Origin of the sequence: Roseateles asaccharophilus (assembly GCF_031458115.1) — a bacterium.
Classification (GTDB): Bacteria; Pseudomonadota; Gammaproteobacteria; order Burkholderiales; family Burkholderiaceae_C; genus Pelomonas; species Pelomonas asaccharophilus_A.
Window position 1 is genome coordinate 391,542 of sequence record NZ_JAVDXV010000003.1, and the last position, 112,032, is coordinate 503,573.

Annotated in this window: 100 protein-coding genes and 1 riboswitch (2 of these 101 running past the window's edge); of the genes, 47 read left to right on the forward strand and 53 right to left on the reverse strand. The window is 69.2% G+C overall.

Annotation, left to right across the window (positions count from 1 at the left end):
• From J2X21_RS10220 to J2X21_RS10235, 4 genes are all read right to left on the reverse strand, one after another.
• A protein-coding gene (locus tag J2X21_RS10220) for a glycoside hydrolase family 97 protein (protein ID WP_310328027.1) crosses the window boundary here: on the reverse strand, window positions 1-965 show its beginning. Its footprint begins 1,075 nt before the window's first position; the window shows 965 of its 2,040 coding nt (coding positions 1-965); its start codon is at window positions 963-965; its stop codon lies beyond the left edge, outside the window.
• Entirely contained in the window at window positions 959-2,482 is a 1,524-nt protein-coding gene (locus J2X21_RS10225; RefSeq protein ID WP_310328029.1) for a tryptophan halogenase family protein, read from the reverse strand. Before J2X21_RS10225 ends, J2X21_RS10220 begins: the two co-directional genes overlap by 7 nt.
• A 108-nt stretch (window positions 2,483-2,590) precedes the next feature.
• Complete coding sequence (locus tag J2X21_RS10230) at window positions 2,591-3,955, reverse strand: alpha-amylase family glycosyl hydrolase (protein WP_310328031.1); 1,365 nt, start codon at window positions 3,953-3,955, stop codon at window positions 2,591-2,593.
• Window positions 3,956-4,022: 67 nt separating this feature from the next.
• Complete coding sequence (locus J2X21_RS10235; protein WP_310328032.1) at window positions 4,023-6,851, reverse strand: TonB-dependent receptor; 2,829 nt, start codon at window positions 6,849-6,851, stop codon at window positions 4,023-4,025.
• A gap of 292 nt (window positions 6,852-7,143) precedes the next feature.
• On the opposite strand from J2X21_RS10235, the gene J2X21_RS10240 reads away from it, so the two are divergent.
• Entirely contained in the window at window positions 7,144-7,809 is a 666-nt protein-coding gene (locus J2X21_RS10240; RefSeq protein ID WP_310328035.1) for a response regulator transcription factor, read from the forward strand.
• Complete coding sequence (locus J2X21_RS10245) at window positions 7,799-9,142, forward strand: ATP-binding protein (RefSeq protein WP_310328039.1); 1,344 nt, start codon at window positions 7,799-7,801, stop codon at window positions 9,140-9,142. Before J2X21_RS10240 ends, J2X21_RS10245 begins: the two co-directional genes overlap by 11 nt.
• Here J2X21_RS10245 and J2X21_RS10250 read toward each other — a convergent pair.
• Window positions 9,123-10,352, reverse strand: coding sequence for an MFS transporter (locus tag J2X21_RS10250; RefSeq protein WP_310328041.1), 1,230 nt, complete (start codon window positions 10,350-10,352; stop codon window positions 9,123-9,125). The two genes, J2X21_RS10245 and J2X21_RS10250, sit on opposite strands and share 20 nt — an antisense overlap.
• A gap of 166 nt (window positions 10,353-10,518) precedes the next feature.
• Between J2X21_RS10250 and J2X21_RS10255 the strand changes: the two genes are divergently transcribed.
• Window positions 10,519-10,983: a hypothetical protein gene (locus J2X21_RS10255; RefSeq protein ID WP_310328043.1), complete on the forward strand. Its 465-nt coding sequence runs from the start codon at window positions 10,519-10,521 to the stop codon at window positions 10,981-10,983.
• A gap of 228 nt (window positions 10,984-11,211) precedes the next feature.
• On the opposite strand, the gene J2X21_RS10260 is transcribed toward J2X21_RS10255, so the two are convergent.
• Window positions 11,212-13,146 carry an AsmA family protein gene (locus J2X21_RS10260; RefSeq protein WP_310328046.1) on the reverse strand — a complete coding sequence of 645 codons (1,935 nt, stop codon included), beginning with the start codon at window positions 13,144-13,146 and terminating at the stop codon, window positions 11,212-11,214.
• 191 nt (window positions 13,147-13,337) lie between these two features.
• On the opposite strand from J2X21_RS10260, the gene J2X21_RS10265 reads away from it, so the two are divergent.
• The 4 genes from J2X21_RS10265 to J2X21_RS10280 all read left to right on the forward strand — a co-directional run bounded on the left by J2X21_RS10265 (window position 13,338) and on the right by J2X21_RS10280 (window position 17,452).
• Window positions 13,338-13,781 carry a BON domain-containing protein gene (locus J2X21_RS10265; RefSeq protein WP_310328048.1) on the forward strand — a complete coding sequence of 148 codons (444 nt, stop codon included), beginning with the start codon at window positions 13,338-13,340 and terminating at the stop codon, window positions 13,779-13,781.
• A gap of 124 nt (window positions 13,782-13,905) precedes the next feature.
• The gene (locus tag J2X21_RS10270; RefSeq protein ID WP_310328050.1) at window positions 13,906-14,943 is read left to right on the forward strand and encodes a branched-chain amino acid ABC transporter permease; all 1,038 of its coding nucleotides are present in this window, start codon (window positions 13,906-13,908) and stop codon (window positions 14,941-14,943) included.
• Window positions 14,944-14,948: 5 nt separating this feature from the next.
• A complete protein-coding gene (locus tag J2X21_RS10275; protein ID WP_310328053.1) occupies window positions 14,949-16,724 on the forward strand; it encodes a branched-chain amino acid ABC transporter ATP-binding protein/permease in 1,776 nt (591 codons plus the stop codon).
• Window positions 16,721-17,452 (forward strand): ABC transporter ATP-binding protein, encoded by a 732-nt coding sequence (locus tag J2X21_RS10280; protein WP_310328054.1) that lies wholly within the window; start codon window positions 16,721-16,723, stop codon window positions 17,450-17,452. Before J2X21_RS10275 ends, J2X21_RS10280 begins: the two co-directional genes overlap by 4 nt.
• Window positions 17,453-17,467: 15 nt before the next feature.
• Here J2X21_RS10280 and J2X21_RS10285 read toward each other — a convergent pair whose 3' ends face one another.
• Window positions 17,468-18,220, reverse strand: a complete 753-nt coding sequence (locus J2X21_RS10285; protein WP_310328055.1) for an SDR family NAD(P)-dependent oxidoreductase — start codon at window positions 18,218-18,220, stop codon at window positions 17,468-17,470.
• Between the two features lie 115 nt (window positions 18,221-18,335).
• On the opposite strand from J2X21_RS10285, the gene J2X21_RS10290 reads away from it, so the two are divergent.
• A complete protein-coding gene (locus J2X21_RS10290; RefSeq protein WP_310328057.1) occupies window positions 18,336-19,250 on the forward strand; it encodes a LysR family transcriptional regulator in 915 nt (304 codons plus the stop codon).
• On the opposite strand, the gene J2X21_RS10295 is transcribed toward J2X21_RS10290, so the two are convergent.
• The gene (locus J2X21_RS10295) at window positions 19,247-19,849 is read right to left on the reverse strand and encodes a DUF938 domain-containing protein (RefSeq protein WP_310328059.1); all 603 of its coding nucleotides are present in this window, start codon (window positions 19,847-19,849) and stop codon (window positions 19,247-19,249) included. The genes J2X21_RS10290 and J2X21_RS10295 overlap by 4 nt on opposite strands.
• Before the next feature lie 103 nt (window positions 19,850-19,952).
• Here J2X21_RS10295 and J2X21_RS10300 point away from each other — a divergent pair, with 103 nt between their 5' ends.
• Both J2X21_RS10300 and J2X21_RS10305 read left to right on the forward strand, forming a co-directional pair.
• Window positions 19,953-20,579, forward strand: coding sequence for a glutathione S-transferase family protein (locus J2X21_RS10300; RefSeq protein WP_310328061.1), 627 nt, complete (start codon window positions 19,953-19,955; stop codon window positions 20,577-20,579).
• Between the two features lie 2 nt (window positions 20,580-20,581).
• The gene (locus J2X21_RS10305) at window positions 20,582-21,490 is read left to right on the forward strand and encodes a pyridoxamine 5'-phosphate oxidase family protein (RefSeq protein ID WP_310328064.1); all 909 of its coding nucleotides are present in this window, start codon (window positions 20,582-20,584) and stop codon (window positions 21,488-21,490) included.
• On the opposite strand, the gene J2X21_RS10310 is transcribed toward J2X21_RS10305, so the two are convergent.
• The 3 genes from J2X21_RS10310 to J2X21_RS10320 all read right to left on the reverse strand — a co-directional run bounded on the left by J2X21_RS10310 (window position 21,487) and on the right by J2X21_RS10320 (window position 23,943).
• Complete coding sequence (locus J2X21_RS10310) at window positions 21,487-22,386, reverse strand: LysR family transcriptional regulator (protein WP_310328067.1); 900 nt, start codon at window positions 22,384-22,386, stop codon at window positions 21,487-21,489. The two genes, J2X21_RS10305 and J2X21_RS10310, sit on opposite strands and share 4 nt — an antisense overlap.
• Window positions 22,387-22,448: 62 nt before the next feature.
• Window positions 22,449-23,318 carry a pirin family protein gene (locus tag J2X21_RS10315; RefSeq protein WP_310328069.1) on the reverse strand — a complete coding sequence of 290 codons (870 nt, stop codon included), beginning with the start codon at window positions 23,316-23,318 and terminating at the stop codon, window positions 22,449-22,451.
• A 19-nt stretch (window positions 23,319-23,337) separates the two neighbouring features.
• Window positions 23,338-23,943: an FMN-dependent NADH-azoreductase gene (locus J2X21_RS10320; protein ID WP_310328071.1), complete on the reverse strand. Its 606-nt coding sequence runs from the start codon at window positions 23,941-23,943 to the stop codon at window positions 23,338-23,340.
• Window positions 23,944-24,059: 116 nt separating this feature from the next.
• Here J2X21_RS10320 and J2X21_RS10325 point away from each other — a divergent pair, with 116 nt between their 5' ends.
• Complete coding sequence (locus J2X21_RS10325; protein WP_310328072.1) at window positions 24,060-24,974, forward strand: LysR family transcriptional regulator; 915 nt, start codon at window positions 24,060-24,062, stop codon at window positions 24,972-24,974.
• A 7-nt stretch (window positions 24,975-24,981) separates the two neighbouring features.
• Here J2X21_RS10325 and J2X21_RS10330 read toward each other — a convergent pair whose 3' ends face one another.
• Both J2X21_RS10330 and J2X21_RS10335 read right to left on the reverse strand, forming a co-directional pair.
• The gene (locus J2X21_RS10330) at window positions 24,982-25,731 is read right to left on the reverse strand and encodes an energy transducer TonB (protein WP_310328074.1); all 750 of its coding nucleotides are present in this window, start codon (window positions 25,729-25,731) and stop codon (window positions 24,982-24,984) included.
• A 130-nt stretch (window positions 25,732-25,861) separates the two neighbouring features.
• Window positions 25,862-26,266, reverse strand: a complete 405-nt coding sequence (locus J2X21_RS10335) for a MerR family transcriptional regulator (RefSeq protein ID WP_310328076.1) — start codon at window positions 26,264-26,266, stop codon at window positions 25,862-25,864.
• Window positions 26,267-26,573: 307 nt separating this feature from the next.
• Here J2X21_RS10335 and J2X21_RS10340 point away from each other — a divergent pair, with 307 nt between their 5' ends.
• Window positions 26,574-27,632 (forward strand): MBL fold metallo-hydrolase, encoded by a 1,059-nt coding sequence (locus tag J2X21_RS10340; RefSeq protein ID WP_310328078.1) that lies wholly within the window; start codon window positions 26,574-26,576, stop codon window positions 27,630-27,632.
• Here the strand turns inward: J2X21_RS10340 and J2X21_RS10345 are convergent.
• From J2X21_RS10345 to J2X21_RS10385, 9 genes are all read right to left on the reverse strand, one after another.
• The gene (locus J2X21_RS10345) at window positions 27,611-28,498 is read right to left on the reverse strand and encodes an amino acid ABC transporter substrate-binding protein (protein WP_310328081.1); all 888 of its coding nucleotides are present in this window, start codon (window positions 28,496-28,498) and stop codon (window positions 27,611-27,613) included. The two genes, J2X21_RS10340 and J2X21_RS10345, sit on opposite strands and share 22 nt — an antisense overlap.
• A gap of 270 nt (window positions 28,499-28,768) precedes the next feature.
• Window positions 28,769-29,578 carry a M48 family metallopeptidase gene (locus J2X21_RS10350; protein WP_310328084.1) on the reverse strand — a complete coding sequence of 270 codons (810 nt, stop codon included), beginning with the start codon at window positions 29,576-29,578 and terminating at the stop codon, window positions 28,769-28,771.
• Window positions 29,579-29,583: 5 nt separating this feature from the next.
• Window positions 29,584-30,378, reverse strand: a complete 795-nt coding sequence (locus J2X21_RS10355) for a lysophospholipid acyltransferase family protein (protein ID WP_310328087.1) — start codon at window positions 30,376-30,378, stop codon at window positions 29,584-29,586.
• A complete protein-coding gene (gene gmhB / locus J2X21_RS10360) occupies window positions 30,379-31,023 on the reverse strand; it encodes a D-glycero-beta-D-manno-heptose 1,7-bisphosphate 7-phosphatase (protein WP_310328090.1) in 645 nt (214 codons plus the stop codon).
• Between the two features lie 3 nt (window positions 31,024-31,026).
• Window positions 31,027-33,162 (reverse strand): glycine--tRNA ligase subunit beta, encoded by a 2,136-nt coding sequence (gene glyS / locus J2X21_RS10365; RefSeq protein WP_310328091.1) that lies wholly within the window; start codon window positions 33,160-33,162, stop codon window positions 31,027-31,029.
• Window positions 33,162-34,091, reverse strand: a complete 930-nt coding sequence (gene glyQ / locus J2X21_RS10370) for a glycine--tRNA ligase subunit alpha (RefSeq protein WP_310328093.1) — start codon at window positions 34,089-34,091, stop codon at window positions 33,162-33,164. The genes glyS and glyQ overlap by 1 nt, the downstream gene beginning before the upstream one ends.
• 46 nt (window positions 34,092-34,137) lie before the next feature.
• Window positions 34,138-35,232, reverse strand: coding sequence for a S1C family serine protease (locus tag J2X21_RS10375; RefSeq protein ID WP_310328095.1), 1,095 nt, complete (start codon window positions 35,230-35,232; stop codon window positions 34,138-34,140).
• Window positions 35,229-36,692, reverse strand: a complete 1,464-nt coding sequence (lnt, locus tag J2X21_RS10380; protein ID WP_310328098.1) for an apolipoprotein N-acyltransferase — start codon at window positions 36,690-36,692, stop codon at window positions 35,229-35,231. The genes J2X21_RS10375 and lnt overlap by 4 nt, the downstream gene beginning before the upstream one ends.
• Complete coding sequence (locus J2X21_RS10385; protein ID WP_310328100.1) at window positions 36,689-37,567, reverse strand: HlyC/CorC family transporter; 879 nt, start codon at window positions 37,565-37,567, stop codon at window positions 36,689-36,691. Before J2X21_RS10385 ends, lnt begins: the two co-directional genes overlap by 4 nt.
• A 113-nt stretch (window positions 37,568-37,680) precedes the next feature.
• Between J2X21_RS10385 and J2X21_RS10390 the strand changes: the two genes are divergently transcribed.
• From J2X21_RS10390 to hslU, 5 genes are all read left to right on the forward strand, one after another.
• On the forward strand, window positions 37,681-38,742 hold the full coding sequence (locus J2X21_RS10390; protein WP_310328102.1) for a CobW family GTP-binding protein: 1,062 nt from the start codon (window positions 37,681-37,683) through the stop codon (window positions 38,740-38,742).
• 157 nt (window positions 38,743-38,899) lie between these two features.
• Window positions 38,900-39,538 carry an RNA polymerase-binding protein DksA gene (gene dksA, locus J2X21_RS10395; protein ID WP_310328105.1) on the forward strand — a complete coding sequence of 213 codons (639 nt, stop codon included), beginning with the start codon at window positions 38,900-38,902 and terminating at the stop codon, window positions 39,536-39,538.
• Between the two features lie 9 nt (window positions 39,539-39,547).
• Window positions 39,548-41,311, forward strand: coding sequence for a hypothetical protein (locus tag J2X21_RS10400; RefSeq protein ID WP_310328106.1), 1,764 nt, complete (start codon window positions 39,548-39,550; stop codon window positions 41,309-41,311).
• Between the two features lie 38 nt (window positions 41,312-41,349).
• Window positions 41,350-41,919, forward strand: a complete 570-nt coding sequence (gene hslV, locus J2X21_RS10405; RefSeq protein WP_310328108.1) for an ATP-dependent protease subunit HslV — start codon at window positions 41,350-41,352, stop codon at window positions 41,917-41,919.
• Complete coding sequence (gene hslU, locus J2X21_RS10410) at window positions 41,916-43,229, forward strand: ATP-dependent protease ATPase subunit HslU (RefSeq protein WP_310328109.1); 1,314 nt, start codon at window positions 41,916-41,918, stop codon at window positions 43,227-43,229. Before hslV ends, hslU begins: the two co-directional genes overlap by 4 nt.
• 6 nt (window positions 43,230-43,235) lie before the next feature.
• On the opposite strand, the gene J2X21_RS10415 is transcribed toward hslU, so the two are convergent.
• Window positions 43,236-43,856 carry a helix-turn-helix transcriptional regulator gene (locus J2X21_RS10415; protein WP_310328112.1) on the reverse strand — a complete coding sequence of 207 codons (621 nt, stop codon included), beginning with the start codon at window positions 43,854-43,856 and terminating at the stop codon, window positions 43,236-43,238.
• 170 nt (window positions 43,857-44,026) lie between these two features.
• Between J2X21_RS10415 and J2X21_RS10420 the strand changes: the two genes are divergently transcribed.
• Window positions 44,027-44,758: a response regulator gene (locus tag J2X21_RS10420; protein ID WP_310328115.1), complete on the forward strand. Its 732-nt coding sequence runs from the start codon at window positions 44,027-44,029 to the stop codon at window positions 44,756-44,758.
• Here J2X21_RS10420 and J2X21_RS10425 read toward each other — a convergent pair.
• The gene (locus J2X21_RS10425) at window positions 44,704-46,944 is read right to left on the reverse strand and encodes an ATP-binding response regulator (RefSeq protein ID WP_310328117.1); all 2,241 of its coding nucleotides are present in this window, start codon (window positions 46,942-46,944) and stop codon (window positions 44,704-44,706) included. The genes J2X21_RS10420 and J2X21_RS10425 overlap by 55 nt on opposite strands.
• Before the next feature lie 74 nt (window positions 46,945-47,018).
• The gene (locus J2X21_RS10430; RefSeq protein WP_310328120.1) at window positions 47,019-48,014 is read right to left on the reverse strand and encodes an ABC transporter substrate binding protein; all 996 of its coding nucleotides are present in this window, start codon (window positions 48,012-48,014) and stop codon (window positions 47,019-47,021) included.
• Between the two features lie 81 nt (window positions 48,015-48,095).
• Here J2X21_RS10430 and J2X21_RS10435 point away from each other — a divergent pair, with 81 nt between their 5' ends.
• Window positions 48,096-48,443, forward strand: coding sequence for a hypothetical protein (locus J2X21_RS10435; protein WP_310328121.1), 348 nt, complete (start codon window positions 48,096-48,098; stop codon window positions 48,441-48,443).
• Window positions 48,444-48,506: 63 nt separating this feature from the next.
• Window positions 48,507-49,211, forward strand: a complete 705-nt coding sequence (locus tag J2X21_RS10440) for a phosphatase PAP2 family protein (RefSeq protein WP_310328122.1) — start codon at window positions 48,507-48,509, stop codon at window positions 49,209-49,211.
• Window positions 49,212-49,396: 185 nt separating this feature from the next.
• Here J2X21_RS10440 and J2X21_RS10445 read toward each other — a convergent pair whose 3' ends face one another.
• The gene (locus J2X21_RS10445; RefSeq protein ID WP_310328125.1) at window positions 49,397-50,164 is read right to left on the reverse strand and encodes a type III pantothenate kinase; all 768 of its coding nucleotides are present in this window, start codon (window positions 50,162-50,164) and stop codon (window positions 49,397-49,399) included.
• A complete protein-coding gene (locus J2X21_RS10450; RefSeq protein ID WP_310328127.1) occupies window positions 50,161-50,376 on the reverse strand; it encodes a hypothetical protein in 216 nt (71 codons plus the stop codon). Before J2X21_RS10450 ends, J2X21_RS10445 begins: the two co-directional genes overlap by 4 nt.
• On the opposite strand from J2X21_RS10450, the gene J2X21_RS10455 reads away from it, so the two are divergent.
• Entirely contained in the window at window positions 50,375-51,925 is a 1,551-nt protein-coding gene (locus J2X21_RS10455) for a methyl-accepting chemotaxis protein (protein WP_310328129.1), read from the forward strand. The two genes, J2X21_RS10450 and J2X21_RS10455, sit on opposite strands and share 2 nt — an antisense overlap.
• Here the strand turns inward: J2X21_RS10455 and cobA are convergent.
• Genes cobA through J2X21_RS10480 form a run of 5 tightly spaced genes read right to left on the reverse strand, consistent with a single transcriptional unit; the run spans window position 51,912 to window position 58,108 of the window.
• Complete coding sequence (gene cobA, locus J2X21_RS10460) at window positions 51,912-52,667, reverse strand: uroporphyrinogen-III C-methyltransferase (protein ID WP_310328131.1); 756 nt, start codon at window positions 52,665-52,667, stop codon at window positions 51,912-51,914. The two genes, J2X21_RS10455 and cobA, sit on opposite strands and share 14 nt — an antisense overlap.
• Window positions 52,664-53,038 carry a hypothetical protein gene (locus tag J2X21_RS10465; protein ID WP_310328133.1) on the reverse strand — a complete coding sequence of 125 codons (375 nt, stop codon included), beginning with the start codon at window positions 53,036-53,038 and terminating at the stop codon, window positions 52,664-52,666. The genes cobA and J2X21_RS10465 overlap by 4 nt, the downstream gene beginning before the upstream one ends.
• Before the next feature lie 2 nt (window positions 53,039-53,040).
• Window positions 53,041-55,014 carry a DmsC/YnfH family molybdoenzyme membrane anchor subunit gene (locus tag J2X21_RS10470; protein ID WP_310328135.1) on the reverse strand — a complete coding sequence of 658 codons (1,974 nt, stop codon included), beginning with the start codon at window positions 55,012-55,014 and terminating at the stop codon, window positions 53,041-53,043.
• Between the two features lie 14 nt (window positions 55,015-55,028).
• A complete protein-coding gene (locus J2X21_RS10475; protein WP_310328137.1) occupies window positions 55,029-57,281 on the reverse strand; it encodes a molybdopterin oxidoreductase family protein in 2,253 nt (750 codons plus the stop codon).
• Window positions 57,282-57,319: 38 nt separating this feature from the next.
• Window positions 57,320-58,108, reverse strand: a complete 789-nt coding sequence (locus J2X21_RS10480; RefSeq protein ID WP_310328138.1) for a type IV pili methyl-accepting chemotaxis transducer N-terminal domain-containing protein — start codon at window positions 58,106-58,108, stop codon at window positions 57,320-57,322.
• A 388-nt stretch (window positions 58,109-58,496) separates the two neighbouring features.
• On the opposite strand from J2X21_RS10480, the gene J2X21_RS10485 reads away from it, so the two are divergent.
• Window positions 58,497-60,245 carry a bifunctional protein-serine/threonine kinase/phosphatase gene (locus J2X21_RS10485; RefSeq protein WP_310328144.1) on the forward strand — a complete coding sequence of 583 codons (1,749 nt, stop codon included), beginning with the start codon at window positions 58,497-58,499 and terminating at the stop codon, window positions 60,243-60,245.
• 131 nt (window positions 60,246-60,376) lie between these two features.
• On the opposite strand, the gene J2X21_RS10490 is transcribed toward J2X21_RS10485, so the two are convergent.
• Window positions 60,377-61,630, reverse strand: a complete 1,254-nt coding sequence (locus J2X21_RS10490; protein ID WP_310328146.1) for an MFS transporter — start codon at window positions 61,628-61,630, stop codon at window positions 60,377-60,379.
• 189 nt (window positions 61,631-61,819) lie between these two features.
• Between J2X21_RS10490 and J2X21_RS10495 the strand changes: the two genes are divergently transcribed.
• The 7 genes from J2X21_RS10495 to J2X21_RS10525 all read left to right on the forward strand — a co-directional run bounded on the left by J2X21_RS10495 (window position 61,820) and on the right by J2X21_RS10525 (window position 69,512).
• The gene (locus J2X21_RS10495) at window positions 61,820-63,067 is read left to right on the forward strand and encodes an ANTAR domain-containing response regulator (RefSeq protein ID WP_310328148.1); all 1,248 of its coding nucleotides are present in this window, start codon (window positions 61,820-61,822) and stop codon (window positions 63,065-63,067) included.
• A 407-nt stretch (window positions 63,068-63,474) separates the two neighbouring features.
• On the forward strand, window positions 63,475-64,371 hold the full coding sequence (locus J2X21_RS10500) for a dioxygenase family protein (RefSeq protein ID WP_310328152.1): 897 nt from the start codon (window positions 63,475-63,477) through the stop codon (window positions 64,369-64,371).
• A 10-nt stretch (window positions 64,372-64,381) separates the two neighbouring features.
• The gene (locus J2X21_RS10505) at window positions 64,382-65,098 is read left to right on the forward strand and encodes a response regulator transcription factor (RefSeq protein ID WP_310328155.1); all 717 of its coding nucleotides are present in this window, start codon (window positions 64,382-64,384) and stop codon (window positions 65,096-65,098) included.
• On the forward strand, window positions 65,092-66,243 hold the full coding sequence (locus tag J2X21_RS10510) for an ATP-binding protein (RefSeq protein ID WP_310328157.1): 1,152 nt from the start codon (window positions 65,092-65,094) through the stop codon (window positions 66,241-66,243). The genes J2X21_RS10505 and J2X21_RS10510 overlap by 7 nt, the downstream gene beginning before the upstream one ends.
• 486 nt (window positions 66,244-66,729) lie before the next feature.
• On the forward strand, window positions 66,730-67,191 hold the full coding sequence (locus J2X21_RS10515; RefSeq protein ID WP_310328160.1) for a DUF3592 domain-containing protein: 462 nt from the start codon (window positions 66,730-66,732) through the stop codon (window positions 67,189-67,191).
• A gap of 5 nt (window positions 67,192-67,196) precedes the next feature.
• On the forward strand, window positions 67,197-68,645 hold the full coding sequence (gene pdxR / locus J2X21_RS10520) for a MocR-like pyridoxine biosynthesis transcription factor PdxR (RefSeq protein WP_310328162.1): 1,449 nt from the start codon (window positions 67,197-67,199) through the stop codon (window positions 68,643-68,645).
• 72 nt (window positions 68,646-68,717) lie between these two features.
• Window positions 68,718-69,512 carry a hypothetical protein gene (locus J2X21_RS10525; RefSeq protein WP_310328164.1) on the forward strand — a complete coding sequence of 265 codons (795 nt, stop codon included), beginning with the start codon at window positions 68,718-68,720 and terminating at the stop codon, window positions 69,510-69,512.
• Between the two features lie 83 nt (window positions 69,513-69,595).
• Here the strand turns inward: J2X21_RS10525 and J2X21_RS10530 are convergent, their stop codons facing one another.
• Genes J2X21_RS10530 through J2X21_RS10540 form a run of 3 tightly spaced genes read right to left on the reverse strand, consistent with a single transcriptional unit; the run spans window position 69,596 to window position 72,565 of the window.
• Window positions 69,596-70,396, reverse strand: coding sequence for an ABC transporter ATP-binding protein (locus J2X21_RS10530; protein WP_310328166.1), 801 nt, complete (start codon window positions 70,394-70,396; stop codon window positions 69,596-69,598).
• Window positions 70,397-70,400: 4 nt separating this feature from the next.
• On the reverse strand, window positions 70,401-71,312 hold the full coding sequence (gene ntrB, locus J2X21_RS10535; protein ID WP_310328169.1) for a nitrate ABC transporter permease: 912 nt from the start codon (window positions 71,310-71,312) through the stop codon (window positions 70,401-70,403).
• A 2-nt stretch (window positions 71,313-71,314) separates the two neighbouring features.
• Window positions 71,315-72,565 carry a CmpA/NrtA family ABC transporter substrate-binding protein gene (locus J2X21_RS10540; RefSeq protein ID WP_310328170.1) on the reverse strand — a complete coding sequence of 417 codons (1,251 nt, stop codon included), beginning with the start codon at window positions 72,563-72,565 and terminating at the stop codon, window positions 71,315-71,317.
• Window positions 72,566-72,979: 414 nt separating this feature from the next.
• Here J2X21_RS10540 and J2X21_RS10545 point away from each other — a divergent pair, with 414 nt between their 5' ends.
• The 6 genes from J2X21_RS10545 to J2X21_RS10570 all read left to right on the forward strand — a co-directional run bounded on the left by J2X21_RS10545 (window position 72,980) and on the right by J2X21_RS10570 (window position 79,091).
• Window positions 72,980-76,534, forward strand: coding sequence for a hypothetical protein (locus tag J2X21_RS10545; protein WP_310328173.1), 3,555 nt, complete (start codon window positions 72,980-72,982; stop codon window positions 76,532-76,534).
• Window positions 76,531-76,827 (forward strand): hypothetical protein, encoded by a 297-nt coding sequence (locus J2X21_RS10550; protein WP_310328177.1) that lies wholly within the window; start codon window positions 76,531-76,533, stop codon window positions 76,825-76,827. Before J2X21_RS10545 ends, J2X21_RS10550 begins: the two co-directional genes overlap by 4 nt.
• Window positions 76,828-76,867: 40 nt before the next feature.
• Window positions 76,868-77,242: a hypothetical protein gene (locus J2X21_RS10555; protein ID WP_310328180.1), complete on the forward strand. Its 375-nt coding sequence runs from the start codon at window positions 76,868-76,870 to the stop codon at window positions 77,240-77,242.
• Window positions 77,243-77,342: 100 nt separating this feature from the next.
• Window positions 77,343-77,714, forward strand: coding sequence for a hypothetical protein (locus J2X21_RS10560; protein ID WP_310328183.1), 372 nt, complete (start codon window positions 77,343-77,345; stop codon window positions 77,712-77,714).
• 160 nt (window positions 77,715-77,874) lie between these two features.
• Entirely contained in the window at window positions 77,875-78,171 is a 297-nt protein-coding gene (locus J2X21_RS10565) for a hypothetical protein (RefSeq protein WP_310328185.1), read from the forward strand.
• A gap of 683 nt (window positions 78,172-78,854) precedes the next feature.
• Window positions 78,855-79,091, forward strand: a complete 237-nt coding sequence (locus J2X21_RS10570; protein ID WP_310328188.1) for a hypothetical protein — start codon at window positions 78,855-78,857, stop codon at window positions 79,089-79,091.
• A gap of 38 nt (window positions 79,092-79,129) precedes the next feature.
• Here the strand turns inward: J2X21_RS10570 and J2X21_RS10575 are convergent, their stop codons facing one another.
• Complete coding sequence (locus J2X21_RS10575) at window positions 79,130-79,750, reverse strand: ANTAR domain-containing response regulator (protein ID WP_310328189.1); 621 nt, start codon at window positions 79,748-79,750, stop codon at window positions 79,130-79,132.
• A 29-nt stretch (window positions 79,751-79,779) separates the two neighbouring features.
• Window positions 79,780-80,775, reverse strand: coding sequence for a TRAP transporter substrate-binding protein (locus J2X21_RS10580; RefSeq protein WP_310328191.1), 996 nt, complete (start codon window positions 80,773-80,775; stop codon window positions 79,780-79,782).
• Between the two features lie 116 nt (window positions 80,776-80,891).
• Here J2X21_RS10580 and J2X21_RS10585 point away from each other — a divergent pair, with 116 nt between their 5' ends.
• The 3 genes from J2X21_RS10585 (at window position 80,892) to J2X21_RS10595 (ending at window position 83,911) form a co-directional block, all read left to right on the forward strand.
• The gene (locus J2X21_RS10585) at window positions 80,892-82,793 is read left to right on the forward strand and encodes a sensor histidine kinase (protein ID WP_310328194.1); all 1,902 of its coding nucleotides are present in this window, start codon (window positions 80,892-80,894) and stop codon (window positions 82,791-82,793) included.
• Window positions 82,786-83,403 carry a response regulator transcription factor gene (locus J2X21_RS10590; RefSeq protein ID WP_310328196.1) on the forward strand — a complete coding sequence of 206 codons (618 nt, stop codon included), beginning with the start codon at window positions 82,786-82,788 and terminating at the stop codon, window positions 83,401-83,403. Before J2X21_RS10585 ends, J2X21_RS10590 begins: the two co-directional genes overlap by 8 nt.
• Window positions 83,404-83,569: 166 nt before the next feature.
• Window positions 83,570-83,911, forward strand: coding sequence for a hypothetical protein (locus J2X21_RS10595; RefSeq protein ID WP_310328200.1), 342 nt, complete (start codon window positions 83,570-83,572; stop codon window positions 83,909-83,911).
• 84 nt (window positions 83,912-83,995) lie between these two features.
• On the opposite strand, the gene J2X21_RS10600 is transcribed toward J2X21_RS10595, so the two are convergent.
• Window positions 83,996-85,768, reverse strand: coding sequence for a S53 family peptidase (locus J2X21_RS10600; protein ID WP_310328204.1), 1,773 nt, complete (start codon window positions 85,766-85,768; stop codon window positions 83,996-83,998).
• Window positions 85,769-85,816: 48 nt separating this feature from the next.
• Window positions 85,817-85,904, reverse strand: a riboswitch (cyclic di-GMP riboswitch).
• A gap of 241 nt (window positions 85,905-86,145) precedes the next feature.
• Here J2X21_RS10600 and J2X21_RS10605 point away from each other — a divergent pair.
• A complete protein-coding gene (locus tag J2X21_RS10605) occupies window positions 86,146-87,306 on the forward strand; it encodes a sensor histidine kinase (protein WP_310328208.1) in 1,161 nt (386 codons plus the stop codon).
• Window positions 87,303-88,058, forward strand: a complete 756-nt coding sequence (locus tag J2X21_RS10610; RefSeq protein WP_310328211.1) for a LytR/AlgR family response regulator transcription factor — start codon at window positions 87,303-87,305, stop codon at window positions 88,056-88,058. The genes J2X21_RS10605 and J2X21_RS10610 overlap by 4 nt, the downstream gene beginning before the upstream one ends.
• On the opposite strand, the gene J2X21_RS10615 is transcribed toward J2X21_RS10610, so the two are convergent.
• The gene (locus J2X21_RS10615) at window positions 88,045-90,249 is read right to left on the reverse strand and encodes a molybdopterin-dependent oxidoreductase (protein ID WP_310328215.1); all 2,205 of its coding nucleotides are present in this window, start codon (window positions 90,247-90,249) and stop codon (window positions 88,045-88,047) included. The genes J2X21_RS10610 and J2X21_RS10615 overlap by 14 nt on opposite strands.
• A 151-nt stretch (window positions 90,250-90,400) precedes the next feature.
• Here J2X21_RS10615 and J2X21_RS10620 point away from each other — a divergent pair, with 151 nt between their 5' ends.
• Window positions 90,401-90,997 (forward strand): 2OG-Fe(II) oxygenase, encoded by a 597-nt coding sequence (locus tag J2X21_RS10620; RefSeq protein WP_310328218.1) that lies wholly within the window; start codon window positions 90,401-90,403, stop codon window positions 90,995-90,997.
• A gap of 23 nt (window positions 90,998-91,020) precedes the next feature.
• Here J2X21_RS10620 and J2X21_RS10625 read toward each other — a convergent pair whose 3' ends face one another.
• From J2X21_RS10625 to J2X21_RS10645, 5 genes are read right to left on the reverse strand one after another with little or no spacing between them, the layout of a single operon-like run.
• Entirely contained in the window at window positions 91,021-91,791 is a 771-nt protein-coding gene (locus J2X21_RS10625) for a LytR/AlgR family response regulator transcription factor (protein ID WP_310328221.1), read from the reverse strand.
• Entirely contained in the window at window positions 91,788-92,837 is a 1,050-nt protein-coding gene (locus tag J2X21_RS10630; protein ID WP_310328223.1) for a sensor histidine kinase, read from the reverse strand. Before J2X21_RS10630 ends, J2X21_RS10625 begins: the two co-directional genes overlap by 4 nt.
• Complete coding sequence (locus tag J2X21_RS10635; RefSeq protein ID WP_310328226.1) at window positions 92,834-93,931, reverse strand: sensor histidine kinase; 1,098 nt, start codon at window positions 93,929-93,931, stop codon at window positions 92,834-92,836. Before J2X21_RS10635 ends, J2X21_RS10630 begins: the two co-directional genes overlap by 4 nt.
• Before the next feature lie 55 nt (window positions 93,932-93,986).
• On the reverse strand, window positions 93,987-94,400 hold the full coding sequence (locus J2X21_RS10640; protein WP_404666565.1) for a PilZ domain-containing protein: 414 nt from the start codon (window positions 94,398-94,400) through the stop codon (window positions 93,987-93,989).
• A 1-nt stretch (window position 94,401) separates the two neighbouring features.
• Window positions 94,402-94,836 (reverse strand): hypothetical protein, encoded by a 435-nt coding sequence (locus tag J2X21_RS10645; RefSeq protein WP_310328228.1) that lies wholly within the window; start codon window positions 94,834-94,836, stop codon window positions 94,402-94,404.
• Between the two features lie 100 nt (window positions 94,837-94,936).
• Here J2X21_RS10645 and J2X21_RS10650 point away from each other — a divergent pair, with 100 nt between their 5' ends.
• Window positions 94,937-95,503, forward strand: coding sequence for a DUF1134 domain-containing protein (locus J2X21_RS10650; protein ID WP_310328230.1), 567 nt, complete (start codon window positions 94,937-94,939; stop codon window positions 95,501-95,503).
• A 53-nt stretch (window positions 95,504-95,556) separates the two neighbouring features.
• Window positions 95,557-98,454, forward strand: a complete 2,898-nt coding sequence (locus J2X21_RS10655) for an adenosylcobalamin-dependent ribonucleoside-diphosphate reductase (protein WP_310328233.1) — start codon at window positions 95,557-95,559, stop codon at window positions 98,452-98,454.
• A 48-nt stretch (window positions 98,455-98,502) separates the two neighbouring features.
• Here J2X21_RS10655 and J2X21_RS10660 read toward each other — a convergent pair whose 3' ends face one another.
• Window positions 98,503-100,215, reverse strand: coding sequence for a phospholipase D-like domain-containing protein (locus J2X21_RS10660; protein ID WP_310328234.1), 1,713 nt, complete (start codon window positions 100,213-100,215; stop codon window positions 98,503-98,505).
• 227 nt (window positions 100,216-100,442) lie between these two features.
• Between J2X21_RS10660 and J2X21_RS10665 the strand changes: the two genes are divergently transcribed.
• The gene (locus J2X21_RS10665; RefSeq protein ID WP_310328237.1) at window positions 100,443-100,856 is read left to right on the forward strand and encodes a VOC family protein; all 414 of its coding nucleotides are present in this window, start codon (window positions 100,443-100,445) and stop codon (window positions 100,854-100,856) included.
• 46 nt (window positions 100,857-100,902) lie between these two features.
• Entirely contained in the window at window positions 100,903-101,247 is a 345-nt protein-coding gene (locus J2X21_RS10670) for a nuclear transport factor 2 family protein (protein WP_310328240.1), read from the forward strand.
• A gap of 20 nt (window positions 101,248-101,267) precedes the next feature.
• Here the strand turns inward: J2X21_RS10670 and J2X21_RS10675 are convergent, their stop codons facing one another.
• Genes J2X21_RS10675 through J2X21_RS10685 form a run of 3 tightly spaced genes read right to left on the reverse strand, consistent with a single transcriptional unit; the run spans window position 101,268 to window position 104,886 of the window.
• Window positions 101,268-102,215 (reverse strand): 4-hydroxyproline epimerase, encoded by a 948-nt coding sequence (locus J2X21_RS10675; RefSeq protein ID WP_310328351.1) that lies wholly within the window; start codon window positions 102,213-102,215, stop codon window positions 101,268-101,270.
• Complete coding sequence (locus tag J2X21_RS10680) at window positions 102,215-103,129, reverse strand: dihydrodipicolinate synthase family protein (protein WP_310328243.1); 915 nt, start codon at window positions 103,127-103,129, stop codon at window positions 102,215-102,217. Before J2X21_RS10680 ends, J2X21_RS10675 begins: the two co-directional genes overlap by 1 nt.
• Window positions 103,130-103,167: 38 nt before the next feature.
• On the reverse strand, window positions 103,168-104,886 hold the full coding sequence (locus J2X21_RS10685) for a methyl-accepting chemotaxis protein (RefSeq protein WP_310328245.1): 1,719 nt from the start codon (window positions 104,884-104,886) through the stop codon (window positions 103,168-103,170).
• A 151-nt stretch (window positions 104,887-105,037) separates the two neighbouring features.
• Between J2X21_RS10685 and J2X21_RS10690 the strand changes: the two genes are divergently transcribed.
• A complete protein-coding gene (locus J2X21_RS10690) occupies window positions 105,038-105,613 on the forward strand; it encodes a hypothetical protein (RefSeq protein ID WP_310328248.1) in 576 nt (191 codons plus the stop codon).
• A 31-nt stretch (window positions 105,614-105,644) separates the two neighbouring features.
• Window positions 105,645-106,145, forward strand: coding sequence for a 3'-5' exonuclease (locus J2X21_RS10695; protein WP_310328250.1), 501 nt, complete (start codon window positions 105,645-105,647; stop codon window positions 106,143-106,145).
• Here J2X21_RS10695 and J2X21_RS10700 read toward each other — a convergent pair.
• From J2X21_RS10700 to J2X21_RS10715, 4 genes are all read right to left on the reverse strand, one after another.
• Complete coding sequence (locus J2X21_RS10700) at window positions 106,142-108,760, reverse strand: diguanylate cyclase domain-containing protein (RefSeq protein WP_310328252.1); 2,619 nt, start codon at window positions 108,758-108,760, stop codon at window positions 106,142-106,144. The genes J2X21_RS10695 and J2X21_RS10700 overlap by 4 nt on opposite strands.
• Window positions 108,761-108,808: 48 nt before the next feature.
• On the reverse strand, window positions 108,809-110,311 hold the full coding sequence (locus tag J2X21_RS10705) for a malonate--CoA ligase (protein WP_310328254.1): 1,503 nt from the start codon (window positions 110,309-110,311) through the stop codon (window positions 108,809-108,811).
• Between the two features lie 114 nt (window positions 110,312-110,425).
• Entirely contained in the window at window positions 110,426-111,376 is a 951-nt protein-coding gene (locus J2X21_RS10710) for a Bug family tripartite tricarboxylate transporter substrate binding protein (protein ID WP_310328256.1), read from the reverse strand.
• A gap of 58 nt (window positions 111,377-111,434) precedes the next feature.
• Window positions 111,435-112,032, reverse strand: the 3' end of a protein-coding gene (locus tag J2X21_RS10715) for a PAS domain-containing hybrid sensor histidine kinase/response regulator (protein ID WP_310328258.1). Its footprint extends 1,400 nt past the window's final position; 598 of the gene's 1,998 nt are visible here — the last part of the coding sequence; its start codon lies off the right edge, out of view — the gene reads right to left on this strand; its stop codon occupies window positions 111,435-111,437.

A 112,032-nucleotide genomic window follows, 5' to 3' on the forward strand; every position in this document is an offset into this window, starting at 1 on the left:
GCAAAGTCGATGTGGCGCTTCGCGTTGGCCGTCGTCGCGCCATGCGTGAGACCGCTGGACCAGGTGGACTGGTTCAGATGCATCTCCCACCAGACGCCCGCGTACTTGCCCGGCTTGAACCAGCTCACGTCGCCCAGCTGGTTGGGCTCGTTCAGGTTCAGCTCCAGGTTGGACTCGTACAGCGCGCCGGCCGACTCGGCCACGCGCAGCGTGCGCCAGGGCGTCGTGAACGCGCCGCGCCGCTCCACCGTGGCGCCCTGGCTGCTGGGCGCCAGCTGCGCGCGCAGCTTCTGGCCGCCGACCTTGCGCACCCACATCGACGCGTAGTCCACCAGCGCGGCTTCGTGCAGCGCCAGGTGCAGGCCGCTTTGCGTGCGCATCGTCAGCGGCGTGTTGGCCAGGCCCAGCTCGGCCAGCGGCGCTCGCTGGGTCACGTACTCCAGCACCAGCGCTTCGCCGGCCGGCGTCCACCAGGCGGTGGCGGGCTCGGCGATGTCGAACTCGGTCAGCTCGTCACTGATGCGGGCGATGGGCAGCTGCCTCTGCGCGGGCAGCTCGTAGCGGAAGCCGAATCCGTCGTCGAACACGCGAAAGCGCAGCGCCATGCGACGGTCGCCTTGCCCCGGCTGGCTCAGCTCCACCGCCAGCTCGCGGTAGTGGCTGCGCACGCGGCGGCTCTCGCCCCAGGGCTGCTCCCAGGTCTCGTCGCGTTCGGTGGTCCTCTGGCTCACGAGCTTGAAGCCGCCATCCAGCTGATGGGCGTTGGTCAGCAGCAGGCCCAGGCGCGACGCGTTGACGAGGGGCTTGCCCGCGCGATCGACGCGATAGGAGAGGCGACCCTCGCCGGTCAGTTGCAGCGTGACGGCGAGTTGCTTGTTGGGGGAGGTGACGGTGGCCAGCGTCTCGTCGGCGTGCGCGCTGGTGCAGCAGACAAAGGACAACAGGCAGAGCAATCGCTTCAGCATGGAACGGGCTCCTGGGCCGCGGCGCAATGGGCCGCAATGAAGTCGGCGTGGGAAGGCATCTGCGCCACGCAGCGCTGGATGACCGCCCGGGCGTCATCCAGATAGTCGGCGATTTCCTGCTCGGACAGGGCTTCGGCCAGCGGATGGTGGGCGGCAGGGCGCTGACCCTGGCCCAGCAGCAGCTGCAGCCAGCCCACCTCGGAGAACAGCTCGTCGCCGTGGCGGACGATGCGGCCGGCGGTGCGCCACAGGTCCAGTTTGTCCTTCAAGGTCTGCGGCACATCCATCGTTCGCACGTGGTTCCAGAACGCGCTGTCGCTGCGCGTGGTGGCGTGGTAATGCAGGACCAGGAAGTCGCGGATGCGCTCGGTCTCGAACTCGCTCTGGCGGTTGAACTCGGCAATGTCGACCGGGTTGAAACCGCGGTCGGGGAAGAAGTGGATCAGCCGCGCGATGGCCGTCTGCACCAGGTGGATGGATGTGGACTCCAGCGGCTCGATGAAGCCCGACGACAGGCCGATCGCGACGACGTTACGGTGCCAGGTCTTGCGACGGCGACCGCTTTCGAAGCGCAGCACGCGCGGTTCGGCCAGTGGCTCGCCGTCAAGGTTGCGCAGCAGCAGCGCGGCCGCCTCGTCGTCGCCCATCGCGGCGCTGCTGTAGACATGGCCGTTGCCCACGCGGTGCTGCAGGCCGATGCGCCATTGCCAGCCGGCCGGGCGCGCGGTGGCGCGCGTGAAGGGAAGCAGGTCGGGCCCCGACGTGCTGGGCACGACAACCGCGCGGTCGCAGGGCAGCCAGTGGTTCCAGTGCTCGTAGCCCACCTTCAGCGCCTGCTCGATGAGCAGGCCACGAAAGCCGGAGCAGTCGATGAACAGGTCGCCGGCGATCTGGCGATCACCCGCCAGACGGATGTGGGTCACATGGCCGGTCTCGGCATGCAGCTGCGCGTCCAGCAAGCGGCCCTCGATGCGCTGCACGCCGCGCTGCTCGGCGTAGCGGCGCAGCCAGCGCGCGTACAGGCCGGCGTCGACGTGGAAGGCGTGCACGATCTCGGCCAGCGGCGAGTGGCCCTGGCTGGTGTCCGCGCGCATGAAGCGGTGGCCGGCCATCGCGGCGGCGTTGATGGAGTGGCTCCACAGGTCGCTGGCGCGGCCGGCGTGCTGCATGCGCAGCCAGTAGTGGTGGAAGGGCAGGATGCTGGAGCGGTGGCCGATCTGGCCGAAGGCATGCACATAGCGGTCGCCGACCGCGCCCCAGTCACGAAACTCGATGCCCAGCTTGAACGTCGCCTGCGTCTCGCGCATGAACTCGTTCTCGTCAATGCCCAGCAGCTGGTTGAAGTGGCGGATGGCCGGGATCGTGGACTCGCCCACGCCCACGGTGGCTATCTCCTCGGACTCGACCAGCTGGATGGCCACGCGGCCGTTCGTCACCTTCGCCAGCGCGGCGGCCGTCATCCAGCCGGCGGTGCCGCCGCCGACGATGACGATGCGTTGGAGGTTGTGTTGCTGCATTTCAGGGCTCGGAAATGCAACCACGGAGGCACGGAGTCACAGAGGAAGCCAAGCTGCTGTTTCTCTGTGTCTCTGTGACTCCGTGGTTGCCTTTGGATTTCATCGGTGTCACTTCACCAGCACTCGCCAGCCCCAGGCCGGCAGGCTGAGCGTGCTGCCGTCATTCATCGTCACCGCAGCACCGTTGCTGAAGTCCGTGAAGCGGCCTACTTGGCGCGAGCCCTTCAGCGTGACGTCCACCGGCTTGGCCGACAGGTTGAACACGCCGACGATGTTGCCGCGCTGGAAGCTGAACACCTGCTTGGGCGCGCTGTTGGCAATGGGCTCCATCACGGCGCCGTCGGCGCCGTTCCACAAGGCCTTGTGCTGCTTCTTCAGCGCGATGAGACGCTTCAGCAGTTCGCCCTCGGGCGCGCCGTCCTTCCACGCGATGGGATCACGCTCGAAGAAGGCCAGCCGCTTGGCCAGGCCGGCCTCCTGGCCGTTGTAGATCATGGGCATGCCTTCGCTGATGAAGCTCAGCACCGTGGTGGCCTGCGCCGCGGCGCCGAAGATCTCCTGCTCGGTGCCCTCCCACGCGTTCTTGTCGTGGTTGGTCGTGTAGAGCATGCGGTAGGCCTCGCGCGGGTAGAACTTGCGGTGCCACGCGTAATAGGGGTAGAGCGAGGTCGCATCGGCGCGGCCCTCGGCGATGAGTTTCATCGCGTCCCACCAGGTCCAGGAGTAGCTGGCGTCGAAGGCGCGCGCGTGCATGTCGCGGCTTTCCCATTCGGCCAGCAGGAACACCGGCTTCACGGCGCGCAGCTCCTTCGCGGCCTGCTCCCAGAAGTCCAGCGGCGACAGGCCGGCAGCGTCCACGCGGTAGCCGTCCACGCCCACGTCGCGCACCCAGTACAGCATCGCGTTGGTCATGTAGCGGCGCAGCTGGGGCTTGGCGTAGTCGAGGTCGATGATGTCGTCCCAGTCGTACCAGGGCGTGGGGCGGAAGCCGCCGTGCTCGTCGCGGTCGTACCAGTCGGGGTGCTTTGTCACCAGCACGTTGTCCCAGGCCGTGTGGTTGCCCACCCAGTCGAGGATGACCTTCAGCCCCAGCCGGTGCGCGGTGGCGACGAAGGACTTGAACTCGGCCAGCGTGCCGAACTCGGGGTTCACGGCGAGGTAGTCCTTCACCGCGTAGGGGCTGCCCAGGCTGCCCTTGCGGTGCTTCTCGCCGATGGGGTGAATGGGCATCAGCCACAGGATGTCCACGCCCAGCTGCTGCAGCCGCGGCAGCTGAGCCTCGGCGGCCTTGAACGTGCCTTCGGGCGTGAACTGGCGCGTGTTGATCTGGTAGAGGGTGGCGCTGCGCGCCCAGGCCGGGTGCTGCACGTGCACATAGGGCTTGGGCTGGTCGACGGGCAGCGACGGCGCGGCGAACGAGGAGGCGGCGCAGGCGAGCAGCGCGGCGGCCAGCGCGCGAATGGATGTGGTCACGATGGAGGGCGTCAATGCAGAGAGGGCAGCGCCCGGCGCCTGACGGCGCGGGCGCTGCGTCAAAGGCTCAATACTTGTAATTGAGGCCCAGGCGGTAGGTCTTGCCGTACACCACCTTGTTGGTCACGATGTTGCGGTCCGTCGTGTACTCCTGGAAGGGCTCGTTGGTCATGTTGTGCCCCTGCAGCAGCACGGACAGGCCCTTCAGCCAGCCGCTCTGGAACTCATAGCCCACCTGCGCGCCGACGATGGTCTCGCCCTTGATGAAGGTGAACTGCGAGTCGCTGCGGTAGTCCAGGATCTGGCCGATGAAGTCCGAACGCTTGTGCGCGGCCCAGGCGAGCTGGAAGCCGGCGCGCTCGTAGTACAGGCGCAGCGTCGTGACGTTCTTGGACAGGCCCGGCAGGCCGATCTCGGCGACCGAGTCCCTGAACACCGGCCCGTTCTGCGGCGACACGAAGCCGGCCGTGGGCAGGCGGATGGAGCTGTCGGTGTAGGAGTGGCTGACCTGCGTGCCGAAGCCGTCCAGCCAGCGGTGCAGCATGCTGCCCGGCAGGTTGAGCGTGAACTCGAAGCCGTGCATGTTGCCGCCGTTGCCGTTGACCGGCTGCGTCAGGAAGCCCACCGTCGAGCCGGCGTAGGGGCCGGTGGCCGGCAGCGGCGTCGTGGGGCTGGTGTAGGGCTTGAAGTCGAACTGGCGCGGCGAGTTGATGACGTAGTTGTCCAGCTTCTTGAAGAAGCCGGCCAGCGCCACGTAGCCGTGCTTGCCGAAGTACTTCTCGTACGACACGTCCAGCGCCTTGGCCGCGTAGGGCTTGAGCCGCGGGTTGCCGGCAAAGCCGGTCAGCGCGGGCTGCAGCGCCGTGGCGGTCTGCACGCTGAAGTCCAGGCTGGCCTTCATGTTGTCCAGGTTGGCGCGCGCCACCTGCTTGCCGGCGCCGATGCGCAGCAGCTGCTGGCTGCCCAGATCGAAGGTCAGGTTCAACGACGGCAGCAGATGGTTGTAGCTGGTGCCGTCGGTGCGCACGACGTAGGGGCAGGTCTCCACCGTGATGCCCGTGCACTTGGCCAGGTCCACCTGGTTGCCGCTGGCGGTCTGGCTGGTGTGCACCAGCTGCACGCCGATGTTGCCGGTGTAGGGCAGGCCGGCCAGATCACCGGCTACGTCGGCCACGGCGTAGGCGGTGGCCACCTTCTCGCCCACGGTCCAGTTGCGCGACAGCACCGTCGCGTCCACCCAGCGGTTCAGCGCATAGATGCTGCCCAGCGAGCCGGTCGGGTCCCAGGACGCGACCGAGATGCCGGAGGCACCCGCCAGCGCCGTGCCCTCGCCGGGCATCTTCACGCCTGCATAGCCGTCGCTGCCGTTCAGCACGGACAGCCGGCCTTCATCGCCGAGGCGCGACTTGTCGCGCTTGTTCAGGTTGATGCCGAAACGGCTGCCCACGATGGGGCCCCACTCCAGGTCGTTGTGCGCCGTGAAGCGCAGGCTGGTGACCTTGTCGGCGATGGTGGGCAGCGCCGCATAGCCGGCCTGCGGCGTGGCGGGGCCACCGCCCCAGCCGTCCACGTCGGTCAGCAGCGCGAAGTTGCGATCGGCGAAGTTGCCGCTGGTCGTGTACTTCACGTCGGCGAAGTTGCTGCCGTTGAAGCCGGTCCAGCTGATGGTTGCCAGGCTGGACTGCGGCACATTGCCCGGCTGGCCGGCCGTGGTCTCGAAGTTGGAGATGTTCTTCTCGCCGCGCGAGTGCGCCGCGTCCACCTCCCAGCGCCAGTCGCCGGTGCGCAGCTCGCTGTTCAGCCCCAGGGACAGCAGCCGGTCCTTGTTCGAGAACATGTGGTTGCGCACCACGCCCTTGTAGTTGTTGATGGTGCCGCTGGTGGCCACGCCCCCCGAGATGGTCGCGTTGCTCAGCTGGCCGTTGGGGTCGTAGATGCCGGCGCCGAAGGCGATGGCGCCTTCCAGGCCGGTCTGCTTGGTCTTCTCGGTGCCGGCGCCATAGAAGATGTCGGCCGTGGTCTTGAACTCGATGTTGGGCTTGTACTGCAGCGTGACGACCGCGCCGTCGCGCGTGCTCTGGCGGCGCTGCGTCTCGTACTTGAAGCCGCCCGGCACGGTGACCTGCTGGCCGTTGTGGTCGATCTGCGGCGCCCAGCCGCCCCAGCTGTCGAAGCGGTGCTCGCCGCCGTTGTCCTCGCGCAGGCTGGACAGCGCCACGGCCACGCCCAGCGTGCGGTTGGCGAACTGGTCCACATAGACCAGGCTGTAGCGGTTGCCTTCGCCCACCTCCACGCCGGAGTCCACGCCGATGCGCTCGCGCCGCGCGTTGGCGGCGATGGTGCGCTTGCCGTGGTCCAGCGGGCGGATGGTGCGCATGTCGACGGTCGCAGACAGGCCCTGGCCCACCAGGCTGGCGTCGGGCGTCTTGTAGATCAGGATGCTGCTGAGCAGCTCGGCCGGGAACAGGTCGAACTCGGGGCTGCGCGCGTCGCTGGTGGAGGCCACCTCGCGGCCATTGAACAGCGAGCCGCCGAAGGCCGGCGCCATGCCGCGCACGCTGACGCCGGCGGCCTTGCCGTTGACCTTGCTGCGCTGCACCGCGATGCCGCTGACGCGGCCCAGCGACTCGGCCACCGTCACGTCGGGCAGCTTGCCGATGTCCTCCGACGAGATCGCCTCGACGATGGACGTGTTGTTGCGCTTGGTCGCGATGGCGTCCTCGACGCCCTTGCGGATGCCGGTGACGACGACGGTGTCCAGCGTCTGCGGCGTGGGGGCCTCTTGCGCCTGGGCGGCGCTGCTGCCGATGAGCAGCAGCACGCAGGCGTTGGCGATGGGGTGGAGCCCGCGCGCTCGCGGCTGGCGCGGCGCTCGTGCGGCTGGCAGGTGTGCCATGGGTTTGCCTCTCGAATGTTGTAGTGGTCGGGTCCGGGTTCGTCGCAGGTGCACCGGGTCGCGAGTCCGATGTGTTGAGCGAACGGCCGCGATGCTCCGGGCTGGCGCCACCCCGCGCAATCCGGAGCGTGAGCCACTGAAGAATCCCTAAAGACAACTTTCGTTCCCGGCTGAAGCAGATCTGAAGAATGGGCGTGTGGCCTTTATCCATCGCGGTTGTCGGCCGATGGGATGGCGGATTGCGTGTTTCGCCCAGGCCACAGGACGGGCCGCCACCGCTAGACTTTTCGCCGTGAAGATCTATCTGATCGAAGACGACCTCAACATCGGCCAGGCCTTGCTGTCGGTGTTCAAGGACGAGGGCCACGAGGTGGTCTGGGTGCGCATGGCCGTCGATGCCGTGGCGCGGCTGCAGGCCGAGGATTTCGACGCCGTGCTGCTGGACCTGGGCCTGCCCGACGGCGACGGCAACGAGGTGCTCAAGCGCATGCGCGCCGCGGGCCTGACCGTGCCCGTGCTCATCATCACCGCGCGCGACGGCCTGCAGGACCGGCTCAAGGGCTTTGACAACGGCGCCGACGACTACCTCATCAAGCCCTTCGAGATCCCCGAGCTGCTGGTGCGGCTGCGCGCCATCCTGCGCCGCAGCGGCGCGCAGGGCGAGGCCGAGGCGCTGTGGAGCAACGGCACCCTCGCGCTGGAGGAGAAGCGCATGCGAGTGACGGTGGACGGCACGGCCGTCACGCTGTCCAAGACCGAGTACGCGCTGCTGCTGACACTGATGAAGCAGAGCGACCGCGTGCTGACGCGGGCCGAGCTGGAGAAGCGCGTGCTGCCCTACAGCGACGGCGCGACGCTGGACGTGCACATCTCCAACCTGCGCAAGAAGATCGGTGACGGCCACATCCGCACGGTGCGGGGCGTGGGCTACATGCTGCAGGCAGAACGTGCGACCTGAGCAGTCGCTGTTCAAGCGCCTGCTGCTGGGCTTCAGCGGCGTGATCCTGTTCGTCGCGCTGTGCGGCTTCATCTACGTGGCCTGGGAGGCGCGCGAGACGCAGCGCTCGCGCACCGCCAGCGAGAACTCGGCCCATGCGCGGGAGCTGCTGATGCACCTGGCCGACGTGGCCGACAAGCCCGGCCGCGTGCGCGAGGCCGCTGCGGCGCTGGAGGCCGTGCGCGCCGAGATGTTCCGCCAGCTGGACTACCACTCGCAGGTGCGCGTGCGCGTGTGGCAGCGCGGCGAGCTGCTCTACAACTCGCTGCCCGAGTTGCCCGACGCGCTGCCGCTGCCCGGCACGCAGCACGAGGGCAATGCCTGGGTGCAGGCCGTGGAACGCGATGCGGCCAGCGGTATCGCCGTCGAGCGCAGCCACGAGGTGGACGACCGCTGGATGCTGAGCTACTCGGGCGTCAGCTTCCTGCTGCGCTCCACCATCTTCAGTCTGCCGCTGCTGCTGCTGCCGGCCTGGTTCATCATCGGCATGGGGCTGAAGCCTCTGCGCGCGTTCGCGGCCGTCATCGAGAACCGCTCGGCGCAAGACCTGACGCCGCTGCCGGTCTCGCCCTACCGCGAGCTGTCGCCGCTGGTTGTGGCCATCAACCACCTGATGGCGCGGCTGCGCCGGCGCATCGAGCACGAGCACGAGTTCCTGTCCGACGCGGCCCACGAGCTCAAGACGCCGCTGGCCGCCATACAGATCAACGCCCATCTGCTGCAGAACCGCGGCGCGGACGCCGAGGCCGGCGCGCGGTTGCGCGACGGTGTCGCGCGGGCCAATCACCTGGTGCAGCAACTGCTGTCGCTGGAGCGGGCTCGCTCCGATGCCGGCGACGACGTGGCGCTGCCGCTGCTGTCGCTGGAGACGCTGGTGCGCGACCGCCTCGCCGCCGCCGCGCCGCTGGCGCTGCAGCGCGGCATCGACATCGACTTCCATGCCGACGCGCCGTGCGAGCGGCCGCTGCACCAGGAGAGCATCTGGGCACTGGTGGACAACCTGATCGGCAACGCGATCAAGTATTCGCCCGAGAACGGCCGCATCGCGGTGCGGCTGGCGGCGCGCGCGCAGGGCGGCTGCACGCTGACGATCAGCGACCAGGGCCCCGGCATTGCCGAGGGGCTGCGCCAGCGCGTGTTCGAGCGCTTCTACCGCATCCCCGGGCAGGACGAGAGCGGCAGCGGCTTGGGTCTGGCGATCGCGGAACGCGCCGCGGCGCGCCACGGCGCCGCCATCCGGCTGGACGCTGGGCCCGACGGCCGCGGCCTGCTGGTCAGCGTGGAGTTCGCGTAAGCCGCCACAACAGCACGCAGACGATCAGCGTCGTGGCGATGAGCACATTGCCCACCCACGGGAAGTGCTCCAGCCGGCCGTCGGCCGCGATGACGACGATGTGGCCCGACACCAGCGCCGCGACACCGCCGGCCAGCTGCTGCAGCGCCGCGTTGATGGCCGTGAAGGCGCCGCGCTGCTCGGGCGACGGGATGGCGGCCACGACGACCTGCCACGGCACCATGCGCGAGAAGATGCCGGCGAACAGGATGACGTTGACGACCACCAGCGTCGTCAGCGACGACGGCCCCAGCCGCGTGTAGATGGCCACCATGACGATGGTGATGGCGCTGCCCACGAGGAACACCGGCAGCGGGCTGAAGCGGTCCACCATCCGCCCCACCAGCGGCGCGACGAACATCGTGCTGATGCCGGTGACGAGGTAGACGATGGGCAGGTGGTCCAGGTCAATGCCCACGTTGTGCACCGAGAACGCGCTGGCGAACGGCATCAGCATGAAGCCGCCGATCGTCAGCAGCGCCGTGATGACGAAGGCGTGCAGGTGGCGGCGGTTGGCGACGGTGTGCCACAGGTGCGCGAAGGCGCTGCGGTCGCTGCGCAGCTTCAGGTGGGCGTCGACCGGCTGCATGCGCCACGCGATCAGCAACCCGCCCACGGCGCCGAAGGCCACCAGCGCCAGGAAGGGCGCATGCCAGTCCCAGCGCGTGGCCAGGTACAGGCCGAACGGCAGGCCCAGCACCTGGCTGGCCGCGAAGCCGCCCTGCAGCAGCCCCATCACGCGGCCGCGCAGCGCGGGCTCGAACAGGTCGGCCGCGATGGCCATGACGATGGAGCCGATGACGCCGCCGAACAGGCCGGTCACGATGCGCGCGGCCAGCAGCGACTCGAAGCTGGTGGCCAGCCCACACCACAGCGTGCCCAGCAGGAAGCCGGCGTAGAAGAACAGCAGCAGCTTCTTGCGGTCGAAGCGGTCCGCGAAGCCGGCCGTCAGGATGCCGGAGGCGCCGGCGCTGAACGCGTAGGCCGAGACCACGAGACCGAACTGCTGGGCCGTCATGGACATGGCCGGCATGATCATGGCGCCCAGCGGCGACATGATCATGAAGTCCAGGATGACGGCGAACTGCAGCAGCGTCAGCAGGCCGGTGGCGAAGCGCTGGTAGGGCGTGAAGCCGGGTGGCGGTGCGGCGGTGGCTGTGGCGGCGGGCATGAGAGCCAGTGTCCGCGACGGGCGGCCCGGAACTGGCAGCAGCCCCGTGTCGTTTCAATTCGTTTTGTCTCGGCGCGTTGTCCTACGTGGCGTCACGCCGGCTGCTCACGCCCACCCGCACGGGGCAGGCAGACAGTGCGGTCATGAGCATCACGCGGAGACAACCATGTCTGAGACGGACTGCCCGCCCCGGCTGACGCCGGGGGGACCTAAGGCGACCGATGTACTGATCTGCGTGATCGGCACGGCCGAGGTCATGAACCGCTATGCCGACGACCTGGAGGCGCTGCAGACCGACGAAGTCAGCCTGCTGTGCTGGCGGCTGGATGACGATTTCGGCGAGCCGCCGCCCGCGGCCGACTGGGCCGACGGCCTGGTCGTGCTGAACTCCGACGTCTGGGCCGCGCCCACCGGCTGCGCGCGCCTGCAGGCGCTGCTGAAGATGGCCTGGCGCTGCGGCCGCACGCTGGCCTTGTGCGGCGATGCGGTCAACACGCTGAGCGCGCTGGGTTTCCCGACCGATGTGCCGGCCGAGGCGGAAGGGCTGTTCCTGTGCCCCGAAGGACCGTGCCACGAGACCTTGGCCGAGTTCCTCGACGCGGTGCACGAGCAACCGCACAGGCGGCGCTAATCGTTAGCCCCTCGTCTGGCCCCGCGGCGCTGGACGCGCGCGTTTCCAGCCGGGACCGCGCGGCGGCCCGTGGCCGCCGCGCTTCGGCAGGCACATCGAGCCCACCGGGCTCAATGTGTCCGGCCGAAGCGCCCGAGGGGACGGCGATGCTCGCGGCGTTGAGCCGCGAGCACATCGCCCGCCGGCCGGCTTGGGAGCGGCCCGGCGCTCGGCATGCGGCTCACTACCTCAACCCTTCTTCCGGTCTATGGAAGCCGCGGCGCGCGGCGGTTCGCTGGCCCTCGGAGTCAGTGTGCAATCCACCGGCGGCACGTCCTCGCCCGGGTCCACAAAGGCCAGCAGCGCGGCGGCAGGGGTGGCCAGCGTGCCCAGCGCGACGGCAGCGACGCCGCGGCCGGCCAGCTTCTTGCCTTCCAGCGCCACGCGCGGGTCGGCCAGCGTGCCCTGCACGCGCACCGGCGCGCGCAGCGACAGCGGCGAGAAGTCCTTGGGCTTGGCCACCACGCGCAGGTCCAGCGTCTCGTTGGACAGGCTGACGCGGCCATCCAGGTCCAGGCGGCTGTCCTTGTTGTCGACGACCGCCGTGCGCGGGCGCAGCACGCCGGCCTGGAAGCGGCCGTCCACGCGCGCGCAGTGCAGCGGCAGGTTCTTGTCACCGCGGAACAGCAGGCCCAGGCCCTGCGCGACGTCCAGCCCGACGGCCTCGGTCAACAGGTGGGACAGGCTGCCGTTCTCGATGCGCACGCGCACCGGGCCGTCCAGGCTGCCCAGCAGCGCCGCCATGCTGGCGCCGCGGCCCTGCACGTTCAGGTCGCCCTGCATGCGGCCCGTGATGGGGCTGTCGGTCAACGGCTTGACGTCGGGCTTGAGCCAGCGCTCCACGGCCATGCCGCGCACGCCCAGGTTGGCCTGCCACAGCGGCGTGTCGTTGCGCGCATCCAGCCGTACCTGGCCGGTCACCTCGCCGCCGGCGATGCCGGCGTTCAGCTGGTTCAGTGTCAGCACGCCGCCCTCCAGCACCAGGCTCGCGTTCACGGGGGCCAGCGGCTCTAGGGTCTGGGTGCCGAGGTCCAGCTGCGTCAGCGCGATGGCGACGCGCGCGTCCATGTTTTTCAGCGACGGGATGTCCAGCTTGCGGTCGGGCAGCACGCGGCCCGGGCGGGCGGGCTCCTTGTCGGTACCGACCGCGGGGCCCAGGTCGGCCAGCCGCAGCGGGCCACCGCGCAGCGTGCCGGTGAGCTGCGGGCGCGCGGGGCGGGTGTCAAACGCGAAGTCGCCGCCCAGCCGGCTGTCGCCGATGCGTGCCTTGACGCCGCCCAGCTGCCACAAGCCGGACGCGTGCTGCAGCCGGCCGGCGAGATCGAAGGCCGGCGTGGTGGGCAGCGTCACGCCGAAGGGCTTGCCGACGGCGGCCAGCGAGCGGCCGCGCACCTGCAGCTGACCGTCCAGCGCGCGCGCATCCAGCAGCGACGCGGCCGTGCCGTTGAAGGCCAGCCGCTCGGGCCCGTGGCTCAGCTCGGCGCGCAGCTTCACTGGCGGCTGGCCGGCTTCGGGCGCGGACAGCAGGGCCAGGCCCTGGTCGGCTTCGGCCTCCAGCTTGAGTTGCTGGCCGCGCAGCTGGCCTTGCATGCCTGCCTTCCAGCGGCCGTCGGCCTGCGTGGAGAAGCGCGCATCGGCCTTCAGCTGCACCGGCGCGTCGTCCAGCTTGGCGGTGCCGTTGCGGATGACCAGCTCGTCGATCTTCGGGATGGGCGTGGGCTGCGTGCGGTCGCCGCCGCGCGGCTGCACCGGCCACGGCGTGCGGCCCTGCGCGTCGCGCTGCCAGTCCAGCGCCAGCGACTCGGCCTGCACGCGGCGCAGCCGCAGGGGCTCGCCGCCGCGATGCCAGGCCCAGATGTCGCTCCAGCGCCAGGCCAGCTGCACGTCACGTGCGTCGGCCAGCGGCTGGCCGTCGGCGGCCAGCACTCGCAGCTGCGGTGACGCGAGGCGCGGGTTCCAGATCAGGTGCACGCGCGTGCCGCCGTCGACCTGCAGGCCGTGGCCGGCGCGTTCGGCGAGGCGCGGCGCCAGGCCCGGCCAGCCCTGCCAGTCCAGCACGGCGACGGCGATCGCCGTCAGCAGCAGCACGCCGCCGGTGGCTAGGACGATGCGTTTCGTCTTCATGCCCACATGCTGGACACGCCCGGGGCGGCCCTGCGTGGGACGGCACATGCGGTGGCTGTAGGACGTGGGGCTGTCGGCATGGTCCGACACGCGGTCGGCGCGTGGACTGAAACACCGCGCCGCCGGCAGCGTCCAAAGTGGAGTCACCGGCCTCCCAGGCCCCATCCCCGGAACCCCCGAAAGGAAGCCTCATGTTGTCCACCACCACTACCAAACGCATCTCCCTGCTGTCCGCCGTGGCCCTGGCCGCCGCACTGACCGCCTGCAGCAAGCAGGGAGAAGACATGACCGCGGGCCAGCGCCTGGACGGTGCCGTCGCCGACGCCAAGCAAGCTGCCGCCGAAACGCGCCAGGACGCCAAGGAAGCCATGGCCAGCGCCGAGGCCACGGCCGAGCGTGCCGCCGCTGATGCGTCGCAAGCCACCAACGACGTGGGCATCACCGCGAAGGTGAACGCCGCGCTGGTAGCCGACGACAAGCTGAAGGCCACGCAAATCAATGTCGACACCCGCGAAGGCATGGTCACGCTGACCGGCAAGGCGCCCGACGCGCAATCGCGCGAACGCGCGACGACGCTGGCCTCCGCCGTGGACGGCGTGAAGCACGTCAACAACCAGCTGGTCGTCTCCAGCTGATATCGCGACGCGTGATAGCCAAGGCGCCCCATCGCGGGGCGCCTTTTTTGTCGCTGGGGAAATACCCCGACCGCTCGGTCGGCAAATCGGCTTACCATGGCCGCTCACTCGCAGTTGAGTCGCCATGGACCTCACGATTGCCGCCATCCTGGGCCTGGACGGGCTGACCAACGGGGCCATCTACGCCCTCGTCGCGCTGGCCCTGGTGCTGGTGTTTTCGGTCACCCGCATCATCTTCATTCCGCAGGGCGAGTTCGTTGCCTTTGGCGCGCTGACCTTGGCGGCGCTGCAGGCGGGCCAGGTGCCGGGTACGGTGTGGGTGCTGGTGATGCTTGTTGTCGCTGGTGCCGTGCTTGATGGCATTCAGGCGGTTCGTGAGCGCTGGTCAGTGCAGCGCATCGTCATGCGAGTGATCACAGCCGTGACACCGCCATTGATGATCGCGGGGCTCACGAAGCAAGTGGCCTCGCAGCAGCTACCTCTGTTCGTGCAGGTGCTGTTGACGCTGGCCCTGGTCACCGCAATGGGCCCGCTGCTGTACCGCGTGGCCTACCGCGCGCTGTCGGCGGCCAGCGTGCTGACGCTGCTCATCGTGTCGGTGGGCGTGCATTTCGCGTTGACCGGCATCGGCCTGGTGTTCTTCGGCGCCGAGGGCTATCGCACGCCGGCGTTCTGGGATGCGCGCTTCGATGTGGGCCCGCTGAGCTTCACGGGCCAGACGCTGATCATCTTCGCGGCGTCCATCGCGCTCATCGTCGCGCTGTTCGTGTTCTTCGAGCGCACGCTGATGGGCAAGGCGCTGCGTGCCACGTCGGTCAACCGCACCGGCGCGCGGCTGATGGGCATCTCGGGTGACGCGGCAGGTTCCCTGAGCTTCACGATGGCGGCCTTCATCGGTGCGCTGTCGGGGCTGCTGATCTCGCCGTCCACCACCATCTATTACGACACCGGCTTCCTGATCGGGCTGAAGGGCTTCGTCGCCGCCGTGTTCGGCGGCCTGGCCAGCTTTCCGATGGCGCTGGCCGGTGCCATCGGCGTGGGCCTGATCGAGAGCTTCGGCTCGTTCTGGGCCAGTGCGTTCAAGGAGGTCATCGTGTTCACGGTGATCCTGCCCATCCTGCTGTGGCGCTCCTTTGTGGACCCGCACCACGAAGAACACTGATGACGATGAAGCGTTCCCATCTTGCGGCCGTGGCCGCCGTCGTGGTCCTGCTGCTGCCGCTGCTGCCGGTGCCGGACTTCTGGATCACGCAGCTGAACTACATCGGCCTGTTCTCGCTGGTCGTGCTGGGCCTGGTGCTGCTCACCGGCGTGGGCGGGCTCACGTCCTTCGGCCAGGCCGCGTTCGCGGGCGTGGGCGCCTATGCCACGGGTTACCTGAGCACGGTGCTGGGCCTGTCGCCGTGGCTGGGCCTGGTGGCGGGGCTGGCCATCACGCTGGTGCTGGCGCTGCTGATCGGCGTGCTGACGCTGCGCATGTCGGGCCACTACCTGCCGCTGGCCACCATCTGCTGGTGCCTGGCGCTGTACTACCTGATCGGCAACCTGGAGGTGCTGGGCAAGTACGACGGCCTGCTGGGGCTGCCAGCGGTGCAGATCGGCGAGTTCAGCTTCCAGAGCGAGCGCCGCATCTACTGGCTGATCTGGCTGGTCGCGCTGCTGGCCGCCGTGGCGGTCACGCGGCTGCTGGACTCGCGGCCGGGCCGCATCATGCGCGCGCTCAACACCAACCGCGGCGGCGGCGCCACCATGCCCGAGGCCATGGGCGCCAGCACCTTCCGCTACAAGCTCGTCATGTTCGTCATCGCGGCGCTGCTGGCGTCGGTGTCGGGCTGGCTGTACGCGCACATGCAGCGCAGCGTGAACCCGTCGCCGTTCGGCATCAAGTTCGGCATCGAGTACCTGTTCATGGCCGTGGTGGGCGGCATCGGCACCGTGGGCGGCGCGTTCACCGGCGCGGCGCTGGTGAAGCTGGCCGAGGACCAGTTGAAGGTCTGGCTGCCCATGATCTTCGGTGGCAGCGGCAACTACGAAATCATCGTGTTCGGCATCGTGCTGGTGCTGGTGCTGCGCTTTGCGCCGGATGGCTTGTGGCCGCTGATCGCGCGGTGGTTGCCGTCGCGCGGCGTGAAGCCGGTGGACGAGAACGCACCGCGCCTGAGCGCGCGCAGCCATCCACGGCCGGGCACATCGTTGCTGGACGTGCGCGCCATCCGCAAGGAGTTCGGCGGCCTGGTGGCCGTCAACGACATCAGCTTCAAGATCAGCGCGGGCGACATCGTCGGCCTGATCGGCCCCAACGGCGCCGGCAAGAGCACCACCTTCAACCTGGTCTCCGGCGTGCTGCCGCTGACCAGCGGCGAGGTCGAGCTGCTGGGCCAACGCGTGGATGGCCGCCAGAGCCGCGACATTGCCCGCGCCGGCCTGTCTCGCACCTTCCAGCACGTGAAGCTGGTGCCCGACATGACGGTGCTGGAGAACGTCGCTTTGGGCTGCTACCTGCGCACGAAGAGCGGCACCGTCGCCGCGATGCTGGGCCTGGACCGCGCCGAGGAGATGCAGGCCCGTGCCGAGGCGCTGCGCCAGCTGAAGCGCATCGGCCTGGCCGACCAGGCGCACGAGCTGGCGGGCAACCTGGCACTGGGCCCGCAGCGGCTGGTGGAGATCGCCCGCGCGCTGGCTAGCGACCCGTCGCTGCTGCTGCTGGACGAACCCGCCGCCGGCCTGCGCCACAAGGAGAAGGAAGCGCTCGCCGAGGTGCTGCGGCAGCTGAAGGCCGAGGGCCTGTCGCTGCTGCTGGTGGAGCACGACATGGACTTCGTCATGAAGCTGACCGACCGCATCGTCGTCATGGAGTTCGGCCGCTGGCTGATGGACGGCACGCCGGCCGAAGTGCAGGCCAGCCCGGCCGTGCGCGCGGCGTACCTGGGAGCGGATGAATGAGTGCGCTTCTTGAAGTCAAGGATCTGCACGCGGGCTATGGCCGCGCGGAAGTGCTGCATGGGCTGAGCTTGGTCGCGCAGCAGAACAGCGTCGTCACGGTCATCGGCCCCAATGGCGCCGGCAAGTCCACGCTGCTGGGCGCGCTGATGGGGCTGATCCCGTCGCGCAGCCAGACCCTGCGTTTTGCGGGCGAGGACATCGCCAAGCTGACGCTGGAAGAGCGCGTGCTGGCCGGCCTGGCGCTGGTGCCCGAGAAGCGCGAGCTGTTCGGCACCATGACCGTGGAAGACAACCTGCTGCTGGGCGGCTGGCGGCCCAAGAAGTTGGGCAACGCCAGGTGGCGCGACGGGCTGGACAGCGTCTACACCCGCTTCCCGCGGCTGAAGGAGCGCAGCAGGCAGGCCGCGGGCACGCTGTCCGGCGGCGAACGCCAGATGCTGGCGCTGGGCCGCGCGCTGATGGGGCAGCCCAAGCTGTTGATGCTGGACGAACCCAGCCTGGGCCTGGCCCCGCTGATCGTGCGCGAGATCTTCGCCATCGTCGACGACCTGCGCCGCAGTGGCGTCAGCATCCTGCTGGTCGAGCAGAACGCCCGCGCCGCGCTGCGCGTGGCGGACCACGGGCATGTGCTGGAGACCGGCGAGTTCGGCCTCAGCGGGCCGGCGGATCAGCTGGCGGCGGATCCGCGGGTGATCGAGACGTATCTGGGCGCCGGGCGGAAGGACTGACTTCGGGCATCGGGCTCACCCCGCCGAATGCCCGCCGTCGATGGCCACCGTCTCCCCCGTCATGAACCGCGATCGGTTGCTGGCCAGAAAGACGATGGCCTGGGCGATCTCGTCGGGATCAGCGGCGCGCTTGCCCACCATGCCGGCCATCATCTGCGCCTTGGCGTTCTCGTCGTGGCCGGTCAGTCGGTTCAGCATGGGCGTTTCCACCGGGCCGGGCGCCACGCCGTTGACGCGCACGCCAAACGCCGCGCCTTCCAGCGCCGCGGTGCGCGTGAGGCCGTCCACTGCATGCTTGCTGGCCGTGTAGACGCCGAAGCCGGCGTAGCCCACGCGGCCCAGCACCGATGACACGTTGACGATGCTGCCGCCACCTTGCGCCTGCATCGCGCGCAGCTCGTGCTTCAGCGAGTACACGACGCCGCGCACATTGGTGTCGAACACCGCCTCGTAGTTGGCCTCGGTGGTGTCGCTGATGGGGCCGAAGTCGCCCTCGATGCCCGCGTTGTTGACGGCCACATCCAGCCGGCCGAAGCGCTCCAGGGTCTGCTCGATGAGCGAGCGCACCTCGGCTTCGTGGCGCACGTCCGCGCGGATGTAGGCGGCGCGCACGCCCAGGGCTTCCAGTTCGGTGGCGAGGCCTTCGCCCTCGGCATCGCGCCGGCCGCTGACGACGAGTTGGGCGCCTTCCTTGGCGAAGGCGAGCGCGGTGGCGCGGCCGATGCCGGTGAGAGCGCCGGTGATGAGAACGACTTGGGGCGAGGTCATGGCAGAAATCCCGTTAGAAAACCTAGACGGAGCCACTGTCATTCATGGCTGTTCTGGCCGGAAGCCTGGCCGCGCGCCTAACATTCATTCCAATGAGGAATTGATGAGGTGGTGAATGGACCGCTTGCAGGCCATGCAGACGCTGGTGCGCGTGGTGGAAATGGGCAGCTTCTCGGCGGCCGCGCGCGAGCTGGGCAGCACGCAGAGTGCGGTCAGCAAGCAGGTGGCGGCACTGGAGCGCCAACTGGGCGCCGACCTGCTGGTGCGCAGCACCCGCCTGCTGAAGCTGACGGACGCCGGCGCCCGCTATGTGGACCAGGCGCGCCGGCTGGTGGCCGAGGTGGCGGAGGCGGAGAGCGAGTTGCGCGAGGGCGAGCACCGGCTGCAGGGCCAGCTGCGCGTGGCCTGCTCGGTGTGCTTCGGGCGGCTGAAGCTGATGCCGTTGGTGCGTGCCTTCCTGGCCCAGCACCCGGGGCTGCGGCTGGACCTGCGGCTCAATGACGGCTTCATCGACCTCATCGAGCAGGGCATCGACGTGTCGGTGCGCATCGGCGAGCTGCCGGACTCCAGCCTGGTGTCGCGGCGCATCGCGACGATGCGCCGCGGCATCTATGCGTCACGCAGCTATGTGCAGCAGCATGGCGAGCCGTACATGCCCGCCGATTTGGCGGCGCACAACTGCCTGGTCTACAGCGAGCTGCAGACGCGCGACACCTGGACGCTGGAGCGGGAGGACGGTCACGGCGAGCCGGTGTCGGTGCAGGTGGGCGGCAACCTGCAGACCAACAGCGGCGAGGCCATCCGCGAAGCGGTGCAGGCCGGCATGGGCCTGTCATTCGCGCCGGACTGGCTTTTCGAGCGCGAGGTGGCGGCCGGCGACATCGTGCGTGTGTTGCCGGGCTGGGCCAGCCCCGCGGTGCCCATCCAGCTGGTCAGCCCGCCGCAGCGGCGCGCGTCGGCCAAGGTCAGGACGTTTGGCGACCACCTCGCCGCCGGGCTGGGGGCGGATGACGATGTGAATCGGCGTTAGGTGCTGGCTCGACTCCACGCGAGCAGCAGGTTGTTCGCCGGCATCGCGATGCGCTCGCGCAGCGTGAAGCCCGCAGCAGCGGCTTGCGCCGCCACATCGGCCAGCCGGCGAATGCCCCAGTCGGCATTGCGGGCGCGCAGGTCGGCGTCGAAGGCTGCGTTGCTGGGCGCGGTGGGCACGTCATCCTCGAGGTAGGGCCCGTAGGTCAGCAGCAGCCCTTGCGGCGCGAGGTGGCGCGCGGCGCCCTGCATCAGGCCGGCAGTGCAGGCCCAGGGCGCGATATGGATCATGTTGGCGCAGTAGATGGCATCCACCTGCGGCGCGGGCCAGTGCGTCGACAGCACATCCAGCATGACCGGTGGCCGCACGCGCTCCAGTCCCTCGCACCACATGGCGATGGATGGCAGCGATGCGGCCTCGTAGTCGCTGGGTTGCCACTGCCAGCCGGGCAGGCCTTCGCTGATGAAGGCCGCATGCTGGCCGGTGCCGCTGGCGATCTCCAGCATCACGCCGGTGGGCGGCAGCAGACGTTGCAGCTCCGCGAGGATGGGTGGGCCGTTGCGTTCGGCGGCGGGGCTGTGGCGGCGGGCGTCTGACATGGCGCGCATTGTGGTCGGTGGCGGAAAGAATGACTTGCGGCCGCCGCCGTTTCGCGGCAGCGCGTGGCTGGGCACAGTGAAGCCGTCTTCAACGGAGCCTTCCATGCCTCTCAAGCTCTACCGCCATGCTCTGTCCGGCCATGCCCACCGCGCGGAACTCGCGCTGTCCCTGCTGGGCCTCCCGCATGAACTCATCGACGTGGACCTCGCCGCTCGCGCGCACAAGACGCCCGAGTTCATCGCCCGCCATCCGTTCGGCCAGCTGCCGCTGCTGGACGATGACGGCCACTTCGTCTGGGACAGCACGGCCATCCTGATCTACCTCGCCAGCAAGTACGACGACGCGGGCCGCTGGCTGCCGCAGGACCCCGCCGGCCGCGCGGCGGTGCAGGCCTGGCTGTCGGTGGCGTCCAGCCTGATCGCCTACGGCCCGGCCGCGGCGCGGCTGGTCACGGTGTTCGGCGCGCGCTTCGATGCCGACGAGGTCATCGCCCGCGCCCACGGGCTGTTCAAGGTCATGGAGGGCGAGCTGTCGCGCCGGCCCTTCCTCGTCGGCGACCATGCCACGCTGGCCGACATCGCCGGCTACAGCTACATCGTCAACGCGCCGGAGGGCAATGTGGACCTGGCCGCCTACCCGGCGCTGCGGGCCTGGCTGGCGCGCATCGAAGCCTTGTCCGGCTTCGTGCCGTTCAAGACCACCGCAGCCGGCCTGCGCGCGGCGGCCTGACCATGAACAAGCCCTTCCATGCCGGTGAGGTGGCCGTGCAAGCCCGTCTAGGCGTTGCCGAGCGCATGCACGAGATTGGCACGCGCGTCGTGCGCGACCACATGCCCGAGCAGCACCAGCGCTTCTACGAGCAACTGCCCTTCATGCTGGCCGGTAGCGTTGACGACGCCGGCCGGCCCTGGGCCACGGTACTGGTCGGGCGGCCCGGCTTTGTGAAGGCGACGGACGACCGGCACCTGGACTTCGCCACCACGCCCATCGCCGGCGACCCGGCCGCAGCCGGCCTGACGGCGGGCGCGCCGCTGGGCCTGCTGGGCATCGAGCTGCACACGCGGCGGCGCAACCGCGTCAACGGCCAGCTGCAGGCGGCCGGGCCCGAGGGGCTGCGCCTGCGCGTGCAGCAGACCGTGGGCAACTGCCCGCAATACATCCAGGGCCGCGAGTTCGACTGGGTGCGCGACGCCGCCGACACGCAGCCGCGCGCCATCGAGCATGTGGCGCAGTTGGATGGCGACGCGGAATGGCTGGTCGCCGCAGCCGACACCTTGTTCGTCGCGTCGCATGCGGGCGAGGCGGGTGCCGACGTGTCGCACCGCGGCGGCCCCGCCGGCTTCGTCGTGCAGCAGGACGAACGGACGCTGCTGGTGCCCGACTACTCCGGCAACCGCATGTTCATGACGCTGGGCAACCTGCAGGCCGATGGCCGCGCGGGCCTGCTGTTCATCGACTTCGAGCGCGGCGACCTGCTGACGCTGACGGGCCGCGCGGAGATCGTCTGGGGCGGCCCGGATGTCGCCGCGCTGGATCGCGCCGAGCGTGCATGGCGCTTCCATCTCGACGAGGGTTTCTGGCTGCGCGATGCGCTGCCGCTGCGTTGGCGCTTTCGCGACTGGGCGCCGCAGAACGTCTAGCGGAGTGTGGGGTTGGCCCGCAGCGCCTCCACCGCCAGGTCGACAAACGCGCGCACCTTCTGTGTCATGTGCCGGCCCTCGTGGTGCACCACGTTGACCGGCAGCGGCGGCGGCTCGAAGTCCTGCAGCAGCGGCACGAGCTCGCCGCGGCCCAGTGCGTCGGCGGCCTGGTAGCTCAGCAGCCGCGTCAGCCCCAGGCCCGCCTGCGCGGCGGAGCGAGCCGAGTCGTTGGTGGTGGTGCGCAGCCGGGGCCGGATGCGCGCTACCAGCGGCCGGCCGCCCTCGGCGAAGCGCCATTCGGGGTAGGGCGCGACCTGGGTGGGCTGGATCAATGTGTGCTGGGCGAGGTCGTCGGGGCGCTGCGGGCTGCCGTGCGCGGCCAGGTAGGCCGGCGACGCGACCAGCATGCGCCGCACGCGGCCCACGGCGACGGCGCGCAGCGTCGAGTCCGGCAGTTCGCCGATGCGCACGGCCACGTCCAGGCCTTCGTCGATGAGGCTGACGACGCGGTCCACGAACACGCAGTGCGCGTCGACGTCCGGGTAGCGCCGCAGGTAGTCGGTGACGATGGGCGTCACATGCAGGTTGCCGAACAGCACCGGCGCCGTGACGCTGAGCGTGCCCTGCACGCGGCTGCGGCTGCCACTGGTGGCGCTCTCGGTCTCGCCCACGTCGGCCAGGATGCGCCGGCAGTCGTCGGCGTAGCGGGCACCGGCCTCGGTCACGCGCACCTGGCGCGTCGTGCGGGTCAGCAGCGTCACGCCCAGCCGGGCTTCCAGCTCGGCGATGGCGCGGGTCACGACCGGGGCCGACAGGTCCAGCTTGCGCGCTGCGCTGGCGAAGCCGCCGTGGTCGACGACGGCGACGAACACCTCCATGGCCTGAAGGCGGTCCATGTCAACGCGACGGCACAGGGGCGGGCTTCATGCCGGGCATTGTGGGCCCGGCATGCGTGGCTTCAAGCGAAGCGGCCTGACTGGAAGTCGCGTACGGCCTGCACCAGTTCGGCCTCGGTGTTCATGACGAACGGGCCGTACTGCGCGATGGGCTCGCCCAGCGGCTTGCCGGCGATCAGCAGCGCGCGGGTCGGCTGCTCGCCGGCCTGCAGGCGCACGCCGTCGCTGCCCGGCGTGTTGGCCAGGATGGCCATGCGGCCGGTCGGCACCAGGCAGCCGGATTCGAACTTCAGCCCGCCTTCATAGACATAGGCGAAGGCGTTGAACTCGGGCGGCAGCAGTTGCTCGAAGCGGGCGCCGGGCGCGAAGTGCAGGTCCAGGTAAAGCGGCTCCGTGGCATCGCGCTGCACGGCACCGGCCACGCCGTGGCTGGCGCCGGCGATGACGCGCACCTTCACGCCGTTGTGCTCGAACTCGGGCACCTCTGGCGCGGTGATGTCGCGGTACCATGGCTCGCACATCTTGGCCTTGCCCGGCAGGTTCAGCCACAGCTGGAAGCCGGCCATGCGGCCCTCGTTCTGCTCCGGCGTCTCGCTGTGGATGACGCCGCGGCCGGTGGTCATCCACTGCACGCCGCCGTCTGAGATCAGGCCCTCGTTGCCGGCCGAATCGCGGTGGCGCATGCGGCCGTTGAGCATGTAGGTGATGGTCTCGAAGCCGCGGTGCGGATGGTCAGGGAAGCCGGCGATGTAGTCGTCCGGGTTGTCCGTGCCGAAGTGGTCCAGCATCAGGAAGGGATCCAGCCGGCGTTGCAGCTGGTTCGTCAACACGCGGTTCAACTTGACGCCCGCACCGTCGCTGGTCGGCTGACCGGCGACAAGGCGTTCGACCTCGCGCGGTTGGTTCAGAAGGGAAGTGGCGACGGTGCTCATGGCTCTCTTTCGGTGGGGGTCAGGCGGCGAGGAGTTGGGTGATTTGCGAGCGGGCGCTGGCCAGACCTTGTTCGGCGGCGAAGGCCATGCCCTCAGCGTAGACGAACTCGACATCGGTCATGCCCAGGAAGGCCAGCACGGTGCGCAGATAGGGCGTCATCTGGTCGCTGGGCTGGTCGCGGTGGATGCCGCCGCGGCTGGTCACGATGTAGACCTTCTTGCCCGTCACCAGGCCCACGGGGCCCTTCTCGGTGTACTTGAAGGTCACGCCGGCCCGTGCCACCGCGTCGATCCAGTTCTTGAACTGGGCCGTGACGTTGAAGTTGTACATGGGCACGCCGATGACGATGGTGTCGGCGGCCTGCAGCTCGGCGATCAGCGCGTCGTCCAGGGCCACGCGGGCGGCCTGCTCGGGCGTGCGCTGGTCGGCCGGCGTGAACAGGGCGCCCAGCGCGACTTCGTCCAGCACGGGCTGGGGCGTCAGCGTCAGGTCGCGCACCGTGACGGTGGCGTTGGAATGGGCGGCGCGCAGGCCGGCGCTCAGTTCGTTGGCCAGGCGGGTGGAGACCGAGCCCTCGGCATCGGTGGCACGGCGGGCGCTGGCGTTGATTTGCAGGATGTTCATCTGGGACTCCGGTGAGAGGTCGGTTGCGATGGAATGAACTCTAGGATTGCTACCTCGACACCAGAAGTCGCCGAATTGCATAAGATTGTTCCGTCAATGGATCAATAGAGGGATTGATGGAGCCTGATGCCGACGACCTGCTGCTGTTTGCCCGTGTCATGGAGGCCGGCAGCTTCAGCCGCGCCGCCGAGCGGGTGCACTGGCCCAAGAGCACCGTGTCGCGGCGCATCGCCGCGCTGGAGACGCGGCTGGGCGAGAAGCTGCTGCAGCGCACGACGCGCAAGCTGGCGCTGACGGATTTCGGCGCCGGTGTGCTGGAGCATGCGCGGGTGGTGGCGGCCGAGGTAGACGGCGCGCTGGCGCTGGCGCTGCACCGCCAGAGCAAGCCCAGCGGGCGGCTGCGGGTCAGCATGCCGGCGGACTTCGCCGAGCAGGTGGCGTCGCGCATGCTGGCCGAGTTCGCGATCAACTACCCCGAGGTGCAGCTGGAGCTGGACCTGACGCCGCGGCGGGTGGACATCATCGGCGAGGGCTTTGACCTGGCCATCCGCATGGGCGCGCTCGACGAGGACAGCCAGCTCGCCGCGCGCCGGCTGGCGACGACGCACTGGGGTCTGTACGCATCGCCCGACTACCTGGCCCGCGTCGGCGAGCCCATGCTGCCGCAGGCGCTGGAGAGCATGCACGGGCTGATGCTGCTGAGCCGCACGGGCGAGACGGTGCCCTGGCGGCTGGCGCGCGACGGCGGCGAGCCGGTGGTCGTGAAGCCGATGCAGCGCACGCTGGTCAACTCGCCCAGCGTGCTGGCGCAGATGGCGCTGCGCGGCGTGGGCATCGCCGGCGTTGACCGGCTGATGGTGCAGCACTCGCTGGAGCTGGGCCGCCTGCAACGCCTGCTGCCGGACTGGCACCTGCCCGGCTCCACGGCCTGGGCCGTGTTCCCGGAGCGCCGGCTGATGCCGCTGCGCACCCGGGTGTTCCTGGAGGCGATGTCAGCGCTGCTGGAGAGCTGCCCGACGCCGCCGGCCTAGGGCGACCTCACTCGTCGACGTTGTTGAACGCCACTTCCACCGCGGCCTCGCGTGCCTGAGGCAGCGGCGCGAAGCGCCATTGCTTGACGGCGTCGACAGCGGCGTTGCCCAGCCGGTTGTGGCTGGCCTTGATGACCTGCGCCTTGCTGACCGAGCCGTCGGGCGACACGGTGAACTGCACCTGGGCGAAGCCGTTGCGGAAGTTCTGCTGGGCCAGCTGGCGCGGGATGGTGGGTTCCACCTTGACCAGCAGTTTCAGCGGCACTTCGGCGGGCGGCGGTGGCGGCTCCACCGCACGGGCCGCGGCGGCCATGGGGGCGGCCGGCGTGGGGGTGGGCGCGGCGGCGGCCAGCATCACCGGGGCGCGCTCGGGTTCCGGCTCAGGCTGAGCGGCCACCACGACCGGCTCGGGTGCGGGCTCGGGCGCCGTGGCCGCGACGGCGACGGGTGCCGGCTGCGGCGCCGGTGTCGGAGCGGGCCGGGGCGCCGCGGCAACCGCCTTGCGCGCAGCCGGCGCGGGAGGAGGCGGTGGCGGTGGTGCGGGCGGCGGGTTCTGGCGGTTCGCGCCTTTTTCGCCGTTCAGCTTGATCCAGTGGAAGACGGCGTCGGCCGCCTTTTGCGCGCGCTCCAGGCCGGCGCTCGGCTTGGCGGGCTCGGTCTGGGCGGCAGCGGGCGGTGCCGACAGCGTCAGCATCAGGGCGCAGGCCAGCGCGGTCAGGGTCAACGCCTGCGGCGGGCGCGATCCGGGCTTGTTCACAACAGACGACTCCGTTGAAAGCGTGTTCTGGGGAGGGGTCGGGAGGCCGAACTCTAGTCAGCCGCGCAAGCCCTCAAGCAGAGGGCTTTCCCCGCGGAATGTGCATTTTCAAACGCTTTGGTCGAGCGGATCAGCTCTTGCCCAGCAGCGCGCGGCAGCGCTTCTCGTGCTGCTGGATCTCTGCCAGCGTGACCTCGATGTCGTCACGCTGCTGCTCCAACTGCTCGCGGTGCTGGGCCAGGATGGCCAGGAAGGCGCGCAGCTGCGGCGCCGCGCTGGCCTGGCTGTCGTACATGTCCACCAGCTGCTTGATCTCCTGCAGCGCCAGTCCCAGGCGCTTGCCGCGCAGCGTCAGCTTCAGTCGCGTGCGGTCGCGCGGGCTGTAGACGCGGTTGCGCCCCTTGCGGCCCGGTTCCAGCAGGCCCGCCTCCTCGTAGAAGCGGATCGCGCGGGGCGTGATGTCGAATTCGGCGGCGAGCTGCGTGATCGTGAAGGTCGCTTCGGTCGCGGCGGGGACAGACTTGCGGGAGGGCATGGCTAAACTGACTTGACGTAAACGTCAGTCTAATGGGGTCTGTTCAGACGGTAGGAGTGGGATGCGTTGCCACTCAAAAGCCCGCGAGCAAGGCGCGGGGTCGAAGCTGGGGTGATCCCCAGCGAGACTTCGCAACGCCGCGCGCGGGCTTTTGAGTGACAACCCTTCGGGAGAGGGTCCGCGCGGGCGCATGGCGTCGTTGCGCGCCTTGCCTGGGCATGAGCCCAGGCGGCGTCGCACGCCTGGCCCTGCACCCGCGCAGACCCTCTCGCACCCACTCCTACCGTCTGAACAGACCCCTACCGCTATGGGCAATCCGAGAGAGTCCGAACTTCACTACCCCCTGGGCGAAACCCTGCCCCAGCCCGGCGAAGCGCTGGACCTCGCGCCCGGCGTGCGCTGGGTGCGCATGGGCCTGCCGTTTGCGCTGGATCACATCAACCTGTGGCTGCTGCGCGACCGCATCGACGGCCGCGAGGGCTGGACCATCGTGGACTGCGGCATCGCCAGCGACGACACGCGCGCGAACTGGGACAAGGTCTTTGCCGAACGGCTGGACGGCCTGCCGGTGCTGCGCGTGATGGCCACGCATTTCCACCCCGACCATCTGGGCCTGGCGCACTGGCTGACCGAGAAATGGAACTGTCGTCTGTGGATGAGCGCGACCGACTTCAACCTCGCGCGGCTGGCCAGCAGCTCCACGGTGGGCATGGGTGGCGCGTCGGCGGCGGCCTTCTTCGGCAGCCATGGGCTCACCGATCCCGACTCGCTGGACAAGATCCGCGCACGCGCTGACTACTACCCCAAGATGGTGCCGGTGGTGCCGTCCAGCTACCGCCGGCTGATGGACGGCACCGAGGTGGAGATCGGTGGGCGGACCTGGCGCTGCATCGCCGGCTACGGTCATGCGCCCGAGCACATCAGCCTGTTCTGCGAGGAGGCGAAGCTGCTGATCTCCGGCGACATGGTGTTGCCGCGCATCTCGACCAACGTGTCCGTCGTGGACGTGGAGCCCGAGGCCGACCCGCTGACGCTGTATCTGCAGTCGTTGCTGCGCTATCTGGAGCTGCCGGCCGACACGCTGGTGCTGCCCTCACACGGCAAGCCGTTCACGGGCCTGCACCCGCGCATCGATCAGCTGCAGGAACACCACGACGAGCGCCTGGCCGAGGTGATGGCCGCCTGCCGCGCCGAGCCCACCCATGCGGCCGGGCTGCTGTCGGTGCTGTTCAAGCGCAAGCTGGACCTGCACCAGACCACGTTCGCGATGGGCGAGGCGATTGCGCATCTGCATGCGCTGTGGCTGAAGGGCGAGTTGCAGCGCGAGTTGGGCGCCGACGGCGTCTACCGCTTCCGCGGCGGCTGATCGGTCTTCGGGGCGAACCACAGCCGGGTGTCGCCCAGCGGCGTGCCCGGCGGCAGCAGCGGGTTGTGCAGCTTCAGCAGCCGCCGTTCGGACAGCCGTGCCTGCCGGATCGCATCGCCGTGGTGATGCCAGAAATGCGCCTCGAAGCTACCATCTTGCAACATCAGGCGCAGCCCCTTCTCGACGCGCTCGGCCAGGCCCGGGTTGCTGCGGCTGACGAAGAAGTAGTAGGCCTGCGGGTAGTGGAGCACCAGGGAGTCCTCGACGGCCAGCTCTGGCAGCTCCGCCCGGCGGGCCGCGAACTCGCCGAACACCTCGTTGACGCCGCGCGGGAACAGGTCGAAGCGCCCGTTGATCAACATGCGGAACAAGGCCTCGTAGCTGCCGGTCTGCACCTGGAAACCCATCTGCCGAAACATCTGCGTTTCCGGCCAGTTGGGCCCCTGGCCCAGCGAGTAGGCCCGCAGGTCGGCCGCGGTACGCATGCGGCGCAGCGCGGCCTGGCGGTCCCGGTGGATCAGCAGCAGCCGGAAGCCCAGCAGGCCTCGGCGCACCGGGATGTGTATCGGCAGCAGCCGCTGCTCGCGTTCCACCGTGCTGGAGGCCCACACGATGTTGGGCAGCCGCCCCTGTTCCATGTTGATCAGCTGGCGGTCTTCGCTGGAGGAGGTGGGCGCCGGCAGCAGTTCGAACGGGCCGTGGCTGGCTTCGGTGCGCTGCAGGGTGGTGCGCAGCAGCGCCACAAGGTCGTGCGAGCGGGTGTCCAGCGGTGATTCCGGGGCCGGGTAGACCACGCGCGTGGGCTCAGCCGCCCGGGCGGCGGGCGCCACGAGCAGCGGGGTCTGCAGCAGGAGTCGGCGCTTCACCATGGCAGGCAATGCGGTGGGTGAGGCGACCTGGGCGTCGGGAGCTGGGGCACTGTCGGCCGATTGTGCGTCGACCGCGCACCGCATTGGCGCAAATGGAAACGCCGCTGACGATGAGTATCGTCAGCGGCGTCCTTGCTTAGCTCGGTACCTTCGCTCCCACCGGCGTTGCCGGCCCTGGGGTACCTGTGTGACAGCGATGTACGAGAGTGTTGCTGAATGTGAGCCCGCGCGGGCCATGCCGGCGCGGGAATATTCACAAGCCGCGGCTCACTGCACGACGATGGACTCCTCGCGCAGCGCATCGCGCGAGCGCTCGAAGTCCGGCAGCACGGAGCGCACGGTGTCCCAGAAGGCCGGGCTGTGGTTCATCTCGCGCAGGTGGGCCAGTTCATGGGCCACCACGTAGTCGATGATGGCCGGCGCGAAATGGATGAGGCGCCAGTTCAGGCGGATGGAACCGTCGGCGCTGGCGCTGCCCCAGCGCGTTTGCGCCGACGACAGGCGCAGCGTCTTCATCGTCACGCCCAGGCGCTCGGCGAACTGCCGGCATCTAGGCAGGAAGTCTTCCTTGGCTCGCGCCTGCAGCCAGGACTGCGCCAGGTCGCGCACCTGCTCGGCCGAGGCGCCGGAGGGCAGCGGCAGGCGCAACTGGCGCGTGGCGGCATCCCACACGACCTCGCGCTCGGCGGGCGCCAGCACCAGCGTCAGCGCCTCGCCCAGGTAGGGCAGGCGGCCGCCGTCCAGCCACTCGATGCGCGAGGCCTGGATGCGCTGCTGGCGCTCACGCTGCTCGACCAGCTTGCGCAGGATCCAGTCGCCCTTGTGATGCAGCGCGCGTTCGATCTCGGCGATGGGCACCCAGCGCGGCGCGCTGACGCGCAGGCCTTGCGGCCCGACGACGAAGCCGATGGAGCGGCGCCGCGCGCGCTTGAGCTCGTAGCCCACGCGGTGCTGGCCCAGCCACAGCTCGCGTCGCGAGCGCGGCGCGCCGGGCTCGGCGGGCGTGATCTCCGGCTCCACGTCGAACAGCGACAGCTGGCTGTCCTGCAGGAGTGGAGCCGGGCGCTTGGCGGGCATGGGGTTCAGTGTTGGTTGGCGGTCCCGGCGAGGCCGGCGGGCGGAGGGTTGCGGTAGGCCTCCGGATCGAGACGGCGCATTTCGCTCTCGATCCAGTCCTTGACCTCGCGCATCAGCTCGCCCGGCTCGCGGCCCTCGGGGCGGATCTGCTTGCCGATGGAGATGTCCACGACGCCGGGGCGCAGCAGGAAGCTCTTGCGCGGCCAGCAGCGCGCGGCCGTCGCGGCGATGGGCACGACGGGCAGCCCGGCCTCGATGGCCAGGCGCGTGCCGCCGGTCTTGTACTCACCCACTTCGCCGCGCGCGATGCGCGTGCCTTCGGGGAACATGATGACCCAGTTGCCCTGGGCGCCCAGGCGCTTGCCCTGCTTGAGCACCTTGTTCCAGGCCTCGGTGCGGCGGCCGCGGTCGATGTGGATCATGTCCATGCGCGCCATCGCCCAGCCGAAGAAGGGCACGTACAGCAGCTCGCGCTTGAAGACATAGGCCAGCGGGTGGCTCAGCAGCGCCGGGTAGGCGAAGGTCTCCCAGGTGCTCTGGTGCTTGGACAGCAGCACGACGCCGGCGGTGCGGTCCTCGGCGGGCGGCAGGTTCTCCATGCCCTGGATGCGCCAGCGGATGCCGCAGATCCAGCGCGCGCTCCAGATGGCGATCTTCAGCCAGTTGGCGCAGGCCCAGTAGATCGGGTCGCCACGGCGGAAGATGGACAGCACCAGCACGCCCATCGCCCAGGGAATGACCGTCACGATGAGGACGAGGACAAAGATCAGCGAGCGGATGGCGCTCAACAACGTGGACATTTACAGAAGGTCTCCGGCCTGGGTGTCGGGGGCGAGGGTCTGGCCGCGCTGCTCGGCGACGCGGCGGCGCTCCTCCTGGACGATGGCTTCGGCGCAGGCCGCCAGGTCGTCGTGCACGCGCGCATGCGGCACCTCCACCAGCAGCTCGGCCAGCTGGCCGGCATCGAGGTAGCCCAGCGGGCCGGTCAGCACCAGATGGGGAATGCAGCCGGCGGCCTTGGCCGTCAGCAGGTCGGTCAGTGACGCGCCCACCATGTGGACCTCGGGCAGCTCGACGTCGAAGCGCTCGCCGATCTGCTGGATGAGGCCGGGCAGCGGCTTGCGGCAGTCGCAGCCTTCCTCGGGCGTGTGCGGGCAGAAGAAGGCGGCGTCCAGGCGCCCACCCTTCTCTGCCAGCAGCTGGTTGAGCCGCAGGTGCACGGCGTTCAGCGACGCCATGTCCAGCAGCCCGCGGCCGATGCCGGCCTGGTTGGTGGCCAGTACCGTGTGCCAGCCCGCATGGTTCAGCCGCGCGACGGCTTCCGTCGCGCCCGGCAGCAGGTCCAGCTCCTCGGGCGCCTTGACGTGGTCGTCGCGGTAGCGGTTGAGCGTGCCGTCGCGGCCAAGGATGACGAGCTTCATGCCGTGGGCGTGGTCGGCGCGCATGGTTTATGTCGCCAGGCGGGACAGGTCGGCGACCCGGTTCATCGCGCCATGCAGCCGGCCCAGCAGCGCGAGGCGGTTGGCGCGCAGCGCCGGGTCCTCGGCGTTGACCATCACGTCGTCGAAGAACGCGTCGACCGGCGCCTTCAGCGCGGCCAGGGCTTTCAGCGAGCCGGTGTAGTCATGCTGCTCGAACAGCGTGTCGGCCTGCGGCTGAACGTCGGCGATGGCTTTCGCGAGCGCCTGTTCGGCGGCTTCCTGCAGCAGCTCGGGCTTCACCTCGGTGGGCAGCTCGCCTTCAACCTTCTTCAGGATGTTGCCGACACGCTTGTTGGCGGCGGCCAGCGACGCGGCCTCGGCCAGCGCCGCGAAGGCGCGCACCGCCACCAGGCGCTTGGGCACATCGCCCAGGCGGGTGGGGTTCAGCGCCAGCACGGCATCCACTTCCTGCGCGCTGTAGCCCTGGTCGCGCAAGGAGACGGCCAGGCGATCGGCGAAGAAGGTCAGCAGCGCGTCACGAGGATTCGTGATCAGCTCACCGAACGCCGGCACGGCCGCGTCGATGAGCGCCGGCAGTTCCAGCGGCAGGTTCTTCTCGACGAGGATGCGGATGACGCCCAGCGCATGGCGGCGCAGCGCGAACGGGTCCTTGTCGCCGGTGGGCAGCTGGCCGATGCCGAACAGGCCCACCAGCGTCTCCAGCTTGTCGGCCAGCGCGACGACCGTGCCGGTGTGGTTGCGCGGCAGCGCATCGCCGGCGAAGCGGGGCTTGTAGTGGTCCTCGATGGCGATGGCCACGCCGTCGCGCAGGCCCTCGTGGCGGGCGTAGTAGCCGCCCATGATGCCTTGCAGCTCGGGGAACTCGCCCACCATGTCGGTCAGCAGGTCGCACTTGGCGAGGATCGCCGCCTGCTTGACCTTGCTGTCCAGCACCTTGAACTCGTCGTCGGCCTCCACCGTGTAGGGCAGCGTGGCCATGCTGAGCTGGTTGACGATGGCATGCGCGATCGCCTGCACGCGCTCGGCTCGTTCGCCCTGGCTGCCCAGCTTGCCGTGGTACACCACCTTGGCAAGACCCGGCACGCGATCTTCCAGCTTCTTCTTGCGGTCCTGGTCGAAGAAGAACTTCGCGTCCGCCAGGCGTGGGCGCACGACGCGCTCGTTGCCTTGCGTGACGGCACTGGCGTCGGCGGGCGCGATGTTGCTGACGACCAGGAAATGGCGCGTCAGCTTGCCGGCGGCATCCAGCAGCGGGAAGTACTTCTGGTTGGCCTTCATCGTCAGGATGAGGCACTCCTGCGGCACGGCCAGGAACTCGGCTTCAAAGGCGCAGGTCAGCACATTGGGGCGCTCGACCAGCGCGGTCACTTCGTCCAGCAGCGCATCGTCGTCGATGGGCGTCAGGCTCAGCGCATCGGCCGCGCCCTTGAGCTGGCGCGAGATCTCGGCGCGGCGCTCGGCGAAGCTGGCAATGACGGCGCCTTGCTCGGACAGCTGCGCAGCGTAGCTGTCGGCGGTGTCGACGCTGATCGTGGCCTGCGCGGCCTCGAAGCGATGGCCTTGCGTGGTGCGGCCGGAGGTCAGGCCCAGGGCCTGGACGGGCACGACGTCGGCACCATGCAGCGCGATGAGGCTGTGCGCCGGGCGCACGAACTTCACGTCGGTCCAGCCGTCGGCCAGCTGGTAGGTCATGACCTTGGGGATGGGAAGCTTGGCCAGCGTCTCGTCCAGCGCCTTCTGCAGGCCTTGCGCGAGCGTGGCGCCCGGCTGCACGCTGTCCCAGAACAGCGCCTCGGCCTTGCCGTCGGGCTGACGCTTCAGCTGCGGCACGACCTCGGGGCCGGCGCCGATGGACGCGAGCTTCTTCAGCAGCGCGGGCGTGGCCTGGCCATCGGCGGTGAGGGCCACGGCGACGGGCATCAGCTTCTGCTGCACGGCCTTGTCGGCGGCCTTGGGCGCGACGCTCGCGACATGCACGCCCAGGCGGCGTGGCGATGCGAACGACGTGACGGCGGCGTCGGCTGCAGCCAGGCCTTGCGCCTTCAGGCTGTCGGCCAGCACGGCGGCGAACGACTCGCCCAGCTTCTTCAGCGCCTTGGGCGGCAGCTCTTCGACAAACAGTTCAACGAGCAGGTTGGACATCACGCGGCCGCCTTCTTGTTCTTCAGTTCGATCTGGGCCACGACCTCATCGGCCCAGGCCTTCGGCGCCATCGGGAAGCCCAGACGCGCGCGGCTCTCGACATAGCTCTGCGCGACGGCGCGCGCGAGGTTGCGGATGCGGCCGATGTAGGCGGCGCGCTCGGTCACGCTGATCGCGCCGCGGGCGTCCAGCAGGTTGAAGCTGTGGCCGGCCTTCAGCAGCTGCTCGTAGGCGGGCAGGGCCAGCTTCTCGACCATCAGTTCCTGGCTCTTCCTTTCGTGCGCGGCAAAGGCGCTGAGCAGGAAGTCCACGTCGCTGTGCTCGAAGTTGTAGGTGCTCTGCTCCACCTCGTTCTGGTGGAAAACGTCGCCATAGGTCAGGCCGTCGGTGTAGACCAGGTCGTAGACCGACTCCTTGCCCTGCAGATACATGGCCAGGCGCTCCAGCCCGTAGGTGATCTCGCCGGTGATGGGCTTGCAGTCGATGCCGCCTACTTGCTGGAAGTAGGTGAACTGCGTCACCTCCATGCCGTTCAGCCAGACCTCCCAACCCAGGCCCCAGCAGCCGAGCGTCGGGTTCTCCCAGTCGTCCTCGACGAAGCGCACGTCGTTCTTCTTCAGATCGAAGCCCAGCGCTTCCAGCGAACCGAGGTACAGCTCCAGGATGTTGGCCGGCGCGGGCTTCAGCACGACCTGGTACTGGTAGTAGTGCTGCAGGCGGTTGGGGTTCTCGCCGTAGCGGCCGTCCTTGGGGCGGCGGCTGGGCTGCACATAGGCGGCCTTCCAGGGCTCGGGGCCGAGGGCGCGCAGGAAGGTGGCGGTGTGGCTGGTGCCGGCGCCGACTTCCATGTCGTAGGGCTGCAGCAGCGCGCAGCCTTGTTTGGACCAGTAGTCCTGAAGCGTCAGGATGATTTGCTGGAAGGTCAGCATGGGATCAGACAGATGAGGGGTGGCCGATTCTATTGGGCCGCATTCCTCAGTCGCCGCTGGCCGCTTCGGTGGTGATGGAGACGGTCCGGCGGGCGCCGTCGCGCTCGAATTCGACGCGCAGCGTGGTGCCCGGGCGTGTGGCGTTCACGCGGCGGCGCAGATCGGCTGTGTCCGCCAGCGGCTGGCCGTCGATGGCGATCAGCCGGTCGCCTTCGCGCAGGCCGGCTCGCTCGGCCGGACTGCCGGCCAGGAGGCTGCCGATGATGGGCGTGCGCCGGGCCTCGAGCAGAGCAGCCTTGCCCACCGGCAGGCGCTCGTCCTCGGCCTGCAGGCCCAGCCGGCTGCGCTGGACCTTGCCATGGCGCAACAACTCGTCGGCGGCGGCCAGCGCGCGCTGGATGGGCAGGGCCACCGACACGCCTTCGGCGCCCTGGTTGCCCACCAGCATGGCCTGGTGCATGCCGATCACGCGGCCTTGCAGGTCCAGCAACGGCCCCCCGGCCATGCCGGGGCCTGATGCCGTCGTCGTCATGATGGCCGGTTCACCGCCACTCAGTTCGAACGGATCGGTCGGGCCTAATGCGCTGACGATGCCCGCCGACATCAACAGGCGCAGGCCGCGCACATTGCCGATGGCGACGACGGCCTGGCCGACCTCCAGCGCACTGGAGTCGCCGAAGCGGCAGGCCGGGCCCAGGGGCGCCTGGGTCTTGAGCAGCGCGATGCCGCTGCTGCGGTCGATGGCCTGCAGCCGGGCTTCCAGCCGGCGTCCGTCGGCGGCCTCGAGCACGAATTCGCGCCGGGTCAGCTCTTCGGGGCTGCCATTCGTCACGAGGAACTCCGCCGTCAGCACCAGGCTGCCGTCGCCCCAGATCAGCCCCAGGCCGTTGGGCAACTCCCGCCGGCTCTCCAGCGTCTTCGTCGGCTCTGTCTTGGCGCGCGGCGCGGGCTTGTCGCGAAACAGGTCGTTGAACGGGTCGCGGCGCTCACCGGTCGGCATCTGGAAGACATGGGCCAGGCAGGGCAGCGTGGCACGGTAGATCTCGGGCAGCGGTCGCGCGGCATCGGCGGCCAGCGCGGGCCACGCCATGGTCGCGGCGACGCAGGCCGCGATGCGGCCGATCAGGGGCAGGTGTTTCATGCGGCTTTCGGTGCGTGGCGTCGCTGGCCCATCGCGAGCAGCAGCAGCGTGGCGGCGCCCGCGAGCCAAAGCGGCCACAGGCCCATCGCGGCCAGCCAGCGCGCGTAAGGGGTGGTGCCGGTGCGGCCTTCGGCGGTCACTTCCAGAACGCCGCGCTCAAGCGACGGCATGCGCGCGGTGACGTGGCCTCTGTGGTCCACAGCTGCAGTAGCGCCAGTGTTGGTGGAGCGCACGACCGGGCGCTGGAACTCCAGCGCGCGCATCTGCGAGAACTGCAGGTGCTGGTCCTGGACCATCACGGTGCCGAACCAGGCGAGGTTGCTGACGTTGACGAACACGGTCGCGGCGTCGGCACCGACGGCGCTCTGCACGATGTCCTCGCCGAACAGGTCTTCGTAGCAGATCAGCGGTCTCAAGCGCTGGCCGGCCACGGACCAGGCGCGCTGGTGCTGACCGCGGGCCTGGTCGTCCAGCGGGATGTTCATCGCGCGCACGAACCAGCCGAGGCCCGGCGGGATGAACTCGCCGAAGGGCAGCAGGTGGCGCTTGCCATAGTGGTAGTCGCTGCCCAGTGCGATGACGGAGTTGACGAAGCCCTCGTCCGCATTGCCAAGGAACACGCCCAGCAGCGCCGGGCGGTCGGGGCGGGACAGGTGCTGCAGCGTCGCCGGGTCCAAGTCCACCAGCGGCAACGGCACGACGGACTCGGGTGTGATGACGACCTGGCCCCGCGCTGAATCGATGAGGCCGGCCAGCGTCCCGAGGTTGGTGGCGAAGCGCTGGGCGTCGAACTTCTGGTCTTGCGGAATGCTGGGCTGCACCAACGACAGCGCGACGCGGCCGGTCGATGTCGTGAAGTCCTGCGGCAGCAGCAGCCCGGCCAGCGGCAGCAACACCGCCGGCAGGCCCCAGGTCCAAGCGCGCTCCTTCAGCAGCACCAGGCCGGCGGCGGCGAGCGCGGCCAGCGCGATGATGCCGTAGACGCCGATCCAGGGTGCCCAGCCGACCAGTGGGCCGACGGTGTGTGCATAGCCCGAGGCGATCCATGGGAAGCCGCTGAACCAGGTGGCCCGCGCCAGTTCGGCCAGCAGCCACGCCGGCACCAGCGCCAGCAGCCGCCAGCGGCCGGGCGCGATGAAGCGGGCGGTCAGCCCCAGCGCGAGCGCGTAGTAGCTGCACAGGAAGGCGGCAAGCAGCCCGACCGCCAGCGCCGCCAGCGGCGACGGAATGTGGCCGAACTGGTGCATGCTGATGTGCAGCCACCACAGGCCCGAAGCCAGCCAGCTGAAGCCGAACAGCGCGCCGCACAGCGCGGCGACCTTTGGCGTGGCGCGCTGGACCACGCCGAACAGCAGCGCCAGCGCCAGGATCTGCGCCCACCAGGCGTCGGTGGGCGCGAAGGAGGCGGTCTGCAGCAGGCCGGCGCCCAGCGCGACCGCGGCGGCAATGGCCGGCCTCACGCCTCAGTCTCGTCAGCGGGCGCGCGCGTGACCTTGAACCAGCGCACCGCGCCGCCGCGCGTCAGCATGACGGCGAAGTCCAGGCCGGCAATGCGCACCACCTCGCCACGGCGGGGCACGCGGCCATGCTCGTGGGCGACGAGGCCCCCTATGGTGTCGAAGTCGTTGTCCGGCAGGGCCAGGCCGAAGGCTCCGTTGACGGCCGCGATGGACGCGTCACCGGCGACGCGCTGACTGCCGTCGGCCAGCGTGTACAGGCCGGTCTCGGAGTTCTGCTCGTCGAACTCGTCCTCGATCTCGCCGACGATCTCCTCCAGCACGTCCTCGATGGTGATGAGGCCGGCCGTGTTGCCGAATTCGTCGATGACGATGGCGAGATGGTTGCGGTTGGAACGGAAGTCGCGCAGCAGCTCGTTCAGCCCCTTGCTCTCGGGCACGAACACGGCCGGGCGCAGCAGCGCACGGATGTTCAGCTCGGGCGCGCGCTGCATCTTCAATAGGTCCTTGGCAAGCAGGATGCCGATGATGTTGTCGCGTGTGCTCTCGTAGACCGGGAAGCGCGAGTGGCCGCTGTCGATGACGATGCCCAGCAATTCCTCGTAGGGCGCGTCGATATCCAGCAGGTCCATGCGCGGCGCGGCCACCATGGCGTCGCCGGCGGAGAGCTCGGCCATGCGCAGCACGCCCTCCAGCATCTGGCGCGATTCGGGCTCGATCAGCTCGCGCTGCTCGGCATCGGCCAGAGTTTCGATCAGTTCGGTCTTGGAGTCCGGCCCGGGGTGCAGGAACTCCAGCATGCGCTCCAGCAGGCCACGGGCCTCGGGAGGGTGTTTGGCGGCCCCGCGGTGGGGCCTGCCTGATTGCGGTTCGCTCAAGGGAGCTGTCAGGGTATTGCGGAAGGGACAGAATAGCCGATTGGTTTGACAACCCCTTGCATCCCGGCGCCGAGCCCCTATCTTGGCTGCCTTCTTTCGAAACGGTCCCCGCCATGTCCACCCCCGCCAAAGGCCTCATTCCCGCGACCATCTTGACCGGCTTCCTCGGCGCCGGCAAAACCACGCTGCTCAAGCGTGTGCTGACCGAAGCCCACGGCCAGAAGATCGCCGTCATCGAGAACGAGTTCGGCGAGGAGAACATCGACACCGACATCCTGGTGTCGGACACCAACGAGCAGATCATCCAGATGAGCAACGGCTGCGTCTGCTGCACCATCCGCGAAGACCTGCGCACGACGCTGAGCGACCTGGCCGCCAAGCGCCGCAAGGGCGAACTGCAGTTCGACCGCGTCATCATCGAGACCACCGGCCTGGCCGACCCCGGCCCGGTGGCGCAGACCTTCTTCATGGACGACGAGATCGCCGAGGCCTATCTGCTGGATTCGGTGCTGACGCTGGTGGACGCCAAGCACGCCGACGAGCAACTGAACACGCGCCAGGAGGCGCGCATGCAGGTGGGCTTCGCCGACCAGCTGTTCATCAGCAAGAGCGACCTGGTCGAGCCGGCCGCCGTGGAGGCGCTGATCCACCGCATCAAGCACATGAACCCGCGCGCGCCCATCCAGACGGCGCATTTTGGCGAGGTGTCGCTGGCCAAGGTGTTCGACCTGCGCGGCTTCAACCTGAACGCCAAGCTGGAGATCGATCCCGACTTCCTGAAGGCAGACGCGCACGACCACCATCATCACCATGATCACGACCACCACGATCATGAGCATGGCGAGCACTGCGACCATCCGCACCACCATCACCACGACGACGACGTCAAGAGCTTCGTGTTCCGCTCCGACAAGCCGTTCAACCCGGCCAAGTTGGAGGACTTCCTGGGCGCCATCGTGCAGGTCTACGGTCCCAAGATGCTCAGATACAAGGGTGTCCTACACATGAAAGGCACGGACAAGAAGGTCATCTTCCAGGGTGTTCACCAGATGATGGGGTCCGATCTCGGCCCGCGGTGGATGCCGGGAGAGAAAAAACAGAGCAAGATGGTGTTCATCGGCATCGACCTGCCCAAGGACGTGTTGATGCAAGGTTTGGAAGGTTGTCTGGCGTGATTTTTTGGCCCCCTGGGACACCGGTTTCAGGGGGGTGAAGGCGCCTTGATTCGCATGGCTACAATCCGCCGCGCTCAAAAATGGGCCACCGGCTGAAATGCAGTGGGGATCAAGGTCTGACACCGCGCCGATGCACACCCAGATCGAGGAGAAGATTGTGAGCAAGACCCCGGCCCCGAAAACTGCGGCACCCAAGGGTGCGAAGAAGTCTGATGCTGGCGCCGACGTCGCGACGTTGGAGATGCCCGCGCCGGCGAATCGGTTCGCCGACCGCTTCGCGCCCCCGAAACCGCCTGCACGCGGCGCCAACCACGCCGACGAGACGCCGCGCGTGGCCGCCAAGGGCGACCCCAAGCTGGCCAATGCCTGGAAGAGCAAGCCCGGCGCGGAGCTGAGCGATGCCGAAGTGCTGGCCATGCCGGACGGCGAGTACATGAACGCCAAGCAGATCGAGTTCTTCCGCATGAAGCTCGAGACGCTGAAGAGCGAGGTGCTGTCCAACGCGGGCGAAACCACCGAGCATCTGCGTGAAGACACCACCATCGTCCCCGACCCGGCCGACCGCGCCACCATCGAGGAAGAGCATGCGCTGGAACTGCGCACCCGCGACCGCGAGCGCAAGCTGCTGAAGAAGATCGTGCAGTCCATCGCCCGCCTGGACAGCGGCGACTACGGCTACTGCGACGAGACCGGCGAGCCCATCGGCCTTGGCCGCCTGATCGCCCGGCCCACGGCCACGCTGTCGCTCGAAGCGCAGCAGCGCCGCGAGCTGAAGCAGAAGATGTTTGGAGATTAAGCTCTCGCCATGGCAGACACCAAGCCCGCAGATCCGAAGGAAGGCGACAGCTTCTTCCGCAAGGTCGCGCGCTTTGTCGCCAATCCGACCACGGACTGGTCGGAAATCAACTCGCGCCAGGACGACCCCGAGGGCGACCTGGCCAAGGCCGAGTTGCGCGCCATGGTGGAGCGCAAGCGCCGCAACGACTTCGTGCGCAAGCGCGAACTCGACATGCTGCGCCGCATCCGCCGCGAGGGGCTGACGCCCGAGCAGCTCGCCGCGCTGGCCGCGTCGCCGTCCAAGCTGGGCGACGACGAGCGCATCAGCGAGCCCAGCTCCAAGATCGACCTGGGCGTGAAGGCCAAGATCGACGAGATCGAGCAGCAGATGGTGGGCGAGAGCTTCGCGACCACGCAGGCCGCGCCCAAGCACCAGCCGGGCTTCTTCGAGACCAGCACACGCCCGGTGGCGTTCGCGTCCACCGTGTCCGCGCCGCCACCGCCCGTGGTGGACAGCGCCAGCGGCCGCGTCAGCGAGTTCTCCAGCCCCAAGGAAGTCGAGCGCCTGTCCGCGCCGACGCCGCCGGCCGCCGTCACGATGGGCGCGGCCATTCCGCCGCTGTCCGACTCGCCGCCCAGCCGCCTGCCCGACCTGCCGCCGCTGGACATGCCGCTGTCGTTCACGCTGGCCGAGTCCAATGCGCCCATGGAAGTGCAGGAGGTCGTGCATGACCCCGAGCTGGACGAAGCCGTCATCGCGTTCGCGAATGCCGACTACGACACCAGCGAGCGCGCGCTGACCGAACTGGTGCGCCCGGGCGGCAGCCGCAACCTGCATGGCGAGACCTGGCTGGTGCTGTTCGACCACTACCGCGCCACCGGCGCCCAGGGCAAGTTCGAGGTGCTGGCCGTCGAGTACGCGCAGCAGTTCGGCCTGTCGGCGCCGCAGTGGTTCTCCATGCCCAAGCTGGTGGCCGAAACCACGCGCCAGTCCAACCGCTCGCCGATGGCCAAGGCCGGCCAGGTCAGCTGGACCGCACCGGCAACGCTGACGGCCGACGAGGTGTCGGTGCTGCAGAAGCGCAGCGAGACGCTGCCCATGCCCTGGGTGTTCGACTGGGGCTCGGTGGACGACATCGAGATCGAGGCCGCCATCCAGCTGCGCCAGCTGATGCGTCACTGGGCCAACCAGCAGGTGGACCAGCGCTGGGCGGGCGGCGACCGCTTCCTGAACCAGCTCAAGGAACTGGCTCCGGTGGGCGAGCGCGACACCGACCCCGCGCTGTGGATGCTGCGCCTGGAAGCGCTGCGCCTGGCCAACCGCCCCGACCAGTTCGACGAGGCCGCGATCGACTACTGCGTGACCTACGAGGTGTCGCCCCCGTCCTGGGAGCGCGCCAAATGCCGCGTGCGCATCGGCAGCGAGGGCGGGTCCACCAACAGCCCCGTGCACAGCACCATGCAGGGCGAGGCGCAGTCCAGCTTCCTGGACACCAGCGTCGCCGACGTCAACGTGGCTCAGCTGGACCTGATGGGCCAGCTCAGCGGCGACATCTCCGAGACGCTGCGCGGCTTGGCCGCCGAGGTGGGCGAGGCCAGCCTCATCAGCATCTGCTGCACCAGACTGATCCGCCTGGACTTCATGGCCGCGGGCGACCTGCTGAACTGGGTGCTGCAGCGCCGCACCGAGAACCGCTCGGTGGTCTTCACCGACGCGCATCGCCTCGTCGCGCTGTTCTTCGGCGCGATGGGCATCAACGAGCACGCGAAGGTCAAGGTGCGGATCAACTGATCTTGCATCGTGGGCCTCCGCCCCCATCTGGAGGCCCTATGTCTTCCGAATCCTCTTCCGCCGCCGTCTATCACGGCACCACCATCGTCTCGGTGCGCCGTCAGACGCCCACCGGCTGGCAGGTCGCCATCGGTGGCGACGGCCAGGTCACGCTGGGCAACACCATCGTCAAGGCCAGCGCCCGCAAGGTGCGCAAGCTCTACCGCGACCAGGTGCTCGCCGGCTTCGCCGGCGCGACGGCCGACGCCTTCACGCTGTTCGAGCGCTTCGAGGCCAAGCTGGAGAAGCACCAGGGCCACCTGGTGCGCGCCGCCGTCGAGCTGACGCGCGACTGGCGCACCGACCGCGTGCTGCGCCGCCTGGAAGCCATGCTGGCCGTGGCCGACAAGAGCGCCTCGCTCATCATCACCGGCAACGGCGACGTGTTGGAGCCCGAGCAGGGCATCGTGGCCATCGGGTCCGGCGGTGCGTACGCGCAAGCCGCCGCCAAGGCGCTGCTGGCCAACACCGAACTGGGCGCGGCCGACATCGTCAAGAAGTCGCTGGAGATCGCCGGCGAGATCTGCATCTACACGAACATGAACCACACGTTGGAGGTGCTCGAATGAGTTCGATGACACCTCAAGAGATCGTCTCCGAGCTGGACCGCCACATCGTCGGCCAGCAGGCCGCCAAGCGCGCCGTCGCCATTGCGATGCGCAACCGCTGGCGCCGCCAGCAGGTGGACGAGAAGCTGCGCGGCGAAATCACGCCCAAGAACATCCTGATGATCGGGCCCACCGGCGTGGGCAAGACCGAGATAGCGCGCCGCCTGGCCAAGCTGGCCGGCGCGCCCTTCATCAAGGTCGAGGCGACCAAGTTCACCGAGGTGGGCTATGTCGGCAAGGACGTGGACTCCATCATCCGCGACCTCGTTGAGGTGGCTGTGAAGGAAGAGCGCGAGGTGGCAACGCGCCGCTGCCTGACGCGCGCCGAGGACGCCGCCGAGGATCGCATCCTGGACGTGCTGCTGCCCGGCAGCGAGGCCGACAACGCCACGCGCCAGAACTTCCGCAAGAAGCTGCGTGAAGGGCAGTTGGACGACAAGGACATCGAGCTGGACCTGCTGGCGCCCAAGCCCAGCGTGGAGCTGCTGGGGCCGTTCGGCAACCAGCCCGGCATGGAAGACATGGCCGAGCAGCTGAAGGGCATGTTCAGCCAGTTCGGCGGCGGGCAGAAGAAGACGCGCAAGCTCAAGATCGCCGAGGCCTTCAAGCTGCTGGTCGACGAAGAGGCCGCCAAGCTGGTCAACGAGGAGGAGATCCGCTCCGCCGCGCTGACCAATGCGCAGGAGATGGGCATCGTCTTCATCGACGAGATCGACAAGGTTGCGTCGCGCCAGGAGACCGGCGGCGCCGAGGTGTCGCGCCAGGGCGTGCAGCGCGACCTGCTGCCGCTGGTGGAGGGCACCACGGTGTCCACCAAGTACGGCCTGGTCAAGACCGACCACATCCTGTTCATCGCCAGCGGCGCCTTCCACCTCAGCAAGCCCAGCGACCTGATCCCTGAGCTGCAGGGCCGGCTGCCCATCCGCGTGGAGCTGGACTCGCTGTCGGTGGCCGACTTCGAGGCCATCCTGACCAGCACGCATGCCAGCCTGGTGAAGCAGTACCAGGCGCTGATGGCCACCGAAGGCGTGACGCTGCAGCTTCAGCCCGACGCCATCCGCCGCCTGGCGCAGATCGCGTTCGAGGTCAACGAGCGCACCGAGAACATCGGCGCGCGTCGCCTGGCCACCGTCATGGAACGGTTGCTGGACGAGATCAGCTTCGACGCTCCCAACCGCGGCGGCCAGACCGTGTCGCTGGACGGTGCGGCGGTTGACGGCAAGCTGGGCGCGCTGGCCGCCAACGAGGACCTGAGCCGCTTCATCCTCTGAGGCGAGTCAGTGCGGCAGCGCGGACGCGCTGCCGGTCCAGCGCAACAGCTGCATCAGCGACGGCGCCTGGGTCTTGCCGAGCAGGTTGCGGACGTGGCTGCGGACCGTGCTGACGCAAAGGCCCAGGTGCTTGGACGTGGCCTCCACCGGCTCGCCATCGGCCAGCAGCAGCAGCACGTGGCGCTCGGCCTGGCTGAGGCGACACTGGCGCGTCAGTGCATCGATGCGTGCGGCCTGCGTCAGCGCGGGCTGGTCCAGGTGCACGGCCAGCAGCACGCTGCCCTCGGGCCAATCCGACGCGATCGCAATTGCGGGTGCCAGCGGCGCCGCATGCAACCAGCCAGTGTCCAGGCCGGGCGTGAACCACAGCCCGATTCGGGAAGACGTGCCTCCGGCGGCCAGCGCCAGCATGTCGGCGAGACGCTGGGCGTTGAGTTGGCCCAGGCTCATCAGGTGACCCGCACGCACCTGCCCCAGGCCCTGGTCGAGCAGATGCCCGGCACTGGCATTGGCGAAAAACAGGCGCCTGTCCGGCAGCAACACCAGCAGCGGCTGTGGAAGGGCACCTAGCACGTGGTGCGGTTGGGCCGGCTGGCCGGATGTGCGTTCAGCAGCAGTGTGAAACATGGCATCCCCTGAGCTTCTGCGACGCGACGGCGCCGTCTCTTGTCATCAAGTGTGGTGAACGCCGGGGGCGCCCGCCATTGGCCAGAGGGATAGGCCAAACGGGTGGGTCCAAGGAGTGCCGCCAGCAACGCCCTGTCTCGATACCATCGACTGCAGCGGGGAGACTGCCAATGAAGATTCTGCTGATCGACGACCACCCTTTGTTCCGAGAGGGCGTCGCACTGCTGCTGAAACCTCTCGTGGAGGGACTGGAGACCTGGGAGGCCGGCAGCTGCGAGGAGGGCTTCGCGCTGCTGGGCCAACGTGGCGATGCCGACCTGGTGCTCATCGACCTCAACCTGCCGGGTCTGTCGGGCCTGGACGGCCTGAAGCACCTGAGGCAGGAGCATCCGGCCGTGCCGGTTGTCGTCATGTCGTCGGCGGATGACAAGGACACCGTGATGGCCGCGTTGGACGCCGGGGCCATGGGATTCATCCCCAAGAGCTCGACATCGCAGGTGATGCTCGGCGCGCTGCGCCTCATCCTCTCCAACGGGATCTACCTGCCGCCTTCCGTGTTCCTGGCGGCGCGTGCAGCGCCCGCAGTCAGCGCGCCGCCGGCCCTGGCCGCGCCCGCCCCGCCTTCGGGGCGACGGCCAGGCGAATTGGGGCTGACCCCGCGCCAGGCCGACGTGCTACACCTGCTGCTCCAAGGCAAGCCGGCCAAGCTCATCGGGCGGCAGTTGAACCTGTCGCTGAGCACCGTCAAGGCGCACACGTCGGCGGTGCTGCGTGCGCTCAACGTGACCACGCGCACGCAGGCCGTGCTCGCGGCGAGCCGGTTGGGCCTTCGCTTCGACGAGCCGGCTCAGGAGGTGCCGGCCGGCCTGAGCGAAGCTTCCATCGCCTCCAGCAGCCGTTGAAGTCCGATGGGCTTGTGCAGCAGCCGCGTGCCATGCTCGGCCGCGCGGCCCTGCAGCGACGCGTCCGTGTTGGCCGTCACCATCAGGGCCGGGATGTCGTCGTCATAGTGCTGGCGCAGCCGTGAAATGACCTCGAAGCCGTCGCGACCGCCGCCGAGCTGGTAATCGGTGACGATGACGTCGGGCACGCGCAGGTGCTGCTGCAACTGCGCCAGCATGGCATCGCAGGATTCGGCGGCCACCACGTGGCAGCGGCAGGCCTGCAGTGCATCCACCAGCGCTTGTGCGTTCAGATCCTCGTCGTCGACCACGACGACGAAGCGTCCCTCCAGCGCCCGCTGGCTCGCGGACAGCCGAGGCGGGATGCGAGGCAGCGAGGCCGTGGCTGCCGAGAGGGGCAGCGTCAGGCGGAACACGGTGCCATGGTCCACGCGGCTGTCCACGCTCAATCCATAACCTAGCAGGTGGGCGCACCTCTGCACGATGGACAGCCCCAGCCCCAGCCCCTTCTCCTGGCCCATGCCCGGCGCATCGATGCGGAAGAACTCCTCGAAGATGGCGTCGCGGTAGCGCGGGGCGATGCCCGGCCCGGTGTCCCACACCTGTAGCTCCACGGCCGCGGCGCGTCGCCTGCAGCCCACCAGCACCCCACCCCGGCGCGTGTAGCGAATCGCGTTGGAGAGCAAGTTGCCGATGATGCGCTCCAGCAAGGCGGCATCGCCTTTGACCACGACGTTGCAGGTCCGCACGCGCAGCTTCAGCCCCTTGTCGGTCGCCTGCGGCGCCCAGGTCTGCTCCAGCCGATGCAGCAGCCAGCCCAGGTTCACGTCCTCCACATGCGCTTGCATGGCGCCGGCATCCAGCTTGGAGATGTCCAGCAGGTTGCTGAACAGGCTCTCCATCGTCGCGACGGACGACTGGATCTTGTCGGCCAACGCCACGTGCTCGAGGCTGTCCAGGCGGCTCTGCAGCACCCCCAGCAGCAGGCTGATGGAATGCATGGGCTGCCGCAGGTCGTGGCTGGCGGCGGCGAGGAAGCGGGTCTTGGCGGCGTTGGCGCGCTCGGCTTCGTCTTTCAGTTGAGAAAGCTCCTCGGCGCGGGCAGCGAGGATGTCACGGGCGTCGGAAAGTTCGGCGGTGCGTTCGGTGACTTTGGCTTCCAGGCTGGCGTAGAGCTCGCGCAGCTGAAACACCATGCGATTGAAATCGTTGGCGAGGTCCTTGATCTCATCCTGCCGTTGAACGGTCAGCGTGGTCGCAAGATCGCCTGCGGCAATCCGCGAGGTGGCGTTGCGCAACTGCACGATCGGCGCAGCCATCCTGCGCGCGAATGCGACGCCGATCAGCACGGCGGCGAGCCCCCCCAAGGCCATCAGTGCAAGGGTACGGGTCAGCGTGGCCCAGGCCTGCCTCAGTGCGAGCCTGCGCGCCTGCTCCATGACGACCATCCAGTCCGTGCCCGGAATGCGTACGGCGGTGGCGATGACAGGCTCGCCCGACATATCTTGGGCCGCCACGCCGAGCAGCAGCATGGTGCTGCTGGCGGCGGCCTGCCGCGCCGAGGAAAACACCGCCGACCGCGACAAGTCGCGCTGCGCGAGCACGTGCGTCGATCTGGGGTGCGCGATCAGCATGCCGCTGCCGTCCAGCACATAGGACAGCGCACCATCTCGCAGGCGCAGGTTGGACACGATGTCGCCGAGCAGGCGCAGGTCGACGGTGGCCACGACGCCGCCTTGGTCATCGGCAGCGCCGATGCGGACCATCGGCAGCGCGCCGTCACGGAAGAAGGTTCGGCCGGTGCGCATCTCACCCACGCGCGCTTCGGTGGCGAGGTTGGCTTCCGGGACCTTGATGAGCGTGTCCACGCGGTCGACTGCCTCGCGCGAAATCATCAACCGCTCACGCCCCCAGCGATCGACTGCCTGCAGCGATATCACCGCGGGGATGCCTTGCATCAGTCGGTGGAACTCCTGACGACGCTCGCGAACATCGAAGTCGGGGCGCGTCCAAGGCAACTTGGTGACGCCCCGCAAGCCGGCGTGGATGGATTCCATGAAGACAGCCACCTCGCGGGCAGCAGCGTGGGCCTGGAGTTCCTGGGCGAACTCGATGCGTTCCACGGACTGGACGTAGCCGAAATAGCTTTCGGTAGCGCCCAGCATCAGCAGCAGGCTGAGCGTCAACCCGCTCATCCAGACGGCGAATCGCCGCGCCAGCGGGCGGTAGGTTCTGCGACGTAGCCAGCCGGTCCACATCCTCAGCGGGCGACGACGATGTCGGCTCTCTTCAGGATGCCGGGCGCCGGCATCGGAAATCCGTCCCGCGGGGTCGCGTTGACGGCAAGCTTGGGTGGCGGCGGCCGCTGGATCGGGATCGCGCCGGGTGGCTCGCCCTCCAACACGCGGCGCAGCAGGTCGACCATGGCAGCGAAGCGGAAGCTGTCGTCGACGGTATAAGAAAGCGGCGCGCCCGCCGTCACGTCACCGGTGCTGCCGGTGATGACGGGCTTGCGCCATGTCCGCAGCCGGGCCAGCAGAGGCTCCGAACTCAAGTACGCAAGCCCGGTCGGCGGCAGCAGCCAGGCATCGAAGTCGTCTGGCGCGAGGCCGTCCAACACGCGCGTGGCTTCCTCGGCATCTTCGGCGAACAGCAGCGTGACCTGCAGCCCAAGCTGCGTCCCGGCGCCGGCCAGCCGGGCGGCTGCGTCGCTGTTCTTCGCCCAGTCCTTGTCCATCAGCACAGCCACCTTCTTGATACCAGGGTAGGCGTCCTGCAGCAACTCCAGCCTCTTGGCATCGAGGTCGTCGGTGATCCAGATGCCGGTGATCGGTTCGGCGCGCGGCGAGGTGGACGCCACGACGCCATAGAGCACCGGGTCCATGAAGCTCGCGAACACCACGGGCGGCATCGCGGCGTGATGGCGCCTGAATGCGCGGGCCGCGGCGGTGTTGGGCGCAATGATGGCAGCCGGCCGCATCTGCAGGGCTTCCAGTGCCGCGGCGTCGAATCGCCAGCTGTCCGTGGTCATCGCCGCGATGAACCTGACCCTCAAGCGCGAGCGCAACGCGACGGGCATGCCTTGCAGAGCCGCGGCGAAGTACTGATAGGGCATGTCGACTTCGGGCGAAATGCGACCGAGGTAGGCCACGTCGATGCGTGAAAGCCGGGGCGCGCTGTCGGCCGACAGCATCGTGCCTAGCGCGAGCATGAGCAGCCATGCGACGAAGGGATGAGCCTTTTGGCCGCTGTTCATGCGCCGGCCTGCTCGATATCCTGCGCGCGGCTTGGCAGTGTGCTGCTGGCTCGGTTCTTCAACTCAACCTCGGGAGATGTGATGACGAAGATTGCTGTTTCTCTGGAAGTCCAAATCGGTGAGTCCGACTTGCTGGCCATTTCAGCGCCGATGGTGGCGGAGGTCAAAGAGGTATCTGCTGGCGCGGCAACCTTGCAAGTGTCGGGCCTGACAGCGGGCCAGATCGAGGCGTTGTGGCCTAAGGTGAAACGCGTATTGGTGCACGGTGGCGAGGCAAAGGCCGAAGGGGCCGCTTGTGAGTACTCATCGGTCGCGCTGCGAATGGGCGTCGGTGTCTTCACCGTGACCAAACAGCCGGACTCTTTTTCGAGCACCCTGTGGCGGGCTTTCGACGCGGATGAAATTCGCCGTTTGATCGACAAGGGTTGAGCCCTTGACGCTTCGGCCCGCCGTAACGGCGGGCCGAATCCCGCTCCAGAACCGAGACGAAACATGGCCAGTTCCCTCAAACCATTCCCGGCTGAAGATTGGAGCGAGCCGCTTCGAGACTTCATGACCCGCGAGCTGAAGCACCTGCCGACCGACTGGTTGGTGAAGCGACGAGTCACTCTCGAGCCACCCAGCGCCAAAAGGCTGGCGGCTGATCTGAAGAAAGAGAAAGTGGCACGCCTGGATCGATCCAAGCGAGCGCATGCCATCGCCGCCCAGGCTCAGGACGTCACCACAGGCATGTTCACGCTTTTGCGTCAACGGCGTGCCGTGCCTTTGAAGTGTCCTGCGACGTCGGCGCTGATGTCGGCGGCCAACGGCGACTTGTTGGCGGTGGTCTTCTACTTCAAGACCGAGTTCAATGCGGCACGGCCCAGCGCGTACGAGCCCGACATCCGGCCGATGTTCGCCAAGCCGGATCCGGACTTCCCAGGCCACCCGTCATATCCCAGCGGCCATGCTGCGCAGTCACGCATCTACGCCCTGGTGCTGGCCGAGCTGTTTCCAAAGCTCCGGCAGGAATTGATCGCGATTGCCGACGACATCGCCTATAACCGCGAGGTGGCGGGCGTGCACTTCGAGGCCGATTCAGATGCAGGGAAGTCGTTGGCCGATCAGGTCTTCAAGCTGCTGATGGATCAGCCTGCCTTCGCACGCCTGATTCCGCTGGCCAGGGCCGAGTGGCCGGAGTGCCGCGACCTGCGCTAAGTCCTGTCTGCGCCGTGCGGACGTGGCGGGCATTGATGCAGCCCGCCAGCTGCTGGCAGCGCGTCGCCGGCGGCATTGAGGCTGAAGCCACATGAACCAGCCTGCGGCTGGCGTTAGGTCGGGTCGCGCCGAGGCAACAGAACTCTATTTGCGCAGCACCCAGGCTGAGCATGTTGCCAGCGCACTCAGATTCGTGGCGCCGCGTTGATCGCCAACAACCCGTCGAAGATCAACCCTTCGACGAGTTCGTGCGGCACGTCCACCGCCGGCGCGACCTTCCAGCCCGCGCCGCCGGTCATCAGCAGCAGCGGCGCGCGCCCTTCGCGCTGATGCAGCAGCCGGTACATCCGCTCGATGGCGCCGGTGATCGCGAAGGTGCCGCCGGTGGTCAGCGCGTCGCTGGTGTTGGTGGGGAAGTCGCGCACCTCGCCGGTGGGCACGCGCAGGCCGGCGGTGCCGCCTTCCAGCGCGCGCAGCATGATGCCGTGGCCCGGCAGGATCAGGCCGCCGAGGAACTGTGCGTCGCTGGACAGCGCGTCCACCGTGACGGCCGTGCCGACCATGACCGTCAGTACCGGCCCGTCGAAGCCGCGCTGGCGCGCGTGGGCGTGCGCACCGATGACGGCCACCCAGCGGTCGGCGCCCAGCCGGGTCGGATGGTCGTAGCCGTTGCGTATGCCGGCCGTCTCGGGGGCGGGAACAACCCAGCGGGCCGTCAGGTCCCAGTGCTCCATCTGCTCCTCGACGCGCCGGCGCACGGCATCGCCCGCAACGTTGCTGCCCAGCATGCGCCGCGGCGGAGCCAGGCCTTGCCAGTCCTCGTCGGCCAGGCGGTCGATGTTCTCCAGGAAGACCGCGCCATGCTGAAGCGGTTGCGCGCCGGGCTGGGCGCCGTCGTCGTAGACGGCCCATTTCAGTCGGGTGTTGCCGATGTCGATGGCCAGGAAGCTCATGGGGGGCCGTGGCGTGAACGATGGCGCGAGCCTACCAGCAGGTCGAGCCGCCAGGTCCTGGGCAGACTGCGGACGTTGTCGGTCGAACCGAGGCGCGCCAGGCGCGCGACCGAGAAATCCTGCAGGAACCGCGGCGTTGTCATCTGATGATCCATGAGCTTTTCTGCTTCAATCCCTGAGATATCAACGTCGATCTGCTGCGGAGGAGCCATGCTGCGTCGTTTGAACATCCGGGCCCGACTCTGGCTCGCTTTCGGCCTGATCCTCGTGTTGACGGCGTTGACCGTGGCCGTCGGCGGCGTCGGGCTGAAGGTGTCCGAGAAGGCCATCCAGGGCATCACGCAGAAGCTCATCCCGGCCTCCAACATCACCGTGGCGGCGCGCAGCCACTTGCTGGGCAGCAAGGCCGCGACGGCCACGTTGGTCGCATCCATATTCAACAAGGAAGCCATCACCCGTGCGCGCAAGGACTGGGACGCGGCCCAGGCCGGGCTGGACAAGGCGATGGACGACTTCGGCGCCATAAGCACCGAGGACAAGAGCCGCGAGGCGCTGGCCAAGTTCCGCGGACTGATCGCGGACTACCGCAAGACCGTCACACCGGTGGCCGACAAGCTGGCCGCCGACGGCCATGCCGACGCGCAGTCCGCGATGGAGGACATGAAGGCCGCTGACACCGCCTACGAGCCGGCGCTGGCGATGCTGATCAACATCGAGGCCGAGCTGAAGAAGCGTGGCGACGAGGTGTTCGCCAAGGTCGACACGCTGGTGGGGCGTCTGTTCTTCGGCTTCCTCGTGGCGTTCGCGGTCTGCGTCGTCGTGGGCGGCGTGCTGGCGGTGCAGCTCTCGCGGTCCATCATCGGCCCGCTGACGGCGGCCAAGCGCTTTGCCGAGCGCATGGCGCAGGGCGACCTGTCGCGCGCTCCGGAGGTCGCAGGCAGCGACGAATCGGCCGCGATGATGCAGGCGCTGGCGGCCATGCAGCGGTCGCTGTCCGGTATCGTGGGCCAGGTGCGCGAGTCGGCGGAGAGCATCCAGGTCGCGTCCAGCGAGGTGGCCACCGGCAACATGGATCTCTCGCAGCGCACCGAGCAGACGGCGTCCAACCTCCAGCAGGCATCTGGCGCGATGACCGAGCTGACCGGTACGGTGCGCCAGAGCGCCGATGCCGCCATGACGGCCAAGCAGCTCGCCGGTGCCGCCGCCGAGACGGCCGGGCGCGGTGGCGAGGTGGTCGCGCGGGTCGTTTCGACGATGGGCGACATCAACACGGCCAGCAAGAAGATCGGCGACATCATCGGCACCATCGACGGCATCGCCTTCCAGACCAACATCCTCGCGCTGAACGCGGCGGTGGAGGCCGCGCGGGCCGGTGAGCAGGGCCGAGGCTTTGCCGTGGTGGCGGGCGAGGTGCGCTCGCTGGCGCAGCGCTCGGCCGAGGCCGCGCGCGAGATCAAGGCGCTGATCGGCGCCAGCGTCGAGCGCGTAGAGGCCGGCACCCATCTCGTCAACGACGCGGGCACGACGATGACCGACATCGTCGGCTCCGTGCAGCGAGTGACCGACATCATTGGCGAGATCAGTGCGGCGGCCGCCGAGCAGAGCTCGGGGCTGCAACAGGTCAACGGCACCGTCACGCAGCTGGACCAGATGACGCAGCAGAACGCCGCGCTGGTGGAGCAGTCCGCCGCGGCGGCTCAGTCGTTGAAGGAGCAGGCGGTGAAGCTGGCCGGCCTGGTGTCCTCGTTCAAGCTGAACTGACGAGACGCTCGATATCGCTGGCCGCCGCATGCGCGGCCACTTCGCCGATGACCAGCAGCGCCGGGCTCTTCAGCCCCTCACGCGCGATGCAGTCGGGCAGGCCGGCCAGCGTCGTCACCGCGTGGCGCTGTTGCGCCGTGTGGGCCGCGCTGACGATGGCGGCCGGCAGATCGGCACGCAGGCCGGCGGCCAGCAGCCGGGCCGTGATGTGGGCCGCGCGAGCAACGCCCATGTAGATGACCAGCGTCAGGCCAGTGCGCGCCAGCGCCGCCCAGTCGGGCTCGGCGCGGCCTTCGCCGGGGTGGCCGGTGACGAGGACGACGCCGGGCGACGCGCGGCGGTCGGTGACGGGAATGCCCACCGAGGCCGGGCCGGCGATGCCGCTGGTCAGGCCACTGACCACCTCGACTTGAAGGCCGGCCTCGCGCAGCGCATCTGCCTCCTCGCCACCGCGGCCGAACACGAAGGGGTCGCCGCCCTTGAGCCTCACGACGCGCTGGCCGGCGCGGGCCTCCTTGATCATCAGCGCGTGGATGAAGTGCTGGTCGGTGCTGATGCAGCCGCCGCGCTTGCCGACGCGCAGCAGCCGGCCCTTCACGAGCGCGAGCACGCGCGGGTCAATCAGATCGTCGGCCAGCACGACGTCGGCCGCCTCGATGCGCTTTAGCGCGCGCACGGTCAGCAGTTCCGGGTCGCCGGGGCCGGCGCCGACGAGGGAGACGGTGTGGGTTGCGCTGTTCATTGCAGGACCTCCGTGGGTGAGCCCACCTGCGGCCGCTCGGTGTTGGGCACCCAGTCCCACCACTCGTGCTGGCCTTCCTCGAAATTGCTCTGTGTGCGGTGGACGTCCCAGGTGACGAGGTAGTCGGGGTTCTCGACGTCCAGGCCCGACGGTGCGTCGCGGTAGTGGCCGGGCGGGGCGGTGAACCAGGCGCGTAGGTCGGGCGGCAGCACGAACTCGCCGCTCGGCAGCAGCGCCAGCGTGATGCCTTGCTCGGCATCGACCTTCTGGATCTCGCCGCCCAACTGGCGCTGCCGCAGCAGCGTGCCGTCCAGGTCGAAGTAGTTGATGCCGACGAGGCAGCGGCGGCCGGGCAGGTCGGCGAGCTTCATGGTCAGTGCTTCAGCGGTGCGACGCCCACTTGCGGCATGTTCGCCAGGCCGATGTCGCGGGCGTGCTGCTCGAAGCCCTTGTTCTTCCAGAAGAAGGCGCCGGGCATCGTGGTCGGGATGACCAGCACGTAGAACAGCGCGCGGCCCATCAGTGCGGTGGCGACCAGCGTCAGGCCCGACACGGCCAGGCCGGCGAGCTGCAGCAGGTGCACGCCGTCAAAGGCCAGCAGGCTGGCCAGCAGGCCGGCGGCCAGGAGCAGGTTCAGGCCCAGCAGCGTGTTGCGCAGCGTGTAGGTCTTGCCGAAGGTGGTGCTCAGCACATAGTGCGCGGCGCCGCCTTCGTGTTCGGCGCTACCCATGTCCTTGCCATGGGCCCACAGGCCGACGCTTTCCAGCAGCAGGCCCACGCACAGCGCGGCAGCGGCGACGCGGACGACCAGCGTGAAGCTCTCGCCGGTGAAGCCCAGCGTAGCCACCAGCACGGTGCCGGCCAGCAGGCCGCCCAGCGACAGCATGTTGCCGCCGAAGGAGGTGCCGGTCTGCCAGTGGTTCCAGAACGGGCGGGCCTTGATGCGGTAGCAGCGGTACATGTAGTACAGGCCTGCGGCGCTGCCGGCCATCGCGAAGTAGCCGGCGCCGGTGGCGGCGGCGCTCGTCAGCCAGGCGGGCACGATGGCGTCGGGCGTGACGCCGAACACGCTCTGGAACAGGCCCGCGAAGACCGTGTTGGCCGGCAGGCTGAACGCGATGTGCGCGCCGATGCCGGCCATGAAGACGGCGATGCCCAGGCCCTCACGCGACACCGGCGAATGGCGCAGGTTGTTGAAGCCGCGGTAGAAGCGGTGCGGCTTGCCCAGGTGCATCGTCGACATGAACAGGCCGAAGGCGACGAGGCCGAAGCACAGCATGGCCAGCGGCACGTACATGGCCGACGCGGCAAATGCCGTGAAGCCGTCGAGGCCCAGCTGCGCGCCGAGGAACATCAGGCCGAAGGTGCCGGCGGCCATCTGCGCGGCCAGCGTGAACAGCACCAGCGGGTTCTCACGCGAGGACAGGCGCTTCAGGTTCCAGTGGCGCTCCTTGCCCAGCTTCTGGTCGATGGCGGGGCGGTAGCGGCCTTCGCCGTCCTTGTGGTACTTCACCGGCATGGAGTCGGTGCGGGTCATCTCGTCCGGCAGCTGTCGGATCTGCTGGAAGCGGATGTTGGGGTGGGTGATCTCGGGCGACGGGAAGCCGGGGATCTCCACGCGCGCCTGCTCGCGGTTGGCGGGGATGTTTTCGATGACGCCGAAGTCCAGCGCATTGCCGACGCAGGCGGACACGCATGCGGGCTTCAAGCCCACTTCCAGGCGGTCCACGCACATGTTGCACTTGGAGACCTGGCCCTTGACCGGGTCCAGCTGCGGCGCGTTGTACGGGCACACCCAGGTGCAGTAGCCACAGCCGAAGCAGGTCTCGGGATCTTGCAGCACGGCGCCGTATTCGGTGTGCTTGGTGTAGGCGCGCGTCGGGCAGCCGCGCAGGCAGACCGGGTCATCGCAATGGTTGCAGGCCATCGAGATGTTCATGCGCTTGTAGTCGGGGAAGCTGCCGCCTTCCACATAGCCCACCGAGCGGAAGGCCAAGTGGGGCGGGTTCTCGTTCTTCTCGGAACAGGCGGCCTCGCAGGCGTGGCAGCCAATGCAGTTGTCGGCCGTGAAGAAGAAGCCGTGCTGCTTGTTGCGGTTGGGGTTGGTGCCCACCGCCGGGTTCTCGTTGATGAACATCGAGCGGCCCGGCGTCAGGTGCGGGGCCTCGGCCTTCACGTGCTCGATCAGGTCGATTCTTTGGCCATAGCGGTTGCGCTCGGCCATCTCCTTGTCCTGCAGGAACGCGTACTGCTGTTCCTCGGTGCGGATTTCCCAGATCTTCTTGGGGCGTGCGGCGCTCTTGGTGGCGTCGGCGATCAGGCTGTCCAGGGGCAAATCATTCTTCATGGGATCACCTCTGGTTAGAACGCACGACGTTCCAGGTTCAAACGCGCGGCTTCCTGCTGGTCGATGGGCTCGATGCGGCAGGCGTTCTGCTTGAAGGCGGGCTGGCGCGAATACGGGTCCAGCAGGCCCAGCGTCAGGCGGTTCACGCAGTCGTGGAAATGGAAGGGGATGAATAGCATGTTGCGGCCCACGCGCTGCGTGAGCTGCACCATCACGACCGCATCGCCGCGGCGGCTGATGACGCGCACATAGCTCTGGTGCTGGATGCCCAGCTCGGCCGCCGCGTCCGGGTTCATCTCCATGTACGGCGTCGGGCTGAACTTGTTGCAGTTGCCGATCTTGCCGGTGCGGGTCCGGGTGTGGAAATGCTCCACCACGCGGCCCGAGTTCAGCCAGAACGGGTACTCGCCGTCGGGGCATTCGTTGTTGTTGACGAAGCGCACCGGGATCAGCTTGGCGCGGCCGTCGGGCGTCTGGAACTTGCCGTCGCCGTAAAGCCGCGGACTGCCGAGGAAGTCGTGGCGCCGCAGCATGTCGTAGTGGCCGGCCTCGGCGGCGCCGATGCGGGCTTCGTCCTCTGCCGCCTGCGCCTCGCTGTACGGCCACTGGATGCCGCGTGCCGCTTCGATGCGGGCGTGCGTCATGCCCGAGATGTCCAGCGTGCGGCCCTCGCCCTTGGAGAGCTCGCGCATCTCGTTGAACGCGCCCTCGACCGTCGGCGGGAAGTGGATGACGTTGCGGTCCTGGAAGCGCTTGGACATCTCGTTGAAGATCCAGAAGTCGGGCTTCGAATCCGCGAATGGCTTCAGCACATTGCGCGTGAGGTTCACGCGGCGCTCGGTGTTGGTGTGGCAGCCTTCCTTCTCGGCCCACACGGCAGCGGGCAGGTAGACGTGCGAGTGCTGGTTGGTCTCGACGTCTTCATAGACATCCTGCACCACCAGGAACTCCAGCTTCTCCATCGCCTTGCGGATGCGCGGCTGGTTGGGCATGGAGGTCATGGGGTTGGTGGCCACCAGCCACAGGCCCTTGATCTCGCCGGTCTCGATGGCCGGGAAGATGTCGGTCTGCGCCAGGCCGCGCGCGGGCGGGAAGAAGCTCTCGTCGATGCCCCAGAAGTCCGCCACCGTCTTGCGGTCCTTCTCCTTCTCCAGCAGGCGGTAGCCCGGCAGGCCCGAGCAGCTCGACCATTCGCGCGTGCCCATCGCATTGCACTGACCGGTGATGGAGAGGCTGGTGCCGCCCGGCTTGCCGATGTTGCCGGTGATGAGGTTGAGGTTGTTGATGCAGACCACGCCGTCCGAGCCGTGCGTGCTCTGGTTGATGCCCATGGTCCAGATGCTCATCGCGGCCGGTGCCTTGGCGTACAGGCGCGCCACCTGGCGGATGCGGTCTTCGTCGATGCCGCAGACGTGCTGGGCCGTCTTGGGGTCGTAGTCCTGCAGCAGCGTGCGCAGGTCTTCGATGCCATTCGTGTGGGCCGCGATGTATGCCTTGTCCTCCAGGCCTTCCTTCAGGATCACGTGCATCATCGAGTTGATGAGGACGGTGTCCGTGCCGGGCGTCAGCGGCAGGTGGATGTCGGCGAACTGGGCCAGCATCGTCACGCGCGGGTCCACCACGATGATGGGGAACTTGCGCTTCTCCAGCGCCTCCTTCAGGCGCCAGTAGATGATGGGGTGCTGCTCCGGCAGGTTGGAGCCGAAGGCCATCAGGCAGTGCGTGTGCTCGAAGTCGTCGTAGCAGCCGGGCGGGCCGTCGCTGCCGAAGCTGCGCTTGTAGCCCGACACGGCCGAGGCCATGCACAGCGTGGTGTTGCCGTCGTAGTTGTTGGTGCCGATCTGGCCACGCACCAGCTTGCCCAGCGTATAGAACTCTTCCGTCAGCAGCTGGCCGGTGGAGACCACGGCGAAGGAATCGCGGCCGTACTTGGCCTGGATCTCCTTGATCTTCGCGGCGGTCTTGTCCAGTGCGGCATCCCAGCTCGTGGGCTGGAAGGGCAGGTGGGCTTTCTCGCGCATCAGCGGCAGCGTGCCGCGGCCGGGCGAGGTGAACAGCTCGGCTTCCAGCAGGCCCTTGATGCACAGCTTGCCGCGGTTCACGTCCGCGCCCGCGTGGCCGCGGCTGGTCACGACGTTGCCGTCTTCACCCAGGCCGATCTCGATGGCGCAGCCGGTCGAGCAGTAGTTGCAGGTGGTGTACTTCCATTCCTTCACGGCCTTGACCGGGATGGAGATGGGCTTGCGTTTCTTGCGACCGAAGAGCATGGCGGCGGCTTGTCTCTGAGTAGTTCTTGGTGCGGGCGCTAGCCCAGCTGCCGGGCGAACTGCCCGGTCACGGTTTCCATGACGACCAGCAGGTTCTCGCTGGCCAGGAACACGTCGTTGGCGGCCTGCGGGCCCTGGCTTTCGCCGCCCAGCGCCGCCTGCAGGAACACCCACTGGTTGCGGGCCAGTTCCAGGTTGTCGCGGATGGCCGGCGTGGCCTCGGGCGCCTGGGCCAGCGTCGTCATGGCCGTGGTGAATTCGTTGCGGGCCTTGGTGATCTCGTTCTGCACCAGCAGCGGCCGGGCACCCTGCTGGCCGGCCAGGAAGAACAGCGCCAGCCGCTGCGACAACATGCGCTGCCGGCCCGACAGGTTGACCAGCCAGGCCGAGCTCTCGCGTGAGCGCTCCTGCAGCTGGCCCGTGGCCACATGGGCCAGGCTCAGCACCTCGCCGGCGCGGCGCAGCAGTTCGTCCAGGTCTTCGCGGCGCGGCGCGCGGTGCAGCAGCGCGCGGTAGTCCTGGAAGCGGCGCTGCAGCGCGCGGAAGCTGCCGCTGATCTCGGGCGTGGGCGCAAAGCCCATCAACAGGTCCAACTGGCGCTCGAAGCGGGCTTCGCTGGTCTGCAGCACCTGGCGAGCCCGGTCGCTGAGTTCGGGGCGCAACTGCGCCAGCCAGGCCTTGCCCATGCGCTGGCTCAGCATGCGCTGCGCACCGGCCTTGTCGATGGCCTCGCCCAGCTCCTCGATGCGGGCTTGCGCCGGCAACGCCAAGCTGCAGCCCACGGCCGTGCCGAGCACGAGCGCGGCGCGTCGAGACAGGCTGTGCACCGGGCTTCCGCTGTGGCGGTCGCCTGTGTGCCGTGGCGCCTTTTTCTCCATAACGATTCCCGTTTTCCTACAGCTGGTCTGCCGTTTGCTTTGCAAGGCATGTGCCAGCGATGAGGCTGGCCTTTTCTCTGGCTGCACCGTGGTTCACGGCCGGCAGCGCCCCACGCCGAAGCGGTTTCAAGCCCGGTGCGGGTGCACTCATCCCTGAAATGGTGCTCGTCGTCCAGTCCGCACCCGCTGAACGCGGCGGTCTGGCCGGTCCCCCGAGGGGACGGCGATGCTCGCGGGGCCTGCCCCCGCTCGCACATCGCCAGACGGGCCGGCTTGGGAGCGGCCCGGCGCTCGACCCGAAACGCGAAATACTCCGCTCACAACAAGACCTATATCCATGCGCTTCGAACTCGACACCGGCCTTTCCAGCCTGCAGGGCAAACGCGCTCGCAACGAAGACTTCGTCGGCGTGCAGGCGCCCGCTGCGCACGAGGTCGAGCGAGGCTGGGTGGCGGCGCTGGCCGATGGCGTCAGCGGTGCCGAGGGCGGCAACAACGATGGCCTGATGGCCGCGCAGACCTCGGTGATGAGCCTGCTGCGTGATTTCCATGGCGTGCCGGCTGACTGGGACACCAGCGTCGCGCTGGACCGCCTGCTGGGCCACCAGAACGCCTGGCTGGCCTCGCACAACCGCCGCCCCGGCCCCGACGGCCAGCCGCGCGAGGCGTTGACCACGCTGACCGCCGTGGCGCTGCGCGGCCGCCGCTACGCGCTGGCCCACGTGGGCGACAGCCGTGCCTGGCTGCTGCGCGACGGCCAATGCCTGTTGCTGACGCAAGACCACCGCATGGAGCGGCGCGACTTCGCCGGCCTCACGCGCGCGCTGGGCCTGGACGACGCGCTGCGCCTGGACCACAGCGCCGGCGAGCTGAAGGTGGGCGACCGCCTGCTGCTGACCAGCGATGGCGTGCACGGCAGCCTGTCGGCGCGCCAGATCGGCGAGCTGCTGCGCAACACACCGGTCGCGCAGGTGGCGGCGGATGCGCTGACCGCCGCCGCGCTGGCTGCCGGCAGCCACGACAACGCGACCGCGCTGGTGCTGGACATCAAGGACCTGGCCGACCCCGGCCTCACCGACCTCGCCGCGCTGGGCCGCACGCTGCCTAGCCCCGGCCCGCTGGGCGTGGGCGCGACGCTGGATGGCTACCAGATCACCGCGCTGGTGGCCGACAACGGTGTGCACCGGCTGCTGCAGGCGCGCGAGGTGGCCACGGGCCGGCTGGTCGCGCTGAAGATGCTGCGCCCCGGCCGCGCCGACGACCCCGAGGAGCGGGCCATGCTGGCGCACGAGATCTGGCTGGGCCTGCGCCTGGCCGAGGCGCCGCGCCACCGCCGCCGCGGCGGCGAGAGCGGCTTCGTGCGCGTGCATGCACCGGCCGATGGCGCGACGCATTTCTATGCGGTGTTCGACTGGCATGGCGGCCAGACACTGGAACAACTGCTGGCCAAGGGCCCGTTGGACACCGCGCAGGCGCTGGCCATGGCCAGTTCGGTCTCGCGTTCCTTGAGCCTGCTGCATGCGGCCGGCGTCATCCACCGCGACATCAAGCCCGGCAACCTGCACCTGGGCGATGACGGCCAGTGGCGCGTGCTGGACCTGGGCGTCGCCTTGAGCCCACGCGCGTCGGCCGCGATGCGCGAGCTGCATGCCGGCACGCCCAGCTACATCAATCCCGAGCAATGGGCCGACCCACCGCAAGCGGCCGACCCGGGCAGCGACCTGTTCGCGCTGGGCGTGACGCTATACCAGTCGCTGACCGGCCGGCTGCCCTATGGCGAGATCGAGCCCTACCAGTTGGCCCGCTACCGCCGCGAGCCGGCCAGCGTCAGCAGGCTGCAGCCCAGCGTTCCGATGCCGCTGGACCGCCTGGTCATGAAGGCGGTGGCGCGCGAGGCCAAGCTGCGCTTCGAGACCGCCGACGAACTGCTGATGGCGCTGGAGCGCCTGGCCGCGCGCGATCAGCCCACGTCCATCAAGTCGTCGCGCCCACCGCGCGATGCGGCGCTGAGCTGGCAGATCGCGTTCGGCATCTCGGCGCTGTTGAACTTCCTGTTGATCGCTTGGCTGCTGTTCTTACCGCGCTGAATACAAAGGCAACCACAGAGGCACAGAGGCACTGAGAAGAGATCAGAAAAAGAGAAGCCCGGATTGCGGGCTTCCTCTGTGTCTCCGTGCCTCTGTGGTTGCATTTCTGCATTCAGAGGCGTCGTTGGGCTTCAGCTGCGCTGGTAATGCACCGGCTCCGCATCGGAGCTGACCGGCACGCGCCGCGCGCGGCCACCCTTCTCGGCCCAGGTGCGGGTCCAGCGGATCTGCACGACGCGCAGCATCACCAGCATCGCCACCGCCAGCACGGCAAACGCGACGAAGCCCCAGAAGTAGCTGCCCGTGAGCTGCTTGCTCTGGCCCATCGCATTGGGCAGGAAGCCGCCGCCTAAAGCGCCGATCTCGCCGATCATCGAGCCGGCCACGGCCGTCGTCACCGGCCAGCGCAGCGGCACCAGTTGGAACAGCGCGCCGTTGCCGGCGCCGAAGGCGGCGAAGCACAGCATGAACAGCAGCGTCGTCAGCACCAGCGAGCCGCCCGCCATGCCGCAGGCCAGCAGCGACACGGTCACCAGCACCAGCACCCAGGTGAGCGTGTTGACGCCGCCGATGCGGTCCGACAGCGCGCCGCCGGCGATGCGCACGGCCGAGCCCATCAGCGTGGCCAGCATCGTCAGCTGGCCGGCCTCGATCTTTGTGACCTTGAACTGGTCGTAGAAGTAGGTCGGCAGGAAACTGGCCAGGCCGATGAAGCCGCCGAAGCTGACGATGTAGATCAGGCTGAAGGCCCAGCCGTCCTTCTCGAACAGGCAGCTGATGTGCTCGCGGAAGCTCTGGTGTTCGCGGTCCGGCGGTTCCTTGGCAGCGAACCACATCACCAGCATGGGCAGCAGCATGGTCGCGGCTGCCAGACCGTAGACGGTCTGCCAGCCAAACTTCGTGGCCAGCGGCGGCGCGAACAGCACGGCCAGCACGGTGCCCGAGTTGCCGGCGCCGGCAATGCCCATAGCCAGGCCCTTGTACTTCGGCGGATACCAGCCCGAGCCCAGGCTCAACGCCACGCCGAAGCTGGCGCCGGCAATGCCCAGCAGCACGCCCATGGCCAGCACCGAGTCGTAGCTGTCGACGAACACGAAGCCAAAAACGAGGGCCGCGACGATCAGGCCCATCTCCACCATCGCCGCGTTCTTGCGGCCGATGTACTGCGCCAGCACGCCCAGCGGGAAGCGCATCAGCGCACCGGCCAGGATGGGCACCGAGATCATGAAGCCCTTCTGTGCGGGCGTCAGCGCGAAGGTCTCGCTGATGAACGGCGCCATCGCACCGTTCAACACCCAGATCGCGAAGCAGAAGTCAAAGTACAGGAAGGCGGCCAGCAGCGTGGGCCAGTGGCCGGCCTTTTTGAAGTTTTGGAAAGCGGACATCGGGGGGGCTCCAGGCGCAACGACCCAAGCCACCCACGACGCGTGCCAGGGCGGCTCAGGCGTCGCTGCGGGAAAGCCGCCCGCACCATTGCAGGCAGCACCTACGATTGATCGCAAACACCGTGCCCGCAGCGCTTGCTGCAAGCTGGCCCGGTTCTTGCGCCGTTTTGGGGCGTGAAATCCGAAGCCATGTCCGACACCACTTCCGCACCGCCAATTTCATTGCTGATCTGCAGCCCCGACACCCCGCCCCAGGCGGACGATTTGTCCGCTCGCGGCTGGACGCTGTGCACCGTTTCCGAGCTGGCGCCGCCCGAAGATGGGTCGGCACTCGGACTGCTGTGGTGCCCCGATTGCACCGCGCTGGCCCGGTTGATGCACTCCGATCGGGCCTTTGGCCTGCCCGTGGTGCTGTTGTCGCCGCCGCCGACGCCCGAGCAGCGCCAGGCTGCGCTGGCCCGTGGTGCGCTGCTGTGGCTGCCGGCCGATGTACCGGCCGACCAGCTAGCGCAAAGCCTGCAGTGGGCGGGCGAGTTGTCGCGCCAGCTGCAGGCCCGCGACAGCGCGGCCCAGGCCAAGCTGGACGAGCGCAAGTGGACCGAGCGCGCCAAGGGCTTGCTGATGCAGGCCCGTGGCATCGACGAGGCCGCTGCCTTCGCACTGCTGCGCAACACCGCGATGCAGACCCAGGCCAGGCTGCCCGAGGTGGCACGCGGCGTCGTGCACACGGCCGAGCTGTCCGAGGCGCTGGAGCGCGCCGGCGCGCAGCGCATGCTGAGCCAGCGCCTGGTGAAGCTGCAGGCGCTGCGCCAGTGGCCCAAGCTGGCGCCGCCGGAGCGGCGCGAGGTGCAGGCGCTGCTGGATGCCTCCAGCGAGCGCGTGGCCGCCAATCTGGCGCGGCTGTCGGAGCTGCTGCGCAACCAGTTGGGCGAGGAGCTGGGCGCGGTGTCCACCGCGTGGGTGCAGTTGGACACGGCCTTGCGCACCCGCACGCCCGACCTGGCCCGCAGCGACCGCGCGGCCCAGCGGCTGCTGGAGGCCAGCGAGATGCTGGTGGCGCGGCTGTCCGAGCGGGCCGGCCAGCGCCCCGTGGGCCTGCTGGCCCAGGTCACGCGGCTGCGCCTGCTGAGCCAGAGCCTGGCCAAGGAGGGCTTGCTGGCCCAGGTCGTGCCTGGCCACGACGCCGCCGGTCTGGCCGCAGGCCTGGACGAGTTCATCAAGGCCTACGACGAGGTCCGGGCCACGCCGCTGGCCGGCCCGGCGCTGCAACCCGCGTTCGCGGCGGTGGACGAGGCCTGGCTGGTGCTGCTGCGCGGCCTGCGCGTGGAGCAGGGCGATGCGGTGCAGCGCATGCATCAGGGCAGTGAGCGGCTGCTGCAGGCGTTGGAGGATTTGATTCGGGCGTTGCAGGGGTCGTTGCAGTTGATCTTGGGGTGAGGTTTCTTGGATGTTTTTGCGGAGCGTGCGCCTGTTCGTTGCATTGCCGGGAGTCCGTCCCGGCGGCCGGGTAACTTTCTTCTGCGGCGCCAGAAGAAAGTCACCAAAGAAGAGGCGCTGAACCGCATCCCATCGCGACGCCGCCATGAGCGGCGCGCGAAAACGTTCGCCGACATTTCCCCCAGAAGCGAACCGCTGCGCTCTCGCGTCTGACTTGTGACGAGTGGACCTCATCGCACCACCTGCCCGTCCGACGCGCGGCTGCACGCCGTGCTCACCAGAACAGCCGAATGCAGCGCCGCCGGCCACCTCTGACGCCGCTTGTTTCGGCGCCGACACAATCTGCCGACCGGCTCGATACATCGCGGCGGTGCAATGCCAGTCATCCCATCCACCGAGGAGACGCCATGCACCACGACCATGACCACGACCTGGGCCTGGCCCATGACCTGAATCGCCTGAACCAGCAGGCTCTGCAGCGCCGCGCCGCGCTGCGCTGGCTGCTGGGGGCCGGTGCCGCCGGCGTGGCCGGCAGCGGCGCGCTGGCGCTGGCGGGCTGCGGTGGTGGGGGCAGCGACGCGTCGTCCTCTTCGTCCAGCGGCTCCACGGGGTCCACCGGCGGCTCGTCCAGCGGTGGCAGCACCGGCACCACCAGCGGCTGCTCCGTCATTCCCAGCGAGACCGAGGGCCCTTACCCCGGCGACGGCTCCAACAGCGCCAACGGCAGCATCGCCAACGTGCTGGCGCTGTCGGGCGTCGTGCGCAGCGACATCCGCTCCAGCATTGCCGGCGCCACCGGCACGGCCACGGGCGTGCCGCTTCAGGTCATCATCGAGCTTGTGAACACCAACGCGTCCTGCGCCGACCTGTCGGGCTATGCCATCTACCTGTGGCATTGCGACGCGCTGGGCCGCTACTCCATGTACTCCAGCGGCGTGACCGGCGAGAACTACCTGCGCGGTGTGCAGGCCACGGCCGCCGATGGCACGGCCACGTTCACGACCATCTACCCGGGCTGCTATGCCGGCCGCGTGCCGCACATGCATTTCGAGATCTACCGCAGCACCAACACGGCCACCAACTGGAACAACAAGCTGCGCACCTCGCAGCTGTGCTTCCCGTCGGACGTCAACACCGCCGTCTACGCCACCAGCGGCTATGGCAGCAGCGCGGCCAACAACAATGCCATCAGCCTGAGCAGCGACGGCATCTTCAGCGACGGCTACACCACCCAGCTGTGCACGGTGACCGGCTCGGTCAGCGCCGGCTATGTGGCGACCTTGAGGGTGGGCATTTCTGCATGAGCGTGCACGCATGATGGGACATTGCCTGGTCGTCGACGACGACGCCGAGATCCGCACCAACCTGACGGCCTACCTGAGCGGCTACGGCTGGCAGGTCGACGCCGCGGGCGACGGCCAGGTGATGCGCCAGCTGCTGGCGGCCACGCGTTTCGACGTCATCGTGCTGGACCTGATGCTGCCCGGCGAGGACGGCCTGACGCTGCTGCGCTGGCTGGGCACGCAGGCCGACGCGCCGCCGGTGCTGATGCTGACCGCGCGCGGCGACACCATGAGCCGCGTCATCGGCCTGGAGCTGGGCGCCGACGACTACCTCGCCAAGCCCTTCGAGCCGCGCGAGCTGGTGGCGCGGCTACAGGCGCTGGTGCGCCGCGTGCACAAGGGCCTGGCCCAGGCGGTGGATGACGACACGCGGCTGCTGCGCTTCGGCCGCTGGCGCTTCGACCGCATGACGCGCCAGCTCATCAGCGCCGACGACGTGGGCATCGCGCTGTCCAGCGCCGAGTTCCGGCTGCTGGCGGCCTTCGTGCAGCGGCCGGGCCGCGTGCTGAGCCGCGACCAGCTCATCGAGCTGACCCGCGCGCCCGGCGTGGAGGTCAACGACCGCAGCATCGACCTGGCCGTGTCGCGCCTGCGCGCCAAGCTGGGCGACACCGCGCGCGAGCCCGCGCTGATACGCACCGTGCGCGGCGAGGGCTATCTGTTCGACGCGGAGGTGAGCCCATGCTGAGCCGCTTCAAGGCCCGGGACTGGGACCGGCTGGGCCTGCGCCTGTTCCTGCTGATGTGGGCCGCGCTGGCGCTGAGCCATCTGGTGGCGTGGAGCCTGGCGGTGCAGTTGCGCTCCGTGCAGGCGCCCGGCCCGGGCGGTCCGCCGCCTATGCACGCCGAAGCTGGCCCACCACCGATGCCGGCGCATGACGATGGCTTCGACCACGGCCCGCCACCGCGTGGCGACCGCGGCCCGGCGATGGGCGGCGGGCGCATGCCGACCTTCCCGTCGCTGCCGCCGTCGTCGCTGCCCTGGCACACCAGCCTCGTGGACTACGGCGTGCGCCTGCTCATCATCGCGCTGGCCGCATGGTGGGGCTCGCGCTGGCTGGCGCGGCCGGTGCGCCGGCTCGTCAGCGCGGCCCAGCAGCTGACGCCCGCGCTGGCCCAGGGGCGCCCGGCGCCGAAGCTCGCCGAGGACGACGGCACCCGCGAGGTGCGCGAGGCCGCGTCGGTCTTCAACCGCATGGCCGCCGAGCTGAGCGGCCAGTTCGAAGAGCGCGGCCTGATGATGGCCGCCATCTCGCACGACCTGCGCACGCCGCTGACCCGCATGCGGCTGCGGCTGGAGACCGGCGAGGTCGAGGCCCGCGTGCGCGAGCGCTGCATCGACGACCTGCGCGAGATGAACCAGCTGGTGGAAAGCGTCATCGAGGTGTTCCGCCCCGCCGAGGCCGCCACGATGCAGCGCGTGGACCTGGCCGCGCTGGCGCAGTCGGCCGTCGACGACCTGGCCGAGACCGGCGCCGCCGTCAGCTTCGACGGCCCCAGCGCCGTCGTCACGGCCGATGCGGTGGCGCTGCGCCGCGTGGTGGACAACCTCGTCGGCAACGCGCTGCGCTACGCCGGCAGCGCACGCGTGCGCGTGGACCTGGCGGCCGGCGTCACACGACTGGTAGTGGAAGACGACGGCCCCGGCATCCCCGAGGCCGAGCTGGAGCGCGTGCGCCAGCCCTTCCGCCGCGTCGAGGGCTCCCGCAACCGCGAGACCGGCGGCACCGGGCTGGGGCTGTACATCGCGCAGCAGCTGGTGCGAAGGCAGGGCGCGGTGCTGGTGTTGAGCAACCGGCCGGAGGGCGGATTGAGGGCCGAGGTGGTGTTCTAGCGGGCGCTTGTCGGGCGGGCCCTATATTCGCGTCGCGACTCAGGGAGCGAGCGAATGACCGAGCGTCAGAGGGCGATGGTGAGCGGCCTTCCGGTGATCACGATGGTGCTGGCAATGCCCGGCGTGTATCGGCACGCGCCAATCTGGGTGTTTGCGGCCTACCTTCTGGTCGTCGCATTGATCGTCGCCATCTGGGTCCGGTTGCTTTGGCTGTTGCGCAGGCGATCAGTGGACCGCTGTCCAGTCTGCAACGGCGTGTCCGGCTCACGGTCTCAGATGATGCGCGTTGCGCCGATTGCGGCGCGGGCTTGCGCATCGATATCAGGTCCCAATTGCGCTGGGTTGCGCTGTTGGCGGTCTCGGCATGGCTGCTGATGGTCGGAGGCTTCCTTTGGCGGTGGCTGCCTGCCCTGGGCATCGCGGGGGTGTTCGCAGCGGTCGTCGGTGCCGCACTCGACAGATCCTGCAAGTGGCGCGCTCATTGACATGCCGATCGGTCTCCTGACACTCACGCTGCTGAGCTTGGCTCTGGTCATCTATGGCGCCGCGTGCCTGCGCCGAGCCGCGAATGGGCTGCGCTACGTCGAGGTTCCAGCGACGCTGACTCAACTTCAGATCGTCGACAAGCTCGACTCTGCGCGCTCGTATCACAAGCGTTGGTACGCGGTGGAAGCCCACTATTACTACGAAGTGTCGGGGCACCGCTACCAAGCGAGCCGCGTTGGTTGGGACGTGCGCTCGTCTTGGACGGAGAGCCCAGATGCGGCTGAGCGGCTCGCTGCGGAGATTCGCCGGCGGGCTTGCTGCTTCGTGGACCCCGATGCGCCAGGACGGGCATTGCTCATGGTGGCGTTGCCGAAGTCGCGCAGGCAGCACTACTGGGCTATCACCTTGGCCGGACTGGCGTTGGCAGCGGCGACGGGGTTGCTGTGGACGGTTCGCGACTGATCGACATGCATCCCACCCTCGAACTCGACCTGCAACTCGCCGCGCGCGGCTCGCGGCTGGCCAGCCTGCATGCGGCGCTGCGCGAGGCCATCGCCAGTGGGCGGCTCGCGCCGGGCCTGCGGCTGCCGTCCTCGCGCGAGCTGGCGGCGCAGGTGGGCGTGTCGCGCAACACGGCGGTGGCGGCGTATGAGCTGCTGGCGTCGGAGGGCTGGCTGGAGTCGCGCGGCGCGGGCGGCAGCTTCGTGGCCGAGCTGCCGCGGGCGGCGGTCGAGGTGTCGGACCGCGCCAGCGTGGCGCCCTGGGCCGACAGCCGCTGGCTGCGCGGCGAGGGAGGCAGCTGGCCGGCCTCGTTGGTCAGCGGCCCGGCGCCGGCGTATCACTTCAAGACGGGCATGCCGGAGGTGGCGGGCTTTCCGTTCGACGTGCTGCGCCGCCTGCACACGCGGGCGCTGCAGGCGGCCGCGCGCGAGCCGGCGCGCTACCCGGACGCGCAGGGCCTGCGTGCGCTGCGCGAGGCGATTGCGGGCCATGTGTCGTCGTCGCGCGCGGTGGCCTGCACGGCCGACGATGTGGTCATCACGGCCGGTGCGCAACAGGCGCTGGACCTGATCGCACGCGTGCTGGTCACGCCGGGCCATACCGTGGCGGCGGTGGAGAACCCCGGCTATCCGCCGCAGCGGGCCGCGCTGCAGGGCGCGGGCGCGCGGCTGGCGCCGGCGCCGGTGGACGATGAGGGGCTGGTGGTGGCCGCGTTGCCGGACGATGCGCGCATCGTCTGTGTGACGCCGTCGCACCAGTCGCCGCTGGGTATGGCGATGTCGCTGCCGCGCCGGCGCGAGCTGCTGAACTGGGCCGCGGTGCGGCAGGCCGTCATCGTCGAGGACGACTACGACGGCGAGTTCCGCTTCACGTCGCGGCCGCTGGACGCGCTGAAGACGCTGGACCGCGACGGCCGCGTGTTCTACGTGGGCACCTTGTCCAAGATCCTGCTGCCGGCGCTGCGGCTGGGCTATGTCGTCGCGCCCGCCTGGGCGCGCGACGCGCTGGTGGCGGCCAAGCATGCGTCGGGCTTCGGCTCGCCGACGCTGACGCAGGCGGTGGTGGCGGACTTCATCGCCGAGGGCCACCTGTTGCGCCATGTGCGCCGGTTGCGCGGAGAGTACGCCGAACGTCGGCGCGTGCTGGAGCAGGCGCTGAAGCGGCATCTGGGCGACAAGGCGCAGGTCTACCCGGCCATCGCGGGCCTGCACCTGGCCGTCGCGCTGCCGGGCGTGGACACCGACGAGCTGACGCGCCGCGCTTGGGGCGCCGGCGTGGGCGTGGAACCACTGAGCCGCTACTGGTGGGGCAAGGGTCGCGGCCCGGCGGGGCTGGTGCTGGGCTACGGCAGCATCACGGCGGCGCGCATTCCGGAAGCAGTGAAACGTTTGGCGAAGGTACTTGGCACCCTTTGAATCGTTGAACTTGGCTCTGTCTCTGGTCCATCTGCCTGCCTAGGCTGGAGGCCTGGATTCAAGGAGAGCCCCATGCCCCATTTCATGTGCCGCACCTGCGGTACCGAGCACGACGCCAGCCCGCAGCCACCGATGCTGTGCCGCATCTGCAGCGACGAGCGCCAGTACGTGGGCTGGCAGGGCCAGGGCTGGACCACCCATGCCGAGTTGTCCGCCACGCACCGCAACCGGGCGGAGATGGACCACCAGCTGTTCGGCATCGGCGTGGCGCCGAACTTCGGCATCCCACAGCGCGCATTGCATGTGCCCGAGGCCGGCGTGCTGTGGGAGACAACCGCGCTGGTCACCGACGAGGCGGTGGCGGCACTGAAGCAGCGTGGCGGCGTGCAACGCATTGCAATCTCGCACCCGCACTTCTATGCGGCCATGGTGCGCTGGAGCGAGGCGCTGGGCGGCGTGCCCATCTTCGTGCACGAGAACGACCGGCTTTGGGTCAGCCGCACGTCACCGTGGCTGGAGTTCTGGCGCGGCGACACGCTGGACCTGGGGCGCGGCGCAACGCTGCTGCGCTGCCCGGGCCACTTCCCCGGCAGCACGGTGATGCATTGGCAGGGCGCTGATCGGGCGCTGCTGCTGGCGGGCGACTCGCTCCATGTGGCCCAGGACCGGCGCCACGTGAGCTTCATGTACAGCGTGCCCAATCATGTGCCGGCGCGGCCGTCGCTGGTGCGCGAAACGCAGGCGCGGCTGCGCGGCGTTGCGTTTGACGATGTCTACGGCTTCACGTGGGGGCTGAACATCATCGGCGGTGCACGTGCTGCGGTGGATGCTTCGTTCGAGCGCTACTTCGACCAGGTCATGGCCTGACCTCGGGCCGAGCGCCGGGCCGCTCCCAAGCCGGCCCGCGGGCGATGTGCTTGCGGCTAAACGCCGCAAGCACTGGCTTCACATCACGCAGCCTTCTCTACGTGAGCATGCCGCGTGTACAGGAAATCGATGACCTCCTTGCGCGCGGCGATGTAGCGGGCGTCTTCCGCCAGCTCGACGCGGGCACGGGGGCGCGGGATGTCGACGCTGAGGATCTCGCCGATGGTGGCGGCCGGGCCGTTGGTCATCATGACGATGCGGTCCGACAGCAGCACGGCCTCGTCTACGTCGTGCGTGACCATGACCACCGTGCTCTGCGTGCGCGCGACGATCTTCAGCAGTTCGTCCTGCAGCTTGGCGCGGGTCAGCGCGTCCAGCGCGCCGAAGGGCTCGTCCATCAGCAGCACCTTGGGCTCCATGGCCAGCGCACGGGCGATGCCCACGCGCTGCTTCATGCCGCCGGACACTTCGTGCGGCCGCTTGTGCAGCGCGTGGCTCATGCCCACCAGTTCCATCGCGGCGCGGGCGCGCATCTTCATCTTGGCGGTGGGCTCCTTGCCGCCGAACACGGACTCGACAGCCAGCAGCACGTTCTCCAGGCAGGTCAGCCAGGGCAGCAGCGAATGGTTCTGGAACACCACGGCGCGCTCCGGGCCGGGCGCGGCGATCTCGCGGCCATCGCAGATCAGCGCGCCGGACGTGGGCTGCAGCAGGCCCGCGATCAGGTTCAGAAGCGTGGACTTGCCGCAGCCGGAGTGGCCGATCAGCGTGATGAACTCGCCGCGCTGCACGTCCAGGTTGATGTTCTGCAGTGCATGGAACTTGCCCTTGCGGGTCGTGAACACCATCTCGGCGTCCTGCACTTGGATGAAGGGCTTGGTCATGGCATCAGTCCTCAAAAGTGAAGTGCTTGGCGAGGGACATCAACATCCATTCGAGCAGCAGCCCGACGATGCCGATGACGAAGATGGCGATGATGATGTGCTTGACGTTGAGGTTGTTCCACTCGTCCCACACCCAGAAGCCGATGCCCACGCCGCCGGTCAGCATCTCGGCCGCGACGATGACCAGCCAGGCCGTGCCCACCGACAGGCGCACGCCGGTCAGCACATAGGGCAGCACCGCGGGCAGCAGGATGCGGGTGATGACCTTCCACTCGCTGAGCTTGAGCACGCGGGCGACGTTCAGGTAGTCCTGTGGCACACGCTGCACGCCGACGGCCGTGTTGACGACCATGGGCCAGATCGAGCAGATGAAGATGGTCCAGATCGCGGCCGGGTTGGCGGCCTTGAAGGCCAGCAGGCCGATGGGCAGCCAGGCCAGCGGCGACACCGGCTTCAGCAGCGCGATCAGCGGCGACACCATGCGGCTGGCGAACTGGAAGCGGCCGATGATGAAGCCCAGCGGAATGCCCACCAGCGCGGCCATGCCGAAGCCCATGCCGACGCGGCCCAGCGAGTTCAGGATGTTCCAGCCAATGCCCTGGTCGTTGGGGCCGTTGCTGTAGAACGGGTCGGAGAACAGCACGACGGCGGCCTGCCAGGTCTCGAGCGGCGTCGGGAAGCTGCCGCCCTTCATCGTGGCCAGCGCCCAGATGCCGATCAGCAGCGCGACGCTGAGCACCGGTGGCAGCACGGTCAGCGCGATGCCGCGCCAATCGATGGGGTCGCGCTGGGGCTTGGCAGGCGCGACCGGTGCCTCGTTGGCGGCGACGGCGGGCCGGCTGACGCTCGCGGAAGCGACGGCCGGGGCGGGGGCGACGTTGCCGTCGCTGGGCGAATGGAAGACTGCAGAAACCATGATCAGACCGCCTTGATCTTGAAGCTGTCGGCGTACTTCGCCGGGTCCTTGCCATCCCAGACCACGCCATCCATCAGCTTGGTCGAGCGGAAGTCACTCTTGGGCACGCTGACGCCCAACGCGCCGGCGGCCTGCTTGTAGAGCGCCGTCTGGTTGATCTGCTTGGCCACGGCGAGGTAGTCGGGGTGGCTCTTCAGCAGGCCCCACCGCTTGTGCTGGGTCAGGAACCACATGCCGTCCGACAGGTAGGGGTAGTTCACCGCGCCGTCGTTGAAGAACTTCATGTGGTTGGGGTCGTCCCAGGTCTTGCCCAGGCCGTTCTGGTAGCGGCCCAGGATGCGCTGGTTGATCGCGTCCACACCGGTGTTGATGTAGCTCTTCTGCGCCACCGTCTCGGCCATCTTCAGCTTGTTGGACAGGCTGGCGTCGATCCAGCGGCTGGCCTCCAGCACGGCCATGATGACGGCGCGGCAGGTGTTGGGGTTCTTCTGCACGAACTCGGCCGTCGTGCCCAGCACCTTCTCGGGGTGGTCCTTCCAGATGTCCTGCGTCGTATTGGCCGTGATGCCGATGCCGTCCATGATGGCGCGGTGGTTCCAGGGCTCGCCGACGCAGAAGCCGTCCATGTTGCCCACGCGCATGTTGGCCACCATCTGCGGCGGCGGCACGGTGATGAGCTTGGCGCCCGACAGCGGGTTGATGCCCGCGGCGGCCAGCCAGTAGTGCATCCACATCGCGTGGGTGCCGGTCGGGAAGGTGCCGGCGAAGCTGTATTCGCGCGGGTTGGCGGCCATCACCTTGGCCAGCGAGGGGCCATCCACGGCGCCCTTGTCGGCCAGCGCCTTGGACAGCGAGATGGCCTGGCCGTTGTTGTTCAGGGACATGAGCACCGCCATGTCCTTCTTGGGGCCGCCCAGGCCCAGGTGCACGCCGTACATCAGGCCGTACAGCACGTGGGACATGTCCAGCTCGCCGTTGACCAGCTTGTCGCGCACGCCGGCCCAGGAGGCTTCCTTGGTGGGGATGATCTTGATGCCGTACTTCTTGTCGAAGCCCAGCACCGAGGCCATCACGACGCTGGCGCAGTCGGTCAGCGGGATGAAGCCGATCTTGACTTCTTCCTTCTCCGGCTTGTCCGAGCCCTGGGCCCAGGCGCCACCGGCGAGGCCGAAGGTGGGCAGGGCGGCGGCCGCGGCGAGCAGGCTGCGGCGCTGGAGATTGGGCGTGTCGGTCGAGTTGTCGCGGACGGTCATCACGGGCTCCTGAGTCATGCTGGGCTCAACGCCGTCGTGGCCACGCTCCGCCCGCGCTGCTCGCTCAGCAGCGAAGACGCAATAGGGGAGGTCGGACGCCGTTGTCCCGAAGTGCCGGCCGATTCACAGCCGGCCGGCCCGAGAGGTCTGCGCCATTGCAGGCCTCGAACCCCTTTCAGCAGGTTGCGTGCCAGCTTTTTGCTGCGCCTCGCGCGGTCGATTTGCACGCGCATGGCGCACGGCAAGCGTTGTCGCGAGCCATTTGCGCCGGGGCGGTGCGCAGATGCACAGCGCGTGTTGGTGCGCGGCGCCCAGGGCATGGGCGCGGTGCATTTTTAGGAGCGGCCGCAATTGCCCGCGCCCGGGGCCGGCCGGTTCAATGCACCCATCTGAATACCAAACCAGGGAGAGCCCATGAGGCTGGACAACTACAGCGTCGCGGCGTTCGAAGCCTTCGAGCCCGTGCATGGCGACGCCGATGCGCCTTGGCATGGCGCACCCGAAGCGCAGCCCGAGCCTGCGCCTGTGCCGGCCGAAGAAGCGCCCAGCCAGTTGCTGCATGACATGGCCCAGCAGCGCCCCGTCTTCGTGCTGTTGCCCGAGGCGGGCCCGCAACGCCGGCTGCCGCGCTTGGACGATGGCGATCGCTGGGCGCTGAGGGACCGCCATTCCGGTGGCGGGCTTGAGCACTTCGAACCGTTCGAGCGCGACAGCGATGCGGGCGGCGAACTGCCCAGCCAGGCCCCGCCGCCCGCACCGTTCGCCGAGGCGCCTGCTCCCGTCCCCGCGCCCGAGCCCGCCGTGCCCACGCCGCCCGCTCCAGCGCCTGTCGAAGCCGCGTTGCCAGTGGAAGCGCCGCCGCCCGTGGCGGAGCCCGCTCCCGCCGCCCCACCTGTCGTCGCCGGTGCGGCCACTGTCGAGCTGCCGCTGGGCCCGGCCGTCGACCGGGGCTGGCTGCAGCAGCGCGAGACCGGCTTGGAGGCCGTGCGCGCCGACTTCGAGGCCGCCCGCGAAGCCGCTCGCAGCGCGCCACCCGCCGATGTGGCGCAGGCCGCCGGCACCGGCTGGGCCCCCGCGCCCACCGATGGCGACGGCAACCCCATCAACGGCGCCGTCCTCGTGCCCGACGCGGCTGCCGCGGCCGCGCAGCCCGAGTTTGTGCCGGCGTGGACGCTGCGCGAGGGTGGCGGCATGCCCGCCCCGCAGGGGCAATGGTTGAGCTTCGACGACGTCGCCTACGAGCGGACCTACCGCGAGCGCCTCGCGGCCCACCCTGAAACCTCCGCCGGCCTGAACAAGCTGGCCCAGCTCTACGGCCAGCCGGTGCAGCAGCTGCTCGGCGCCCATCCCGAGCTGTGGGCGCTGGCCACGCAGGAGCATGCGCTCAACGCCGGTGCTCCGCCCCAGCCCGGCGTGGCCATGGGCGATGCCCGCGCCCTCGGACAGCTGGACCTGTATCTCGCCGACCCCTTCATCACCCGGCTGCGCGATCAGCTCGGCGGCACGCCCGCCGCACCCACCAGCGGTCTGGCGCTGGAGCAGCAGCGCCTGTACGGCGCCGAGCGCCATGCCGAGCTGACCCAGCTCAGCCAGGCCATGGCGGCCGTGCGCCAGACCCACGCGGCGGCCATGCAGGCCGCGCGCGACGGCGGCGGCGCGGGCTGGATCGAGGTGCCCCTGCAGTTCGGCACCGACCCCGAGACCGGCTGGCCCACGGGCATCTACCAGACCGTCAGCAACGGCGACAGCTCCGAGATCGTCCGGGACGCCAACGGCGTGCCGGTGCTGGCCACCCAGCGCGTCTTCGACGAAGCGCTGTTCACCAACGCCTGGCTGGCTGAAGGTGCGAGCTCGGGAGGTTTGGCCCAGGAGGCCTTCGCCCGCTTCTATGGCGGCGCGCACAGCCAGATCGTGCTGCAGCACGACCAGAGCGAGAGTGGTGGCCCGCCGCGCTGGGTCAGCCAGCCCAGCCTGGACAACCCGGCCGTCGGCCTGGATGCGTGGAGCGGTGTGTACGACGGCGAGTTCGTCAGCCTCGACCTGAACCATGCGCCGCGGCTGAACGACGACACCGCCATCGGCTTTGACCCGCAGCTCGGCTGGGTCACGTCGCGCGACAACCTCTACGAGCACCGCAGCTGGTTCGACAAGGCGCTGCCCATCGCCTTCGTGGCGTTCACGGCCTGGGTGACCGCCGGCGCCACGGCGGGCATGGGCTGGGTGGGCGGTGCCATCACCGGTGCCGTGGCCTCGGGAGCCAGCGGGCTGGTCAACGGCAACCTCAGCCTGAAGGGCGTGCTCATCGGCGCTGTCAGCGGCGGGCTGGCAGCCGGCCTCACGCCAACGCTCACCAGCACGCTGAAGGACGCCGGCATGGGCGCGGCCGCTGGTGTGGCCGCGCGCATGACGGTGCAGGGCGGCATCCAGGCGCTGCTGGGCGGCAGCTTCAAGGACGGCGTCATCGCCGGCTTCGCCAGCGGCCTGGCGGACCTGGCCAGCGCCAACATCGCAGAAAACATCCAGAAAGCCGTCGATGCCGGCACGATGAGTGCTGCCGAAGCGCTGGCCGCTCGCACCTTCAACACCATGCTGAGCAGCGCCATCCGCGCGGCGGGCTCGCCGGATGACCCGGCGCATGCGTTCGCTCAGGAGTGGCTGGGGGCGCTGATGCAGGAGCACCTGCCGGCGCCTGTCGCGCCGCCCGCGCCTGCACCCGATCCGGATGGGGTGCAGACCTTCCCAGTGCCGGACCCGGGGGCCGTTGAGGTAACGCCGTTGCCGCCTGGCGGGTTGGTGTTCGATGACGAAGGCAATCTGATGCCTGGAGTCGTTGATCCCGAGGCTTCTGCTGTCGACAACGCTGGGGTGATCTACCAGCGCTTGCTCGATCAAGGACTGACCCAAGGCGAGGCAGCGGAAATGGCGGTGCACTACTTGGAGGAGCAAGTGCCGGCCCGGCCGTCAGTCGACCCGAGCCTGGCGGCCGAATGGGCTGGACTGAGTCCGCAGGAACAGCAGGACCGCCTTGACGAAGTGCAGCGGCAGATCGAATGGGAATTGAACGCGGACATCGTCCGGCACCAGTCGACGCTCAGCCCGGAAGAGTTGATGCAGTTGACGGGCGGTGGCGGCAAGGGTGGGGGCGCGGTGTCCATCGCGGTGAATGGCCGATGGGATGCTGCGCTCAACGCCGCGAGCGATATCGCGGGTCTTGCCCAGCCGCTACTGGAGTTGCAGGGCGATCTGCAGAAACTGCAGAGCCTGCAGGCCGAGTCGAAGATCGCGGATCTTCGTGCCCGCATGCGGGCTGCAGGCATGCCGAACGTGTCGGAGAACTACCAGATGGCCCTGGTTCCAGGGCCAGGTGGCGCGGCCGTCACGGTGCGTGACTACGGGGCCACCGTCGATCAACTGCGCTCGGCCTACAACGACTTCCTGACCGACCGGCGCTATACGGAGACTTGGGGAGGCAACTGGCGCGAGCTCCGTATGGGGCGGTCGCAGATGACGGTGCCGGAATTCGAGACCAAGGTGCTGCAGTTGCAGCAGGATGCGACGAACCAGGCCTACGAGGAGGGGAGGCGCCTGATAGGCAGCAAAGAACTGCCCATTAGCCCTAAGGGCTTCGCGCACACATTGGGCAGCTACATCGATGAGAAGGTTCGGCTGGAGCTTCGTCAGTTCGGCAACGTCGAGAAGCTTCCCGATGCGGCTGGGAGCAACCTTTTTGCGGTGAACCGTCGGATCAGCGGTGGCGGCTTGGCGGGAATTCCGGACTTGCGCATCGGCGGCAACCTGATCTCGGATGTCAGCCTAGCGCCGAAGAACGGTACTTACGAGCAACTGCAGCGCTGGAATGCCATCAGGCCCAATGACACGCTGATCATTCGTCCCGATGCCATGGGCGGCGCGTACGTCGTGCCGAGAAGCACAATTCCCCGCATCAACAAGCCAGGAACGCCAGGATGAACAAACGCGAAGCCCTTCAGCTGTTTATCGAGGACGTTGCGGGAGGTACTTCTCAGCCGCCGGACGAGTATCAGGAGTGGAACTCCATCGGCTACGCGGGACATCGCAGCGACCTGCTCGAGCACTGGCGCGTCGCCAGGGACGGCATCAAACGGGATCTGGACAAGGTGCCGCAGATTGACGAACTGTTGGAGCAGGCCCTCGCATCGTTCGATCGCGGTGAGCGTCAGCCCGGGCGGGGACTCATGGTGAAGATATATGTTCTGCTGACGCAGCCCACCAGGATTGCCTGAAATCTCAAAAGCGCCTAGAGGGCGGCAGCTCAATCTGGACGTGACCAAACTCGACGAACTCGTTACGCAGATCGCGCTGACGCTGCATCGATCAGCGCCGAACGAGCGCTGGGCCAGGCAGGCCTACAGGATCGCCGCCCCCGAGGACGGCAGCTACAGGGCCGAGGTCTATTCCTGCTGGTTGAGTGATGGCTCGTTGGCCTACGACTTCCCCTCAGAGCCTTGCGAGTCGCAGATCGGTCAACTGGCAATGAACCACTGGCGCCAGACCGTCGAACTCGGCCTACCGCGCTGGTACACGATGACCGTCCGTGTCGAGCGGACCGGCAAGTTCACCTTGAACTTCGAGTACCTGGACGAGTATCCGGAGGGCGGCATCCATCGTCCCGTGCCACATCCACGTTGGGTGGACTGAAACGTGGTGGCGGCAGATTGAGCTGCACCAACCTCCGTGTCAGTCACTGGTCGATGGTCAGCAGGTAACGCGAACGTTCCCCAATAAGCTCGGAGGTTGAATGCAAACCGCTTTGGAACAACTGGATGACTTGCAGCAGTTGATCGCGCTTGCGCTTTTCGAATCCATCTCCATCAAGGGATGGGTTCTTGCCAAGTTGATGGCGAGATATTCCCCGGGTGGTGTGGGAGCGCTGGACTTCCATACCCGGTCGTCGGCTGGCGTGTCCCGTGAGATGCCAGCAGACGATCATTTGGACAGGTTGACCCTGCTGACCATGAAGCACTGGCGGCTGACTCAGGAACTCGGACTGCCGCGCTGGTACATGATGACTGTCAGCTTGCAGGCTAGCGGCAAGTACGCGATAGATTTCGAGTACCGCGATGACTACCAGGAAGGGGACATCATGAAGCCGCTGGTTGAGGTTGACTAGTTTGTCCACCGGTGGTGCTGGCGAGGGTGCCGCTGAGCGGGTCCTCGTTGAACTTGACCGCGCGACAGCGGCCGTCGTCCGTCATGTCCATGCGGAGGGCGACATCGTGAAGCTGCTCGACTGAACCTCGTCTACGGTGCGGCACTCGACTGGCGCCAGCATGAACAAACGCGAAGCCCTGCAGCTGTTTGTCGAGGACGTTGCCGGAGGCACCTCTCAACCGCCTGATCAATATCAGGACTGGTACACGCCCGGCTATGCGGGCCACCGTGCCGACCCCATGGCGCACTGGCGCGCCGGCCGCGAGATCATCAAGCGGGATCTCGACAAGGTGCCGCAGATCGACGCGCTGCTGGAGCAGGCGCTGGCCTCGTTCGACAAGGGTGAGCGCGAGCCCGGCCGGACCTTGATGTGCGACATCTACAACCTGCTGACCCACCCGACGCAGATCCGCTGAGGGCGTTCAGTCGCAGATGGCTGGGCAGCGTCCACCCGTCACTCGGCGCGGCCGCCACAGCACTGCACGCGGGAACAACCTGACAGCGGCCCGCGCCGGATCGGCCTCATCTGCAAGACGCAGTTCTAGGAGCGCCCGCAACTGCCCACCCCTCTGCCGGGCGATTCAATGCTCGCTATACAACATGAACAGGGAGTGCCCGATGAGGCCGAGCCGCCACAGTGCCACCCGCCGGGTGGCGCTTCTTCTTGCCGCCACCCTCGCTCTGGCCGGCTGCGCCGGCCTCAAGCCCATCGAGCCCCAGCCCGGGCAGTTGCAGGCCATCCGCTCCATTGCGGTGGCTACGTTGCCCGAGCCACCGCCGCTGGCAGTGCGCAATCTCAAGCACCCCGCCTTCGCTCTTGGCGCCCTCGGCGGCGCCATCGTGGAGGCCGACTGGGCCGACAAGCAGGCGCGGCTGGCGCAGCGGATGCAGCCGCTACCTCCTGCGCCGGCTGCGGAGTTCCGCGAGCAGGTGGTGGCGCATCTGCAGCGCCTGGGTTACGAGGTGCGCCCCGCCGCGCGGCCCTGGCAGCCCAAGGCGCAGGAGCGACCAGGCTTTGACCCCGCCGCCGTGGCCGGCGGCGCGGATGCGCTGCTGGTGCTGGAGCCCCGCATCGCCGGCTTCGTCGCCGCGCCGGGGCATGACTATCTGCCGACGCTGCATGCCGATGTGCGGCTCTACGGCCGCGCCCCTGCTGCAGGCCACCTACGCGACCGGCTGGGCGCCCGACCAGCAGCAACTCAAGTCCACCACCACGCGCGGGCGCGAGTTCGGCAACTTCGAGTCCTTGACGGCCGACCCCGAGGCCACCGCGCAGTCGCTGCAGCAGGCCGCCCGCCTGCTGGCCGGACGGGTGGCGCAGGATCTGCAGCGTTGATGCCGCCTGCTGGTGCGCGCCCGCCCCAGCCCGGGTCCTCAGCGCGGCCGCAGCAGCTGATCCGCATCAATCAGGCGCATCGCCACGGCCGCCATGGTCTGGCCGCCGTCCATCGCGATCTGGCGCAGGCGCTGGAACGCAGCCTCTTCATCCAGCCCCTGCTCGCGCATCAGGATGCCGCGCGCGCGCTCCACCAGCTTGCGCTCGGCGAGCTGGGTCTGGGTCTGGCGCAGGTCGCGCTGCAGGCTCTGGTCGTGCTCGAAACGGGCCAGCGCCAGCTGCAGCAGTGCGCCCAGGCGCTGCGGCGGCAGGCCGGCCAGCTGCAGCGTGCTGATGCCGGCGTTCAGCGCCGAGCGCATCTGCTCGGCCGTCATCTGGTCGGCGAACAGCAGCACTGGCCGGGGCTGCTGCTGCAGGGATTCACCCAGCTGGGCCAGCAGCGCGGGCGTGGGCTGCTCGCAGTCGATCAGCAGCAGTTCGGGCGACAGCCGCGTCAGCGCGGCCGGTAGTGCGTCGGGCTGGACGGCGAGATCGATGACGTCGACGAGTTGGCAGCGCAGGCGGATCAGCTCCAGCCGGATCACGGGGCTGCGGCGCTGGCCGGCGTCGGCCAGCAGCACGCGCAGGCCGGGCAGGGCAAGGGACGGGGGCGTGTTCATGCCCCAGTGCAGTGCAAGTCCCGTGCCGCCTATTTGGGCGCACTGAAACCGGTCGCCCGGTAGGCCGCCTCGATGGTGGCCTTGCCGACCCGCGTCTCCATCTCCTTGTGCACCGGCATCAGCGCCTTCTTCCACTCGTCCATCTCGGCCGGCGTGGGCGTGTAGATGCGGGTGCGGCCGCTGGCACGGATGGCCAGCAGCGCCAGGTCGTTCTCGTCGCTGGCGATCGCGTTGGCGTAGGTCGTGGCGTCCTTCAGCGCTGCCTCCAGCGTGTCGCGCACGTCGGCCGGCAGGCCATCCCAGAACTTCTTGTTGACGATGACCGCATAGGCCAGGTGGCCGTGGTTGGACAGGGTCATGTGCTTTTGCAGCTCGTGGACGCGCTGCGTGTAGAGGTTGCTGGGCACGTTCTCGGTGCCGTCCACCAGCCCGCTCTGCAGCGCCTGGCGCACCTCGCTGAAGGCCATCACCTGCGGGATGGCACCCAGCGCGCGCATCTGCGCGTCCAACACCTTGCTGGACTGGATGCGCATCCTCAGCCCCTTGAAGTCGGATGCCCGGTGCAGCGGCCGGTTGGCGCTCATGATCTGAAAGCCGTTGTCCCAGTAGGCCAGGCCCTTGATGCCCTTGGGCTCCAGCCGGCGCAGCAGCTCGGCGCCCAGAGGGCCGTCGGTGACGGCGCGGAAGGCCGCCGTGTCCTTGAACAGATAGGGCAGGTCGAAGACCTCGAACTCCTTGACGCCCAGCGGCCCGAACTTGGCCAGCGACGGCGCCAGCATCTGCACGCTGCCCAGCTGCAGCGCCTCCATCTCTTCCTTGTCTTTGTAGAGCTGGCTGTCGGCGTACACATCCACCTTCACGCGGCCGCCGCTGCGCGCCTCGACCAGCTCCTTGAAGCGTCGCGCGGCCTTGCCCTTGGGCGTATCGGGCGCCACCACATGGCTGAACTTGATGACGATGGGCGGCTGCGCCCCGCCGGCCACGGGCAGGCTCAAAGCGGCGGCGAGCACGAGGCGGCGCAGCATGGTTGTCTCTCCAGGGCCGGATGCTTTTATGCAGCCGGATTTTGCGGGCAGGTCGCGCCAGGCGATTTGCGGAGTTCCACATCGCTACCAGCGCTGACCCTTCTTAGACTGCGGGGATGACGGTGCGAGCGTTCCTGACCCGCAGCCTGTGGCTGGCGCCGCTGGCGCTGTCGCTCGTCTTCGTGGCGGGCGTGCTGGCCTGGGTGCGGGCCAACGGCATCGAGGAGCAGGAGCTGCAGCGCCAGACGCTGATCTCCGACGCGCTGAGCACCGAGGTGCAGCTGCGCAGCCGCATCGACGAGGAGCTGCAGCAACTGCGCCTGATCGCCACCGGTCTGGCCGGCCGAACGCCCAGCACGGCCGTGCTGGAGGCGCACCCCGAGGTCAACGCGGGGCTGCGGCGGCTGTGGCTGTCGGTCACCTGGCTGGACTCGCGCAACCGCGTGCTGGCCGAGGTGCCGGGCCGCTCCAGCGCCAACCGCTACGAGGACGGGCTGTCGCTGCACCTGACGGCACCGGTCGCGCCGGACGGCGTGCTGGTGGTGCGTTACGCGCCGGCACTGCTGCTCAAGCACGGCGTGCCCTGGTGGCTGGCGCGCAAGTACGACCTGCAGCTGGTGGACAGCGCCGACCAGGTCATCGCGTCCAGCACCGAGTCGCCGCTGCGCGCCGCGCAAGGCCCCCGCCCCAGCTACCGTGTCGCGCTGACCGGGCCGCTGCGGGCCAGCCCGCTGGCCGAGGCCACATTGGCCGACGCGGCGCTGGAGCTGACGCTGCGCGAGCCGCTGCCCGATGGCGTGCGCCCGCTGGCCTGGGTGCTGGCGGCCGGCTTCCTGCCGGCGATCGCCGTTGCCAGCTGGCTGCTGCGCCGGCAGATGCGTCGCGTGCAGCGCGCCGAGATCGCCGGCCGCACCGAGGCCGCCTGGCGGCGCTCCATGGAGGACTCGGCGCTGGTGGGCCTGCGCGCCCGCGACCTGGACGGGCGGTTGCTGTACGTGAACCGTACGCTCTGCGACATGGTGGGCCTGAGCGCCGAGCAGCTGGTGGGTCTGCTGCCGCCCATGCCCTACTGGCCACCGGACACGCTGGACGAGGTGGCCGAACGCAACCGCCGCGTGCTGGCCGGCGACGCGCCGCGCGACGGCTACGAGTCGCGCTGGCTGCACAGCAGCGGCCGGCTGCTGGACGTGATGGTCTACGAATCGCCGCTGGTGGACGCCGGCGGCCGCCAGATCGGCTGGATGGGCAGCATCATCGACATCACCGAGCGCAAGCGGCTGGCCGAGCGTGAGCGCCGCGAGGTCGAGACGCTGGCCCACAACGCGCGGCTGACCATGCTGGGCGAGGTGGCCTCCACGCTGGCCCATGAGCTGAACCAGCCGCTGACGGCCATTGCCAGCTACAACGCCGGCATCAGCAATTCGCTGGCCAAGCTGGGCGTGCAGGACGAGCTGGTGCTGGGCGCGCTGCAGCGCCTGGGCCAGCAGGCCGAGCATGCAGGCCGCATCGTTGCGCGCATCCGCGAGTTCCTGACCCGGCGCGAGCCGCGCCATGAGCGCTGCGATCTGAACGACGTCGTCACCGCCGCGCTGGACCTGCTGCGCCGCGACTGCCAGCGCCGCGGCATCGCGCTGGACGTGGTGCTGGCGCCCGGCACGCCGGCCGTGCAGGCCGATGCGGTGCTGATCGAGCAGGTCGTCATCAACCTGGTGCGCAATGCGGCCGATGCGCTGCAGGCGCGCGAGTCGGCCCGCCAGATCACGGTGGCCAGCCGCGTCGTGGGCGAGTTCGTGCGCCTCGACGTGCGCGACAACGGCCCCGGCCTGCAGGGCCGCCGCATCGAGCAGCTGTGCGCGCCGTTCTACACCACCAAGATCGAAGGCATGGGCATGGGCCTGGCCATCTGCCGCTCCATCATCGAGGCCCACCACGGCGTGCTGGACGCCGAGGAGGCGGCCGGCGGTGGAGCGCTGTTCTCCTTCAGTCTGCCGCTGACACCGGAGCTTTCTCATGCCTGATACCCGCCAAGGCACCGTCCACCTGGTCGACGACGACGCCGGCGTGCGCGACGCGCTGGCTTTTTTGATGCGCTCGCGCGGGCTGGACGTGCGGGCCTTCGCCAGCGGCCCGGCGCTGCTGGAGGTGCTGGACAGAGAAGGGCCACCCAAGGGCATTTTTCTGCTGGACGTGCGCATGGAGCCCATGAGCGGCACGCGGCTGCACGACGAGCTGCTGGCGCGCGGGCTGAGGAACCCCGTGCTGTTCCTGACCGGCCATGGCGACATCCCCATGGTGGTGGCCGCGCTGAAGAACGGCGCGTTCGACTTCCTGGAGAAGCCCTACAGCGACAACGCGCTGGCCGACCGCGTCGCGCAGGCGCTGGCGGTGGACGCCGCCATGCAGGCCGAGGGCGCCCAGGCCGCCGAGCGCAGCGCCCGGCTGGCCAGCCTGACCGACCGCGAGCGCGAGGTCATGGCCCGCGTGGCCGCTGGCAAGCTGAACAAGATCATTGCGGACGAGCTGGGCGTGTCCATACGCACCGTGGAGGTTCACCGCGCGCGCGTGTTTGCCAAGCTGGGCGTCAGGTCGGCGGCCGAGGTGGCGACGCTGCTCGCAGCCAAGGGCTGAGGCGCGCGCCCTGGGCGCCATCGCGAGGCATGGTTTCCCCCTGCTGGCGCAGCTTGGCCCAGGCCTGGGGCAAAAATACTGGAAAACACGTATAGAAAAGCTGGCATGGGGTTTGCACTAGTGGGTTGCCGAGGCGACTGGCCTCGGGTTTAAAGGAGTACCCACCATGAAGAATCTGCGACCGCTCACCCTGTCGGCCGCCCTGCTCGCCCTGATGACGCTGACCGCGCCCGCGAGTGCCCAAGAACCCACCGTGCCGGCCGTGACCGACCGGGTCATGCTGCGCCTGGCCCAGGGCGAGTACCTGCTGGACGACGGCCGCACGCTGCGCGTCCATGTCGGCGTGCGCCGCGTGGGCGTTGCCGTCGACGAGACGCCGCTGGAGAACTGGCGCGCCGAGAACAGCGAACTGCTGGTCAGCCCCGACGGCATGCGCCGCGTGCGCCTGCACCGCAATGTGGACGGCAGCGTCGACAAGGTGCAACTGGAGACGGACCGCCTGCGTTGATCGCGCCGGACGGAGTTACCACGCCGCCTTCGGGCGGCGTTGTTGTTTCTGGCCTTCGGGCGGCGTTGTTCTTTTTGGGGTCGGTTACTTCGCGGTGATCGTCACCGCCACCGTGCCGGTGGCCGTCTGGCCCAGGTTGTCCTTCAGCGTCACCGTCAGCGTGTAGCTGCCGGTCACCGGCTTGGGCCAGCTGACGGCGATGGCGCCGCTGGCCGCCGTGAACGTCATGCCGCTGGGCACGCCGGCGATGCCGATGGACAGCGAACTGGAGCTGGGCGCGCTGTAGCCGATGCTGGCGCTCATGGCCTGGGCCGCCACGCCGCTGAGGCGGGTCGTCGTCAGCCGCGGCGCCGTGACGGTGGTGGGCGTCGTCGTGCCGCTGGCGGCGGCACCCAGACTGGTCAGCAGCGCACCGGCGTTGGGCGTGCCCCAGCCGGTGGGCGTGTCGTAGCCCGTCACGGCGGCGCAGGTGGCGCACGTGCCGTGGCTGCCGGTGGTCACGTCCTTGAAGGCGGCGGCGTAGACGGTCGGCACCGCACCGATCTGCTGGTAGATCGCGGCATGCGTGGGGCCCAGCGCGGCCTTGCCATTGGCGGCGCGCATCGCGTTGGCGATGGCGACCAGGCCGGCCCACTGCGGCGTGGCCAGGCTGGTGCCGCCGGCGCTGATCCAGCGCGTGGCGGTCGTGCCGGGCGCGATGAGGGCCACGTACTGGCCGGAGTTGGGGTCGGCGTTGAAGGCCACGTCGGCCACCGCGCGGCGCGCATAGCCGCCGATGCTGCCGCTCTGGTAGCTGGGCAGCGCCACATAGGCGCTGGTGCCGCCGCCGGTGCCGCTCCAGGTCGTTTCGCTGCGCGTACCGCTGCCGCTGCCGCTGTAGGTCAGCGTCGTGCCGCCCACGGCCAGCACCTTGCTGGACACCGACGGCCACAGCACCTGCGTGCCGTCGTCGCCGGTGGCGGCCAGGTAGGTCATGCCGGCGGTGGAGAAGGCGCTGTCGTAGCCGGTCGTCCAGCTGCCCTCGGCGGCGCCGAAGCTCATGGACACGACACCCGACCCCATCTTGTTGGCCAGCGCGACGGCGTTGGACAGACTGCTGACGCTGGCGTCGGGCGCCTCGATGAGGACGATGCGCGCCAGCGGTGCGATGGCGTGCGCCCATTGCACGTCCAGCGCGATCTCGGTGGCCCAGCCGCTGTCGTAGGCGGGGGCCGTGGCGGTGAGTGCGCCGGCGGCCGTGCTGTAGGCGATGACCAGCTCGCAGGCGCTCTTGGACGCGGCGGCCAGCGGCAGCGTGGCGGTGGCTGCCAGCGTGCGCGTGGTGCACGTGGGCAGGCCGAACTTGCTGTTGAACGCGGCCAGCTCGGCGGCGATGTTGGGGTCGTGCTTAGCGTTGACGATGTAGATCGTCTGGCCGGCGCCCAGCTGCGCGGAGGACGCCGTCAGCGCCGGCAGGCCGTAGGCGGCGCGCACCTGCGCCGGCGTGTAGGTCGTCACCACCGTGCTGGTCGCCAGCGGCGCGGCCTCGCCACCGGCCAGCGCGCGGCGGCGCACGGCGGCGTCCAGCACATCCAGCGTCAGGCCCTTGGTGGACAGGCCGGACGAGGCAAGGGTGCGGTGAGGCTCGATGGCGTTGTCGGGCTCGTCCAGCTCCACGGCGGCGGCGTGGAAGCTGGGCTGGGCCAGCGCGCCGGCGGCTGGGTCGTCTAGGCCCACGCTCAGCGTGGCGCTTCCGGGTAGCTCGGCGGACTGGGTCGTCACGCTGGCGTCGCTGCTGCTGCCATCGCCGCCTCCGCAGGCGGTCAGCGCCGCGGCGGTCAGGAGGCCCAGGGTCCAGGAGAGGGAGGTGCTGCGCATGGCCGGGTCTTGCAGTGAAGAGGGCCACGCCCGACAAGACCTTGCGGCCTTGGCGGCCCCGCTGCCATGGCACTCGATGTGCGGTAGGCCGGAAGCTTTGCGTCCCCGCCTTTCGACGGGTTTGCCCTCTGGGTTGATGGAAAGCAGTCTAGGCGCGGGGGCTTGAATGTGCGTGTCGCCCCGCCAAGGGCGCGTGACATCTGCCGCGTTGCCTGGGGCGGACTGTGACCGCGGCGCGTGTCTGGCGTTGAGCCGCTTTGTGTCCAGCGGGACACAGGCGGCGCTTCGTGCAGGTCCGGCGGTGTTTCATGCAGCGCCAGATGCGATTCGCCGGTCCATCGACAGCGGCCCCTTGGCCCGCCCCTAGATTGCCGGCCATGCACACCACCAACCCCCTCGCCACCGGCAACCGCTTCCAGCGCTGGTACTACCGCTGGGCCCTTCCGCACTACGAGCGCATCGGCCGCGACGAACCGACGCTGCGCGAGCGGGTCGAGCTGGCCGATGCCTACCTCTACTCCCGCCAAGGCCCGTGGGCCTGGGCCGGTTGGCTGCTGGTGCTGGTCGGCGCGGCCCTTTGGCTGCACGACCAGGGGCGCGGTTGGGGTGAAGCACTGGGCATTGCCGCAGCCGTCTGGATCGGGCTGAGCGTCGCGCTGCTGGGCGCCTGGCTGGCGCCGCAGAAGATGGCACCCAACAAGCTCGTGCGCGGCTTCGTGCGTGGGTTGGCGGTGGGTGTGACGGCCGCCGTGCTGGTACGGATGGGCATGCACGGCCTCGACGCCGCGCTGGATGTCGAGCGCCTGCAGCGCATGTTGTTCGCCATCGTGCCCATCGGGGGGGGCATCCTGCTGCTGCTGGGCGTGGTGGCCCGCGCCGGCCGCGCGGCGGGCGAGCGCCAACTGGCCCGCCTGCAGCTCGTGGCCGAACGCGACGCCGCCGCCCGCGCCGCCGCCGAGGCCGACCTGCGGCTGCTGCAGGCGCAGATCCACCCGCACTTCGTCTTCAACACGCTGGCCACGCTGCAGCACTGGGTGGACCGCCGTGACGAGCGCGCCGGCCCGCTGCTGCGCGAGCTGACCGGCTTCCTGCGTCGCAGCACCGAGATGCTGGGCCGCCCCACGGTGCCGCTGGCCGACGAGGTGCAGACCGTGCGCCACTACCTGGCCATCCTGGATGCGCGTCTGGCGGGGCGCGTGCAGGGCGAGATCCACGTGCCGGCCGCGCTGATGCCACGGGAGCTGCCGCCGGGCCTGCTGCTGACGCTGGTGGAGAACGCCGTCGAGCACGGCCTGGAGCCCCGGATAGGCGCCGGCCGGCTGCGCCTGGAGGGCGGCCACGAGCCGGACGGTCGCTGGTGGCTGCGTGTCGACGACGACGGCCTGGGGCTGGCCGATGATGCGGCCGACGACGTGGGCCTGGCCAACCTGCGCCAGCGGCTGAAGCACCACTTCGGCGACCGTGCCGGCTTCACGCTGCAGCACCGTGCCGAAGGTGGCACCCGTGCCGAGATCACCATCACCCCGGAGACCCTGTGACCCGCATCCTGATTGCCGACGACGAACCCGCGCCCCGCGAGCAGCTGGCCGAGGCGCTGGCACTGGCGTGGCCCGAGGCCCGCATCGTGGCGCAGGCCGAGCACGGCGCCGACGCCTGGGACCAGTGGCTGGCGCACGAGCCCGATGTGTGCTTCCTGGACATCCGCATGCCGGGCCTGTCGGGCATCGACGTCGCGCACCGCATCGCCGGCCGCTGCCCGGTGGTGTTCGTCACCGCGTTCGGCGACCACGCGCTGCAGGCCTTCGATGCCGGCGCGGTGGACTACCTCGTCAAGCCGCTGGACCCCGAGCGCCTCGCGCAGACCGTCGCGCGGCTGAAGCAGCGCCCGGCGGCCGACGGCGACGCGCTGCAGCGCCTGCTGGCGCAGCTCTCCAGCAGCCAGCGCCGCCCGGCCTGGCCCGACACGCTGCAGGCCGGCGTGGGCAAGGAGGTGCGGCTGATCCGCGTTGCCGACGTCGTCTACTTCGAGTCCGACAGCCGCTACACGCGTGTCGTCTACGCCGAGGCCGGCGAGCAGCGCGACGCGCTGCTGCGCACGCCGCTGAAGGACTTGCTGGCCCAGCTGGACCCGGCGCGCTTCCAGCAGGTGCACCGCTCCACCGTGGTGGCCAGCGCGCAGATCGCCAGCGCCGTGCGCGACGACGACGGCGGCATGCTGCTGCGGCTGCGCGGCTCGGCCGACACGCTGGCCGTGTCGCGTCCCTTCCAGGGGCTGTTCAAGGGGCAGTGATCTCCACCGCGATGCCGCTGAGCACGGCGTTGCCGCTCAGCGGGTCGCGCGCCGCGTCGTCCAGCAGCGCGTTCATGTTGACGCCGGGGCGCTCGCGCGCGACGGCCAGCTGCACGCCGTCCAGGTCGTGACCCCAGCCGTGCGGCAGGCTGACGACGCCGGGGCTCATGTCGGCGCTGCGCTCCACGCGTGCGATCAGCTCGCCCACGGCGCTCTTGACCTTGGCGAACTCGGCCAGGCCCAGCCGGTCGGCATCGCCCGGGTTGACCAGCAGCGTGCAGCGCTCCGGGCCCTTGGCCAGCACCGGCAGGTTGTGCATCCAGCTGTTGCCCGAGCGCGTGTCGCGCCGGCCGATGAGGCTGAACGCGGGCGCGGGCTGCGTCGTCACCTGGGCCAGATCGGCCAGGATGGACGGCGGCGCCAGCTCGACCTTGCCGCTGGGCGTGCGCAGCAGCTCGGGGATGCGCGGCGTCAGCGCGCCCAGGTCCACGCCGCCGCTTTCAACGGTGCTGGCGGCCTTGACCTTCGCGAGGTTGATGCCATCGGGCTTGCGACCGAACTGGTCGCCGAAGGGGCCGATGCGCAGCTGCAGGTCCACCAGCCGCTCGGGGCCGCGCCAGGGCTGCAGCGCGGCCAGCACGGCCGGCGTCTGCTCGCCAGCAAAGCGGCGCACGTCCGATTCAATCGCCTCGTCGTCCAGCTGCTGCACGTCGACATCCAGGCCGCGGCCTTCCAGCAGCGCGCACAGGCGCAGGATGGTCTGCCACTCCTGCGGCGTGCCTGCGGGGGCGTCGAACACCGGGCCTGAGAAGCGTGCGTGGTTGCGGTAGCTGAGCTGCGGGAAGGCCACGTCGAAGTGCAGGTCCTCCAGCGGCGACAGCCCCGGCAGGATGACGTCGGCATGGCGGCTGGTCTCGTTGACGTAGATGTCCAGACTCAGCATGAAGTCCAGCTGCTCCAGCGCCTTCGCGATGCGGGGGCCCCCCGGCGCTGACAGCACCGGGTTGCTGGCCACCGTGATCAGCGCGCGGACCTGGCCGGGGCCGGCGGTCTCGATCTCTTCGGCCAGCACGGTGATGGGCAGCTCGCCGAACACCTCGGGCGCGCCGGACACGCGGCTCGCGCGCCGGCCGGTCGTCACGCCCTTGCCGCTGCCAGGCTTGCCCTGCGTGTTGGACGCAAACGCGGCGGACTTCGCGAACATCGCGCCGCCCTCGCGATCCAGGTTGCCGGTCAGCACATTGATGAGGTCCACCAGCCAGGAGTTCACCGTGCCGAAGCGCGTCGTGCAGGTGCCGATGCGGCCGTAGACCGCCGCATGGGGCGCCGCGGCCAGCTCGCGCGCGATGCGGCGCTGCACGTCGGCCGCGATGCCGCAGCCGGCGGCGGTGACTTCGGGCGCGAAGGGCTGCAGCGCGGCGCGCGCTTCTTCCAGCCCGTTGACGTGCTCGGCCAGCCGGCCCAGCTTCAACAGCCCCTCGCCGAACAGCGTGTGCGCGATGCCGGCCAGCAGCAGCGCGTCGCCGCCGGGGCGTATGGCCAGATGCTCGTCGGCGGCCGCGGCCGTCTCGCTGCGGCGCGGGTCCACGACGACGATGCGCCCGCCACGCGCGCGCATGGCCTTGGCCTTGCCGCGGTAGTCGGGCACGGTCCACAGGCTGCCGTTGCTGATCATGGGGTTGGCGCCCAGCATCAGCAGGTAGTCGCAGCGCTCGATGTCGGGCAGCGGGATGCTCAGCCAGTGCCCGAACATCAGGCCGGCGCTGAGCTGCTTGGGCATCTGGTCCAGCGTGGACGCGCTGAACACGTTGCGCGTGCCTAACGCGCGAACGAGGCGGGGCGTGTAGGCGAGGAGACTCACCTTGTGCGCGGCCGGGTTGCCGATGGTCAGCGCGACGGCGTCGGGTCCGTGCTCGCGGAACACGGGCAGCAGCCGGCGTTCGATCTCGGCAAAGGCCTCGTCCCAGTTCGCCTCGACGAACTGGCCGTCGCGCTTGATCAGCGGCGTGCGCAGCCGGTCGGGGTCTTCATGCAAGTCCTTCAGGCTCACGCCCTTGGGGCACAGGTAGCCGTGGCTGAAGACGTCGTTGGCCGCGCCGCGGATGCTGATGACCTGGGCGCCTTCGGTCTTGATCTCCAGGCCGCAGCAGGCCTCGCACAAGGGGCAGATGCGGTAGTGGCTGTCGGACATGGGGGGTCTCCTGTTTTCAGGGATTCTGCGGCGCTGGAACAGGGGACAGCGTCAAGCCGGCGACAAGGGTTTCCCGGGACCCGGTCCCGATGCCGACGTCGAAGCCGGTCGGCATACTCGGCGCCGTTTTGCCGATGCAGGAGTGTTTGCCATGGCCGTGATCCACGGGCGCGATGCGCTGTCTGATGCGACGTTGCAGCGCCTGTTCCAGTACATCGAGGCGCGCCGCAAGGACGCCTGCTGGAACACCAACCTGAACATCTGGGACGCCGGCATCGTGCACCAGAGCGCGCCGGTCATGCTGCATCCCATCGAGCAGGCCTTCTCCAACGACCTGCTGGCGGAGCTGCACGAGCGCGGCAAGCTGCCCTACCGGCACGAAGGCGTCACGGTGATGTTCTACGCGTGGCCGGCGGGCAGCTACATCCCGTGGCACAGCGACTTCATCGAGAAGTACTCGATGACCATCTACCTGAACCAGGAGTGGAACCCCGACCACGGCGGCGCGTTCTGCTGGCAGGACTGGGGCCTGGGCATCGAGCGCCATGATTGGTCGGCACCGCCGGTCAAGTGCCAGATGATCCGGCCGCAGTTCAACGCCTATGCGCTGATGACCGACACCGAGTGGCACAGCGTGACGATGACCACGCCCAACGCGCCGCCACGGCTGACGCTGCAGCTGTTCCTGCCGCGACCCAAGGCGGACGTGCCGCCGGCGCCGAAGCCGGGCGGGATGTCGATGTCCTAGCGGACCGTCAGCTGCCGGAGAACTCACATCTGCCGAAACAGATGCGTACAGCTCTCGGCAACGAGCAGCATTTCATTGCCATGCTTGAGCTTGATCTGCATGCGCCCGCGGAAGTCGCGGCCCACGCTGGCGATCGAGTTCACGTTGACCAGGGTGGAGCGGTGGATCTGCCAGAACTGCTGCGGGTCCAGCTCGTCGATGAGCTCCTTCAACGGCTTGCGGATCAGCGCCTCGCCATCCTTCAGCCCCAGCCGCGTGTACTTGTTGTCGCTCTGGAAGAACATCACTTCGTCCACGGTGATGAGGCGCAGCGTCTGCCCCACCGACGCGTTGATCCAGCGCAGCGGCGCGCGGCCGGCCGACGCCACTGGGCGGGTGTCCAGCTGGTCCAGCACGCCGCCCAGCCCGGCGGGTGGCTGGCCTTGGCCCAGCCGCGCCTTCAGCCGCGTGATGGCGGTGAACAGCCGCGCGCCGGCCAGCGGCTTCAGCAGGTAGTCCACGGCGCCCTGGTCGAAGGCGGCGATGGCGTACTGGTCGTAGGCGGTGACGAACACGACATGGGCGCGGCCGTTGGCCTCGCGGGCCACGTCTATGCCCTTGGCGCCGGGCATCTCGATGTCCAGGAACAGGATGTCGGGGCGGTGCTGGTCCAGCAGCCGCAGCGCCTCCAGGCCGTCGGCGGCCTCGCCGACGATGCTCAGCTCCGGCCACAGCTTGCCCAGCTGCTCGACCAGCTCGCCGCGCAGCGCTTCCTCGTCTTCGGCAACAACGGCCGTGGGTGCAAACAGGCTCATGTCGGCAGGTTCAGGGTGAACTCGGTGCGCCCGTCGGCGCTGTGGCAGCTGAGTTTCGCGTCCAGCACGGCCAGGCGCTCACGCAGCGAGGCCAGCTCGGCGTCGTCGCTGCACAGGCCGGCTTCATCGAAGCCCAGGCGCAGCGGCGGGCCAGCGCGCAGCCAGCAGCGGGTCGGGTGGCCCAGTCGCAGTGCGCGCTGCACCAACGGCAGCAGCAGCATGGGCGGCAGGCAGCGGTTGCCGTGCGGGCCTAGCTCGACGTCCAGCGTGGGCGGCGTGCCGCCCAGGTCGCGCAGCAGCGTCAGGTAGCTGGCGATCAGCTCGGCCTCGCCGGCCAGCGAGGCGCCGGTGTCGCGCAGCCGCGGCAGCGCCACGCGCAGGTGACCGATGAGCCGCTCCAGCCGTGCGCTGGCGTCGGGATCCTGGCGCGCATAGGCCTGCTCCACGGCGATCAGCGCGTCGAACAGCAGTTTGGGGTCCACCTGGGCCTGCATGGCCGCCAGCTGCGAGGCCAGTGCGTTGCGGCGCAGCTGGCTGTGCTCGCGCAGCAGGTCCTGCACGGCCTGGTCCTGGCGGCGGCGCAGCGCGCGGAACTCCAGCACGCCCACGATCATCAGCGCCGGCATGAACACCCACAGCGCGTCGCCGATGAGGGCCGTGATGCGGTGGTTGGTGCATTTGTTGGGCTTGCCGTGGAAGGCCACATAGAGGTCGCACATGGACGGCCAGGGCATCGCGGCGATCAGCGGGTAGATGATGGCGATCGCCAGCACCGAGCCCAGCAGCGTGGCCATCACCAGGCGCGCGCGCCGCGCCGGGTGGATGGGGCTGCTGCGCGCAGCCGGCAGCCAGCACAGCAGCAGCACGATGCAGCTGAGCAGCGGCACGCTGAGGTGGCGGGCCAGCACCTGCGGCAGCTGGTCGCCGGGGTTGAACTCCAGCAGCGAGGTCAGGTCGACGGCGCCGAACAGCAGCCCCGCCGTGACGAAGACCAGCGCCTCCTGCCAGCGCAGCGAGGCCCAGGAACGCAGCAAGTGGCGGATCACGACAGAGCCTCCGCGGGCAGGCGCACGCGCGCGATGACGCCGCGCGGCTGGGCCGCCTCCAGCTCCAGCGCGGCCGCGTCGCCGAAGCGGGCCGCCAGCCGCGCGCGTGTGTTGGCCAGGCCCACGCCTGCGCCGCCGCTGGCGCTGCCGAAGCCCTGGCCGTTGTCGGCCACCTCGATGCTGAGGCCGCCGCCGGGCTCCGGCCGGGCGCGGATCGCGATGTGCCCGCCCTGGGGCAGCGGCGACAGGCCGTGCTTGATCGCGTTCTCCACCAGCGTGGGCAGCACCAGTGTGGGCAGGTGGGCCGACAGCAGCGCGGCCGGCGCGTCGATGTCGAAGGAGAGCCGCTCGCCCATGCGCATCTGCAGGATGGCCAGGTAGTGGCGCACCAGCTCCAGCTCGTCGGCCAGCGTGGACTCATGCCGGCGCATGCCAGGCAGCGCGGCGCGCAGGTAGGCGATCAGAGCCACCAGCATGTTGCGGCCGCGTTCGGGCTGGGTCTCATACAGCCGCTTCACGTTGGCCAGCGTGTTGAACAGGAAGTGCGGCTCGATCTGCGCGTTCAGCGCCGACAGCTGCGCCTCGGTCTGCTGCGCCTTCAGCGTCTCGCGCTCGCGGAACAGCTGCGTCAGCTGCTCGCGGCCGCTGCGCTGTGCGCGGCTGACCTGCAGCAGCGCATAGGCCATGCCGCCCAGCAGCGTCCAGATCGTGATGGTGGACAGGAACCAGCCGGGCTTGAGCTTGTTGGTCGGGTCTTCCAGCAGCGTGATGGCCCAGCGAAAGTAGGTGCCCATCGCCGCCCCGGTGCCCACGGCCAGCGCCTGCAGCGTCAGGGACGCGGGCAGCTTCCAGCGCCGGCCGGCCAGCAGCGCCTCGGCCAGCGCCACCATCAGCAGCAGCGACACGCCGGTCAGCAGCGTCTGGCGGCTGAAGCGGATCAGCGAGAACAGGAAGTCGTAGAGGTCGCCGCGTTCTTCGCCATACCAGGTCAGCGAGCGCGACACCGCGTACAGCAGGCAGAAGTAATAGACGCCCGCCAGCATGCGCAGATTGCAGACGCGCCGAAAGGCTTGCAGTGGGGTCAGGTCCTCCATTGCACCCATTGTGGGCGGTGCCGCGCGGGCCGGGGCGCGATGCGACGAAGTCGGATCAGCTGGCGCCAGCCGCGGCAATCAGCGCCTTGAGTTCGCGTTCAGAAGCCGCCGCGTCGCCCAGGTTGACCTCGATGAGACGGCGCAGATGGGTGATGGACTCCAGGTCGATGCTGCGGCACAGCACGCCGGCATGGCCGCCCTCCACATGGGCCAGCTCCCCGGCCATCGCGATGGCCAGGCCGTCCTCAGGGTTTCCGAGTGGCAGCTTGACGAGGCAGGGCATGCCCACCTGCGGCACGGCGCCGGTGGGCAGCTGCAGCAGCACGCCCTTCAGCGACACGTCGATGACCTGGCAGTGCAGCAAGGCCTGCGTGGTGATCAGCTCGGCGCCGGCGGCGAAGGCGACGCGGGCGAATTGGCGGCGTTCGGTGCTGATGATGGTCTCCCCAGGGCGGGATGAAACGCCGATGCTAGACGAAGGTTTCCAACGCGCCAGCCCCGCCGAAGACGGTGCTGTTGTCCACTGCCTCCTGCAGTCGCTCGGGCGCCAGCGCGGCCAGGCCCATGGCTTCCAGCATGAACCAGGCGGCGCGCAGGAAGGCCACGGTCTCCTCGCGCACGGCGTCGGTCTGCGTGGGTTGGTCGTCCCAGCCGCGCTCGGCCGACTGCCGCGGCGCGACGACGGCTGGCCGGTGCGCGCGGGCCACGCGGGCCAGAAGCTCGCGGGTGTCCATGGTGGCGCTGGGGGCGTCGATCAGGCGCACCAGGTCGCCCAGCTGCTGCTCGGCGGCCGCCGCCAGTAGGCGCGCGGCCTGGTCGGCCCCGCCCGCCAGGTACAGGCCGGCGGCAAGGTCGACGTATTCGAGGGCAGCGGACAGGCGCTGCAGGTCGGGGTTGGACGACATGGTCCGTTGAGTCTAGGTTGTGTGCAGGGGCAAAAGGCGGCGAAAGTTCACGTTGCGTTGTTTATGCTGGGCCGCTTCGGGAATGTCACCAGGAGCCCCCATGATCGACCGCCGCCAGCATCTTCAACAGCTCGCCGCCCTGGCCGGCACGGTGGCCCTGCCGGCGCTGGCCACCGACGAGGACAGCACCTACGACGAGGATTCGGTGCTGAAGGCGGCCACCGAGTTCTTCGGCCAGACCACAGAGGGCCTGGCCAAGGTCATCGAGAAGGCCTTCAAGGAGCAGGGCCGCCCCAATGCCTATGTGAAGGGCCAGGAGGCGGGCGCCGCCATCACCGTGGGCCTGCGCTACGGCGAGGGCGAACTGCTGATGAAGGGCGGCGGCGCGCACAAGGTGTTCTGGGCCGGGCCGTCCATCGGCTTCGACCTGGGCGCCAACGCGTCCAAGGTGTTCACGCTGGTCTACAAGCTGCCCAAGGCCAGCGCGATCTACCAGCGCTTCCCCGGCGTGGACGGCAGCCTTTATTACATCGGCGGCGCTGGCATCAACTATCAGCGCCTGAACGGCATCACCCTGGCGCCCATACGCCTGGGCGTGGGCCTGCGCGCCGGGGCCAGCGTGGGCTACATCCACTACCGGCGCGAGAAGAGCATCAATCCGTTCTGACCGGATGCGCCGACAGGCGTAGACTGTATTTTCATACAGCATTTGGGGCGACCGTGAGCACGACCACCGACCTGCCCGTGCAGGACATTTCCAGCGAAGTCCTGATCGAGAAATACGCCAAGGGCGGCGAGCAGACGCCCGACGAGCTGCGCGAGCGGGTCGCCCGCGCGCTGGCCGCCGCCGAGAAACCGGCCGAACGCGCGAAATGGGCCGCCGCCTTCCTCGACGCCCAGCAACGCGGCTTCGTGCCGGCCGGCCGCATCATGTCGGCCGCAGGCACCGAGCTGTCGGCCACGCTGATCAACTGCTTCGTGCAGCCCGTGGGCGACTCCATCGCGACGCCCGAGGACGGCGTGCCGGGCATCTACACCGCGCTGACCGAAGCCGCCGAGACCATGCGCCGCGGTGGCGGCGTGGGCTACGACTTCAGTCGCATCCGCCCGGCCGGCGCCTGGGTGGGCTCCACGCGCAGCCATGCGTCCGGGCCCATCAGCTACATGCGCGTGTTCGACCGCTCCTGCGAGACGGTGGAGAGCGCCGGCAGCCGCCGCGGCGCGCAGATGGGCGTGCTGCGCTGCGACCACCCCGACATCGAGGCCTTCATCCACGCCAAGGACGAGGGCGACCTGCGCAACTTCAACATCTCCATCGGCGTGACCGACGCTTTCATGGAGGCCGTGCAGGCGGACGGCGTCGTCGAGCTGGCGCACAAGGCCCAGCCCAGCGCCGAGCAGATCGCGGCCGGTGCCTACCAGCGCGGCGACGGCCAGTGGGTCTACCGCAAGGTGCGCGCTCGCGAGCTGTGGGACCAGGTCATGCGCTCCACCTACGACCACGCCGAGCCGGGTGTGCTGTTCCTGGATCGCATCAACGCCGACAACAACCTGCACTACTGCGAGACGATTGCGGCGACCAATCCATGCGCCGAGCAACCCCTGCCGCCCTACGGCTGCTGCTGCCTCGGCTCCATCGACCTGACGCGCTTCGTGCGCGATCCGTTCTCGCCCAGGCCGCAGTTTGACGAGGCCGGCTTTGCCGAGGTCGTGGCCGTGGCCACGCGCATGCTGGACAACGTGCTGGACGTGACGCCCTGGCCCTTGCCCGCGCAGGCGCAGGAGGCCGGCAACAAGCGCCGCGTGGGCCTGGGTTTCACGGGCCTGGGCGATGCGCTGGTGATGCTGAACCTGCGCTACGACATGCAGGCAGCGCGCGACATGGCCAGCCGCATCAGCGAAGTCATGCGCGACGCGGCCTATGCGGCCAGCAGCGACCTCGCCGCCGAGCGCGGCAGCTTCCCGCTGTTCAACGCCGACCTCTATCTGTCCGGCGGCAGCTTCGCGTCGCGCCTGCCACAGGGGCTCAAGGACAAGATCCGCGCGCAAGGCCTGCGCAACTCCCACCTGCTGTCCATCGCGCCCACCGGCACAATCAGCCTGGCCTTTGCCGACAACGCATCGAACGGCATCGAGCCGGCGTTCTCGTGGACCTACACGCGCAAGAAGCGGCTGCCGCAGACCGAAGGCGGCGGCTTCAAGGAGTACGCGGTCGAGGACCATGCCTGGCGGCTGTACCGCCACCTGTTCGGTGCCGACGCGCCGCTGAGCGACGCCTTCGTCACCGCGCTGGAGCTGAGCGCGGCCGACCATGCGGCCATGGTGGCGGCCGTGGCGCCCTATGTCGACACGTCCATCAGCAAGACGGTCAACGTGCCCGCCGACTACCCGTATGAGGACTTCCAGGACCTCTACATCCAGGCCTGGCAGAGCAAGCTCAAGGGCCTCGCCACCTACCGGCCCAACAGCGTGTTGGGCTCGGTGCTCAGCGTCACGCCGGAGGTCAAGCAACCCGAGCCGCTGCGCGCCGAAGTCGACGGCACCAACCAGCGCCTGCGCGTCGAGCGCCTGCCCAATGCCGTCGTCGCATCGCTGCGCTGGCCCAGCCGCCCCGACATGCCCGGCGGCAACCCGGCCTGGAGCTATCTGATCCAGCATCCGCACGGCGACTTCGCGCTGTTCATCGGTGAGCTGCCGCTGGAAGGCCCCGACGCCGGTCTGTTCGGCCGCAACCTGCCGTTCGAGGTCTGGGTCAATGGCGCCGAGCAGCCGCGCGGCCTGTCAGCGCTGGCCAAGACGCTGTCCATGGACCTGCGTACCAACGACGCCGCCTGGCTGCGCCTGAAGCTGGACGCACTCGCCACCGTGGCCGAGGAGCGCGCCTTCGAGATGCCCATGCCGCCTAGCGGCGAGAAGCGGCTGTTCCCCGGCGTCGTGGCCGCGACGGCGGCGGTCATCCGCTGGCGCTGCGAGCAGCTCGGCGCGCTGGCCGACGGCGGCGCCACGCCGGTGGTGGACGCGATGTTCAGCCGCTACGAGCCGCGCACCGGCACGTCCGGCACGCTGGCCTGGGCGGTGGACGTGGACAACCCGGCCACCAACGAGCAGTTCACGCTGACGCTGAAGGAGGTGGTGCTGCCCACTCCGGACGGCGGCACGGTGACACGCCCCTGCGCGATGGGCTTCTCGGGCAACTACCCCAAGGCGCTGGACGGCCTTGCGCGCCTGCTGAGCCTGGACATGCGCGTGATGGACCCCGGCTGGATCGCGATGAAGCTGCGCAAGCTGCTGAACGTCGGTGAGCCGCTGGGCCACTTCATGGCGCCGGTGCCGTCATTGAACGGTGAACGCCGCCAGCAGGTCTGGCCGTCCACGGTGGCCTATGTCGCGCGGCTGGTCATCCACCGCTACGCGATGCTGGGCATCCTTGACGAGGCGGGCCAGCCGCTGGCCGACATGGGCTTGCTGCAGGCGCCGGCGCCCAAGCTGGCCGCATCCGCCGGCGCACTGCAGGTGCAGGCCGGCAAGCCCTGCCCGGAATGCGGCAACGCGACGATGATCCACAAGGACGGTTGCGACTTCTGCACCGCGTGTGGCTACGTGGGGCAGTGTGGCTGAGCGGTGCGCGGCGAGGCGGCCGTATGCCCCTTTCGAATCGCGCACTCGCTAGGCAAAGAGCTCGCGGTCGCGAATCTTCTGCGGGCGAGTGAAGTAGTCGTCGAACCACGTCTTTGCTCCAGCCTTGGCCGGAGGCGGCGCGAGCTGCAGCTTGGTTTTTGCGCCGGCCTGCGATTGCAGCACGCGGAAGTGGTAGTGGTCGAAGATGCGCACCGCTTCCACCATGTAGGACGTGGCCACGCGGCGATCGCGCACGAGCAACAGGTTCTCGCCATTCTGCAGATCGGCGGGGTTGGAGAAGTTGTACGACCCGAGGTAGACGCGGGCCGCAGGCGTGTCGAAGTCGACGACGACAAACTTGTGGTGAAGCCGTGTGCCGACGCCGCCTGACAGGCCGGACGGTTCGGCCTTGAACGGCTCGGGCAGATGGCCATCCAGCGCGGCCGGGTAGACGGGGTAGGCGTTGCCCCCCGGCGTCTCCAGCTTGATGCCCTCCACCTTGCGGTCGGCCATGCCGTAGGTGAAGACGGGGCTCTCGGTCACCTTCGTCACGGCTTCTCGGATCGAGCCTTTCGTTTGCGCCAGGAAGGCCAGCGAGTACAGCAGACTCGACTTCGCCGTGAGGACATCCTTGGCGATGTCGCCCAGCACGGAGTTGTCCTCACCATGCGGCGAGAAGGTGACCTTGGCGTCCACGCCGGCAATGCCCAGGGCTTGCCACGACGACGCCGAATCCGTCTTGCCGAAACCCGTCTTGCTGTCGTGGGCCAGGTAGTTCTCGAACGCCTTGCGGAAGACCTTCACCGGACCCGCGCCTCGGGCGATCAATGCGTTGTTGTTCTGGACGAAGAATCCGCGCCAGGTGTAGTTGGTCGAGCCGCAGACCACGGCCTTGACCTTGCCGGACACGACGATGGTCTTGTTGTGTTGCAGGTTGCTCATGTGGTGTCGCTTCACGACGGCACCGGCCTTCTTGAGGCGGTCCGCCGCGATCGACTCTCCGGAGTCCTCCTCGCCATGCTCCCCGCTGTCGTCAATGATGATGCGCAGCCGCTTGGCCAGCTTCCGCAGCCGGAGGTAGACCTCCCGCTCGCTGAGGTCGTAGGCGACGACATCGACCTTGGCGGTGGGGTCGGCGATGGCTTCGTCAAGCACTTCGAGGATGGCGTGACGAGCCTCGAAACCCATCCATGCCAATGCCTCCTCGGCTTCAGGGTGGCTGGGCTTGAAGTCCAGTCCGTCCTTGGACTTCAGGGGCAGCAGCGTCTTCACCCCATGTCCCTCCTTGACGTACCTGTCCACAAAGGCCTGTGACGACACAAAGCCTCGGGTGAAGGTGATGTTGAGCTTGCCGGGGTAGGTTTCACGGGCAAGCTGGATGGCGACCTCTTGCGGCTCGCCATAGCTGAGTCCACCGCTGGAATCCATGAATACCGGGCTGACCCGGTAGACGAAGTCGCCGGTCATTTCAGCGTTGCGCGGGAAGTGGACCCAGCGGAACTTCTGAATCGGCGAGAGCCGCGTCGACAGACGGTTCGGGTTGACCGAGCCGTCCATGGCAGGGAAGGTGATGCGATTCTTCAGGGAGAAGAACTTGCTGCCGCCCGGCTCCTTGTACTCGATGGCGAAGCCGACGAAGTCACGTGGCGGCTTCCCCTGCTTCCAGTTCATGGCCAGCAGCGCCATGCCCTCGCCGCGGTGAACCTTCAATGTGAAGAGTGCGTTGGCATTGCTGCCTTCGACCTGGAATCCGTTGGCCATGTGATCCTCCCTGGACTTGCGCATGCGGCCCGCGGCCGCCACCTTCAAGGCTCGCGAGAGTCGGTGCGCGGCTGCGAGTGCGCATCCCCAAAGTTGAGGGTGCTGACGCGATGTCTGCGAGCCGCGCGGCTGAGCGCGGTCCCGCCGGGTACAGGCAGGTTTCAGGCAGATCTGTCAGCATCCGGCTCCCGCAACCCGCCGCTTGCCCCGGCTTTCGAGGAGCCGCGATGCTGTTCAAGCGCATTGCCCATGTCTGCCTGCACGTGACCGACCTGCAGCGCTCGCTGTCGTACTACAAGAAGCTGGGCTTCACCGAGGTCTTCCACTTCACGCGCCAGGGGCGCGACTTCGGCCGCTACCTGCAGCTGGCGGACCAGTGTTACCTCGAGGTGTTCGAGGAGCCCGGGCGCGGCGCGGTGGTCAACAACGGCATCGTGCATTTCTGCCTGGAGACGGACGACCTTGACGGCCTGATGGCGCATCTCGACGTGCAGGACGTGGCGTACACGGCTCCCAAGCTGGGCGGGGACCACACCTGGCAGATCTGGTTGCAAGACCCCGACGGCAACAAGTTCGAGGTGCATGCCTACACCGACCGCAGCATGCAGATGCACGGCGGCACGATGGAGGCCGACTGGTGATGCGGCGCCGCAGCTGCTGGATGACCTGGAAGACAACGTCGCTGAAATGACTCAAGACAATCTGACCCTGATCCGCACCTACCTGGCCGCCTACGCCGCGCGTGACCTCGCAGCCGTCGAGCCGCTGTTCGCCGACGGCATCACGCTGCGCGACTGGAAGATCCGCGTGGCTGGCAAGGCCGCGGCGCTGGCCGAGACGCGCAAGAACTTCGAGGCCGTGCAGAGCCTGCGCATCGCCGTGCTGGCTGCCTACGAGCGCGAGGGCGGAGCGGCCGCGGAACTGGAGATCGTCGTCGACGGGCGCGACACCCTCTACGTCGTCGACGTGTTCGACATCGACGCCGACGGCCGCATCGCGGCCATACGCGCCTTTGTCGGCCGCGGCGATTAAGGCGCCGCCAGCGCTGCGCTTCAGCCCAAGCCCCAACCGAAGGGATCGGCCGGATCGATGATGAGCGAGGCCTCCGCGCTGATGAAGGCGCGGCCGCGGATGGTGGGAGTGATGCAGGCCCCGGAGCCGCCTTCGGTCACGTCGTACCAGGCCTCGAACACGCTGCCGATGACGCTGGCCTGGCGCCATACATGGCCCGGCGCGAGCTTGCCCGCCGCGGCCAGGCAGGCCAGCTTGGCGCTGGTGCCGGTGCCGCAGGGCGAGCGGTCGTACTGGCGGCCGGGGCACAGCACGAAGCTGCGCGAGTCGGCGATGGCGGCATCCGCCGGCGCGAACAGCTCGATGTGGTCGATGGGCGCGCCGTCGGCGCCGCGATGGCCTTGCGCGTGCAAGGCCTCGCCCAGCATCGCGGCGTAATCGGTCAGCGCGGCGACGCGCGTGGGGTCCACGATCTGGCCATGGTCGGCGCACAGGAAGTACCAGTTGCCGCCCCAGGCGATGTCGCCCGTGACCGTCTGCCCCGTGGGCAGGCGTACGGCCACATCGGCCGCCATCCGGTACGAGGCCACGTTGCGCACGCTGACCTTGCGGTCGTCATGCAGCGTCGCGACGACGTCGCCCACCGGCGTCTCGATGACGTGCCGGCCCGGCTTGATGCGACCCATGTGCGCCAGCGTCGCGACCAGGCCTATCGTGCCGTGGCCGCACATGCCCAGGTAGCCGGCGTTGTTGAAGAAGATGACGCCCGTCGCATGCGCCGGGTTCTGCGGCTCGCACAGCAGCGCGCCCACCAGCACGTCGCTGCCGCGCGGCTCCAGCAGCGTCGCGCAGCGGAAGCGGTCGTGCTCGCGCGCCAGCAGTTCGCGGCGCTGGGCCATGGTGCCCTTGCCCAGGTCGGGGAAGCCGCCGATGACCAGCCGCGTGGGCTCGCCGCCGGTGTGCGAATCGATGACGTGGACGCGGCGCATCATGGCTGCGACCGGCAGTGTTCGGGCCGCGTCGCCAGCGCGCGCGCCACCAGCGCCTGCACGTGCTCGCGCTCCGTGCCCACCAGCGGCAGCCGTGGCCGGCGCATGTGTTCGCTGCCCACGCCCACCAGCGCGTCGATGAGCTTGAGGTTCTGCACCAGCTTGGTCGATACGTCCAGGTGTAGCAGCGGTGTCATCCAGCGGTAGATCGCGCGCGCCTCGTCCCAGCGGCCGGCCTGCATCAGCTCGAACAGCGTGACCGTCTCGCGCGGGAAGGCGCAGCCCACGCCGGCCAGCAGCCCGTCGCAGCCCAGCGCCAGGCCCTCGAAGGCCAGGTCGTCCACGCCCATGAAGAGCTGGTAGCGGTCGCCCAGCAGGTTGCGCAGGTCAGTGATGCGCGTCACGTCGCCGCTGCTCTCCTTGATGGCGGCCACATGCTCGCAGTCGGCCAGCTCGGCGAAGTGCTCGGGCTTCAGGTCCACGCGGTAGGCCACCGGGTTGTTGTAGACCATCAGCGGCCGCTGCGCGGCGTTGGCGTAGCTGCGCACATTGGCCATGGCCTCGCGGGCGTCGGCCACGTAGATGACCGAGGGCATGACCATGTAGCCGGCCACGCCCAGCGCGTTGGCGCCTTCGATGAAACGCAGCGCCTCGCGCGTGCTTGGCTCGGACACCGTGGCCAGCACCGGCACGCGGCCGTTGGCGGCGTCCAGCGCGCAGCGCGCAACGGCCAGCTTCTCGTCCAGCGTCAGCGTGCTGGCTTCGCCTAGCGAGCCGCAGCAGACCACACCGTGGATGCCGTTGCGGATCTGGAAGTCGATGTGGCGCGCCGTGCCGGCGAAGTCGAGGCTTTCATCGGCATGGAACTTGGTCGTGGCGGCGGGGAAGACGCCACGCCAGGGGACGTTCTGCATCGCGGGGGCTCCGGGCATTGCGGGAGCCCCATGTTCGCTCAGAACGAGGTCCAGTCGTCGTCGGCCGCGGCGGCCGGTGCCGCAGGCGCGGCCACCGGCGCGAGCGGTGTCTTCAGAGCCGGGCGGGGCCTGGCCGGCGCAGCGGCCTTGGCCGTGACAGCCGGCTTGGGTTTGGCGGCGGCCTTGGGCGCGGGCCGCGGCGCGCTGGTGGCGTCGAGCTTGAAGGCCGACACCGTCTCCGCGAGCTGGGCCGCCTGGTGGCGCAGGCTTTCGGCAGCGGCGGCGCTTTCCTCCACCAGCGCGGCGTTCTGCTGCGTGACCTGGTCCAGCTGCGTGACCGCATCGCCGATCTGGCCTATGCCCTTGCTCTGCTCGCTGCTGGCCGCGCTGATCTCGCTGATCAGGTCGGCCACGCGGCGCACCTGGCCCACCACGTCGTTCATCGTGCGCCCGGCCTCGCCCACCAGCGTGTTGCCGGCCTCCACGCGCTCGACGCTGGCGCCGATCAGCGTCTTGATCTCGCGCGCCGCCTCGGCGGAGCGCTGCGCCAGCAGCCGCACCTCGCCGGCCACGACCGCGAAGCCGCGGCCCTGCTCGCCGGCCCGTGCGGCTTCCACCGCGGCGTTCAGGGCCAGGATGTTGGTCTGGAACGCGATGCCATCGATGGTGCCGATGATGTCGTTGATCTTCCTGGAGCTGGTGGTGATCTGCTCCATCGTGTCCACCATCTGGCCCATCACCTGGCCGCCGCTCTCGGCCACGCGGGCGGCGCTGTCGGCCAGCTGCGCGGCCTGGCGGGCGGTGTCGGTGTTGTGGTTCACGGTGGCGCTCAGCTCCTCCATGGACGCGGCCGTCTCCTGCAGGTTGCTGGCCTGCTGCTCGGTGCGCTGGCTCAGGTCGGCATTGCCCTGCGCGATCTGGCCGCTGGCCGTGGCCACGCTGTCGGCATTGCCGCGCACGGCACCCACGATGCCCACCAGCGCGTCGTTCATCTTCTGCAGCGCGCCCAGAAGCTGGCCGGCCTCGTCGCGACGGCTGGTGTCCAGGTGCAGGCGCAGGTCGCCGGCGGCCACGGTCTCGGCGGCCGTCACGGCCTGGCGTATCGGGCTGACCACCGAGCGCGTGATCAGCAGCGCCATTAACGCGCCTATGGCCAGCGCCGCGACGGCGGCGACGACGACGGCGATGGCCGCGAAGTCCACGGTGGAGTCGGTGGCCTTGGCGGAGTTGTGCATCAACTCCGTCTGGAAGGTGATGAGCGACTCCAGCGACTGGAAGTACTTGACCTGCAAGTCCTGCGTCTGCCCCAGCAGCAGGTCGCGCGCCGCGTCGTTCTCGCCCTTGTTCGCCATGTCGATGACCTGCCGCACCGAGCCGACGAACTGCCCGCGCGCCTGCGTGACCGTTGCGATCAGCTCGCGGCCCTTGGGTGCCTTGATGCTGGCGTCCAGCTTCTCGAACAGCGCGGCGTTGATCTTGGCCACGCGCTCCACCTCCGCCAGCTGCTTGCGCTTGCCTTCGGCGTCGGGCACCAGCAGCGAGTTGCGCACGGACTGGGCCGTGATGTTGACGTTGTCCTTGATGGATTCGAGCTGATGGACCTTGACCATGCGGTCATCCACCATCAACGTCAGCTCGTCGTTGATGCGTATCAACGCGGTGCGCGCATAGGCCGCCAACAGCACGCTGAACAGGATGGAGATCGCAAAGGCCAGGCCCAGCCTTTGACCGATGCGCATGTGGGTGAGCAAACTCATGCCGACGTCCCCTGGTGATGCGCGGCATGTCGCCGCTGCGGTTTGGCTATGCTGGCCGCCCTGTGCGGCAGTGCGAGTCTGTGCCCATCTGCGGATTCAGCGCAAGATGTGGCCGTGCACAAATGCCGCAATCGAGCGGCGGGAGTCAGGCATGAGCAAGGACCCATCCCTGGGCGACAAGGTGCTGGCGCTGGTGGTGCAGCCGCCGCCGGGCCAGTTCACGCCCAGTCCGCGGCCGGCGGACGCCGCCGCCCGCGCCATTGACAGCGCGGCGACCAAGGCCGCGCTGGCCGCCGGCACGCTGGCGCTGCCGCCGGGCCCGCTGGGCTGGGCCACCATCGCCCCCGAGATGCTGACGGTCTGGCACATCCAGCGCCAGCTGGTGTCCGACATCGCGGCGCTGTACGGCCGCAGCGCCGAGCTGGGGCCGGCGCAGATGATGTGGTGCCTGTTCCGCCACACGGCCGCGCAGGCGCTGCGCGACCTGGGCGTGCGGGTGGGTGAGCGCGTCATCGTTCGGCCGGCGGCGCAACTGCTGCTGCAGCGCGTGGCCTCGGCCGTGGGCATGCACATCGGCAAGCAGGCGGCCAGCCGGGCGCTGTCGCGCTGGGTGCCGGTGGTGGGTGCGGCCGGCGTGGGCGCCTATGCCTGGTGGGACACCCGCCAGGTCGGCCGGGCCGCGCTGCAGCTGTTCGAGCACGAGCAGGTCATCGACAACCCTGTGTAACGAGATGCATGCGGCCTGACAAACTAGCTGTATGCAGCAGCTGCCCACCATCCTCGACATCGAAGCCTCCGGCTTCGGCCGCGGCAGCTACCCCATCGAGATCGGCTTTGCGGGTACCGACGGCGGGCTGTTCTGCGCGCTGATCCGTCCCGAACCCGACTGGCAGCATTGGGACTGCGAGGCCGAGGGCCTGCATGGCATCAGCCGCGAGCTGCTGCAGCGCCACGGCCGCACGGCCGCCTGGATGGCCAGCGAGCTGAACGCGCGGCTGGCCGGCCAGGTCGTCTACTGCGACGGCTGGGCCATGGACTACCCCTGGCTGGCGCGGCTGTTCGACGCCGCCGGCCAGCGGCCGCGCTTCCGGCTGGACGACCTGCGCCGGCTGCTCAGCGAGGACGAGGCCCTGCGCTGGCGCGGCGTGACAGACGCCGTGCGCGAGCGCCAGCAGCTGACCCGCCACCGTGCCAGCAGCGATGCGCGCGTGCTGCAGCTGGCCCTTCAAGAAGTGAAGAGCGGCGTCGCGACCGCCTAGAGGCTGGAGCCCCGCCAGCGCCCGCGGCCGGCGCGCTTGGCTTCATAGAGGTTGGCATCGGCGGCGGCCACCAGATCCTCCAGCGTCGCGTCGCCGTTGTCTGCCACGCAGTAGCCGATGCTGACGCCCACATCGAGCGTCAGGTCGCCGATGTGGTACGGCGCGCCCACGGCCTGCACCAGCTTGTCGGCCACCGTGGCGGCATCGGCCGCCGTGTGCAGCTCGGGCAGCAGCACGCCGAATTCGTCGCCGCCCATGCGTGCCACCAGGTCGCCCGGGCGCAGTGCGTGCCGCAGCCGCAGCGCGATGGCCTTCAGCAGCGCGTCGCCGGTGGGGTGGCCGTGCTGGTCGTTGACCGGCTTGAAGCGGTCCAGGTCCAGATAGAGCAGGGCAGTGCGGCGCCCGGCGGCCAGCGTGCGGCGCGCGCCGTCCTCGAAGCCGGCGCGGTTCAGCAGCTGCGTCAGCGCGTCGGTCTGCGAGGCCAGCCGCAGGCGGTCCTGCTCGCGGCGCGCCTCGGTCACGTCCACCTCGATGGCGATGACGCCTTCGATGCCGCCGCTGTGCACGCGCAGCGGTGCGTATTGCACATCCAGCACGCGCGCGTCGCGGCTGTCGCCCGCGGCGAGGTCCACCTGGCAGGTCTCGCCGCGCAGCGCCGCGGCGATCAGCGGCTGCCGCGCGGCATGGTCCTGCGGGCCGAACAGCTCGGCCAGCGGCCGGCCCAGCCAGTCGGCCAGCTCGACGCCGCGCGCCTGCGCAAAGGCGGCGTTGAAGAACAGCACCCGGGCCTGGGTGTCGCCGACGATGAACTCCGCCCGCGCCGTGTGCGCGACGGCCAGCAGCATGGCTTCGCTGCGCTCGCGTTCGCGCTGCGCGACCAGCTGCTCGGTCAGGTCGCGCAGCAGCATGGAGATGGTCTCCACTCGGCCGCGCGGGTCGCGGTGGGCCAGCAGCAGGCAGTCCATGGGCACGCGGGCCGTGGCCAGCTGCATGGTCACGCGGCCCAGCCAGTGGCCGTCACGCAGCAGCGCCGGGCGCACGTCGCGCTCGTAGACGTCCATCTGCTCCGCCGAGAAATGGCTCGCGAGGTTGATGCCATCCAGCGGCGCTGCCGGCTGCAGACCCAGCAGGCGGCGCGCCGCCGGGTTCAGGTAGGTGACGTCGCCGCCCTCGCGGGCCTGGCCGATGAAGTCGGGCGTCATGTCGAAGATGGCGTTCAGCATGCGGCTGGCCTTCTCCTGCTCGCCGCGCTCGGTCACGTCTTCCACGGTGCCGGCCTGGCCGGCGGGGTGGCCGTCGACGAACACCGGCGCGGTGCGCACCTCGATCCAGCGCAGCCGGCCATCGTCCGCGCGGCGCAGCTGGCGCAGCATGTGCACCGGTTCGCCGGCCGCGACGTGGTGCTTCCAGCGCTGGATCAGCATGCCGCGCAGGTCGGGGTGCAACAGCGTGGTCCAACCCCAGTCCACGTCCTTGCGCTCCAGCCCGTGCACGCGCAGATAGGTGTCGTTGGCATAGACGATGCGGCCGCTCGCATCACAGCGGAACATGCCCAGCGGCATCGCGTTGCTGGTGGCCTGCAGCGTGGCCTCGCGCAGCCGCGCGTCGCGCTGCAGCAGCACCAGGCGGCGCCCCAGCAGGAACAGGCCCAGCGTGGCGGCGCTGGCGACGGCCAGCGCCAGGCTGCGCTGGCGGCGGTGATCGCCCAGCGCGGCGTCCTCGGTGTCGGACAGCATCAGCTTGATGCCGAACTCCGGCAGCGTCGTGAACGCGCCGATGCGCGGCAGGCCGTCCGACGCGCCGCCGCTGCTGGCGTAGAAGCCGTCGTGGCCCACCAGGCCCTTGCGCGCGTTGGGGAACTGTTCGAACAGGTTGCGCCCCACGAAGCCGGCCCGCTCGGGGCGGCGCGCCAGCGCCAGGCCGTCGCCGCGCAGCATCACCAGCGTCGCCTGCGGGCCGGTGGGCAGCGGGCCCTGCGCGGCCATGACGCCGGTCAGGTCGATCAAGGCCATGACCAGGTGGTAGTCGCCCAGCGGCCGCGCCAACGCCATCACCAGCGGCAGCCGCGTGTGTCCGTCGTCAGCACGACCGCCCAGTTGAAGCGGCGCGCCCAGCGTGATGCCTTCGGGTACAAGACCTGACACCTGCTCGAACACCGCGCTGCCGGCGATGCTGCCGTTATCTGGCTGGTCGCGCAGCGCATGCAGCCGCCCGGTGGGTGACACGAGCACCACGTCTACCAGCTGCCGCGAGCTCTTGCGCACGCCCTCCACCAGTTCGCGCAGCGACGCGTCGTCCAGCGCCTCGTCGCTGCGACGTGTCAGCAGCCACAGGTCCACCGTGCGCAAAGCCTGCTCGGCCTGGCGCAGCACCGGTTCCGTCTGCAGCGAGATGGCGCGCACACCCACGGCGAGCTGCAGGCGCTGCTCAGCCAGCAGCTCGCGCGGCCGCTCGACGACGACCCAGACGACGATGGCCCACAGCGTCAGCACCACCGAGCCGAAGGCCAGCACCGGCGCCAGCAGCAGCGCACGGTCACGCCAGCGCCGCCGGCGCACGAGCTGCGGCGGCTCGGGTTCGGGCTGCGGGGGCGCGGGCAGGACGGAATCCATCATCGCCGGGTCATTCTGCGATGCTCGGCGCCCGAGCGCGAGTAGGGGCTGCTACTTGTTGAACAGGCCGGCGTGTTGTTCACGCAAAAGCTTTTTTTGCACCTTGCCCATCGCGTTGCGCGGCAGCTCCGCCATGACGATGACGCGCTTGGGCACCTTGAAGCCGGCGATGCGGGTCTTCAGCGCGGCGATCACCGCCTCGGCGTCGAGACTGCCGGTGGCCGTGACGACGGCCACCACGGCCTCGCCGAAGTCCGGGTGCGGCACGCCGATGACGGCCGACTCGCCCACACCGGGCAGCTCGTTGATGAAGCCCTCCACCTCGGCCGGGTAGACGTTGAAGCCGCCGCTGATGATGAGGTCTTTGCTGCGGCCGATCAGTGTCAGGTAGCCGCGCGCGTCGACCCGGCCCACGTCGCCGGTCTTGAACCAGCCGTCGGCCGTGAACTCCTCGGCCGTCTTCTCCGGCATCTGCCAGTAGCCGCTGAACACGTTGGGACCGCGCACCTGTACATGGCCGATTTCGTCGGTGGCGCAGGCCTCGCCGTCGTCGCGCAGGATGCGCAGTCCCACGCCGGGCAGCGCCGGGCCCACGGTGCCGCCGACGCGCTCGCCGTCTTCGGCGCGGCAGGGGTTGGACGTCAGCATCAGCGTCTCGCTCATGCCGTAGCGCTCCAGGATCAGATGACCCGTGCGGGCCTGCCAGTCACGCCAGGTCTCGATGAGCAGCGGCGCCGAGCCGCTGATGAACAGGCGGATGTTGCGGGTGTCGAGCTGCTTCTCCTGCAGCAGCCGCACGTAGAGCGTGGGCACGCCCATGAAGACGGTGGCCTCGGGCAGCCGGCGCGCGACGGCCGCGGCGTCGAATTTGTTGAACCACAGCATCTTGCTGCCGTTCAGCAGCGCGCCGTGCGAGGCGACGAACAGGCCGTGTACGTGGAAGATGGGCAGCGCGTGCAGCAGCACGTCGCTGGGCTTCCAGTCCCAGAAATCTCTCAACGTCTTTGCGTTGCTCAGCAGGTTGCCGTGGCTGAGCATCGCGCCCTTGCTGCGCCCGGTCGTGCCGCTGGTGTAGAGGATGGCCGCCAGGTCGCTGGCTTCGCGGTGCGCCGGTTCGTGCACATCGCTCATCTGCGTGGCGCGGTCCAGCAGCGTGCCGCTGCGGTCGTCGTTCAGCGTGAACACCCAGCGCACGCCGCGCTGGAAGGCCAGCTTGCTGACCCAGCCGAAGTTCTTGCCGGCGCACACCACCACACCCGGCGCGGCGTCGGTGATGAAGTGCTCCAGTTCGCTGGCCTGGTAGGCCGGGTTCAGCGGCAGGTAGACGAAGCCGGCGCGCAGCACGGCCAGGTACAGGATCAACCCCTCGACGCTCTTGTCCGCATGCACCGCGACGCGGCTGCCCGCGGGCAGGTCCAGCCTGCCCAGCCAGTTGGCCAGCATCGCGCTGCCGCGCTCCAGGTCGCGCCAGGAATACAGCGCGCCATCGGCGTCGATGGCGGTGGCGTCGAGGTCGGCCGGAAAGCCGGCGCGCAGAGCAGCGAAGAGATTCATGTCAGTCGAAACGAATGCAGGAATGCAACCACAGAGGCGCAGAGACACAGAGAAATCCGCTCTCTGTGCTTTCTCCGTGCCTCTGTGGCTCTGTGGTTGCCTTTGGGGTTCACTTCAATCCATCTTGGCGCCAGACGCCTTGACCACGGCGGCCCAGCGCTTGATCTCGCTGCTGACGAACTGCCCGAACGCGTCGCCATAAAGGTTGGGCGTCTCGGCACCCAGGCCGTGCCAGATGTTGCGCAGCTCGTCCGTCGCGAACGCCTTGCGCAGCTCGGCCTGCATGGCGGTGATGGCCTCGCGCGGTGTGCCCTTGGGTGCCCACAGGCCGTACCAGGTGGACACCTCATAGCCCGGCACGCCGGCCTCGGCCGCGGTGGGCACATCCGGGAAGCCCACGGCACGCTTGGCGCCGGCCACGGCCAGTGCCTTGATGCGGCCGGCCTTGATGTGCTGGGCCGACGAACCCAGGCCGTCGAACATCAGGTCCACCTGGCCCGCGATCAGGTCGGACAGCGCCGGCCCCGCGCCGCGGTAGGGGATGTGGGTGATGAAGGTCTTGGTGTTGAGCTTGAACAGCTCGCCGGCCAGATGGTGCGAGGTGCCGTTGCCGGCCGACGCGTAGTTCAGCTTGCCGGGCTTGGCGCGCACGGTCGCCAGCAGCCCCTTCAGGTCGGCCACGGGGACTTGCGCCGGGTGCACGACGATGACCTGCGGCACGCTGGCCAGCAGCGCGACGGGGATGAAGTCGTCCTCCAGCCGGTAGTCCAGCTTGGGGTACATGGACGGTGCGATGGTGTGGTGCACCGCGCCCATAAAGAAGCCGTTGCCGTCGGGCGCCATCTTGGACGCCAGGCTGGCGCCCACGGTGCCGCCGGCGCCGCCCTTGTTGTCGATGAGCACCTGCCGGCCCATCTGCTTGGTCAGCATCGCGGTCAGCGGCCGCGCGAATGCGTCGGTGCCGCCGCCGGCCGGGAAGGGCACGATCCAGGTCTGGGGCTTGGTGCTCTGGGCCTGGACGATCCAGGGGCTCAGCAGGGCGGGCAGCAGGGTGCGGCGCTTCATGGGCTTGTCTCCTGACGGTGTCGTTGTGCGGACGATTATGGTGGCCCGCCGGCGACCCTCAGGATTTCAGCAGTTCGGTCACGCGCGCCAGCAGCTCGGCCTTGGCAAAGGGCTTGTTCAGGCTGTCGCAGCGCGCCTCGTCCAGGAACTGCCGTGCGGTGGGCGACAGCGTGTCGCCGGTGACGAACAGCATGCGCCGGGCCAGGGCCGGGCGCGTGCGCTTGACCTCCCGCCACAGGCCGGCGCCGTCCAGCTCGGGCATGTGCAGGTCGCTGATGATGGCGTCAAAGCGCGCCTCCTCCAGCATGGCCAGCGCGACGGCGCCGGACTCGGCGGTCATGACCTCGTAGCCGGCGCCCGACAGCATCTCGCCCAGCAGTTCGGCGATCTCGGGCTCGTCGTCCACCACCAGCAGCCGGGCATCGCAGTCGTCGGCGGCGGCCAGCGGCGCCGGTTCGGTCTCGCCGGGCTCGGGCTCGCCGCTGACGGGCAGCTGCAGGCAGAAGCAGGCGCCGCCGTCTATGCCGTCGTCCTGAATGGTCAGCTCGCCGCCGTGGTCGCGGGCGATGGAGCGCGACACCGCCAGGCCCAGGCCGGTGCCCACGCCCTCGCTCTTGGTCGTGAAGAAGGGCTCGAACACGCGCTCGCGAAGCTCG

Excerpts from the sequence above, each read along its gene's own strand:
- J2X21_RS10225 (WP_310328029.1), bottom strand. The coding sequence starts at position 2,482 with ATGCAGCAACACAACCTCCAACGCATCGTCATCGTCGGCGGCGGCACC.
- J2X21_RS10235 (WP_310328032.1), bottom strand. The coding sequence starts at position 6,851 with ATGGCACACCTGCCAGCCGCACGAGCGCCGCGCCAGCCGCGAGCGCGC.
- J2X21_RS10250 (WP_310328041.1), bottom strand. The coding sequence starts at position 10,352 with ATGCCCGCCGCCACAGCCACCGCCGCACCGCCACCCGGCTTCACGCCC.
- J2X21_RS10255 (WP_310328043.1), top strand. The coding sequence starts at position 10,519 with ATGTCTGAGACGGACTGCCCGCCCCGGCTGACGCCGGGGGGACCTAAG.
- J2X21_RS10260 (WP_310328046.1), bottom strand. The coding sequence starts at position 13,146 with ATGAAGACGAAACGCATCGTCCTAGCCACCGGCGGCGTGCTGCTGCTG.
- J2X21_RS10265 (WP_310328048.1), top strand. The coding sequence starts at position 13,338 with ATGTTGTCCACCACCACTACCAAACGCATCTCCCTGCTGTCCGCCGTG.
- J2X21_RS10270 (WP_310328050.1), top strand. The coding sequence starts at position 13,906 with ATGGACCTCACGATTGCCGCCATCCTGGGCCTGGACGGGCTGACCAAC.
- J2X21_RS10275 (WP_310328053.1), top strand. The coding sequence starts at position 14,949 with ATGAAGCGTTCCCATCTTGCGGCCGTGGCCGCCGTCGTGGTCCTGCTG.
- J2X21_RS10280 (WP_310328054.1), top strand. The coding sequence starts at position 16,721 with ATGAGTGCGCTTCTTGAAGTCAAGGATCTGCACGCGGGCTATGGCCGC.
- J2X21_RS10285 (WP_310328055.1), bottom strand. The coding sequence starts at position 18,220 with ATGACCTCGCCCCAAGTCGTTCTCATCACCGGCGCTCTCACCGGCATC.
- J2X21_RS10290 (WP_310328057.1), top strand. The coding sequence starts at position 18,336 with ATGGACCGCTTGCAGGCCATGCAGACGCTGGTGCGCGTGGTGGAAATG.
- J2X21_RS10295 (WP_310328059.1), bottom strand. The coding sequence starts at position 19,849 with ATGTCAGACGCCCGCCGCCACAGCCCCGCCGCCGAACGCAACGGCCCA.
- J2X21_RS10300 (WP_310328061.1), top strand. The coding sequence starts at position 19,953 with ATGCCTCTCAAGCTCTACCGCCATGCTCTGTCCGGCCATGCCCACCGC.
- J2X21_RS10305 (WP_310328064.1), top strand. The coding sequence starts at position 20,582 with ATGAACAAGCCCTTCCATGCCGGTGAGGTGGCCGTGCAAGCCCGTCTA.
- J2X21_RS10310 (WP_310328067.1), bottom strand. The coding sequence starts at position 22,386 with ATGGACCGCCTTCAGGCCATGGAGGTGTTCGTCGCCGTCGTCGACCAC.
- J2X21_RS10315 (WP_310328069.1), bottom strand. The coding sequence starts at position 23,318 with ATGAGCACCGTCGCCACTTCCCTTCTGAACCAACCGCGCGAGGTCGAA.
- J2X21_RS10320 (WP_310328071.1), bottom strand. The coding sequence starts at position 23,943 with ATGAACATCCTGCAAATCAACGCCAGCGCCCGCCGTGCCACCGATGCC.
- J2X21_RS10325 (WP_310328072.1), top strand. The coding sequence starts at position 24,060 with ATGGAGCCTGATGCCGACGACCTGCTGCTGTTTGCCCGTGTCATGGAG.
- J2X21_RS10335 (WP_310328076.1), bottom strand. The coding sequence starts at position 26,266 with ATGCCCTCCCGCAAGTCTGTCCCCGCCGCGACCGAAGCGACCTTCACG.
- J2X21_RS10340 (WP_310328078.1), top strand. The coding sequence starts at position 26,574 with ATGGGCAATCCGAGAGAGTCCGAACTTCACTACCCCCTGGGCGAAACC.
- J2X21_RS10350 (WP_310328084.1), bottom strand. The coding sequence starts at position 29,578 with ATGCCCGCCAAGCGCCCGGCTCCACTCCTGCAGGACAGCCAGCTGTCG.
- J2X21_RS10355 (WP_310328087.1), bottom strand. The coding sequence starts at position 30,378 with ATGTCCACGTTGTTGAGCGCCATCCGCTCGCTGATCTTTGTCCTCGTC.
- gmhB (WP_310328090.1), bottom strand. The coding sequence starts at position 31,023 with ATGCGCGCCGACCACGCCCACGGCATGAAGCTCGTCATCCTTGGCCGC.
- glyS (WP_310328091.1), bottom strand. The coding sequence starts at position 33,162 with ATGTCCAACCTGCTCGTTGAACTGTTTGTCGAAGAGCTGCCGCCCAAG.
- glyQ (WP_310328093.1), bottom strand. The coding sequence starts at position 34,091 with ATGCTGACCTTCCAGCAAATCATCCTGACGCTTCAGGACTACTGGTCC.
- J2X21_RS10375 (WP_310328095.1), bottom strand. The coding sequence starts at position 35,232 with ATGAAACACCTGCCCCTGATCGGCCGCATCGCGGCCTGCGTCGCCGCG.
- J2X21_RS10390 (WP_310328102.1), top strand. The coding sequence starts at position 37,681 with ATGTCCACCCCCGCCAAAGGCCTCATTCCCGCGACCATCTTGACCGGC.
- J2X21_RS10400 (WP_310328106.1), top strand. The coding sequence starts at position 39,548 with ATGGCAGACACCAAGCCCGCAGATCCGAAGGAAGGCGACAGCTTCTTC.
- hslV (WP_310328108.1), top strand. The coding sequence starts at position 41,350 with ATGTCTTCCGAATCCTCTTCCGCCGCCGTCTATCACGGCACCACCATC.
- hslU (WP_310328109.1), top strand. The coding sequence starts at position 41,916 with ATGAGTTCGATGACACCTCAAGAGATCGTCTCCGAGCTGGACCGCCAC.
- J2X21_RS10415 (WP_310328112.1), bottom strand. The coding sequence starts at position 43,856 with ATGTTTCACACTGCTGCTGAACGCACATCCGGCCAGCCGGCCCAACCG.
- J2X21_RS10420 (WP_310328115.1), top strand. The coding sequence starts at position 44,027 with ATGAAGATTCTGCTGATCGACGACCACCCTTTGTTCCGAGAGGGCGTC.
- J2X21_RS10430 (WP_310328120.1), bottom strand. The coding sequence starts at position 48,014 with ATGAACAGCGGCCAAAAGGCTCATCCCTTCGTCGCATGGCTGCTCATG.
- J2X21_RS10435 (WP_310328121.1), top strand. The coding sequence starts at position 48,096 with ATGACGAAGATTGCTGTTTCTCTGGAAGTCCAAATCGGTGAGTCCGAC.
- J2X21_RS10440 (WP_310328122.1), top strand. The coding sequence starts at position 48,507 with ATGGCCAGTTCCCTCAAACCATTCCCGGCTGAAGATTGGAGCGAGCCG.
- J2X21_RS10445 (WP_310328125.1), bottom strand. The coding sequence starts at position 50,164 with ATGAGCTTCCTGGCCATCGACATCGGCAACACCCGACTGAAATGGGCC.
- J2X21_RS10455 (WP_310328129.1), top strand. The coding sequence starts at position 50,375 with ATGCTGCGTCGTTTGAACATCCGGGCCCGACTCTGGCTCGCTTTCGGC.
- J2X21_RS10450 (WP_310328127.1), bottom strand. The coding sequence starts at position 50,376 with ATGGCTCCTCCGCAGCAGATCGACGTTGATATCTCAGGGATTGAAGCA.
- cobA (WP_310328131.1), bottom strand. The coding sequence starts at position 52,667 with ATGAACAGCGCAACCCACACCGTCTCCCTCGTCGGCGCCGGCCCCGGC.
- J2X21_RS10465 (WP_310328133.1), bottom strand. The coding sequence starts at position 53,038 with ATGAAGCTCGCCGACCTGCCCGGCCGCCGCTGCCTCGTCGGCATCAAC.
- J2X21_RS10470 (WP_310328135.1), bottom strand. The coding sequence starts at position 55,014 with ATGAAGAATGATTTGCCCCTGGACAGCCTGATCGCCGACGCCACCAAG.
- J2X21_RS10475 (WP_310328137.1), bottom strand. The coding sequence starts at position 57,281 with ATGCTCTTCGGTCGCAAGAAACGCAAGCCCATCTCCATCCCGGTCAAG.
- J2X21_RS10485 (WP_310328144.1), top strand. The coding sequence starts at position 58,497 with ATGCGCTTCGAACTCGACACCGGCCTTTCCAGCCTGCAGGGCAAACGC.
- J2X21_RS10490 (WP_310328146.1), bottom strand. The coding sequence starts at position 61,630 with ATGTCCGCTTTCCAAAACTTCAAAAAGGCCGGCCACTGGCCCACGCTG.
- J2X21_RS10495 (WP_310328148.1), top strand. The coding sequence starts at position 61,820 with ATGTCCGACACCACTTCCGCACCGCCAATTTCATTGCTGATCTGCAGC.
- J2X21_RS10500 (WP_310328152.1), top strand. The coding sequence starts at position 63,475 with ATGCACCACGACCATGACCACGACCTGGGCCTGGCCCATGACCTGAAT.
- J2X21_RS10505 (WP_310328155.1), top strand. The coding sequence starts at position 64,382 with ATGATGGGACATTGCCTGGTCGTCGACGACGACGCCGAGATCCGCACC.
- J2X21_RS10510 (WP_310328157.1), top strand. The coding sequence starts at position 65,092 with ATGCTGAGCCGCTTCAAGGCCCGGGACTGGGACCGGCTGGGCCTGCGC.
- J2X21_RS10515 (WP_310328160.1), top strand. The coding sequence starts at position 66,730 with ATGCCGATCGGTCTCCTGACACTCACGCTGCTGAGCTTGGCTCTGGTC.
- pdxR (WP_310328162.1), top strand. The coding sequence starts at position 67,197 with ATGCATCCCACCCTCGAACTCGACCTGCAACTCGCCGCGCGCGGCTCG.
- J2X21_RS10525 (WP_310328164.1), top strand. The coding sequence starts at position 68,718 with ATGCCCCATTTCATGTGCCGCACCTGCGGTACCGAGCACGACGCCAGC.
- J2X21_RS10530 (WP_310328166.1), bottom strand. The coding sequence starts at position 70,396 with ATGACCAAGCCCTTCATCCAAGTGCAGGACGCCGAGATGGTGTTCACG.
- ntrB (WP_310328169.1), bottom strand. The coding sequence starts at position 71,312 with ATGGTTTCTGCAGTCTTCCATTCGCCCAGCGACGGCAACGTCGCCCCC.
- J2X21_RS10540 (WP_310328170.1), bottom strand. The coding sequence starts at position 72,565 with ATGACCGTCCGCGACAACTCGACCGACACGCCCAATCTCCAGCGCCGC.
- J2X21_RS10545 (WP_310328173.1), top strand. The coding sequence starts at position 72,980 with ATGAGGCTGGACAACTACAGCGTCGCGGCGTTCGAAGCCTTCGAGCCC.
- J2X21_RS10550 (WP_310328177.1), top strand. The coding sequence starts at position 76,531 with ATGAACAAACGCGAAGCCCTTCAGCTGTTTATCGAGGACGTTGCGGGA.
- J2X21_RS10560 (WP_310328183.1), top strand. The coding sequence starts at position 77,343 with ATGCAAACCGCTTTGGAACAACTGGATGACTTGCAGCAGTTGATCGCG.
- J2X21_RS10565 (WP_310328185.1), top strand. The coding sequence starts at position 77,875 with ATGAACAAACGCGAAGCCCTGCAGCTGTTTGTCGAGGACGTTGCCGGA.
- J2X21_RS10570 (WP_310328188.1), top strand. The coding sequence starts at position 78,855 with ATGACTATCTGCCGACGCTGCATGCCGATGTGCGGCTCTACGGCCGCG.
- J2X21_RS10575 (WP_310328189.1), bottom strand. The coding sequence starts at position 79,750 with ATGAACACGCCCCCGTCCCTTGCCCTGCCCGGCCTGCGCGTGCTGCTG.
- J2X21_RS10580 (WP_310328191.1), bottom strand. The coding sequence starts at position 80,775 with ATGCTGCGCCGCCTCGTGCTCGCCGCCGCTTTGAGCCTGCCCGTGGCC.
- J2X21_RS10585 (WP_310328194.1), top strand. The coding sequence starts at position 80,892 with ATGACGGTGCGAGCGTTCCTGACCCGCAGCCTGTGGCTGGCGCCGCTG.
- J2X21_RS10590 (WP_310328196.1), top strand. The coding sequence starts at position 82,786 with ATGCCTGATACCCGCCAAGGCACCGTCCACCTGGTCGACGACGACGCC.
- J2X21_RS10595 (WP_310328200.1), top strand. The coding sequence starts at position 83,570 with ATGAAGAATCTGCGACCGCTCACCCTGTCGGCCGCCCTGCTCGCCCTG.
- J2X21_RS10600 (WP_310328204.1), bottom strand. The coding sequence starts at position 85,768 with ATGCGCAGCACCTCCCTCTCCTGGACCCTGGGCCTCCTGACCGCCGCG.
- J2X21_RS10605 (WP_310328208.1), top strand. The coding sequence starts at position 86,146 with ATGCACACCACCAACCCCCTCGCCACCGGCAACCGCTTCCAGCGCTGG.
- J2X21_RS10615 (WP_310328215.1), bottom strand. The coding sequence starts at position 90,249 with ATGTCCGACAGCCACTACCGCATCTGCCCCTTGTGCGAGGCCTGCTGC.
- J2X21_RS10620 (WP_310328218.1), top strand. The coding sequence starts at position 90,401 with ATGGCCGTGATCCACGGGCGCGATGCGCTGTCTGATGCGACGTTGCAG.
- J2X21_RS10625 (WP_310328221.1), bottom strand. The coding sequence starts at position 91,791 with ATGAGCCTGTTTGCACCCACGGCCGTTGTTGCCGAAGACGAGGAAGCG.
- J2X21_RS10635 (WP_310328226.1), bottom strand. The coding sequence starts at position 93,931 with ATGGAGGACCTGACCCCACTGCAAGCCTTTCGGCGCGTCTGCAATCTG.
- J2X21_RS10645 (WP_310328228.1), bottom strand. The coding sequence starts at position 94,836 with ATGTCGTCCAACCCCGACCTGCAGCGCCTGTCCGCTGCCCTCGAATAC.
- J2X21_RS10650 (WP_310328230.1), top strand. The coding sequence starts at position 94,937 with ATGATCGACCGCCGCCAGCATCTTCAACAGCTCGCCGCCCTGGCCGGC.
- J2X21_RS10660 (WP_310328234.1), bottom strand. The coding sequence starts at position 100,215 with ATGGCCAACGGATTCCAGGTCGAAGGCAGCAATGCCAACGCACTCTTC.
- J2X21_RS10665 (WP_310328237.1), top strand. The coding sequence starts at position 100,443 with ATGCTGTTCAAGCGCATTGCCCATGTCTGCCTGCACGTGACCGACCTG.
- J2X21_RS10670 (WP_310328240.1), top strand. The coding sequence starts at position 100,903 with ATGACTCAAGACAATCTGACCCTGATCCGCACCTACCTGGCCGCCTAC.
- J2X21_RS10675 (WP_310328351.1), bottom strand. The coding sequence starts at position 102,215 with ATGCGCCGCGTCCACGTCATCGATTCGCACACCGGCGGCGAGCCCACG.
- J2X21_RS10680 (WP_310328243.1), bottom strand. The coding sequence starts at position 103,129 with ATGCAGAACGTCCCCTGGCGTGGCGTCTTCCCCGCCGCCACGACCAAG.
- J2X21_RS10685 (WP_310328245.1), bottom strand. The coding sequence starts at position 104,886 with ATGAGTTTGCTCACCCACATGCGCATCGGTCAAAGGCTGGGCCTGGCC.
- J2X21_RS10690 (WP_310328248.1), top strand. The coding sequence starts at position 105,038 with ATGAGCAAGGACCCATCCCTGGGCGACAAGGTGCTGGCGCTGGTGGTG.
- J2X21_RS10695 (WP_310328250.1), top strand. The coding sequence starts at position 105,645 with ATGCAGCAGCTGCCCACCATCCTCGACATCGAAGCCTCCGGCTTCGGC.
- J2X21_RS10700 (WP_310328252.1), bottom strand. The coding sequence starts at position 108,760 with ATGATGGATTCCGTCCTGCCCGCGCCCCCGCAGCCCGAACCCGAGCCG.
- J2X21_RS10705 (WP_310328254.1), bottom strand. The coding sequence starts at position 110,311 with ATGAATCTCTTCGCTGCTCTGCGCGCCGGCTTTCCGGCCGACCTCGAC.
- J2X21_RS10710 (WP_310328256.1), bottom strand. The coding sequence starts at position 111,376 with ATGAAGCGCCGCACCCTGCTGCCCGCCCTGCTGAGCCCCTGGATCGTC.